At 56.9% G+C, this 111839-nt stretch carries 115 protein-coding genes and 2 tRNA genes (2 of these 117 cut by a window edge); 64 read left to right on the top strand and 53 right to left on the bottom strand.

What is annotated here, in order from left to right; translation table 11 throughout:
* From Q0955_RS06695 to Q0955_RS06675, 5 genes are all read right to left on the bottom strand, one after another.
* Positions 1-163 carry the beginning of a Gfo/Idh/MocA family oxidoreductase gene (locus Q0955_RS06695; RefSeq protein WP_299421617.1) on the bottom strand. It extends 974 nt beyond the left edge of the window, so 163 of the gene's 1137 nt are visible here — the first part of the coding sequence; its start codon is at positions 161-163; the stop codon falls past the left edge of the window.
* A gap of 9 nt (positions 164-172) precedes the next feature.
* The gene (gene ugpC, locus Q0955_RS06690; RefSeq protein ID WP_299421614.1) at positions 173-1270 is read right to left on the bottom strand and encodes a sn-glycerol-3-phosphate ABC transporter ATP-binding protein UgpC; all 1098 of its coding nucleotides are present in this window, start codon (positions 1268-1270) and stop codon (positions 173-175) included.
* Positions 1271-1359: 89 nt separating this feature from the next.
* On the bottom strand, positions 1360-2565 hold the full coding sequence (locus Q0955_RS06685) for a sugar ABC transporter substrate-binding protein (RefSeq protein WP_299421612.1): 1206 nt from the start codon (positions 2563-2565) through the stop codon (positions 1360-1362).
* A 23-nt stretch (positions 2566-2588) separates the two neighbouring features.
* A complete protein-coding gene (locus Q0955_RS06680; RefSeq protein WP_299421609.1) occupies positions 2589-3431 on the bottom strand; it encodes a carbohydrate ABC transporter permease in 843 nt (280 codons plus the stop codon).
* 1 nt (position 3432) lies between these two features.
* The gene (locus Q0955_RS06675) at positions 3433-4365 is read right to left on the bottom strand and encodes a sugar ABC transporter permease (RefSeq protein ID WP_299421606.1); all 933 of its coding nucleotides are present in this window, start codon (positions 4363-4365) and stop codon (positions 3433-3435) included.
* A 217-nt stretch (positions 4366-4582) separates the two neighbouring features.
* Between Q0955_RS06675 and Q0955_RS06670 the strand changes: the two genes are divergently transcribed.
* On the top strand, positions 4583-5338 hold the full coding sequence (locus tag Q0955_RS06670; RefSeq protein ID WP_299421603.1) for a GntR family transcriptional regulator: 756 nt from the start codon (positions 4583-4585) through the stop codon (positions 5336-5338).
* A 1-nt stretch (position 5339) separates the two neighbouring features.
* Positions 5340-7121, top strand: a complete 1782-nt coding sequence (locus tag Q0955_RS06665) for a family 20 glycosylhydrolase (RefSeq protein ID WP_299421600.1) — start codon at positions 5340-5342, stop codon at positions 7119-7121.
* Positions 7122-7132: 11 nt separating this feature from the next.
* Here Q0955_RS06665 and Q0955_RS06660 read toward each other — a convergent pair.
* Positions 7133-7208: transfer RNA gene (locus Q0955_RS06660), tRNA-Thr, on the bottom strand.
* Positions 7209-7473: 265 nt separating this feature from the next.
* Between Q0955_RS06660 and Q0955_RS06655 the strand changes: the two genes are divergently transcribed.
* A complete protein-coding gene (locus Q0955_RS06655) occupies positions 7474-8283 on the top strand; it encodes an ATP-binding cassette domain-containing protein (RefSeq protein ID WP_299421598.1) in 810 nt (269 codons plus the stop codon).
* Here Q0955_RS06655 and Q0955_RS06650 read toward each other — a convergent pair whose 3' ends face one another.
* From Q0955_RS06650 to Q0955_RS06640, 3 genes are all read right to left on the bottom strand, one after another.
* Positions 8284-9015 (bottom strand): metallophosphoesterase family protein, encoded by a 732-nt coding sequence (locus tag Q0955_RS06650; protein WP_299421595.1) that lies wholly within the window; start codon positions 9013-9015, stop codon positions 8284-8286.
* Positions 9016-9104: 89 nt separating this feature from the next.
* Complete coding sequence (gene serA, locus Q0955_RS06645) at positions 9105-10700, bottom strand: phosphoglycerate dehydrogenase (RefSeq protein ID WP_299421592.1); 1596 nt, start codon at positions 10698-10700, stop codon at positions 9105-9107.
* Positions 10701-10842: 142 nt separating this feature from the next.
* On the bottom strand, positions 10843-11991 hold the full coding sequence (locus Q0955_RS06640; RefSeq protein ID WP_299421589.1) for a phosphoserine transaminase: 1149 nt from the start codon (positions 11989-11991) through the stop codon (positions 10843-10845).
* A 270-nt stretch (positions 11992-12261) separates the two neighbouring features.
* Between Q0955_RS06640 and serB the strand changes: the two genes are divergently transcribed.
* From serB to Q0955_RS06615, 5 genes are all read left to right on the top strand, one after another.
* Positions 12262-13140 (top strand): phosphoserine phosphatase SerB, encoded by an 879-nt coding sequence (serB, locus tag Q0955_RS06635; protein WP_299421587.1) that lies wholly within the window; start codon positions 12262-12264, stop codon positions 13138-13140.
* 3 nt (positions 13141-13143) lie between these two features.
* Positions 13144-13902 carry a TSUP family transporter gene (locus Q0955_RS06630; protein WP_299421585.1) on the top strand — a complete coding sequence of 253 codons (759 nt, stop codon included), beginning with the start codon at positions 13144-13146 and terminating at the stop codon, positions 13900-13902.
* Between the two features lie 234 nt (positions 13903-14136).
* Positions 14137-15783 (top strand): hypothetical protein, encoded by a 1647-nt coding sequence (locus tag Q0955_RS06625; protein ID WP_299421582.1) that lies wholly within the window; start codon positions 14137-14139, stop codon positions 15781-15783.
* 3 nt (positions 15784-15786) lie between these two features.
* Entirely contained in the window at positions 15787-17193 is a 1407-nt protein-coding gene (locus Q0955_RS06620) for a CDP-glycerol glycerophosphotransferase family protein (RefSeq protein WP_299421579.1), read from the top strand.
* Between the two features lie 175 nt (positions 17194-17368).
* Positions 17369-17683: a hypothetical protein gene (locus Q0955_RS06615; RefSeq protein ID WP_299421577.1), complete on the top strand. Its 315-nt coding sequence runs from the start codon at positions 17369-17371 to the stop codon at positions 17681-17683.
* Positions 17684-17708: 25 nt separating this feature from the next.
* Here Q0955_RS06615 and Q0955_RS06610 read toward each other — a convergent pair whose 3' ends face one another.
* Positions 17709-18704, bottom strand: coding sequence for an asparaginase (locus Q0955_RS06610; protein ID WP_299421575.1), 996 nt, complete (start codon positions 18702-18704; stop codon positions 17709-17711).
* A gap of 170 nt (positions 18705-18874) precedes the next feature.
* On the opposite strand from Q0955_RS06610, the gene Q0955_RS06605 reads away from it, so the two are divergent.
* Both Q0955_RS06605 and Q0955_RS06600 read left to right on the top strand, forming a co-directional pair.
* On the top strand, positions 18875-19408 hold the full coding sequence (locus Q0955_RS06605) for an invasion associated locus B family protein (protein WP_299421572.1): 534 nt from the start codon (positions 18875-18877) through the stop codon (positions 19406-19408).
* 118 nt (positions 19409-19526) lie between these two features.
* Positions 19527-20153, top strand: a complete 627-nt coding sequence (locus Q0955_RS06600) for a Hint domain-containing protein (protein WP_299421569.1) — start codon at positions 19527-19529, stop codon at positions 20151-20153.
* 6 nt (positions 20154-20159) lie between these two features.
* Here Q0955_RS06600 and Q0955_RS06595 read toward each other — a convergent pair whose 3' ends face one another.
* On the bottom strand, positions 20160-20498 hold the full coding sequence (locus tag Q0955_RS06595; RefSeq protein WP_299421567.1) for a hypothetical protein: 339 nt from the start codon (positions 20496-20498) through the stop codon (positions 20160-20162).
* Between the two features lie 162 nt (positions 20499-20660).
* On the opposite strand from Q0955_RS06595, the gene rlmN reads away from it, so the two are divergent.
* The 14 genes from rlmN (at position 20661) to Q0955_RS06525 (ending at position 34902) form a co-directional block, all read left to right on the top strand.
* Complete coding sequence (rlmN, locus tag Q0955_RS06590; RefSeq protein ID WP_299421565.1) at positions 20661-21854, top strand: 23S rRNA (adenine(2503)-C(2))-methyltransferase RlmN; 1194 nt, start codon at positions 20661-20663, stop codon at positions 21852-21854.
* A gap of 111 nt (positions 21855-21965) precedes the next feature.
* Positions 21966-22664 (top strand): Crp/Fnr family transcriptional regulator, encoded by a 699-nt coding sequence (locus tag Q0955_RS06585; RefSeq protein ID WP_299421562.1) that lies wholly within the window; start codon positions 21966-21968, stop codon positions 22662-22664.
* 295 nt (positions 22665-22959) lie between these two features.
* The gene (locus Q0955_RS06580; protein WP_299421559.1) at positions 22960-24633 is read left to right on the top strand and encodes a cytochrome D1 domain-containing protein; all 1674 of its coding nucleotides are present in this window, start codon (positions 22960-22962) and stop codon (positions 24631-24633) included.
* A 169-nt stretch (positions 24634-24802) separates the two neighbouring features.
* Positions 24803-26560: a NapC/NirT family cytochrome c gene (locus Q0955_RS06575; protein ID WP_299421558.1), complete on the top strand. Its 1758-nt coding sequence runs from the start codon at positions 24803-24805 to the stop codon at positions 26558-26560.
* A 68-nt stretch (positions 26561-26628) separates the two neighbouring features.
* A complete protein-coding gene (locus Q0955_RS06570; RefSeq protein ID WP_299421556.1) occupies positions 26629-27039 on the top strand; it encodes a plastocyanin/azurin family copper-binding protein in 411 nt (136 codons plus the stop codon).
* A 232-nt stretch (positions 27040-27271) separates the two neighbouring features.
* On the top strand, positions 27272-28036 hold the full coding sequence (gene cobA / locus Q0955_RS06565) for a uroporphyrinogen-III C-methyltransferase (RefSeq protein WP_299421555.1): 765 nt from the start codon (positions 27272-27274) through the stop codon (positions 28034-28036).
* Positions 28029-28334 carry a cytochrome c gene (locus tag Q0955_RS06560; RefSeq protein ID WP_299421553.1) on the top strand — a complete coding sequence of 102 codons (306 nt, stop codon included), beginning with the start codon at positions 28029-28031 and terminating at the stop codon, positions 28332-28334. The genes cobA and Q0955_RS06560 overlap by 8 nt, the downstream gene beginning before the upstream one ends.
* On the top strand, positions 28331-29479 hold the full coding sequence (locus Q0955_RS06555) for a cytochrome D1 domain-containing protein (protein ID WP_299421551.1): 1149 nt from the start codon (positions 28331-28333) through the stop codon (positions 29477-29479). The genes Q0955_RS06560 and Q0955_RS06555 overlap by 4 nt, the downstream gene beginning before the upstream one ends.
* 3 nt (positions 29480-29482) lie before the next feature.
* A complete protein-coding gene (locus Q0955_RS06550) occupies positions 29483-30481 on the top strand; it encodes an AsnC family transcriptional regulator (protein ID WP_299421550.1) in 999 nt (332 codons plus the stop codon).
* Complete coding sequence (locus Q0955_RS06545) at positions 30478-30930, top strand: AsnC family transcriptional regulator (protein WP_299421548.1); 453 nt, start codon at positions 30478-30480, stop codon at positions 30928-30930. The genes Q0955_RS06550 and Q0955_RS06545 overlap by 4 nt, the downstream gene beginning before the upstream one ends.
* Positions 30927-31415 (top strand): Lrp/AsnC family transcriptional regulator, encoded by a 489-nt coding sequence (locus Q0955_RS06540; protein WP_299421545.1) that lies wholly within the window; start codon positions 30927-30929, stop codon positions 31413-31415. Before Q0955_RS06545 ends, Q0955_RS06540 begins: the two co-directional genes overlap by 4 nt.
* Before the next feature lie 2 nt (positions 31416-31417).
* On the top strand, positions 31418-32632 hold the full coding sequence (gene nirJ, locus Q0955_RS06535) for a heme d1 biosynthesis radical SAM protein NirJ (protein ID WP_299421543.1): 1215 nt from the start codon (positions 31418-31420) through the stop codon (positions 32630-32632).
* Positions 32607-34169, top strand: a complete 1563-nt coding sequence (locus Q0955_RS06530) for a nitrite reductase (RefSeq protein ID WP_299421540.1) — start codon at positions 32607-32609, stop codon at positions 34167-34169. The genes nirJ and Q0955_RS06530 overlap by 26 nt, the downstream gene beginning before the upstream one ends.
* Positions 34170-34191: 22 nt before the next feature.
* Entirely contained in the window at positions 34192-34902 is a 711-nt protein-coding gene (locus Q0955_RS06525) for a CbiX/SirB N-terminal domain-containing protein (RefSeq protein WP_299421537.1), read from the top strand.
* A 2-nt stretch (positions 34903-34904) separates the two neighbouring features.
* On the opposite strand, the gene Q0955_RS06520 is transcribed toward Q0955_RS06525, so the two are convergent.
* From Q0955_RS06520 to Q0955_RS06475, 10 genes are all read right to left on the bottom strand, one after another.
* Positions 34905-35408, bottom strand: a complete 504-nt coding sequence (locus Q0955_RS06520) for a DUF2478 domain-containing protein (protein WP_299421534.1) — start codon at positions 35406-35408, stop codon at positions 34905-34907.
* 22 nt (positions 35409-35430) lie between these two features.
* Positions 35431-36654, bottom strand: a complete 1224-nt coding sequence (gene hemA, locus Q0955_RS06515) for a 5-aminolevulinate synthase (protein WP_299421532.1) — start codon at positions 36652-36654, stop codon at positions 35431-35433.
* A gap of 581 nt (positions 36655-37235) precedes the next feature.
* Positions 37236-37502, bottom strand: coding sequence for a hypothetical protein (locus tag Q0955_RS06510; RefSeq protein ID WP_299421529.1), 267 nt, complete (start codon positions 37500-37502; stop codon positions 37236-37238).
* 5 nt (positions 37503-37507) lie between these two features.
* Positions 37508-37711: a hypothetical protein gene (locus Q0955_RS06505; RefSeq protein WP_299421526.1), complete on the bottom strand. Its 204-nt coding sequence runs from the start codon at positions 37709-37711 to the stop codon at positions 37508-37510.
* Positions 37712-37787: 76 nt separating this feature from the next.
* Positions 37788-38048: a cytochrome C oxidase subunit IV family protein gene (locus Q0955_RS06500; protein WP_299421523.1), complete on the bottom strand. Its 261-nt coding sequence runs from the start codon at positions 38046-38048 to the stop codon at positions 37788-37790.
* Positions 38048-38584 carry a cytochrome c oxidase subunit 3 gene (locus Q0955_RS06495; protein WP_299421521.1) on the bottom strand — a complete coding sequence of 179 codons (537 nt, stop codon included), beginning with the start codon at positions 38582-38584 and terminating at the stop codon, positions 38048-38050. Before Q0955_RS06495 ends, Q0955_RS06500 begins: the two co-directional genes overlap by 1 nt.
* Positions 38581-40524 (bottom strand): nitric oxide reductase D protein, encoded by a 1944-nt coding sequence (locus Q0955_RS06490; RefSeq protein ID WP_299421518.1) that lies wholly within the window; start codon positions 40522-40524, stop codon positions 38581-38583. The genes Q0955_RS06495 and Q0955_RS06490 overlap by 4 nt, the downstream gene beginning before the upstream one ends.
* A 103-nt stretch (positions 40525-40627) precedes the next feature.
* Complete coding sequence (locus Q0955_RS06485; RefSeq protein ID WP_164643498.1) at positions 40628-41434, bottom strand: CbbQ/NirQ/NorQ/GpvN family protein; 807 nt, start codon at positions 41432-41434, stop codon at positions 40628-40630.
* Between the two features lie 2 nt (positions 41435-41436).
* On the bottom strand, positions 41437-42807 hold the full coding sequence (locus tag Q0955_RS06480) for a cbb3-type cytochrome c oxidase subunit I (protein ID WP_299421512.1): 1371 nt from the start codon (positions 42805-42807) through the stop codon (positions 41437-41439).
* A gap of 21 nt (positions 42808-42828) precedes the next feature.
* Positions 42829-43281 carry a cytochrome c gene (locus tag Q0955_RS06475; RefSeq protein WP_164643502.1) on the bottom strand — a complete coding sequence of 151 codons (453 nt, stop codon included), beginning with the start codon at positions 43279-43281 and terminating at the stop codon, positions 42829-42831.
* A gap of 387 nt (positions 43282-43668) precedes the next feature.
* Between Q0955_RS06475 and Q0955_RS06470 the strand changes: the two genes are divergently transcribed.
* Positions 43669-44058: a phage holin family protein gene (locus tag Q0955_RS06470; RefSeq protein WP_299421510.1), complete on the top strand. Its 390-nt coding sequence runs from the start codon at positions 43669-43671 to the stop codon at positions 44056-44058.
* 92 nt (positions 44059-44150) lie between these two features.
* Positions 44151-44360: a hypothetical protein gene (locus Q0955_RS06465; RefSeq protein ID WP_283424573.1), complete on the top strand. Its 210-nt coding sequence runs from the start codon at positions 44151-44153 to the stop codon at positions 44358-44360.
* 84 nt (positions 44361-44444) lie between these two features.
* Here the strand turns inward: Q0955_RS06465 and Q0955_RS06460 are convergent, their stop codons facing one another.
* A complete protein-coding gene (locus tag Q0955_RS06460) occupies positions 44445-45278 on the bottom strand; it encodes a TIGR00730 family Rossman fold protein (RefSeq protein ID WP_299421506.1) in 834 nt (277 codons plus the stop codon).
* 78 nt (positions 45279-45356) lie between these two features.
* On the opposite strand from Q0955_RS06460, the gene Q0955_RS06455 reads away from it, so the two are divergent.
* Positions 45357-46289 (top strand): threonine/serine dehydratase, encoded by a 933-nt coding sequence (locus Q0955_RS06455; RefSeq protein WP_299421504.1) that lies wholly within the window; start codon positions 45357-45359, stop codon positions 46287-46289.
* Between the two features lie 69 nt (positions 46290-46358).
* Positions 46359-47186, top strand: coding sequence for a 2,3,4,5-tetrahydropyridine-2,6-dicarboxylate N-succinyltransferase (gene dapD, locus Q0955_RS06450; RefSeq protein ID WP_299421501.1), 828 nt, complete (start codon positions 46359-46361; stop codon positions 47184-47186).
* 60 nt (positions 47187-47246) lie between these two features.
* On the opposite strand, the gene Q0955_RS06445 is transcribed toward dapD, so the two are convergent.
* Positions 47247-48320: a transporter substrate-binding domain-containing protein gene (locus Q0955_RS06445; protein ID WP_299421499.1), complete on the bottom strand. Its 1074-nt coding sequence runs from the start codon at positions 48318-48320 to the stop codon at positions 47247-47249.
* A 110-nt stretch (positions 48321-48430) separates the two neighbouring features.
* On the bottom strand, positions 48431-50011 hold the full coding sequence (locus Q0955_RS06440; protein ID WP_299421496.1) for a choice-of-anchor L domain-containing protein: 1581 nt from the start codon (positions 50009-50011) through the stop codon (positions 48431-48433).
* A gap of 352 nt (positions 50012-50363) precedes the next feature.
* On the opposite strand from Q0955_RS06440, the gene Q0955_RS06435 reads away from it, so the two are divergent.
* Complete coding sequence (locus Q0955_RS06435; RefSeq protein WP_299421493.1) at positions 50364-50735, top strand: hypothetical protein; 372 nt, start codon at positions 50364-50366, stop codon at positions 50733-50735.
* A gap of 16 nt (positions 50736-50751) precedes the next feature.
* On the opposite strand, the gene Q0955_RS06430 is transcribed toward Q0955_RS06435, so the two are convergent.
* Together Q0955_RS06430 and Q0955_RS06425 are read right to left on the bottom strand one after the other, a co-directional pair.
* Entirely contained in the window at positions 50752-51858 is a 1107-nt protein-coding gene (locus Q0955_RS06430) for a Hint domain-containing protein (protein ID WP_299421491.1), read from the bottom strand.
* A gap of 3 nt (positions 51859-51861) precedes the next feature.
* Positions 51862-53433, bottom strand: a complete 1572-nt coding sequence (locus Q0955_RS06425; RefSeq protein ID WP_299421489.1) for a Hint domain-containing protein — start codon at positions 53431-53433, stop codon at positions 51862-51864.
* A gap of 293 nt (positions 53434-53726) precedes the next feature.
* Here Q0955_RS06425 and dapE point away from each other — a divergent pair, with 293 nt between their 5' ends.
* The 3 genes from dapE (at position 53727) to rnr (ending at position 57832) form a co-directional block, all read left to right on the top strand.
* Positions 53727-54872: a succinyl-diaminopimelate desuccinylase gene (dapE, locus tag Q0955_RS06420; RefSeq protein ID WP_299421487.1), complete on the top strand. Its 1146-nt coding sequence runs from the start codon at positions 53727-53729 to the stop codon at positions 54870-54872.
* A 22-nt stretch (positions 54873-54894) separates the two neighbouring features.
* A complete protein-coding gene (locus tag Q0955_RS06415) occupies positions 54895-55443 on the top strand; it encodes a TIGR04282 family arsenosugar biosynthesis glycosyltransferase (protein WP_299421485.1) in 549 nt (182 codons plus the stop codon).
* Between the two features lie 130 nt (positions 55444-55573).
* Positions 55574-57832: a ribonuclease R gene (gene rnr, locus Q0955_RS06410; RefSeq protein WP_299421483.1), complete on the top strand. Its 2259-nt coding sequence runs from the start codon at positions 55574-55576 to the stop codon at positions 57830-57832.
* On the opposite strand, the gene Q0955_RS06405 is transcribed toward rnr, so the two are convergent.
* Entirely contained in the window at positions 57813-58550 is a 738-nt protein-coding gene (locus Q0955_RS06405) for a glutathione S-transferase family protein (protein WP_299421480.1), read from the bottom strand. The two genes, rnr and Q0955_RS06405, sit on opposite strands and share 20 nt — an antisense overlap.
* A gap of 86 nt (positions 58551-58636) precedes the next feature.
* Here Q0955_RS06405 and Q0955_RS06400 point away from each other — a divergent pair, with 86 nt between their 5' ends.
* Both Q0955_RS06400 and Q0955_RS06395 read left to right on the top strand, forming a co-directional pair.
* Positions 58637-59353 (top strand): YafY family protein, encoded by a 717-nt coding sequence (locus Q0955_RS06400; RefSeq protein WP_299421477.1) that lies wholly within the window; start codon positions 58637-58639, stop codon positions 59351-59353.
* Positions 59354-59415: 62 nt separating this feature from the next.
* A complete protein-coding gene (locus tag Q0955_RS06395; protein WP_299421474.1) occupies positions 59416-60687 on the top strand; it encodes a lytic murein transglycosylase in 1272 nt (423 codons plus the stop codon).
* Positions 60688-60746: 59 nt separating this feature from the next.
* Here Q0955_RS06395 and Q0955_RS06390 read toward each other — a convergent pair whose 3' ends face one another.
* The 7 genes from Q0955_RS06390 to Q0955_RS06360 form a co-directional block, all read right to left on the bottom strand.
* On the bottom strand, positions 60747-61229 hold the full coding sequence (locus tag Q0955_RS06390) for a L,D-transpeptidase (RefSeq protein ID WP_299423199.1): 483 nt from the start codon (positions 61227-61229) through the stop codon (positions 60747-60749).
* A gap of 207 nt (positions 61230-61436) precedes the next feature.
* Positions 61437-62648, bottom strand: a complete 1212-nt coding sequence (locus Q0955_RS06385; protein ID WP_299421472.1) for an ABC transporter permease — start codon at positions 62646-62648, stop codon at positions 61437-61439.
* A 5-nt stretch (positions 62649-62653) separates the two neighbouring features.
* Positions 62654-63925 carry an ABC transporter permease gene (locus Q0955_RS06380; protein WP_299421469.1) on the bottom strand — a complete coding sequence of 424 codons (1272 nt, stop codon included), beginning with the start codon at positions 63923-63925 and terminating at the stop codon, positions 62654-62656.
* 106 nt (positions 63926-64031) lie between these two features.
* The gene (locus Q0955_RS06375; RefSeq protein WP_299421466.1) at positions 64032-65120 is read right to left on the bottom strand and encodes an ABC transporter substrate-binding protein; all 1089 of its coding nucleotides are present in this window, start codon (positions 65118-65120) and stop codon (positions 64032-64034) included.
* Positions 65121-65201: 81 nt separating this feature from the next.
* Complete coding sequence (locus Q0955_RS06370; protein ID WP_299421463.1) at positions 65202-66305, bottom strand: ABC transporter ATP-binding protein; 1104 nt, start codon at positions 66303-66305, stop codon at positions 65202-65204.
* A gap of 310 nt (positions 66306-66615) precedes the next feature.
* A complete protein-coding gene (locus tag Q0955_RS06365) occupies positions 66616-68004 on the bottom strand; it encodes an aspartate aminotransferase family protein (protein ID WP_299421461.1) in 1389 nt (462 codons plus the stop codon).
* 87 nt (positions 68005-68091) lie between these two features.
* A complete protein-coding gene (locus tag Q0955_RS06360; protein WP_366140655.1) occupies positions 68092-68742 on the bottom strand; it encodes a GntR family transcriptional regulator in 651 nt (216 codons plus the stop codon).
* 213 nt (positions 68743-68955) lie between these two features.
* On the opposite strand from Q0955_RS06360, the gene Q0955_RS06355 reads away from it, so the two are divergent.
* The 5 genes from Q0955_RS06355 to Q0955_RS06335 all read left to right on the top strand — a co-directional run bounded on the left by Q0955_RS06355 (position 68956) and on the right by Q0955_RS06335 (position 74266).
* Positions 68956-70041 carry a polyamine ABC transporter substrate-binding protein gene (locus Q0955_RS06355; protein ID WP_299421455.1) on the top strand — a complete coding sequence of 362 codons (1086 nt, stop codon included), beginning with the start codon at positions 68956-68958 and terminating at the stop codon, positions 70039-70041.
* A gap of 72 nt (positions 70042-70113) precedes the next feature.
* Positions 70114-71238 (top strand): ABC transporter ATP-binding protein, encoded by a 1125-nt coding sequence (locus Q0955_RS06350; RefSeq protein WP_299421453.1) that lies wholly within the window; start codon positions 70114-70116, stop codon positions 71236-71238.
* Between the two features lie 3 nt (positions 71239-71241).
* Positions 71242-72129, top strand: a complete 888-nt coding sequence (locus Q0955_RS06345) for an ABC transporter permease subunit (protein ID WP_299421450.1) — start codon at positions 71242-71244, stop codon at positions 72127-72129.
* Positions 72126-72944, top strand: coding sequence for an ABC transporter permease (locus Q0955_RS06340; protein WP_299421448.1), 819 nt, complete (start codon positions 72126-72128; stop codon positions 72942-72944). Before Q0955_RS06345 ends, Q0955_RS06340 begins: the two co-directional genes overlap by 4 nt.
* Positions 72941-74266, top strand: coding sequence for an FAD-binding oxidoreductase (locus tag Q0955_RS06335; protein WP_299421445.1), 1326 nt, complete (start codon positions 72941-72943; stop codon positions 74264-74266). Before Q0955_RS06340 ends, Q0955_RS06335 begins: the two co-directional genes overlap by 4 nt.
* Here Q0955_RS06335 and Q0955_RS06330 read toward each other — a convergent pair.
* From Q0955_RS06330 to Q0955_RS06320, 3 genes are all read right to left on the bottom strand, one after another.
* Complete coding sequence (locus Q0955_RS06330; protein ID WP_299421442.1) at positions 74245-75078, bottom strand: phosphotransferase; 834 nt, start codon at positions 75076-75078, stop codon at positions 74245-74247. The genes Q0955_RS06335 and Q0955_RS06330 overlap by 22 nt on opposite strands.
* A 105-nt stretch (positions 75079-75183) precedes the next feature.
* The gene (locus tag Q0955_RS06325) at positions 75184-75876 is read right to left on the bottom strand and encodes a flagellar hook capping FlgD N-terminal domain-containing protein (RefSeq protein ID WP_299421438.1); all 693 of its coding nucleotides are present in this window, start codon (positions 75874-75876) and stop codon (positions 75184-75186) included.
* A gap of 9 nt (positions 75877-75885) precedes the next feature.
* On the bottom strand, positions 75886-77262 hold the full coding sequence (locus Q0955_RS06320; protein WP_299421436.1) for a flagellar hook-length control protein FliK: 1377 nt from the start codon (positions 77260-77262) through the stop codon (positions 75886-75888).
* Between the two features lie 115 nt (positions 77263-77377).
* Between Q0955_RS06320 and Q0955_RS06315 the strand changes: the two genes are divergently transcribed.
* The 6 genes from Q0955_RS06315 (at position 77378) to Q0955_RS06290 (ending at position 81131) form a co-directional block, all read left to right on the top strand.
* A complete protein-coding gene (locus tag Q0955_RS06315; RefSeq protein WP_299421435.1) occupies positions 77378-77671 on the top strand; it encodes a rod-binding protein in 294 nt (97 codons plus the stop codon).
* Entirely contained in the window at positions 77664-78035 is a 372-nt protein-coding gene (locus Q0955_RS06310) for a flagellar biosynthesis protein FlgN (protein WP_299421433.1), read from the top strand. The genes Q0955_RS06315 and Q0955_RS06310 overlap by 8 nt, the downstream gene beginning before the upstream one ends.
* A 224-nt stretch (positions 78036-78259) precedes the next feature.
* Positions 78260-79483, top strand: a complete 1224-nt coding sequence (locus Q0955_RS06305; RefSeq protein WP_299421430.1) for a flagellin — start codon at positions 78260-78262, stop codon at positions 79481-79483.
* An 84-nt stretch (positions 79484-79567) separates the two neighbouring features.
* Positions 79568-79945 (top strand): flagellar biosynthesis regulator FlaF, encoded by a 378-nt coding sequence (gene flaF / locus Q0955_RS06300; RefSeq protein ID WP_299421428.1) that lies wholly within the window; start codon positions 79568-79570, stop codon positions 79943-79945.
* Positions 79942-80346 carry a flagellar biosynthesis repressor FlbT gene (gene flbT, locus Q0955_RS06295; protein WP_299421425.1) on the top strand — a complete coding sequence of 135 codons (405 nt, stop codon included), beginning with the start codon at positions 79942-79944 and terminating at the stop codon, positions 80344-80346. The genes flaF and flbT overlap by 4 nt, the downstream gene beginning before the upstream one ends.
* Positions 80343-81131: a DUF1217 domain-containing protein gene (locus Q0955_RS06290; protein WP_299421423.1), complete on the top strand. Its 789-nt coding sequence runs from the start codon at positions 80343-80345 to the stop codon at positions 81129-81131. The genes flbT and Q0955_RS06290 overlap by 4 nt, the downstream gene beginning before the upstream one ends.
* A gap of 122 nt (positions 81132-81253) precedes the next feature.
* Here the strand turns inward: Q0955_RS06290 and Q0955_RS06285 are convergent, their stop codons facing one another.
* Positions 81254-82585, bottom strand: coding sequence for a FliI/YscN family ATPase (locus Q0955_RS06285; protein ID WP_299421420.1), 1332 nt, complete (start codon positions 82583-82585; stop codon positions 81254-81256).
* Positions 82586-82668: 83 nt separating this feature from the next.
* Here Q0955_RS06285 and Q0955_RS06280 point away from each other — a divergent pair, with 83 nt between their 5' ends.
* From Q0955_RS06280 to Q0955_RS06240, 9 genes are read left to right on the top strand one after another with little or no spacing between them, the layout of a single operon-like run.
* A complete protein-coding gene (locus Q0955_RS06280; RefSeq protein WP_299421418.1) occupies positions 82669-83052 on the top strand; it encodes a FlgB family protein in 384 nt (127 codons plus the stop codon).
* Between the two features lie 22 nt (positions 83053-83074).
* Entirely contained in the window at positions 83075-83461 is a 387-nt protein-coding gene (flgC, locus tag Q0955_RS06275) for a flagellar basal body rod protein FlgC (protein WP_299421415.1), read from the top strand.
* A gap of 21 nt (positions 83462-83482) precedes the next feature.
* The gene (fliE, locus tag Q0955_RS06270; RefSeq protein WP_299421412.1) at positions 83483-83770 is read left to right on the top strand and encodes a flagellar hook-basal body complex protein FliE; all 288 of its coding nucleotides are present in this window, start codon (positions 83483-83485) and stop codon (positions 83768-83770) included.
* Positions 83770-84039 (top strand): flagellar biosynthetic protein FliQ, encoded by a 270-nt coding sequence (locus Q0955_RS06265; RefSeq protein WP_299421410.1) that lies wholly within the window; start codon positions 83770-83772, stop codon positions 84037-84039. Before fliE ends, Q0955_RS06265 begins: the two co-directional genes overlap by 1 nt.
* A gap of 2 nt (positions 84040-84041) precedes the next feature.
* Positions 84042-84755 carry a flagellar hook-basal body complex protein gene (locus Q0955_RS06260; RefSeq protein WP_299421407.1) on the top strand — a complete coding sequence of 238 codons (714 nt, stop codon included), beginning with the start codon at positions 84042-84044 and terminating at the stop codon, positions 84753-84755.
* 22 nt (positions 84756-84777) lie between these two features.
* Complete coding sequence (flgG, locus tag Q0955_RS06255) at positions 84778-85563, top strand: flagellar basal-body rod protein FlgG (RefSeq protein ID WP_299421404.1); 786 nt, start codon at positions 84778-84780, stop codon at positions 85561-85563.
* A 1-nt stretch (position 85564) separates the two neighbouring features.
* Positions 85565-85984 (top strand): flagellar basal body P-ring formation chaperone FlgA, encoded by a 420-nt coding sequence (gene flgA, locus Q0955_RS06250; RefSeq protein ID WP_299421402.1) that lies wholly within the window; start codon positions 85565-85567, stop codon positions 85982-85984.
* 6 nt (positions 85985-85990) lie between these two features.
* The gene (flgH, locus tag Q0955_RS06245; RefSeq protein ID WP_299423197.1) at positions 85991-86728 is read left to right on the top strand and encodes a flagellar basal body L-ring protein FlgH; all 738 of its coding nucleotides are present in this window, start codon (positions 85991-85993) and stop codon (positions 86726-86728) included.
* Between the two features lie 12 nt (positions 86729-86740).
* On the top strand, positions 86741-87238 hold the full coding sequence (locus tag Q0955_RS06240; RefSeq protein ID WP_299421399.1) for a flagellar basal body-associated protein FliL: 498 nt from the start codon (positions 86741-86743) through the stop codon (positions 87236-87238).
* A gap of 75 nt (positions 87239-87313) precedes the next feature.
* Here Q0955_RS06240 and Q0955_RS06235 read toward each other — a convergent pair whose 3' ends face one another.
* The 10 genes from Q0955_RS06235 to Q0955_RS06190 form a co-directional block, all read right to left on the bottom strand.
* The gene (locus tag Q0955_RS06235) at positions 87314-87727 is read right to left on the bottom strand and encodes a hypothetical protein (protein ID WP_299421396.1); all 414 of its coding nucleotides are present in this window, start codon (positions 87725-87727) and stop codon (positions 87314-87316) included.
* On the bottom strand, positions 87724-88815 hold the full coding sequence (locus tag Q0955_RS06230) for a flagellar type III secretion system protein FlhB (protein ID WP_299421393.1): 1092 nt from the start codon (positions 88813-88815) through the stop codon (positions 87724-87726). Before Q0955_RS06230 ends, Q0955_RS06235 begins: the two co-directional genes overlap by 4 nt.
* Positions 88812-89588 (bottom strand): flagellar biosynthetic protein FliR, encoded by a 777-nt coding sequence (locus Q0955_RS06225; RefSeq protein ID WP_299421391.1) that lies wholly within the window; start codon positions 89586-89588, stop codon positions 88812-88814. Before Q0955_RS06225 ends, Q0955_RS06230 begins: the two co-directional genes overlap by 4 nt.
* Positions 89585-91681, bottom strand: a complete 2097-nt coding sequence (gene flhA / locus Q0955_RS06220) for a flagellar biosynthesis protein FlhA (protein WP_299421388.1) — start codon at positions 91679-91681, stop codon at positions 89585-89587. The genes Q0955_RS06225 and flhA overlap by 4 nt, the downstream gene beginning before the upstream one ends.
* Before the next feature lie 3 nt (positions 91682-91684).
* Entirely contained in the window at positions 91685-92110 is a 426-nt protein-coding gene (locus tag Q0955_RS06215) for a hypothetical protein (protein ID WP_299421386.1), read from the bottom strand.
* Between the two features lie 68 nt (positions 92111-92178).
* Complete coding sequence (locus Q0955_RS06210; RefSeq protein WP_299421383.1) at positions 92179-94497, bottom strand: hypothetical protein; 2319 nt, start codon at positions 94495-94497, stop codon at positions 92179-92181.
* A complete protein-coding gene (gene motA / locus Q0955_RS06205) occupies positions 94494-95363 on the bottom strand; it encodes a flagellar motor stator protein MotA (protein ID WP_299421380.1) in 870 nt (289 codons plus the stop codon). The genes Q0955_RS06210 and motA overlap by 4 nt, the downstream gene beginning before the upstream one ends.
* Before the next feature lie 60 nt (positions 95364-95423).
* Positions 95424-96095: a hypothetical protein gene (locus tag Q0955_RS06200; RefSeq protein ID WP_299421378.1), complete on the bottom strand. Its 672-nt coding sequence runs from the start codon at positions 96093-96095 to the stop codon at positions 95424-95426.
* Positions 96096-96109: 14 nt separating this feature from the next.
* A complete protein-coding gene (locus Q0955_RS20865) occupies positions 96110-96733 on the bottom strand; it encodes a hypothetical protein (protein WP_366140654.1) in 624 nt (207 codons plus the stop codon).
* Between the two features lie 11 nt (positions 96734-96744).
* Positions 96745-97239, bottom strand: coding sequence for a flagellar basal body-associated FliL family protein (locus Q0955_RS06190; protein ID WP_299421375.1), 495 nt, complete (start codon positions 97237-97239; stop codon positions 96745-96747).
* A gap of 141 nt (positions 97240-97380) precedes the next feature.
* Between Q0955_RS06190 and fliF the strand changes: the two genes are divergently transcribed.
* From fliF to Q0955_RS06165, 5 genes are all read left to right on the top strand, one after another.
* Positions 97381-99006: a flagellar basal-body MS-ring/collar protein FliF gene (fliF, locus tag Q0955_RS06185; protein WP_299423194.1), complete on the top strand. Its 1626-nt coding sequence runs from the start codon at positions 97381-97383 to the stop codon at positions 99004-99006.
* Positions 99006-99605 (top strand): hypothetical protein, encoded by a 600-nt coding sequence (locus Q0955_RS06180; RefSeq protein ID WP_299421372.1) that lies wholly within the window; start codon positions 99006-99008, stop codon positions 99603-99605. Before fliF ends, Q0955_RS06180 begins: the two co-directional genes overlap by 1 nt.
* Positions 99598-99879 (top strand): FliM/FliN family flagellar motor C-terminal domain-containing protein, encoded by a 282-nt coding sequence (locus Q0955_RS06175; protein WP_299421370.1) that lies wholly within the window; start codon positions 99598-99600, stop codon positions 99877-99879. The genes Q0955_RS06180 and Q0955_RS06175 overlap by 8 nt, the downstream gene beginning before the upstream one ends.
* On the top strand, positions 99879-100616 hold the full coding sequence (fliP, locus tag Q0955_RS06170; RefSeq protein ID WP_299421367.1) for a flagellar type III secretion system pore protein FliP: 738 nt from the start codon (positions 99879-99881) through the stop codon (positions 100614-100616). Before Q0955_RS06175 ends, fliP begins: the two co-directional genes overlap by 1 nt.
* 89 nt (positions 100617-100705) lie before the next feature.
* The gene (locus Q0955_RS06165) at positions 100706-101659 is read left to right on the top strand and encodes a DMT family transporter (protein WP_299421361.1); all 954 of its coding nucleotides are present in this window, start codon (positions 100706-100708) and stop codon (positions 101657-101659) included.
* A 133-nt stretch (positions 101660-101792) separates the two neighbouring features.
* On the opposite strand, the gene Q0955_RS06160 is transcribed toward Q0955_RS06165, so the two are convergent.
* Positions 101793-101868 (bottom strand) — tRNA-Lys (locus tag Q0955_RS06160).
* A gap of 105 nt (positions 101869-101973) precedes the next feature.
* On the opposite strand from Q0955_RS06160, the gene dapF reads away from it, so the two are divergent.
* The 5 genes from dapF to Q0955_RS06135 are packed head-to-tail and all read left to right on the top strand — an operon-like array spanning position 101974 to position 106102.
* On the top strand, positions 101974-102828 hold the full coding sequence (dapF, locus tag Q0955_RS06155) for a diaminopimelate epimerase (RefSeq protein WP_299421356.1): 855 nt from the start codon (positions 101974-101976) through the stop codon (positions 102826-102828).
* Positions 102825-104087, top strand: a complete 1263-nt coding sequence (mtaB, locus tag Q0955_RS06150) for a tRNA (N(6)-L-threonylcarbamoyladenosine(37)-C(2))-methylthiotransferase MtaB (protein ID WP_299421352.1) — start codon at positions 102825-102827, stop codon at positions 104085-104087. Before dapF ends, mtaB begins: the two co-directional genes overlap by 4 nt.
* Positions 104088-104142: 55 nt before the next feature.
* Positions 104143-104799, top strand: coding sequence for a glutathione S-transferase (locus Q0955_RS06145; RefSeq protein WP_299421349.1), 657 nt, complete (start codon positions 104143-104145; stop codon positions 104797-104799).
* 44 nt (positions 104800-104843) lie between these two features.
* Positions 104844-105482 carry an FMN-binding negative transcriptional regulator gene (locus Q0955_RS06140; RefSeq protein ID WP_299421346.1) on the top strand — a complete coding sequence of 213 codons (639 nt, stop codon included), beginning with the start codon at positions 104844-104846 and terminating at the stop codon, positions 105480-105482.
* Between the two features lie 14 nt (positions 105483-105496).
* Complete coding sequence (locus tag Q0955_RS06135; protein WP_299423192.1) at positions 105497-106102, top strand: glutathione S-transferase; 606 nt, start codon at positions 105497-105499, stop codon at positions 106100-106102.
* A 57-nt stretch (positions 106103-106159) separates the two neighbouring features.
* Here the strand turns inward: Q0955_RS06135 and fdhF are convergent, their stop codons facing one another.
* The 4 genes from fdhF to Q0955_RS06115 form a co-directional block, all read right to left on the bottom strand.
* Positions 106160-108943, bottom strand: coding sequence for a formate dehydrogenase subunit alpha (fdhF, locus tag Q0955_RS06130; RefSeq protein ID WP_299421343.1), 2784 nt, complete (start codon positions 108941-108943; stop codon positions 106160-106162).
* Positions 108944-108957: 14 nt separating this feature from the next.
* On the bottom strand, positions 108958-109338 hold the full coding sequence (locus tag Q0955_RS06125) for a VOC family protein (protein WP_299421341.1): 381 nt from the start codon (positions 109336-109338) through the stop codon (positions 108958-108960).
* 1 nt (position 109339) lies between these two features.
* Positions 109340-111031 (bottom strand): NAD(P)H-dependent oxidoreductase subunit E, encoded by a 1692-nt coding sequence (locus tag Q0955_RS06120; protein ID WP_299421338.1) that lies wholly within the window; start codon positions 111029-111031, stop codon positions 109340-109342.
* Between the two features lie 85 nt (positions 111032-111116).
* A protein-coding gene (locus Q0955_RS06115; protein WP_299421335.1) for a LysR family transcriptional regulator crosses the window boundary here: on the bottom strand, positions 111117-111839 show its 3' portion. The gene runs 165 nt beyond the window's last position; the window shows 723 of its 888 coding nt (coding positions 166-888); its start codon lies beyond the right edge, outside the window — the gene reads right to left on this strand; it ends in the stop codon at positions 111117-111119.

The following is a 111839-nucleotide window of genomic DNA, read 5'->3' as shown; positions in this document are numbered from 1 at the left end:
TGGTCTCTATTGTGTCGAACTGTGGCACCTCGGTGCCAATCATCTCCAGATGTGTGGGTTGTGGGTCATAGAACCCGACAAACTCCACCTCCGGCATGGCCTCCTTCAGAATGGAGAGCACATGCCCGGCCCGAAGGCCTATACCTGCTGTGACAACGCGCATGAGAGGTCCTTACGCCACCAATGCTGGGGCAGATTTACGGCGCAGAACGTTGCCGTTGGATTGGAACACGTGGCAATCTTCCGGCGCCACAGTCAGACGCATGTTCTTGCCTTGCTCAATTGGCGCATCGCCAGAGAGCGATGCGCAGAAACGGGTGCCGTTGCCAATTGTGCCGTAGGTGATCGATACGCCGCCAAGGCGCTCAAGCACGTTAACAGTGATGTCCAGGCCATCTTCGCTCAGAGACACGTGCTCGGGTCGAATGCCAACTTCGACGGTGTCGCCTTTGGATACGCCGGCGGTATCGACAGGCAGGGACATCTTGTGTCCACCATCAAGCTCCACAGTCAATGCGCCAGTGGTTTCGAGTACGGTGGCCGGTACAAAGTTCATGTTGGGTTGACCAATAAAGCCAGCCACAAATTTGGTTGCAGGGTGGTGGTACAGCTCCATCGGAGAGCCAAATTGTTCCACTTTGCCGCCGTTCAACACCACGATACGGTCTGCCATGGTCATGGCTTCAACCTGATCGTGGGTCACATAGACCATGGTGGCGTCGAGCTGGTTGTGCAGTTGGCTCAGTTCCACACGCATGTCGCCACGCAGGGCGGCGTCAAGGTTGGAGAGTGGTTCGTCAAACAGGAAGACTTTTGGGTTGCGCACAATCGAGCGGCCAATGGCCACACGCTGACGCTGACCACCGGATAGCTGGCCCGGCTTCAGGTCGAGTTTTTCTGTGAGTTGCAGGATGTCTGCAGCGCGCTTCACGCGCTCGTCCATTTCGGCTTTTGCCATCTTTTGCACGCGCAATGGGAAGGCAATGTTCTCATAGACGCTCAGGTGCGGATACAGCGCGTAAGACTGGAACACCATGGAGATACCGCGGTCCACAGGGGCTGCGTCGCTGACATCTTCGTCGCCGATATGGATGGAGCCGGAGGTGGATTCTTCGAGGCCGGCAATGATGCGCAGCAAGGTGGATTTGCCGCAGCCGGAGGGGCCTACGAAGACCACAAATTCTTTATCCTCGATTGCCAGGCTGATGTCGTGCAACACCTTGGCCGAACCGAAGGACTTGTTGATAGCATTCAGGTTGAGCGTCGCCATGGGTCTGTCCGTTTGTCTGAGAAGTTTCGTGAGTGGAGGCACCCCGGGCACGCCGCGTAGTCTGGCGCGCCCGGAGCAGGGAGGAACCCTTAGAGGGCGTCGTCGAGCTCTTCAGCTGCGATGGTCACCAGGTTGTCGACAGTGTCGTCTTTCAGGATGATGCCCTGAACCATGTTGGTGAACACAGACTGCAGCGATTTGAAGTCTTCTACGAGCGGCTCTGGGCCACCGGTAGCGATCGATGCAGTGAAGGTCGGCCAGATGCCGTCGTTGTAGTAAGGATCTTCTTTGCCCAGTTTGGTGTAGTCTAGGATCGGTGTCAGACCCCAGCTGCTGTCCAGGTCGTACTGGCTGTCACCGGAGGTGATACGCTGTGCCAGGTCGTGAGCCAGATCTTCGTGACCGGAACCTTTGAACACCACGATGGAGTCGGTGATCAGGATGGAGCCGCTCTCACCGGACGGACCGGCAGGAATTGGTGCAACCAGCTGGTTGATGTCTTCGTTGTGCTGGCCGTGACCCCAAGGACCGGTCACATACATGGCGATCTTGCCGTCGTTGAACAGATCACGCAGCTGGCTGCGCTCCCATGCGGTTGGGCCGTCCTGCGCAACGTCTACGAGCTTGCCGTAGAACTCCAGGGTTTCGCGCGTCTCTTTGCTGTCCAGCATGTTTTTGCCGGTTGCGCCGTCGATCACAGTACCACCGTTGGAGTACAGGTAGTTCAGGAACTGGTGCATGGTGTTGTCGAAGTCTTTGCCGGAGAGGCCAACGCCAGCCACTTCGGTGTTGTCCACAACGCCTTTGGCCATTGCGTACATCTCATCCCAAGTTGCTGGAGCAACACATTCCTGGCCGGATTCTTCAACGATACCACAGTTGATGTAGAGCGCTTTGGTGGAGAACGCGTGTGGGTAGCCCCACTGGGTGCCTTCGATGGTCACGGTGTTCAGAACACCTGGCTGGTAAGGCGCGTCCGCGTCAATGTTTGCCGCAACGATCAGATCGTTGTTGGCCAGCTGACGCAGGGTACGGGACCCCATGTAAGCGATGGAGGGTGGATCACCCGCAGCGGCCAGAGTCAGAGATTTGTCCTGGCATGTGCCCCATGGCACAGCTTCGAGGTTCACGGACACACCGTCGTGGTCTTTCTCAAACTGATCAACAACAGCTTGGTCAGCTTCGCGGACTTCGCCACCACACATGATGAAGTGCAGTTCTGTGTCAGCTGCCAGTGCGCCGCTTGCGGCTCCAGACAGAAGGGCTGCGCCCAATGTGAGTTTCACGAGTTTCATAGTCTTCTCTCCCTTGATTGAACTCATTCTTTAACCGCGCCTGCCGTGAGACCGGCGACGAGGTATTTTTGCAGGAACAGGAAGATGAGCATGACCGGTAGGACACCTACCAAGGCCGCGGCCATCATTTCGTTCCAGGTCACCGACTGGTAGCCGATGAATTCGAACAGACCGGCAGGCAGCGGCTGCAGCTCACGGGTCTGGTTGAATGTGATTGCGAACAGGAACTGCTGGGCATAGGCGCCGATGAAGACGGCAACGCTCACCACGATCAAGCCAGGCACGGCCAGAGGCAGAACAACACGGCGCAGGGTGTACATACGGGATGCCCCGTCGACAAAAGCCGCTTCTTCCAGTTCGCGTGGAATTTTTTCCAGGTAAGAGCGCAGCAGCCAGATACCGGTTGGGATCAGGAAGGCCACGCCGGGCACGATCATCGCCCAGTAGGTGTTCAGCAGGCCCAAGGTGCGCAGGACGCGATACAGCGGGATAAGCAGAACCGCACCGGTAAACATGTTCACCCCCAAGAAGATGCCCAGAGTGATGTTTTTGAATGGGAACTGCAGGCGGGCAAAGGCGTAGGCCGCAGGCACCACAAAGAACATCGTGATCAGGGTCACCGAGGTGGCGATGAAGATCGAGTTGAAGATGTAACGTCCCAGCAGAGGCACGGTCACCCACATGTCCTTATAGGCCTGGAAGCTGAAGTCGTCGGACCAGAACTGATACGGGCTGCGGAACAGGTGCTCCAGAGGGCGCAAGGACGCCATGAACATCTCAAAGAAGGGCAGCAGGATGAAGGTCAGGAAGACAGCAAGGGCTGCGTAAATGCCGACCATTTGCAGTTTGGAATAGCGATCCATCATATCACTTCACCCCGTAGCGTTTGTTGATTTTGTTCAGGAAGAACAAGTAGATGAGCGAGAATGCGGCGAGCAGGACAACGATGATCACGGCCCGTGCGGCACCTTCGCCGAATTTGTAGTTCCCGATCGCAACTTTATAGGTGTCGATGATCAGGGTTGTGGTTGCGCTGCGTGGGCCACCTTCGGTCAAAATCCAGATGATTTCGAAGCTGTTGAAGGTGAAAATCGCGGACAAGAGCGCCATGGAGACAATCACCGGCATGATCTGCGGAATGGTGATGCGGCGGAAGCGATACCAGCGGCCAGCGCCGTCTACCCAAGCGGCCTCATACAGGTCGCGGGACACGCCCTGCATGGCGGCGAGGAAGAAGAGCGTTACCATCGGTGTGCCCACCCAGACGTCAGTGACAACAGCCGAGTAGAAGGCGGAGGATTTATACGCGAGGAATTCAAACGGACCGTCGGTGATGCCCAGTTTCATCATCACGCCAGACAGAACGCCAAAGTAACCATTATAGAGCCACAGCCAGCCGATACAGCCAATTGCCATTGGAATGACCCAGGGCGGCATAACCAGAACCCGGAACAGGGCGCGGCCAGGAACAGCGGCATTCAGAAGCATGGCGCCAATCAGCCCCATCACCAGTTTGATGCCCACGGAGAGGAACATCCAATAAAAGGTGCGGACAACGGTTTGGTGAAACTTGCGGCTGTCAGCCAGGTCTTCGTAGTTTTCCAGACCAACAAATTTCTCACCACCGAGGCCGGCCTCCATAAAGGAGAGACGGATTGTTTCGGCCAGCGGCCAGGCAACAATCACAGCGATGAAAATCATAGCCGGAGCCACAAGCAACCATCCGAAGAGTCCTTCAGACATGGAGCGGCTACGGGCGTCGGCGGCTGGTTGTGATGCCTGTGCGGATAGTTCGGCCATCAATTTCCCCCCTTGGTTTCGAGCGGCGAATCAGTGAGCGAATCACCGCGTTGCAATTATGGTACCTCAAAAAAGCCAAAATGCTACCAATATAATACCAAAAGGGATGTGTGGCAATTTACCGAGTTTTTTCAATTAGATGAAAGATAGTTAATAAAGGGCACTTGCGTAACTTTTTTAGATTGGTACTGTTTTTTAGACCATGTCAGGAAACCAGATGACCATTGCAGACACGATCTTCACGCCAGAGACCTGGTATCGTGCGGGCCGCGGGCCGCGCTACCAGCAGTTGTCCCGGCACATCGCGACAGAGATCCGGACAGGGCGTTTGCAGCCTGGTGATCAATTGCCGCCAGAGCGCGATTTGGCAGAGAAAGCTGACATAAGTCGGGTGACCGTACGCAAGGCTGTGGCGCAGCTTGTGGAAGAAGGTTTGATCGAACAGCGCCGAGGTGCGGGTTCTTTTGTGGCTGAGGGCTCTCCGAGGCTGAAGCAGTCTCTGTCCTCGCTGGTCTCCTTCACCGAAACCATGCAAGCGCGCGGCATGAATGCCACCTCGGAAGTGTTATCACGAGGGCTGTTTTCGCCGAATCCGGATGAAATGGTCACGCTTGGCCTGGCCGCGCATGAAAAAGTGGCGCGTATCAGCCGGTTGCGCAGTGCGGGAGGGGTTCCGATTGCGCTTGAGAGCTCTTCTTTACCACGTGATATCCTGCGTGATCCGGAGTTGGTGCAGGCCTCGCTGTATGCGCTTTTGCGCAAGGACAACAGTGCGCCGACACGCGCGATACAACGGGTGACGGCACTTAATCTGTCACCAACAGATGCTGATCTTATGAAGCTGCCCGAAGGCAGCGCGGTGTTGCAGATTGTGCGGACAGGGTATCTCAATTCCGGCCGTCCAATTGAACTCACACGCGGGCTGTACCGCTCCGATATTTACGACTTTGTTTCCGAACTCAGATTGGACTGACATGCACTACGACAGCCGTATCACGGGCGACACCATCACATGTGTTTTTACACCGGAGCGTAACCTGATCGCCCCGGTTTTTTGTTTCTCCGGCATGGGCCCATTTGAAGCTGTTTCAGGCGGAACAGTGATGAAAACGCTGGGCAGCTATACAGAGATTGCCTTGCCAAATTTGGCGGCGGGTGACGCCTATGAACTGGTGATCCAATATGCTGGTGGCTTTAAGCCGGCCAACCGCGCTTGGTTGCCATTGGGGCCGTATTTGCGGAGCGGAAAAGAGATCATCGCATTGCCCATCCCTGAGTCCGGGTGCCGTCCGCAAGTTTTGCCAGATCTCGGGCCGGTTGAAGGTTTGCCTTTGGTGCCCCAACCACAGAGTTGGGCTGCCTCCGAAGGTGTTTTGGAGACCTCTGGATTCGTCTGTGACAGCTCTGCGTTTGAAAGTGCGGCGGGTTTGGCTACGCGCCGTGGTTGGCCTTTTGTTGGTGAGACAGAGGTCAAAATTGAACACGCAGATTTGTCGGAAGACGCCTATGAGCTGGAGGTGTCCACCGATGGTGTGATCCTGCGTGCCGGCGGCTTTGGTGGCGAGTTCTACGGTGCGATCACCTTGTTGACTTTGCTGCAACACGGATCACTTCCCTGTGGCGTGATCAAAGATGCACCGCGGTTTGCCTGGCGGGGACAGCATTTGGACACCGCCCGTCATTATTATGAGCCGCAGACCATTCTGGACCTGCTCGATCTGATGGCGCTGTTGAAATTCAACCGCTTCCATTGGCATTTTGCCGATGATGAAGCTTTCCGCCTTGAGATCGAGTGTTTTCCAGAGCTTTGGCAGAAAACTGCGCTGTGCGGCGAAGGGCATCTTTTGCCAGCGTTGTTCTCCGGAGCAGTGGAGGCCGGCGGCAGCTATTCCAAGGACACCGCACGCAAAATCATCGCGCATGCCAAGGCGCTCAACATCGAAGTGATGCCAGAGATCGAAGTGCCCGCACATGCGATTGCGCTGACCCATGTGTTCCCCGACTTGCGCGACCCAAGCGACAACGGGGCGGAGGTCAGCGTGCAGGGCTACAAAGGCAACGCGGTGAACCCGGCGATTGCCCGGACTTGGGATGTGCTGGAAGGTATCATGGCCGAAGTAGGCGCGTTGTTCCCGTTCAATCATCTGCATCTGGGCTGTGACGAATTGCCGGAAGGCACCTGGATGGGCAGCCCGTTGGCGCGCGATTTGATGCAGCGTGAAGGTCTGGAAACCACCGACGATTTGCAAGGTTGGATGATGCAGAAGTTGGGCGCAAAGGCAGTGGAAAACGGTCAGCGGCCTTGTGCTTGGGAAGAGGCCGCCAAAGGCTCTAACGGCGGCATTGCCAATGGGGCCATCCTGTTCAGCTGGACCGGCCAAGGGCAAGGTTTGGAAGCGGCCCGCAACGGGTATGACGTGGTGATGAGCCCGGCACAGCACATCTATCTCGATATGGCCCACACCAGTGACAAGGACGATTGGGGGGCCAATTGGGCTGCGTTTGTCTCACTTACGGACACGATCAACTGGGAGCCAGTGCCGGATGCAGACCTCGCAGAGCGCATCATTGGGGTGCAGGGCACTTTTTGGTCTGAGTTCACCACACAGGATGATCAGCTTTGGCCGATGCTGATGCCTCGCATGTTGGGGGTTAGCTCCAAAGCTTGGCAGGTCGAGTGTGTGGGAGCCGACAACCTGATCCGCTTGGCGCGCGTTTACAACGGCCTACCGGGCGCGGAGGCTTGGACTGGATAAAATGGGGAAACTGGTGCCGCTGATAGGACTCGAACCTACGACCCCGTCATTACGAATGACGTGCTCTACCAGCTGAGCTACAGCGGCGCCGACGCGGTGTATAAAAGTGCGCTTTCGTCATGACAAGCCAATTTCAAAGCGCGCGCTTCGGTGCGCGTTTTTTTGTGTCCGGCGGATGGACTAAAAACCGAGGTATTCCGAAGATTTCTGTAAATCAAATATGTTTCGTCAAGACACCTTTAATGTCTTTCCGCCTATTTTGAAGGGACGCTGCAGCGAGGCGCCGTCCCGGCTGGGAGATTTGGGCGCGTGTTACGACGGTTTGGTCACTTTGATTTGAAGAGGGTTTGGTATGCATAGTGATGACGGCGCGCTGCTCTTCGTCGAAAACGTCTCACAGTCCTTTCGCCCGGCCAAAAGTGGCTGGTTTGGATTTACGCCGGAAACCCGGCCAATCGCTCATGTATCTTTGCGTGTCGCGCCGGGTGAAGTGGTGGGCGTTGTTGGAAAACAGGCCGCCGGCAAAAATACATTGTTGCGTACTATTCTCGGTTTGGTGAAGCCTGAAACTGGCCGAGTCACGTTTTTGGATCAAGACATTGCCACCCTGACCAGAGCGGACAAACGCAAGCTGCGGCCCCTGATGCGGCAGGTGACTCCGCAATCGGTTGCTCAACTGGATGTGAGCCAAACACCATCGGCTCTGCTGAGAGAGGCGTTGTTGGAGGCCCAGGTGACCCATTCGGACGCGCAGGAGCTGCGGACAAAAGAGGCATTGCGCCTGGTCGGATTGGATCATGTGGTGGCGCAAAGCGACGTTGAAGACCTGTCCGTGTTTCAGCAGCACCTTGTGGCGATTGCTCATGCGATCGTGACCCGGCCAAGTCTTGTGGTGGTTCAGGACCCGGCGCAAGGGTTGGATGTGTCGGTGCAGGCGCGGCTTCTGGATCTGCTTCTAAAACTGCAGGACGAGCTACAGCTAAGCATGGTGATTTCAAGCACGGATATTGTGATGTTGGGGAGCCTCTGTGACCGGTTGGTTGTGCTGCGCTCCGGCGAGATTGTCGAAGAGGGGCTGGCGCAGCAGTTGTTGGAAGCCCCACAGCATGAGCACACCCAGTTGCTGGTGCAGCAGGCGCGGGACAAAGAGCAGGCAGCTTGATTATTCAGCTGTGAGTTCCTGTCTCCCCTGTGCGGTGAGGTGCCAGACACGCCCGTTCTCAAACAGAGCCGTGGTGACCGCACGATCATAGCCTGCGCCGGTATCCAGATTCACGCGATTGCCAAAATGCTTGGGATGATCAATTGGCGTGTGTCCATGCACCACCAACCAAGGATGTGGGTGCGGATAGGTCAGAAAATCTTCTCTGATCCAGCACAAATCGTCTTCCAATTGATCTGCCAGTGCCACGTCCGGGCGGATGCCTGCGTGTACAAACAATAGCTCCTCGTGTTGCTTGTAATAGGGCAAGTTGGCGAGAAAGTTGACGTGGTCTTTGGGCACCGTGGCGCGTGCGGCGGCATGAATTTTCGACAGGCGTGCTTCGGCATCAAAGTGCAGCCCATAAGACGCAAGAGTATCGCGCCCACCAAGCCGGTCATGCAGCCAAAAGAGATCCGGCCGGAGACGCATGTCCACGCGGGGGGATGGCTCCAAAAAGTAGCGGAACATGCGGTCATGATTGCCGTTCAAAACGCTCCAGTTTCGACCCTGTTCCAGCCCCTTAAGCACAAAATCAATCACGCCTTTGCTGTCAGGTCCACGATCCACTAGGTCGCCAAGAAACACAACTTCTGCATCCGGTCCGCCATCCGCAACGATACGCTCCATAACCGCTTCAAGCTTGTCCAGATGTCCGTGAATATCGCCAATGGCATAAATAGGTTTGGTCATAAAAATTGCCTCAAATTTCTGGGTTACAAAACCAAAAAAACGCCGCCCCCGAAAGGGCGACGCTTGCAAAACTTCGGTGACATGGCCGCTTAAGTGACGTCAAACACCAGAGGTTTGATCTGCCGGAACATATCGGTTTCCGCCAGCTTGGCACGGGCGTCCGCGGGCACAGGTTCGTCGACATACAGAAGTGCGATGGCTTCGCCGCCCACATCGGCACGGCCCAGGGTAAAGTTCGCGATGTTCACGCCGTTTTCACCCAGGGTCTGACCCAGTGTACCGATGATGCCTGGCACGTCCTCGTTGGTGGTGTAGAGCATGTTTTCACCCACTTCGGCGTCGATGTTGATGCCTTTGATCTGGATGAAACGTGGCTTGCCATCAGAGAACACGGTGCCGGCAATGGAGCGTTCGCGTTTGTCAGTCACCACGGTCACTTTGATGTAGCCATCAAAGGTGCCGGACTTGTCCTGGTTGGTGGTGGATATCTGAATGCCACGCTCTTTGGCGACAACTGGCGCGGAGACCATGTTCACGTCCGGGTTGGCCTTCTTCATAATGCCCGCGACCACGGCGCAGTTCAGCGCGGCGAGGTTCATGTCAGAGACTACACCGTCATACAGGATGTTGATGGCTTTGATGGGCTCGTCAGTCATCTGACCGGAGAAAGAGCCGAGATGTTCCGCTAGCTTGATCCATGGGCCCATGACCTTGGCTTCTTCCGCAGTCACGGATGGCATGTTCAGCGCGTTTTCCACGGCGCCGGTCAGCAGGTAGTTGGACATCTGCTCGGCCACTTGCAGCGCCACGTTTTCCTGCGCCTCAGTTGTTGCCGCGCCCAGGTGCGGGGTGCAGACCACGTTTGGCAGGTTGAACAGAGCGTTTTCTTTGGCAGGTTCTTCTTTGAACACGTCAAAAGCTGCGCCCGCGACGTGGCCGGATTTCAGCAGCTCAGCCAGCGCCTCTTCGTCAACCAGACCACCACGGGCACAGTTGACAATGCGCACGCCTTTTTTGGTTTTGGCGAGGTTCTCGGCCGACAGGATGTTGGCGGTCGCGTCTGTGAACGGCACGTGCAAGGTGATGAAGTCGGCACGTGGTAGCAGCTCTTCGAGCTCCACCTTTTCCACACCCATTTTGTCGGCTTTTTCTTCAGAGAGGAAGGGATCGTAGGCGATCACTTTCATCTTCAGGCCACGGGCACGGTCACAGACGATGCCACCGATGTTGCCTGCGCCGATCACGCCGAGGGTTTTGTTGGTCAGCTCGGTGCCCATGAACTTGGACTTTTCCCATTTGCCAGCGTGGGTGGATTCGCTGGCCTCGGGAATTTGACGCGCAACGGCGAACATCATCGCAATCGCGTGCTCGGCGGTGGTGATCATGTTGCCAAACGGCGTGTTCATCACGATCACACCTTTCTTGGAGGCGGCTTCTTTATCAACGTTGTCGGTGCCGATGCCGGCGCGGCCGATGACTTTCAGGTTGTCGGCTTTTTCCAGCAGCTTGGCAGTGGCTTTGGTGGCGGAGCGGATCGCCAGACCGTCATATTGACCAATCACTTCGGCCAGCTTGTCTTTGTCCTTGCCCAGGTCAGGCATGAAGTCGACGTCGATGCCGCGGTCACGGAAAATCTGAACGGCAGTTTCGCTGAGTTTGTCGGATACGAGTACTTTGGGAGCCATGTTGAGCGTCCTTTGATGTCGGGGGCCGGTGGTGGCCTGAATGGGTGTGGTAGGGTCGCGCCTGACCCTGGGTGGGTGCTGAAAGCGCCCTCCCGTGGGGAGGGTCGGGCGCGGCCCGGCGTGGCCGCCGGGCACAATGGTCTTACGCTTGTGCGGCGATCTCGGCCTCAAAGGCCCAAGTCAGCCATGGCAGCATGGCTTCAAGATCCGCAGTCTCAACCGTGCCACCACACCAGATGCGCAGACCAGCTGGCGCGTCGCGGTAGGCACCGATGTCCAGCGCGATGTTTTCGGCTTCCAAACGTTTGGCCACGGCTTTGGCAAAAGCGGCGCCGTCCTGGATGCGGTCATCGGTGAACTTGAGACACACAGAGGTGTTGGAACGCGTTGCGTCATCTTCGGCCAGATTGGCGATCCAGTCGTTGGCGTCGCAGAAATCAAACACGGCTTTGGCGTTGGCGTCGGCGCGGGCGATCAGGCCTTTCAGACCGCCCTCAGAGCGGGCCCAGTTAAGTGCGAAGAGGTAGTCTTCGACGGCCAGCATCGACGGCGTGTTGATGGTCGCGCCGGTGAAGATGCCTTCGATCAGCTTGCCGCCTTTGGTCAGGCGGAAGATTTTTGGCAGGGGCCAAGCAGGCGTGTAGCTTTCAAGACGATCCACCGCACGTGGGCTCAGAACGATCACACCATGCGCCGCTTCACCGCCGAGCACTTTTTGCCAGGAGAAGGTGGTCACATCCAGCTTGTCCCATGGCAGGTCCATGGCGAACGCAGCAGATGTCGCGTCACAGATGGTCAGACCTTCGCGGTCATCCGCGATCCAGTCCGCATTAGGCACGCGCACGCCGGAGGTCGTGCCGTTCCAGGTGAAGACAACGTCGTTGTTTTTGGTGTCTACACCGACCAAATCGACGATCTGACCATAGTCAGCGGTTTTCACCTTGGCATCGATTTTCAACTGTTTCACCACATCAGTGACCCAGCCTGCGCCAAAGCTTTCCCATGCGAGCATTTCAACTTTGCGCGCGCCCAGAAGGGACCAAAGCGCCATTTCGACCGCGCCGGTGTCGGATGCTGGTACGATACCGATGCGGTAATCTGCGGGGATGCCCAGAACGTCGCGGGTGCCTTCGATGGCGTCCTTCAGCTTGGCTTTGCCAACAGCTGCGCGGTGGCTGCGACCCAGAGCGGCGTCGGCCAGTTTTGTGACATCAAATGTAGGGGGTTTGGCACATGGGCCAGAGGAAAAACGCGGGTTGGCCGGCCGCGTAGCCGGTTGCTGAGTAGCCATCAATGCTATCCTTACAGATAAATGCCTCTCGTTGGGGAGAGGTGTCCCACGGACCGAGATAGAAGGGATGCTGCGACTGCACAACAGGGAAAATGTGGGGTTCCGACAGTTTGCGCATCAAAAACGACTCGTTTTGACCACTATCGGAAACACGCAAGCTACTTAGACAGGCATCTGATTGCACCGGTTACAATCCTTTGCTGGCGCAGGGCGGCTTGTCGTGGTCTATGCAGCGTCAACTCATCACGCGCTGACCAACCGAGGACCTTGATGTTTACTGCCACGCTTCTGACTTCACCAACTTCTGCCAATTTGGACCCTGCTCTGGTTGATAACCTGCGCAATGCCTGGGGTGGAGGTGATGCGGTTTGGCTGGCACCGGATGAGGCGGCGGAGTTTAGCGTGCCTGAGATGCCAGACAACCGGTGGGACGTTTGGGCGGACCTGCAGAAGATGGGTGTGGACCTAGTGGTGCTGCCTACCGAGGGGCGCCGCAAGAAGATGCTGTTGGCGGATATGGACAGCACCATGATTGAGCAGGAGTGCATTGACGAGCTGGCTGGCGAGGCGGGTGTCGGTGAGCGCGTGAAAGACATCACCGCGCGCGCGATGAACGGCGAGTTGGATTTTGACGGCGCGCTGACCGAGCGGGTTGGATTGCTCAAAGGTTTGAATGAAAGCGTGATTGGCAAGGTGCTGGCTGAGCGGATCACCTTTATGCCGGGTGGCAAGGCGCTTTTGGCAACCATGAAGGCGCAAGGCGCCTATGCGGCATTGGTATCTGGTGGGTTTACCGCCTTTACCGCCAAAGTGGCGAACGAACTGGGCTTTGATGAGAACCGCGCAAATACGTTGTTGACCGAAGGTGGTAAGCTGACCGGTGACGTGGGGCGGCCAATCTTGGGGCGTGAGGCCAAGGTACAAGCGCTGAAAGAGATTACTGAACGCCTTGGGCTTGCACATGATGACGTGATGGCCGTTGGGGATGGGGCCAATGATCTTGGCATGCTGGGTCTGGCAGGTGCCGGTGTCGCGCTGCATGCCAAACCTTCGGTGGCGGCGGAATGTGACATCCGCATCAACCACGGGGATTTGACCGCGCTGCTCTATATTCAGGGCTACGCCAAATCTGACTTTAAAGGCGTCTGATCTGTGCTGGAATTTGGACTTGAAGGGCTGCTGATCCTTTTGGCAGCAGGGTTTTTTGCGGGGTTTGTGGACGCCATTGCGGGCGGTGGCGGGCTGATCACTTTGCCGGCGCTGATGATTGCCGGTGTGCCACCGGTGGCCGCGCTGGCGACCAACAAGATCCAGGGCATGTTTGGCTCGGGTACAGCGGCGTACTCCTATGCCAAAAGCGGCTTGGTGAATCTGCGGGAACAGCTTTTACCAGCTGGTTTGGCCTTTGCTGCCTCGTTGGCTGGGGCGTTGCTGGTGTCCGTACTGCCCACAGACTGGATTCGTCTGATCCTGCCGGTCCTGTTGATTGGCATCGCGCTGTTCTTTGCCTTTCGCAAAGACCCAGGTGACATAGACAAAACCGCACGCCTGTCGCCGCTGGCCTTTACCTGGACTGCAGTACCCTTTGTTGGGGCCTATGACGGCCTGTTGGGACCGGGTGCGGGCAGCTTTTATATGATCGCCTTTGTGGCGCTTGGCGGCTATGGCATTTTGAAAGCCACAGCCCACACCAAGCTTCTGAACTTCGCCTCCAATGTAGGCGGCTTGGCTGGCTTCATTCTGGTGGCTGAGCCGCTTTGGGCTATTGGGTTGGCGATGGGCGTGATGCAGATGTTTGGCGCTGCGCTGGGGGCCAAGATGGCAATGGCCAAAGGCGCAAGGCTCATCCGTCCGTTGTTGGTTGTGACGTCGATGGTGTTGGCGTTGAAGCTTTTGTGGGACGTGCTGTAAGGCGAAATCCGTTGGTGCATTGTTCACGAGACGGATGTCCTCACAAGCCGTTCTTTGCGACCCAATTTCTGACGAACACACCATAATGGGTTGTTATGAATGGAATTTGCTTATCTTTAGGTTGCAGTTTTGTGCTGTGCATTGTTTGTCTCTGCAGTGCAGAAACATTTACAAATCTTTCATAATAAGCGACACGGGAAGCAATCTTCCTAGCTCTTACAAAGTCATAGTTGAATGAAAACAGTTTCCATATACGCCGCGCCGCTACTGGTCGCTGGGCTCATCACCTTGGCTCAGATGTTTGGGTTGACCTGGGCAGACGCCGGTTTGGCCGTGTTTACCTTCTTGCTGCATGCGCCTTCTTTGGTGCCCGTGCGCACCATTCGACAGAGTGTTGGGGCCAAACTGGGAGCCTTCCCAGAGACGCCGTTTTTTGCCTTTATCTTTCTGGCTTGGGGCGCGGCGGCCATCCTATATGGCTCTGCGGCTTATGCTTTGACCGCCGGGGCCGTGTTTTCTGTGTCGGTAGGGATTCAATTTGGCGTTGTTCGGGCGATTGACCTGATCGTGAAGAAAGTCCGGACCGTTGGTGCGCATAACCCCAACTTTCAAGCCAATCGTCTTATGAACTTGCTGAAACGTATTACGTTTGTGATGCGTGCGGCCACCGCAGGACTCTCTTTTCTGGTTCTCTGGAGCTTTATGGCCGGCGGTGAAGGCGCCATCTGGTGGCTTCCAATTGCGGTCCTGGCCCCAATTCTCTCCGTACTGGCAACCTATGGCAACGGTCAGAACTTGCTGGCCTTTGCCAAGCAGGCTGCGGAAACCGCAGATGAAACCATAGCCGCGGCCTGTGCCGACAATCCGCCGACTTGTGCGATCTACTACTCCTCCGCGAAATCATCGCGGCATCACCAACTGGCACCGACAATTGCACGCCTCAAAGAGGCTGGAGTTGTCACGGCATTGATGAGTCGGGAGCAACATTCCACGGACGCATGTCGGGCGGCCAATCCCGACCATTTGTGGCGGGCTTACACGCTTGATACCTTGGATACCTTCGCGCAGCCTTCTGTGAAAGCGGCCTTGTATCTAAATGATGCTGCCAAGAATACGCATTTCATTCGTTTCAACGAGATGGCGCATATCCTTGTGGCACAGGACGCGCCGTTGTCCAGCCTCAGACGGTTGCGCTCAAACATGGCGGTTTATGATGCCATTGTTGCACCGGATGCGCAGGTGGCCGCGCTTTGGCGTCGGTCCTCTGATCCAGAGGTGGCGTCCCGTGTGGTAGTGGTTGATCCAAATGCGGTTCCTTTGCCGGAGCTCGCGCCAGACAAAGCCACGTATTCGACGCTTGCGCTGTGTTTGGAACCCGGCTCCATGCCGGCCCAGGATATGTATCACAGCGTCGAGGTCCTCCGGTCCATTGTTCGTTGGGTTGAAGCTGATCCTGCCCGGCGTTTGATGGTGTCCTGTCAGGCGGATCCCGATGTGGAAGAGACCCCTGTTGAGGTGGACGCCGCCTATTTGGCGCTGCGCCAGGTTCTGAAGGCAGAAGCGGAGACCTCGGAACAGGTGACGGTTCTGGAGGGGGCGGAGACTCTGGTGCGTTCCACCGGTGATATTCTGATTGGCACCGGCACCGATGATTTGTGGAGCTATGCCCAATCCAAGCGGCCTTTGCTGCTTTTGGGGCCGTGGTCAGAGCGGACCGACGGTCGACAGCTTTGGGGTATTCAAGAAGATGTATTTGCGCAGTTGGATGCCGCCACAAAGGGCGCTCACGTCCCTGCACCTGAAACATTTAAACGTCAAAGATTTAACTCGCTTGCAACGCTTATTGAGGGCGTTTCAGAGACCAAGCAGACAGGAGTCTAACCTGTGATTTTGTTAGTAGTTTTATTGTGCCTAATAGCTTTGATTGAGTTGGCGTGTGTTAAGGTGCATCGCAAATCGGTAATAGATACACGTGTGTCCACATTAAAAAGCACTGACTATTCTGTGCAGCGCCGTTCCAAAATAATGGCAATGGCGCAAGGAGGAGCGGCCGCTTTTGTGTTGGTGCTTGCCGAAGTCCTTAAAATCAGCCCAATCGCTTTGGTTGTTACATTTCTTTTTTATGCGGGCATTCGTGCCGGCACCGCGTTGGAAGATCGTGCCACCGCGAAGGATTCCCGTGCTTTGCGCTTAAGCAAACTCTTTGTGGCCCGGGAAACATCAGATGCACGGTTCGCGTTCTTTTTCTCGGCCCCGCGTCCCCAGGACATTTATCATGTGACGATGTGGCTAGAGGCCCTCAAATCAGTTGGGCACAAATTTCTTGTGGTTGTGCGTGAACAACAGCACCTTTCGGAAGTGCCCGTGTCTCAAGAGTTTGAATGCGTGACATTTGCCGGATTGCCGGTAAGCCAACGTTTGCTGCCGGCCTCCTGTCGCGCAGTTTTTTATGCCAACAACAGTATGTTCAACATCGATGTCATTCGTGGGAACACAACGATGGAGCATGTGCAGTTGTTGCATGGGGATAGTGACAAACCCCCAAGTTTTAGTCCGGTGTCCAAAGCCTACAACAAGTTGTTTGTGGCTGGTCAAATGGCGGTTGAGCGGTATGCCAACAACAATGTTGCCATTGCTCCGGAGCGTTTCAAGATTGTTGGCCGACCTCAAATTGAGCCTCAGGATGTCACTCCGAACAATCGCAAAACTGTTGTGTATATGACCACATGGGCCGGCAACTTTGAGGACTCCAACTTTTCGTCATTCAGTCAGTCGATCAAGATTTTGAAAACTGTTTCTGAGCATGGAGGCGTGGATGAGATCATTTTCAAGCCGCATCCCGTGTCGCAAAAAGACCCGAGCTGGGAGAGCATCCGCACGCAGTTTTTCGATTTGGCACGGACGGCCAAGATACCGATCAAATGGGCTGAACCCGAAGAGAGTCCGTTTGAGCTTTATGCCAAGGCAGATGTTCTGATCTCCGATATTTCCTCGACCATCATTGACTATCTGCACGGTGGCAAACCTTACATTGTGACCAACCCGCAAGGATTTTCGGATGAGGTTCTAAAGAGCTATCCGTCGGTGGATGGTGGTTACATGTGTTTGCAAAATGCTGACAACGTGGCTGATCTGGTCAAGTTGGCATTGGATGAAGACCCGTTGGCTGAGGAACGAGAACGGGTGCGGCAGTTTGCCTTTGGCGATCTGGATCGTCCTCGTGGCGAAGCATTCCGGGAGGCGTGCTGGGAAATTATCAGCAAGCCCGTCAAGTCGATCGAACAAGAGTAAATGCATTTCGCGGGCAGGCGAGCCGGGATCTTTGTAAAGAAGCTTCCTGCGCGGCCTCCACGCCCGAGGAGACCAAACCAACAAAATATGGTACGCTGACCATGCGCGCGGCCCTGCGGGCGGTGCGCATGTTTCAGGACTTTCAAGACAGTTTATTGTTGGAGGGAGACGCACCATGCCCAAATTTATGTTTATCTATCACGGTGGCGGGCGACCGGACACGCCAGAAGAGGGCGAGCAAGTCATGGCGGCCTGGATGAAATGGATGCAAGGCATCGGAGATGACTTGGTCGATGGCGGCAATCCGGCTGGCATGTCCAAGACGGTCACAGTGCACGGTGTGTCCAATGATGGCGGGACCAACCCGGTGTCGGGTTACACTTTGGTCAACGCCGCCGATATGGATGCAGCCTGCGAGATCGCCAAAGGGTGCCCCATACTCGAACATGGAATGGGCACCGTGGAGGTCGCAGAGGCGATGGAGATGTAAGGCGGCCGGCGGGCCGCCTTTTTGATTAGGTCAGCGTGGAGGCGGCGCGCATCACACCTGTCTGCAAGCCATCCCAGTTGCGGATCGGCGCATCGAGGTATTTTTGTGCCTCAGGATGGTTTGGGTCCAGCACACCCAGTTTCACCAGAATAGCCGCCAGGGCGTTTTCCGAGGCGCGGGTGGCGCCGTCGATGATTTTGAGCGCCACACCCAGCTTCTGTTCCGGCAACATGGCGACAAAATATGCCTCCGCACCGGTTTTGATCGCCACAGTGTGTCCCATGGCCCGCATCAGATTGGTGCAGGCGCGGCCTTCGCCTGCCACGTACTCAGGATGCTTTGCCATTGCAGTGCGCAGACGCGCCGCAGCGGTTTCGCGGGTGCCATTGCCTTCGCGCGCCGCTGCGTAAAACGCCATGGCGCGGGCCATGCCTTTGAGCGTGCTGGCGTGGTTGGGGGCGGAGCAGCCGTCAATGCCATAGCCCGCGCTGTCCTCATGGGTCAGTTCTTCATGTGCGGCTAAAACAGCCTTTTGCACCGGATGATCAATGTCAGTGTAAGCGCCACTTGTGCCCAGGTGCTTGGACAGGGTCAGAAAACCGGTGTGCTTGCCGGAGCAGTTGTTGTGCACGCGGCACACGGGGTCGTTACAGCGGATCAGGTCGTCGCGGATGCCAAGGTCACGGGGTTCTTGTGGGCCACAAATCAGGTCGTCATCACTAAACCCCTGCGCAGCCAACCAATCGTTGACCATGTCGTTGTGAATGGCAGAGCCATTGTGTGAGGCGCAGGCCAAGGCCAGATGTTGGTCCGTCAAGCCTGCCGCATCCGCCGCGCCGCTTTCCACCAAAGGCAGTGCCTGTATCATCTTGGAGGAGCTGCGTGGCAGCACAATTGCGTCCGGATCACCCCAGGCATGCACGATATCACCATCGACATTACAGACAACCGCATGGCCGGAATGCATGCTTTCCAGGATGTCTCCCCGCCAGATTTCGGTCATAGGTACGGCTTTGGTCATGATTTCTCTCGCAATTGTTGGCAATTTTGTGCCAACGGGTCTTTCGCGCGGCAACAAACATGGGCTAAACTCTGCGCATCGCGTATAACAATGTCCAGCCCACTTCAAATGGTGCAAAGCCAGCGGGCGGACGACAAGAGGCAATACACAGCTTGGAGGCTGTAAAGAGCATGACATCACGTTTGGTGAAAGCGCTGGCTGTGACCGTGACTGCGGTTTGGGGCGGTATGGTATCGGCACAGGCGACAAGCGAAAATCAGGTCAACGCCATTACTGACTGGAGCGTCTTTGAGCACAAAGACAGCAGCAAGCGGGAATGCTGGGCGGTGAGCACGGCCAAAGAGAGTGTGAACACACGGGGCGGACAGGTTGTTGCGGTGCGCCGCAGTGACATCCTGCTTTTGGTATCGTTTGTGCCAACCTCTGACGTGGCTGGGCAGGTGGGCTTCACGGGCGGCTATCCTTTTGCGGGCGGCTCCACCGTGGATGTGACCATTGATGGCCAAGCTTTTGTGATGATTACGGATGGTGAATGGGCCTGGCCAGCGTCGTCTGGCGATGATGCCAAGATGGTTGCAGCGATGAAGCGAGGCGCAGATGCGACGTTTAACGCCCGCTCTTCTCGTGGGACCAAGACCAGCGATACGTTTTCACTGCGTGGCTTTACCGCCGCTGTGGAAGACGCAGAGAAGCGCTGTAAATAAACGCTTCGAGTCAATCGAAGCAGGGCCTCTGCCAAGGTCCTTAACTGCCTGACATCGCCACCATGGGGGAGGCTGATCGGATCAACCGGTCAGCACGTTAGCCATGGGAGAGCAGACAATGGCACAGGCACAACAGGCAGAAACGCGGATTCCCGCGCAAGACATCACCGATCTGGAACTCAGCTGCGTGGCCCGTGGCACCAAGGTTGCCACCCGTCGCGGCGAAGTTGCCGTAGAGGAGCTTCTTGCAGGAGATGAAGTGGTCAGCCGAGACAAAGGTCTGACACCGATACGTTGGATTGGCCGATTGTCAGCGATCAATGCGTCAATCAAAGTGCCCGCGGGAGCTATGGGACGCCGTGTGCCCGCTCGGGATTGCTGGCTCGCGCCCAATGCCCGTTTGTGGATGCAGGGCGCTGAGTTTGAAGATGCTTTTACCTGCCGCGAAGTGCTTGTCCCTGTCAAAGACCTTGCGGGTTGGCGTGGGATCACAGAAGACCTTGGAAGGCCGTCGGAGTTCTTCCTAGTGTTGTGTGACACCCCAAGTGTGATGATTGTGGATGGTATGCAGGTGGAGATGCGTCATCCCGGCGCGTTGATGTCTTTGTTTGAGCAGGTTCAGGCGGATGAAATGGCCGACCTGTTTCCAGAGCTTCTTGCCATGGATGCCAAATCAGACAAATGGCGCCGCCGCTTGGACAAACATGAGGCGGGCCAAGTGCTTGACGTCAAAAAACGCGCTTGATCGGCGTTAGACCATTTCCGCCGTAGGCAGTAGGGCTTTGCGAAGGTGGCTCGCTTGGACCGTGTAATGTGTCATCGTCATTGCGGATGTGTCCAGAATCGCGACCAGATCCAACAACTCCGGATAGCGTGCCGGGTCGAAGGCTTTGCCGGCCTTCTGGGCGTCCTCCATAGTGGCCCATTCCACCTCGTCTATCCAATCGCCGTCTTGGGTCACAGCAATCCGGCGTCCCAAAAAGCCGGTCTGAGCTTTGGCAAAGCTCTGAGATTTTTCCCAAGCGGCGACAGCCTGTTCCGTGGTGGTGCCGGATTTGAGGCGATAGCGTACAATTTCGATAACGGACATGGGGCTCTCCTGAAGTATTGTTGATGTCCGTGACGGTATTCCACAGGCCCCTGTCAGGTTTTGTCAGTTGGTTTGCCGTTAGCCACAATTTCTGTCGATATTTGCAAAACGCCTTAAATGGTGTATCTGCAGCGCTTGAATTCCCAGATGAGTCCCAGAGCCATGAGTACCTCCGCGCCAATCACGCAGGACGTGATGACCATTCCCCGCAAGCTGCCTGAGGGCGGCAAGATCAACCTCGTTGGGTTGACGCGTGAGCAAATGCGCGATGTGCTCATTGAGAATGGCACCAAAGAGAAGCAAGCCAAGATGCGCGTTGGCCAGATCTGGCAGTGGATCTATCAGTGGGGCGTGCGTGATTTTCACGAGATGACCAACCTGTCCAAATCCTATCGCGCTGAATTGGATGAGGTCTTTGAAATTGCCATACCTGAGGTGATCACCAAGCAGGTGTCTGAGGATGGCACGCGCAAGTACCTGGTGCGTATCGCTGGCGGTCATGAAGTTGAAGTTGTCTATATCCCTGAAGATGGCCGTGGCACGCTGTGTATCTCCAGCCAGGTTGGCTGCACGCTGACCTGTTCGTTCTGCCACACCGGCACTCAAAAGCTGGTTCGTAATCTCACGGCAGCGGAAGTGATCGGCCAAGTCATGATGGCACGCGATGACCTCGAAGAATGGCCAGTGCCCGGCGCGCCGAAGGATGAGACTCGTCTGTTGTCCAACATCGTACTGATGGGCATGGGCGAGCCTCTCTACAACTTTGACAACGTGCGGGATGCTATGAAGATCGCGATGGACCCGGAGGGCATCTCTTTGTCACGCCGTCGGATCACCTTGTCGACCTCTGGCGTGGTGCCGGAGATTGCCCGCACAGCAGAAGAAATTGGCTGTTTGCTGGCAATTTCTTTCCACGCCACAACGGATGATGTGCGCGACGTTCTGGTGCCAATCAACAAGCGTTGGAAAATTGACGAACTGCTGCAGTCATTGGCGGATTACCCAAAGGTCTCCAACTCAGAGCGCATCACATTTGAATATGTGATGCTCGACGGGGTGAATGATTCCGACGAAGACGCGCACCGTTTGATCGACCACATCAAGCGCTACAAAATTCCGGCGAAGATTAACCTGATCCCGTTTAATGAATGGCCGGGCGCGCCGTATAAGCGCAGCTCCAATAACCGCATTCGCGCCTTTGCCAATATCATCTACCAAGCGGGCTATGCCTCCCCGATCCGTAAGACGCGCGGAGAGGACATTATGGCAGCCTGTGGTCAGTTGAAATCAGCCACCGAGCGCGCCCGCAAGTCGCGCAAGCAGATCGAGGCAGAGACGGGGCTGTCCAGCTCTTGAGCGAAGTCTGCTGATAGCGCTATAAAATACAAGATTAATGAATTTTTTACCCTGCTTGCATTGGTGAGCAGGTCCAGCGTATCCAGAACAGGTGAGCAGGGGAGCCAGCAAATGCAGCCAGAATACAAGGCCGTAGCGCGTCAGTCGCTGCTGTTTAGCAGTATGCCGGAAGACGACGCGGAGATGCTGCTGTCGTCGGCGCATATCACAGAATATGACCGCGGCCAGACCATCTTCCTTCAAGGGGAGAAGGCCACGGCGATCTTCATTGTGATCTCTGGCTGGGCCAAGCTTTACCGGATTGCGCCAAGCGGCACCGAGGCGGTTGTGGGCGTGTTCACCCAGGGCCGTAGTTTTGGCGAAGCCCTTGCGTTTCGCGGCGATGTTTACCCTGTGTCCGCCGAGGCTGTGACCTCTCTGAAACTGATGCGGATTGAGGCAGACGACTACCTGCGTCGCATCCGTGAAACTCCTGAGGCGGCAATCTCCCTGTTGGCCTCCACCTTCCGACATTTGCACAGTCTTGTAGGCCAGATTGAAGCGCTAAAAGCGCGGACAAGTGCGCAGCGCGTGGCCGAGTTCTTGTGTGAACTCAGCAATGCAGAGGAAGGGTCCTGCGAGGTGGTCTTGCCTTACGATAAGATCCTGATTGCAGGGCGCTTGGGGATGAAACCTGAGAGCCTCAGTCGTGCTTTTGCGCGCCTCAAATCGGAAGGCGTGCAGATCAAACAGAACCTCGCGAAAATCGAAGACATCGAGCATCTGCGCATCTATTGCGAGGAAGACCCAGCTCAGGCGTGGACGCGCTGAAGCTTTAGAGCGAATCCGCCGCCGTAATGCGCCTGAATGTCCGAAAACTGTATTCTGGCGGCATGATTTTTCAGGCATCAAAATCAACCAAAAGTAGTTTATTGCTCCCTTTGAACATCAATTAGGTGTGTGGAAAATATGCGGAGAAAATAGACGTTTTGTCTCTAAGGCATTGTTTTATTGAGTTTTTTGTAATCATCTCGCATTTTCGTGAGCGCTGTTGACTAATGTCAAGTTGACGCTCGCTTCTTAGGCGCATTGTCCGCTTGCCTCACCAAGCAAACGGAGAGTGATCATGTCACTTGGAACCACCCAAAAAATCCGCAAGTCGCTCGGGATTGGCCTGGCCATGATGCTCGGCAGCGTTGCTGTACCAGCTCTTGCCGAAGCCCCGACGTTGAGCGAAGAGAAATTCGAAGCATCAAAGCAAAAGTATTTCGAACAATGCGCAGGTTGCCACGGCGTATTGCGCAAAGGCGCAACCGGTAAGAGCCTTGAGCCTGTCCTGAAAGTTACAAACGCAGACGGTTCCGTCACTGAGACGGGCACGCTGAAGCTGGGCCAAGAGCGCCTGGAAAAAATCATCGCCTGGGGTACTGAAGGCGGTATGAACAACTTCTCGGACATCATGACCGAAGAAGAAATCAAAGACATGGCGACCTACATCATGATGGATCCGCCCAAGCCGCCAGAAATGTCGCTTGAGCAGATGAAGCAGACTCGCAAAGTGTATGTCGAAGAAGCCGACTACCCAACCGAGCCGCTGCATGGTCGTAACTGGGAAAACTTCTTCGTCGTGATCGAGCGTGACGTGGGTAAAGTGGCTGTGATTGATGGCGACACCAAAGAGGTGCTGACCCACATCCCAACCGGTTACGCTGTGCACGTTCTGAAAGCGTCTGAACACCACGCTCTGGAAGAGCCTGAAAACCCAGGTCGCTTCTGGTACACCATGGGCCGCGACGGCAAGATGACCAAGATCGACCTCTGGCAGACCCCAGACAAGATGTTGGTTTCCGAAGTCAAGATTGCCTACGACGCACGTGACGTGGCCGTTTCCGGCGACGGTAAATACGTGATTGGTGGCGGTTACTGGCCTCCTCACTTTGCCATCGTAGATGCGAAGACCATGGAACCGGTGAAGGTTGTCTCCACACGTGGTACCAACGTTGATGGTGAATACGTAGAAGAAGCCCGTGTGGCCGCGATCTACACCACACCAAACGAGCCAACCTGGATTGTTGCGGTGAAAGAACTCGGCCAACTCTGGCAAGTTGATTACACCGACATGGACAACATGCGGATCGACAAGATCAACTCCGCGAAGTTCCTGCACGATGGCTTCTTTGACCCAACAGGCCGTTACTTCCAGATCGCTGCCAACGCGTCCAACAAAATGGTCGTTGTTGACACCGAAACCCACGAACTGGAAGCGATGATCGACACCGCCGCCCTGCCCCACCCTGGCCCAGGTGCGAACTGGATCGACCCGAACTGTGGTCCGGTAGCGGGTACAACCCACCTTGGTGTTGGTGCTGTGACTGTTTGGGGTAACGACCCAGAGAACTATCCGGATCAGGCTTGGAAAGTCTGCTACGAGACCGAAACCGATGGTGCAGGCCTCTTTATCCGGACACACCCAGAATCTGACTACATCTGGGCTGACCAGACCAAGCACCCTGAGCCTGAGATTCAGCAATCGGTGCAGGTCATCAGCAAAGAGACTGGTGAGATTGTGAAAACCATCCAGATCACCGAAGACGAAGGCTCTGCCGCTGTGCACTTCGAATTCAACCAGGATGGTACCGAGGTCTGGGTCTCCAAATGGAACCTGTCTGACTCGCTGGAACCAAACGGTGAGATCGTGATCTTCGATGCCAAAACACTCGAAGAGATCGGCCGGATCAAAGGGCTGTTTGCCCCAACCGGTAAGTTCAACGTCTACAACCGTTCGAACCACGTGACCTAAGGGTCAGATCGAAAAATCCCAAAGGAGGGGCGGGCCAGGCGCCCGCCCCTCTGTTTTTCGCCGGTCCAATACAAGGACCGACCCACAGCCAAAACGGAGCATGGACATGTCAAAGTCCGATGACCAAGAGCCAAAAGCCCCAATTTGGCGCCGCTATTTTATATGGGGAATGCCTCTTGCAGGTATCCTAGGCGTCTTTGTGGCCGGCATTATCTTCTGGGGTGGTTTCAACACCGCCATGGAAGCCACCAACAGCAAAGAATTCTGCGTCTCCTGTCACGAAATGAATGACTTTGTGTATCAGGAATACCAAGGCACAATCCACGACGTGAACCGCTCCGGTGTCGGCGCGGTTTGTTCGGATTGCCACGTGCCCAAAGACTGGACGCACAAAATTATCCGTAAGATCAAAGCCTCTCGTGAAGTGTGGGGCAAGATCACCGGCACCATCAACACGCGTGAGAAGTTTGAGGCCAAACGTCTGCATCTGGCGATGAACGAATGGGAGCGGATGAAAAAAACCGACTCCATTGAGTGTCGGAACTGCCATGACTTTGAAAGCATGATGCCTGAGTTCCAAAAACCACGGGCGCGGGCGCAGCACTTGAATGCGATGAAAACCGGTCAAACCTGTATTGATTGTCACAAGGGTATTGCCCACTCCGACGCGCGTGATCGTGCAGACGAGGAGTATCTGGAGGTGCTGGAGTCGCCAAACCCAGAGTTTATCCGCGAAGTGCCAGCCGCCTATATGGAAAGCCTTGCACGGGTTGAAGCCAAGGAAGCAGAAGAAGAGGCCGCGAAGAAAGCAGAAACAGCTGCCGCTAAGGAGAAGCTGAAGTCTGCGGTTGCTGCGGCACGTGCGGATGAGCGCGCCAAGGTGGAAGCAGAACTGGCCGCTGCCAATACCGGCGGAGATGCTGCTGCAGCCCCGGCTGCCTCTGGTGACACGGTCGGTGCCAACGTCAATTGGGACGGCGTCGATAGCGCGGATCTGACCCTGTTCTATCCTGGTCAGGCCTCATTTGAGTGGGTGCAAAACGGCAGCACACACGGCGGTGCCCGTCCGCTCACCAAAGGCGGTGATCAATGCACCACCTGTCACGCCAAAGAGCTGGAAACGATCGGGAATAAGATTGTTGCTGGCGGCGGCGGCAAAAAGGACGAGCTTGAACCAACGCCAATTCCAGGCAAGCGCGGCACCATTCCGGCCACGTTGCAAGCGGCGCATGACGGAGAAAACGTCTATTTCCGTCTGCAATGGGAAGAGGCAGGTCACAACCCTGTGCCCTTTGTCGACGGTGGCAAGATGGACCCCGACAACCAGATCAAGGTGGGCATGATGATCACTGGCACCGGCATTGAGCTTGGTGAGCAGGTTGGCTGCTGGGCAACTTGTCACGCAGACAACACCTACATGCCGTTTGATCCGGGCGCCGAAGGTATTGCCGCCAATGCGGATGCCGCTGGTCGTCTGAATGTGAGCGACTCAATCACCAAATACCTGACCGAGAGCCGTACCAAGGTGGAAGTCAAAGGTCGCCGTGGCAAGGCACAGGGTGGCTGGGCCAACCTGAAGGAACAGGGCGAAGTGGATCAGCTGCTGGCAGATGGCACCTTCATGGACCTGATGCGTGTCTATGCAGATGGCACGTCGGAAAATGGCTACCTGCTGGAAAGCCGGACGGTGAACAAAGGTGAGATGGCGGGCGAAGCCAATCTGTCCGCCGATGGCACCTGGACGGTGACGTTCTCCCGACCTCTCGCTGGTGGCGAAGGTGATGTCGCGCTGGAAGCTGGCAAAACCTACACCGTCGGGTTTGCCATCCACGATGACTTCTCTGACGCCCGTTTCCACCATGTTACGCTCAATTTGGGCCTGGCATTGGACAGCGCAGATGCTGACATCAACGTTGTTGGCCAATAACATCCAATGCGGCGGCCAAGAAATTGGCCGCCGTTTTTCCGTTTTAATTGGAAGGAAATCTGATGTTTATGCGGAAAACCGCTCCAATCCTCCCTCTCGTTGCCGCGCTTGGCGCGGCGTCATCTGCGTTTGCGGAGGAGGATACGGCAGCGCTCTGTGCAGAGGCTGAAGAGCGCTATGTCGAGATGTTCGGTGCCCCGTCAGCTGACGCTGAAGGTGTGGTTGTGGTGAAGATGTACAAATACAATTTCTGCCCCGCCGCCATCACAGTGCCGGTTGGCACAACTGTGCGCTGGGCCAATGTCGATAAGCGCACCAGCCACAGCGTAAAAGTGCCAGATGAGCCTGAAAGCGATCGTGCTTTTCCAGAGGAGGTGATCGAGTTCACCTTTTTGACCGAAGGTGATCAGGATTATCTTTGCGGCCCCCATTGGGAGACTCAGAAGATGATTGGAATGGTCACGGTGGTGGCAAAGTAATCATCTGAAAAACCACATTTTCAATTGATGTTTTTGTCAATGAAATAAGGCGTCCCAAAAGTGGGGCGCCTTAGCATATGTCAAGGAATCATCACGCTATTCCCGCCAATTTGCTCTCATAAACCGGCCCAAGCCTCACCCGCTGGCAATGTCTCGTAAGTGCGCATTTTGCGCCGTCTTTGCCTGTGTCGTGTGGTGATTAGCCAGCCACAAGATGACGAGCGAGAGAGATATGACCGGTAAAGTTTACCTGATTGGCGCAGGCCCCGGAGACCCGGAGCTGATGACCGTAAAAGCCATCCGTATGCTGAAAGAGGCGGACGCCGTGGTCTATGATCGGCTTGTCTCTGACGAGATCATTGCCATGGCCAACCCGGACGCCAAGATGATCTTTGTGGGCAAATCCCCCAAATGCCACACAGTTCCCCAAGAGCGCATTAATGAGATCCTTGCGGAAGAAGCGCTCGCAGGCCGCACCGTCGCGCGGCTCAAAGGCGGCGATCCTTTGATCTTTGGCCGTGGGTCTGAAGAAGCGGCACATTTGATCGAACAGGGCATCGAAATTGAATACGCCCCCGGCATCACAGCGGCCCAAGGTGCCGCCAGCGTGACCGGTGTGCCGTTGACCCATCGTGGCCTCGCAACCGGCGTACAATATGTCACCGGCCACCGTCAGGCTGATAATGCGCTGGATCTCGATTGGAAAAAACTGGCTGATCCGGACACGACGTTGGTGGTCTACATGGGCGTCGCCAACATCGGCCAGATTGCTGTTGGTCTCATGACCGAAGGCCTTCCCGGCTCCACCCCTGTTATGGCGATTTCACGTGTCTCTGCGGCGGATGAAAGCCGCATGGTGTCCACGCTCAATCGCGTGGCACAGGACACCCGCGATGCAGGCCTGAAACCGCCAACACTCTTTGTCATTGGTAAGGTTGTCTCGCTTTATGACACTGCTTTGTTGAGCCAGGAAATTGAGGTCGCCGCCCATGCGTAACCTTCTGGCATTGCTGCTCCTTGCAGGCACCGCTGCTGCCGGGGAGCCCACGTTGGACCCGGTCAAGCTGGAGCGGTTTGTACTGCAGGATTGCGGCTCGTGCCATGGGTTGACGCTGAAAGGCGGTCTGGGGCCGGACATCCGGCCTGAGACCATCGAACACTACGACGCCGAGGGGCTTAAGACCGTGATCCTCGACGGTATTCCGGACACTGCGATGCCGCCATGGCGCCCCCTCCTCACGGAGGAAGAAGCCACTTGGATTGCGGACTATTTGTTAAAAGGAAAGACACCATGAAAAGCCTGATTTCCGCTCTGGCTATTGCCGCCGCTCTGGGCACTGCTGCCTTTGCAGAGACCATCGCCACCGGCGATCTGGGTCTCATCATCGAGCGCGCCAACGGATCCGTGCTTCTGGTGGATCAATCCGAGCGCGCCTCTCTGGCCCGGATCGAAGGGCTGGGGGATCTGTCGCACGCCTCGATGGTTTACTCCTCGGATGAACGCTACGCCTATGTCTTTGGGCGTGATGGCGGCTTGACCAAAGTTGACATCGTGGAGCGCAAGATCGCCAACCGCGTGGTGCAGGCCGGCAACTCTATTGGCGGCGCCATTTCGGATGACGGCAAATTGGTTGCCGTGTCCAACTATGAACCCGGCGGTGTGCGTATCTTTGATGCCGACACGCTGGAATTGGTCGCAGACATTCCGACAGACAGCAAAACCATTGGTCTTGTGGACGCACCGGGGCGCCGGTTCGTCTTTACGATGTGGGACACGGGCGAGACCTGGATTGCTGATCTGTCGGGATCCGAGATGCAGATCACCAAAATCCCTGACATGGGGGAAAACCCCTATGACGCGCTGATCACCGGCAACGGGCGCACCTACATCACTGGCCTATTTGGCGAGGATGGCCTGACCGCGCTGGACCTTTGGGAAGACGATCCCAAACCGATCCGCGTGTTGCCAAATTATGGCCGCGGACAGGAAGAAATGCCGGTTTACAAGATGCCACACTTGGAAGGTTGGGCCTTAACAGGGTCTGAATTTGTCCTGCCAGCAGTCGGCCACCACGAGGTTCTCTGGATCGATGCCAACACGCTGGAAGAGACCGCGCGCACAAAAACCTACTCGCAGCCGGTGTTTGCCATGGCGCGGCCGGATGGGCGTCAGGTTTGGGTGAACTTTGCACACCCAATGAACGACACCATTCAGGTGATCGACAGCGTGAGCAAAGAGATCATCCACGAGTTCAAGCCGGGTCCCGCGGTGTTGCACATGGAATTCACTCCACGCGGCCACGAGATTTGGCTGAGTGTGCGCGATGAAAACAAAGTGAAGGTCTACGACACCCACTCCTTCGAGCTGCTGCGCGAGATTGATGCGGACAGCCCCTCGGGTATCTTCTTCACCGCGCGTGCGCACCGGACGGGGCTCTGAGCGATGCAAGACGTTGCTGACATCCTAGATCGCCAGCTGCTGGATGATTGGCAGCGCGATTTTCCAATTGTGTCCAAACCTTTTGCCGAACTGGCGAAGAGCTTGGGTACAAGTGAAGCCGACGTGCTGGAGCGCCTGATCGCGCTGCGCAACGAAGGCCGTATCACCCGCGTGGGTGCCACCTGCGCGCCCAACACGCTCTCCGCCTCCACTTTGGCGGCCGTCGCCGCGCCACAAGGGCGCGTGGAAGAAGTGGCCGCCATCATCAATCAAGAACCGGGCGTCAACCATTCCTATGAGCGGGAAAACCACTGGAACCTCTGGTTTGTGGCAACCGGCTCCGATCGCGACGCGGTGGATGATCTGCTGGACCGCATTGCACAGCGCACCGGCCTGCGGGTGATGGACTTACGCCTGAGACAGCCGTTTAACATTGATCTTGGCTTTAAAATGACCTCCGGCGGCGCCCCCATTTGTCATCCCGCCAAACGCACGGCTGATCCCTCTGCAATTGTTGAGGGTGACAAGGCGCTGATGAATATCTTGTCTATTGGCATGCCGTTGACCGAAGCGCCGTATAAGGTCATCGCGGATCAACTGCATCGCAGTGAGAGCGACGTGATGGAGCGCGTTGCCGCATTGACTGAAGCGGGTATCCTGTCCCGCCTTGGTGTGATTGTACGGCACCGGACTTTGGGTTGGAAATCCAATGCCATGGTGGTCTGGAAGTTGCCTCAGGACCAGGTGAAAGCAGCGGGCAAACAATTGGCCGCGCTGCCAGGCATCACGCTGTGTTATGAGCGTCGCCCGGTGCCGGATGTCTGGCCCTACCGGCTTTATTGCATGATCCACGCGCAATCGCGTGCAGATGCTCTGGCGGTATTGGCCAAAGCCGAAGTGCTTTCAGAGCTGCAAGACGTGGATCACGAAGTCCTCTTCTCCACTCGCTGTTTTCGCCAAAAAGGCGCGGTGATCGACCAAGCCAAAGGGGTGCCCGCATGAGCCAGCTAGATGACATCGACCGTGCGCTGGTAAACGCGCTGCAGGACGATTTACCGCTGACCAACCGGCCATTTCTACCGCTGGCGGAAGAGCTGGGGATCACCGAAGACGAGTTGCTCACCCGCGTAAAATCCATGCGCGAAAGTGGCGTTTTGACCCGCTTTGGTCCCTTCTTTGATGCGGTGCGCATGGGGGGAGCGTTTTGTCTCTGCGCGATGGAAGTGCCGCAGGATCGGTTTGACGAGGTCAACGACCTGGTGAACGCGCACCTTGAAGTGGCCCACAACTATGAGCGCTCCCACAAGCTGAACATGTGGTTTGTGCTTGGCTGTGACACCAAAGCAGGGATTCAGAAAGCTGCTGACAAGATCGAAGGCGAGACTGGCTTGCAGGTCTTCCAGTTCCCCAAACTACAAGAATTTTTCATTGGATTCAGGGTGGCAGCATGAGCATAGACGCAACAGATCGCGCCATTATCGAGGCTCTTCAAGGTGGCCTGCCATTGGTGCCGCAGCCTTATCTTGAGGTGGCACAGAGTCTAAATCTGGAAGAAAGCGAACTCACTGACCGGCTTGCCGCGATGAAAGAAAGTGGCGCCATCCGCCGTATCGCCGCTGCGCCGAACCACTACAAGCTGGGTATGACTGCCAATGGCATGACCGTCTGGGATGTGGATGATGCGGTACTCAATGAAGTGGGCCCAAAGATTGGCGCGTTGTCGTTTGTGACCCACAGTTATGAGCGCCCCCGTGCCCTGCCGGATTGGCCATACAACCTCTTTGCTATGGTGCACGGCTCTTCACGTGAAGAGGTCGAAGAGAAGCGCCAGGAAATTGTCGCCATCCTTGGCGATGCCTTACGCGCTTCCGACACCCTCTATTCCACGCGCATTCTGAAAAAGACCGGCCTCCGGTTGCGCAAGAAAGGAGACTGACCATGTTCCGTCTGACCGAATACATGCATCAGCTCGCCAACCCGACCCCGGTGCGCAAGCGTCGCGGCCCTGGTCCGGTAAAGCCGGTGGTGATCTGGAACCTGACTCGCCGCTGCAATCTGAAATGTCGTCACTGTTACACCGTGTCTGCTGATGTGAATTTTCCCGGCGAGCTGAGCGAGGCACAGGCGTTTGAAACGCTTGAAGACCTCGGCCAATTCCGCGTGCCGGCGATCATCCTGTCCGGCGGTGAACCTCTGGACAGTCCGTATCTCTTCCCTCTGGCCAAGCGGGCACGCAAACTGACCCGTGTGTTGGCGCTCTCGACCAATGGCACCAAGATTCATGGCGAGACAGCGGATCAAGTGGCCGAGATTGGGTTCAACTATGTAGGCATTTCCATTGATGGCATTGGCGAGACCAACGATTGGTTCCGGGGTGTGGATGGGGCGTTTGACGACGCAGTGCGCGGTGTGCGCGAGCTAAAGAAACGCAATGTGCGTGTTGGCCTGCGCTTCTGCCTGACCGAAGGAACCCAACATCATCTGCCGGATCTTCTGAAACTCTGTGACGATGAAGGTGTCGACAAATTCTACCTCTCTCACCTGGTGTATGCTGGCCGTGGCGACAAGAACCGCGGTGAAGATGCGCATCATTTGATGACCCGCAAGGGTATGGATCTGTTGCTGGAGCGCGCCTGGGAATCGGCCAATGGAGGTCGGGAACTCGATATCGTGACCGGCAACAACGATGCTGACGCAGGATACTTCCTGCAATGGGCCAAAGAGCGCTTTTCGGCTGATTTGGTCTCTAATCTACGTGATCATTTGGTGGCCTGGGGCGGAAATTCCTCCGGTCTCGGCGTCGCCAATATCGACTTCTTGGGCAAGGTGCACCCGGACACCTATTGGTCCGACTACACTGTGGGCAATGTGAAAACGACACCGTTTTCCGAGCTTTGGACCGGCGAGGACCAAATGCTGGCCACGTTGCGCACTCGTCCACGCCCACTTGAGGGGCGCTGTGGTGCCTGCCCGATCAAAGACGTCTGCGGCGGCAACACCCGTATTCGCGCACTGCAAGTGACCGGCAACCCCTGGGCCGAAGATCCGGCCTGCTACCTCACAAACCAAGAGATTGGCATCGAAGATGCCGATCGTCTCGAAGTCACCCCCTTCCGAGGAAAAAGCAATGACCCGAAACACCAGTTCTTTTAAAACCGCGCTGCTCGCAACCGTGGTTGCGGGTCTGCCTTTTGTCTCGCAGGCCGACCCAATTGAGGATTACAAAAACCTCTGTGCCGATTGTCACGGTGAAAACCGGCTTGGTGCCCAAGGCCCCGCCCTGATACCGGAAACCCTCAAGCGCATGCGCGGCCCCAAAATCGAGGCTGTGATCCGTGATGGCCGTGTGGCTACCCAGATGCCGGGTTACACCGAAGAGTTGGACGATGCAGCGATAGCAGAGCTTGCCGCCTTTCTAAAAACACCACTGGAGGTGATCCCTCCTTGGGGTGACGCGGAGATCATGGCGAGCCGTGTGATGGACGAAGATTATGCGCCGGTTGATAGTCCCGTCTGGACGTCTGATCCGATGAACATAACCTTGGCGGTGGAAACCGGCGATCACCATGTGTCGGTGCTCGATGGCGACACCTTTGAAGTGCTGGATCGCTTTGAAACACCTTTCGCCGTGCATGGCGGGCCAAAGTTCACACCCGATGGCAAGTTTGTCTTCATCATGTCGCGTGACGGCTGGGTGCAGAAATATGATATCTACGCACTGAAACAGGTTGGCCGCGTACGCGCTGGCTTGAACAGCCGCAATATCGCCATGTCCGGAGATGGTAAATGGCTCGCTGTGGCAAACTACCTGCCCAACACATTGACCATCCTGTCCACCGAAGATCTTTCGGTAGCCGAAGTGCATGATGTTGTGGGCAAAGACGGCACGCCAAGCCGGATTGCCGCTGTCTATCAGGCCCCACCACGGGAAAGCTTTGTTCTGGCGCTGAAAGATGTGCCGGAAATTTGGGAAGTGTCTTATTCCAAATATCCGGACCTGAATATCTTCGCGGGCGGTTTGGCGCATGACTACCGCATCGAAGGCCCAGTGCCGCAAGATACCGACTTCCCGGTGCGCAAGATCAGCACGCCGGATTATATGGACGACTTCTTTTTTGACCAGTCCTACGAATACGTCATGGGCGCGTCCCGCAAAGGCGAGGGTGGTCTGGTGATGGATCTGGTGATTGGCCAGAAGGAGGCTGATCTCGACCTGCCCGGCATGCCGCATCTTGGCTCCGGCATCACTTGGGAGTGGAACGGCACCACGGTGATGGCCACGCCGCACCTCAAAGATGGCATGGTGTCGGTGATCGACATGGAAAGCTGGCAGACCGTGAAGAAGATCAAGACCGAAGGTCCGGGCTTCTTCATGCGCTCGCATAAGAATTCGCCCTACGTCTGGGTCGATGTGTTCTTCGGCCCCAACAAGGACAAAATGCATGTGATCGACAAGCAGACCTTGGAGATCGTGAAAACCCTGCGACCGGAGCCGGATGCCACGGTGGCCCATGTGGAGTTCACCAAAGACGGCAGCCATGCGCTGGTGTCGATCTGGGAGAACGACGGCGCGGTGATTGTTTATGACGCCAAGACGCTCGAAGAGATCAAGCGCCTGCCGATGAACAAGCCTTCCGGCAAATACAACGTCTGGAACAAGATCACCTTCGAAGAAGGCACCAGCCACTAAGCCAGCTCGAAAGGAGCCCGCTATGACACAGTTTGACGCCCTTATTGTCGCGCATGGTCAACCTTCTGCACCGGAGGAGGCAGAGGCTTCACTTGAGACATTTTTGGCTGAGTTAGAGTCTAGAATATCCGGCATATCGATTGGGTCGGCCACCTTGGCCGCGCCTGGAACGCTGGAAGAAAAACTGGCGCAGCTTCGCCCCAACGGCGCGATTTATCCACTGTTCATGACAGATGGATGGTTTGTGAAAACCAACCTCGCCAAGCGCTTGGGCGACGCATCTGTGACCATGATGTCCCCATTTGGCATGACGGAAGGTTTGGCTGCACGCACCGCCGAAGCAATCAAGACCTGTTGTGGGTTTGGCAAAGGCCCGCTTTTGGTGGTGGCACATGGATCTGCCAGTGGGCGCATAGCGCCGGCGCAGGTGCCGCTGGAGTTCACCCGTCAACTCCAAGATGCGCTGGATGGATACCCTGTGCAGCTTGGCTTCATCGAACAAGAACCGCTTCTCACGGATGTGGCGCAGGCCGCGCCAGAGGCGGCCATGTGTTTGCCGTTCTTTGCCATGGAGGGGGAACATGTGCGCAAAGACGTGCGCAAGGCGCTTGATACTGCCGGATTCACTGGAGACTTGCTGCCAAGCATCAGCTATCTGCCAGGGATGCACGAGGTAATATCAGAGTCTATTTTAGCAGAAATTGCCAAGCTTGATGCCAAAAACGCGGCGTAGGATCAGCCGCGTATAAAGCTCAGCATGGCGTCAGGATTGGCGGGCACCGCCTCCGCCAGATCCCCGACAAAGGCGTCAAATCCTGCGCGCGTGGCGTCACCGGCGCCCAATCCAACCAGCACCGGAATGCCCTTTTCCAAAGCATCCGCAATGGCGTGGCGAAATCCGCGGCCTTCGGCCTCTTCAGGGCCAAATTTGTTGAGCAAGAAGGCATCTGCCTTTGCACCGCCGGTTTGATCCACGGCAGCCACGGCTTCGGCTATAGCTTCGGGGTTGAGGCGACAGCCTTGAGACTCTTTGCCCAGCGATTGAGTGATGCGAATGCTGCGCCCGTCTGACAGCACCCGTACATCCATGTCGCAATGATGGCTGCCCTCAGGTTGTGTCTGCAACACTTTCACAATGCCGTTGAGGCGGTATCCCTCCGCCTCCAGTGTGGCTGCGGTTTCAGACATCAAGCGGTCGGTTTCCCCGCGGCCGGGCGCGGAGATATAGCCTATGCGCATCATGGTTTCCCTTTATTAGTCTCTATTGAGCCGCCATGGGCACGCGGGCCACTTCGCATTGGCTCCAGAGTGCCTCCAGCGCTTGCAGCAAGTGGTCGATATCTGCGTCGCTGTGCACCGGCGACGGTGTGATGCGCAGTCGTTCGGTGCCTTTTGGCACGGTTGGGTAGTTGATTGGTTGAATGTACACGCCATAGTCCCGCATTAGCGTGTCGGAGATGAATTTGCATTTCACTGGGTCACCGACCATCACCGGAATGATGTGAGAGGGGTTCGGGATGTGAGGAATGCCCATGGCGTCCAATCCGGCGCGCACTTTTGCAACACGCTCTTTTTGGCTGTCGCGCTCTACATTGGAGGCTTTCAGATGCTGCACCGAAGCCCTCGCGCCGGCAGCCACAGCTGGGGGCAGGGCGGTGGTGAAGATAAATCCACTGGCAAAACTGCGCACAAAGTCACAAAGCTCTGCACTGGCCGCGATATAGCCGCCAACAACGCCGTAGGCTTTGCCCAACGTGCCTTCGATCACGGTCAGGCGATCCATCAGCCCTTCACGTTCAGCAATGCCCCCGCCGCGTGGTCCGTAGAGGCCAACGGCGTGCACTTCATCAAGGTAAGTCATGGCGCCGTATTTATCCGCCAGATCACAAATCTCTTTGATGGGGGCAATGTCGCCGTCCATCGAATACACACTCTCAAACGCAATCAGCTTGGGCGCGTCCGGATCTGCCGCTGCCAGCTTGGCTTCGAGGTCTTCCAGGTCATTGTGTTTCCAGATCACCCGTGCTGCCTTGGAATGGCGAATGCCCTCAATCATCGAGGCGTGGTTCAGGGCGTCGGAAAATACAATGCAGTCCGGAATTTGGCTCGCCAAAGTGCCCAATGCGGCCCAGTTAGAGACATAGCCAGAGGTGAAAAGCAGAGCGGCATCTTTCCCATGCAAATCCGCCAGCTCTGCCTCCAGGAGCACATGCTCATGCGTGGTGCCCGAAATATTACGTGTCCCGCCGGCACCAGCGCCCACGGTATCAAGCGCGGTGTGCATGGCCGCCAAAACACCCGGATTCTGCCCCATGCCAAGGTAGTCGTTAGAGCACCAGATGGTGACTTCGCCGCTGCTGTCGTCACTGGTGTGATTGGCGCGCGGGAAATTACCACGTTTGCGCGCGAGGTCCGCAAACACACGGTAGTTGCCATCGTCCCGCAGAGCATCGAGACGGGTTGTGAAATATGCCTGGTAGTCCATCGGACATCCTCCGGTAGATTCTGGGTTGGCTTATTGAACCGTATCGAACCGCGCTTTCGCATGACCTTTGTCAAGCGTATCCCATTTTGTTTGGGCGCTCACATGTGTCGCATTGAGAAGGTGAAAAGACCAACCGCCTGCTGCCTGGTCAAGAGACAGCGTTCGGCCCCGACATGTATGAAAACTCCATACATCAAGGCGGTTGGCCTGTGGGCGAAACACGCCCGGGCGTGATGCTTGCCGCCTCTGGCCTCACCCAAGAACAGAGGCAACACATTCACTGAGGCCGAATTCAATGGCAGGGACAAGGGGACGCGAATACCCTTGCCGGGTGAACCTGTGCCTGTTGTGACATGGTCAATGCGCCGCGAACTTAACAACGGTCAAGACCCGGCGTTTTTCTCGCCTAAAGCCTTAAAAATATGAAGGAATGATGCTTGTGACATGCAGCTATTTGTCATGGAGTGCGGCGCCCAAGAAAAGCAAAACACCAAACCCGAGGGTGGGTCTGGTGTCTGCTGGGTCGTGGCCTATCCGGGGGAGGGAGGGGCGGCTGAATGGGTCAGCCTAGGGTGGCCACGTCAGGGTCTGGTGTCTGCGTCTTTGTCGGCGGCGTCTTCGGCTTCATCAATCAGCCCGCGAATCCAACGGCCGGATAACCAGGCAAAGGGAATGCCCAAAACAATGCCGCCGTAGATCGCTTGTTTGGTTGAGATCGCCTCAACACCAATGGCCTGCAGCATCAGAAACAGAAAGAACAGGTTCACATAAGCGGCCCCCGCAGCAAACGGGTACATCACCAAGGACACTGCCCATACGGGCCATCTGCCGTCTCTATGCTGCGCCATGATGCTCATTTCTTGCGAAAGACCGATCGTTGCACGGCGTAGAGCGCGAGGACCATGGCAACCACGGCGCCTGCCAGCCAGAGCGTGGCGCCGCCAACCGCGTGGGAATGTCCATCAATGACGGCTTCACGCAGCGGCGTGTGATCGTGGTGGGCGAAGGCGGGTGAGGCCAAGACCCCAGCCAGAATGGCCAGAGGGAACCTGTTCATAAGAAGACTCCTGTTATGTTCTGGGAGCACTTTAGCGACTCGGCAGGGGGCTTTGTTTGACCATGGTCAAGCCGGATCACATTCCAAATGGGAGCGCATAAAGCAGCAGAGCCAGACCAAGAAACCCAATCAGGATCATCGTAAAGCCACGCTTAAATGTAGGCGCGTCGCGCAGGCCAAGATAGTCGGACAGGATGATCCGGGATTTAAGCCCGGCCAGAAATAGCACAGACGTTACGAAGACTGGTCCGGCCTCTGGCAGTACACCGGCAAACACGGTTGTGGCAAAAGACAGGGCGATCAGAAGCAGCCAGGCACGGGTCAGAATTGTGATCATCAGTGCACCAGATAGATAATGGGGAAGAGCAGAATCCAGATCAGATCCACCATGTGCCAAAAAGCGGTGCCCGCCTCCAGATTGCGCGGTGTATGCCAGCGCATCAGCAGGCCAAAGATCACCAATCCCGCCACCACATGTAGCGCGTGAAATCCTGTGAGGAGGTAGTAAAACGTGAAAAAGTCACTGGTCTCAATACCGATGCCCAAACGGGCTTTTTCGGCGTATTCGAGCCACTTTACGACCAAAAACACCACGCCAAAAACAATGGCGCCTGTAAGCCAAAGCCGCATGTGTCGCGCCGAATGTACAGCCCGCGCCGCGCAGTATCCGCTGGTGACCAACACAATGGTGTTGGCGGCTCCAGCTACGCGGTTGAGCTCTGCCTGATCTGCGGCAAAGCCAACCGGGTCCATGGCGCGCATGCCGAGGAAGGCCAAAAGACCTGCGCCAAACACCAAAAGTTCGGACACAATCAGTACCCAGATCATCAAGTCACCGGGCAGCTCGTCTAAAACTGAGGTCTGATCACTCATGCGCCGCCTGTGATCTGGCGGTAGATCTCCGGCAGGGCTGCGGTCAATCGAGTAGGATCTGGCACCACAGAGAAGCCGTCGGTGCCAAATATCCGCTGCACCCAACCTTGGCCCTTTTGATCGACCACAACCCCATGCACCGCATGTCCTCGACGACGGGCCTCGCGCACCGCCATGCGGCTATCCTCAATGCCGTGACGCCCTTCGTAGTGGTCTAGATCATTGGGCTTGCCATCGGTGATTACCAGCAGCAGGCGACGAGAGTTGGGCCGATCGTCCAGCCCTGCTGCCGCGTGCCGAACAGCCGCACCAAGGCGTGTGTAAAACGCCGGGTTCAATCCGCCGATGCGCGCCTCAACTTTGGCGCTCATGGTTTCATCAAACTCTTTGCAGGTCTGCACATAGACCCGGTCACGTTTGAGGGACGAGAAACAGTTGATGGCAAAATCGTCACTACAGGCATTGAGCCCCCAGGCCAAAGCGGTTAGCGCTTCGCGTTCCACCTCGATCACCGAGCGGTCGCCAATGGCGGATTCAGTGGAGCGCGAGATGTCCATCAGCACAGAAATCGCCAGATCCCGGTCCATGACTTTGGCGGCGCGATACACGCGGTCACTAGAGCGACCCGTCGCGCGCAACTCTACTTGGGCGGCAATTGCGGCCTCAAGGTCCAGCTCATCCCCATCAAGCTGACGAGGCAGGATCACCCGCTTGGGGCGCAGCGCCTCAAACTGGCGTTTCACGGCGCGGATACGCCGTTCCGCAGCCGGATCATGTTCCAACGCTTCAACCTCATCCGCCACGCTGGCCAAAACCCGCGCGTGGTTGGGGATGTAAGCCCCTTTTCGGTGGTCCCATTCCGGATACATGTGTTTGCCGGACAATTGCTCCCGCTCGGCATCCTCAGGCGACAGATCTAGGTGAAACTTCAGCCGCGTGGCGGTCTTTTTGGAAATCTGCCCAAGCGCCAATTCGTCCTGATCATCCGCGGCCCGACGGGCGTTGTCTTCGTCGTCATCCTCCACTCGCCGGTTCATGTTGAGACTCTCAACCCAGCTAAAGATGGCTTCAAACTTGTGCAGGATCAGGCTGTCACGCCGTTCAGCAAGGTCACTTTCAGATCGACGCGCGGCCTTTGTGCCTTCAGCCTCGTCTCCCTGTCCCTCGCCTTGTTCTTCGCTTTCAGGCAGACGGTCCACGGCTGCGCGATTTGCCATTGGCCGCAAATCTGGCCACATCGGAATCGACTGAAAAGGACGGTATCCATGCGGTGCCGTGATTTCATCCAGGGATGCTTCGGGTTGGCGGATCAACATGATGAACTCGGCGGCCAGACTGTTTGTCGGCTCCGGGCCACCCAAAAGATGATCAATTGCCGCTTCGAGGGCTCTTTCATATCTGGGGAGCTGTGTGGTTGGTCGTTGTGACCGACACGCGCCAACAAGGGTCTCATAAAACCCACGCAGGCCCGGGCAGTCTTTCAAGGTCTCCTGCGTCATCGCAATGGAGGCTTGCAGCGCGCGCAGATCTGCCCGCAGCGGGTCGTCTTCTTTGACTGGCTCAGGCGCGTGGGCAACCGACGCCACCAGCCAGAAATACAACGCCGCATTGGCCTCGCGGGCTGGGAATTCTGCGATGTGCTCTGGGAGGCGCAACGCCTCACCATCAAAACTTGGGCGGGCTTCGCGCTCACGCCATGTGCCCAACGTCCGGCGCCATGACAGGCGGTGGTTGGATACTTTCAGTGTGGCGGGTTTGATTTCCGCGCCGTGCGAGCCGCCAAGCCCGCGAAAAAAGACACCAAGTCGGCCGGAAACATCTTCCAGCGCCACGGCGGCATCCTCATGGGTGTCGCGGGCGTCCAGTCGGCTGGCAAAGGTATGCCACAGCTTCCCAACGGTCTCTTCTGGTTCAAAAATATCGAATTCATGTTCGGACATGGGGCACCTCGGGTGATTAGGTAACGTCCTGGAAAGAAAAACAGCGACCGACCGTACTGGGTGGCCGGTCGCTGCCGAGGGCGGTTAAGCACTAGAGGGACGCTTAACCGTATATCGCAGTGACCAGATCCATCAGGCCACGTTTGACGTCTTCGTCATCGGTCAGCGGCTCGATCATGGCAGTGCGGATGGCGCGCTCAACGGACATGCCGTCAGCAATCAATGTCGCACAATAGATTACAAGGCGGGTCGACACGCCTTCTTCCAGATCCTGACCCTTCAGGCCGCGCAGCTTGTTGGCCAAACGGACAAGTGCGGTCACACGATCTGTGTCCAAGCCGGTCTCGTGCTCAACAATGTCAATTTCCCGGTCTTGTGCTGGGAAATCAAAATCAATCGACAGGAAACGCTGACGGGTGGACGGCTTCAGAGTCTTCAGGATGTTCTGATAGCCGGGGTTGTAGCTGGCCACGAGCATGAAGCCCGGGGCCGCTTCGATTTCTTCGCCGGTTTTGTCTAACGGCAGGATGCGACGATCATCTGTGAGCGGGTGCAACACAACGGTCACGTCTTTGCGGGCTTCGACAACCTCATCCAGGTAACAGATCGCCCCTTCGCGCACCGCGCGTGTCAAAGGACCATCCACCCAAACAGTTTCTCCACCTTTCAGCAGGTAGCGACCGACAAGGTCCGCCGCAGAAAGGTCGTCGTGGCAGGCAATGGTATAAAGTGGGCGGCCAAGTTTGGCAGCCATATGGGCGACAAAGCGTGTCTTACCGCAACCGGTAGGCCCCTTCAGAAGCAGCGGCAGCCCATGGCGTTCAGCGGCTTCAAAGACATCACATTCATCAGAGACGGGTGAGTAGAAGGGGGCTTTCGCCCCCTCCGTGGTTTTTTCAACAGCAGCCATAATCAGGCTCCTTCACTTTTGGCTTCAGCGCCGCGTGCGATGATCTCTTTACGAGGTGCCAGCTGCGCATAGATGAACAGGATGGCGCCGACCACAACACAGAGACCAGAGCCCCAGCGCATCAGGTAGAACAGGTTGAGACCTTCTTGGATGTCCATGAAGTTTTCGCCCATGACGCGCTGCAGGTGTGTTTGCACAGTGCCCGCAAAGGTCAGAACAAAGGTCATGAACGCCATCCCACCGGTCATCAGCCAGAAGCTCACCATATTGAGTACCTGATTGTAGGGGTCCCGGTTGGTCAGGATTGGGAAGGCGTAGGTGAAGATCGCCAGGTTCACTGCCACATAGGCGCCGTAGAAGGCCAAGTGACCGTGGGCCGCGGTGATCTGTGTGCCGTGGGTGTAGTAGTTCACACCGTGCAGCGTGTGCAGGAAGCCCCAGACACCGGCCCCAAAGAAGGCCACGGTGGCTGCACCCAATGCCCAAAGCAGCGCCGCTTTGTTTGGGTGGTCACGTTTGCCTTTCCACACCATGACAAAGCTGAAGCTCATCATTGCGAAGAACGGGATCACCTCAAGCGAGGAGAAGACGGAGCCAATCCACTGCCAGTAACCGGGCAGACCGATCCAGTAGTAGTGGTGACCTGTACCAAGGATACCAGAGAACAGCGCGGTGGCGACAATGATGTAGAGCCACTTTTCGATGATCTCACGGTCCACACCAGTCAGCTTCAGCAGCAGATAGGCCAGGATCGACGCCATCACCAGTTCCCAAGTACCTTCCACCCATAGGTGAACGATGTACCACCAGAACATTTTGTCCAGTGCCAGGTTGGCAGGGTTATAGAAAGCAAACAGCCACAACAGCGACAGGCCCCAAAGACCCAGAAGCAGCACGTTGGTGATCGCGGTTTTCCGGCCCTGCAACACAGTCATTGTGATGTTGAACAGGAAGATCAGCGCCGCAACCAGAATGCCCAGTTTGACCCAGACAGGTTGCTCGATGAACTCGCGACCTTCTTTGCCCAGCAGCCAGTTGCCTTCAAACAGGTTGAACACATAGGTGACCACAACACCGGCGGTGCCGAGCAGCAGGATGATCAGCTGCAGATAGGCCAGTTTGGGGGAATAGATTTCCCGTTCCGCTTCTTCCGGTACAAGGAAGTAGGCGGCACCAAAGAAGCCCAGCAGCAACCACACAACCAATGAGTTGGTGTGCAGCATCCGGACAATGTTGAACGGCAGCAGCTCGGACAGGAAGTTCGGGCTGACATAAATCCAGCCGGCGATTAACCCGCCGGTGACTTGCACAGCGAACAGGATCATGGCCGCTAGGAAGTACCAGTAGGCAATTTTTTGAGTTTGATATTTCATCTCTTGTCTCCTCGTCCGGCCTTAGCCCGCCTCGTTGGGCGGCCAACCCTGCGCATCGATCCCGTTCACCCAAATGAAGAAATCAGTCAGGTCACGAAGCTCGTCGTCGCTCAGGTTGAATTGCGGCATCTGACGACGCCCTTCGATGCCGGTTGGTTGGGACTCCATCCAGGCTTTCATGATTTCGAAAGCGGTTTCAGGATCGTCGTCCACGCCCCACCGGGCCATCACATTTTGTAGTTCCGGGGCGAAGTAGGCACCTTCCCCCATCAATGTGTGGCAGTTGATACATGCGTGTTTTTCCCACACATGTTTGCCACGGGCTACGCTGTCCGTCAGTTCGGCATGTGCAGTCGATTTGGTAACAACGTACCGCACCGAATGCGCCGACAAGATCAAAAAGACCACAATGAAGAACAGCGAGCCGCCATAGAACACGTTTCGTGCCATGGTCTTGGTCATGACTTCTCGCATATCGGCCTCCAGCTCAGTTATCCATTTTTGGGCATAGAGCCTTGCTTCGGCCAGACGATTGACAATTGTTAAGGGCACCCTAGATTTCCAAAGTCGGCGTAAGAACCATCGCGGTTTGAGATGGCGGGCTTCTCGTGAAAATCTTTTTGAATTAAATGGTTGTCTTGATTTGTGTACTCAAAAGCGGCATCTGAGATACCTTATTTTCAACGGTCCATTTGAGACAACGTCTGAGCCAAGTTTGCCTCCTATCACCTTGCCATGTGCGGGATTCGGTTTGATAAATTCCTGTGCTGCGGAGCGCATTTGACTGCCGTCACATGGCCATAGATTGTGCCACGGCAATCAGGTTAAGCTGCTGGAGATTTTTATCATGAAAGGCGTATCATGCCCCGTTTTGTACTGTCCGCCGCGGCCCATTTGATTGCCAATGCCGTTGGTTTGATCCTCGCGAATATATTGCTACCCGGCTTCTCAATCGGCTTTCTCGGCGTCGTGATTGTCACGTTGGTGTTTACCGTGGTCTCTGTCGTGCTTTTGCCGATCATCCGCAAAGTATCGGAGAAAAAGCTGCCGGAGCTTCTGGGAGGATTGTCCTTGGTCGTAACTTTTGCCGGCCTGCTGATCACCGAAATGCTGGTCAGTGACTTTACAATCGGCGGCATTGCCAACCTACTGGCGGCCACCCTGATTGTCTGGTTGGGCGCGCTGATTGCAGGGGTGCTTTTGCCTAAGTACCTGTTTCCATCCCTCGCGAAGCCAAAAGCGCTAACTTAAAGTTTGCCTAAAATTTTTCACATTTGAGCGCCAATTGCGCCTCGATCAACGATCAGTTTCCATTCTGTAAACAATCAGAAAGGAACTGACACATGGCACATGCAGACATCGGCGGCGCAATGATCGACGCGCCTGTTCTCGACATTCTGACCCGCGAAAAGAACAATTCTCTGAGCGCGCGGGAATGGAAATTCCGTCTGGCAGGCTACGGCTATGCCATCAAAGATGTGGCGGGCGCACAGGTGGTGACCAAACTGCCCCAAGGTACCGAAATTGGTGTGCTTCCCGCGCACTTCCACTAAGTGGATCTGGTATTTGTAACGATCACTTGAGTTTCTCAAGGCAGCGCCCCGGCTTTGGCCGGGACGCCTTGCATCCCCAAAGCTCTAACGGCCGGGAATTTGATCCCGACGGGAATAATCCTGCCAGTTATTGAGCACGTCCACCGCTTCCTCCGCAGTTTCCACAAACTGGAACAGGTCCAGATCTTCAGCAGAAATTGTGCCCGCGTCGGACAGGGCTTCCCAGTTGATGATTTTCTGCCAGAAGTCTTTGCCAAACAGCAGGAACGGCACCCGCTGCATACGGCCCGTCTGGATCAGCGTCAGCGATTCAAACAGCTCGTCCAAGGTGCCGAAACCTCCCGGGAACACACAGATCGCATTGGCGCGCATCAGGAAGTGCATCTTACGGATCGCAAAATAGTGAAAGTTGAAGCACAGGTCCGGCGTCACATACTCGTTTGGCGCCTGCTCGTGCGGCAGCACAATGTTCAACCCAATCGAACGCCCACCAGCATCCAGCGCACCACGGTTGCCCGCTTCCATCACGCCAGGACCACCACCGGTGACAATCACGTTTTTCTTGCCATCACTGGCCTCGGTCACCAGCTGCGCAAATTTTCGGGTCTCATCGTAAAACCGAGACAGTTCCGCCAGGGTTTCGGTGCGCGCAGTGTCTTTCTTGGATGGCTCCGGAATACGCGCACCACCAAACAGCACCACCGTGCTCTCAATCTCATGTTCGTCCATCGCCAGCTCAGGCTTCAGCAGTTCCAGCTGTAACCGTACCGGGCGCAATTCGGGACGGCACAGGAAATCCTCGTCCGCAAAGGCCAACCGATAAGATGGCGCGCGGGTCTGAGGGGTGTCCGGAACTTGGTTGGCGGTGTGGCGATCAGAGTGGGCATCTGACAGCGGGTGGCGGCGATCATCTTTCATCGTTACTGGTCCTTGCTTGCGCGTTTTTCTTTTGCCTATAGGGTTCGCGGAAACAAAACCAGTGACAGGGATGTGAAAATGGACTGGAGCGCGGAAATCGCAGCGGCGGCAGAGCGGATCAAAGGGCATGTGCTGCGCACCCCGGTGGTGACCGTGGAGAACGGCTTTGGTCTGGATTTTCCGGTGCAGATGAAGCTGGAGCAGATGCAGCACACTGGCACGTTTAAAGCCCGTGGCGCGTTTAACACCTTGCTGTCGTCTGAGGTGCCTGAAGCCGGACTTGTTGCTGCTTCGGGTGGCAACCATGGGGCGGCCGTAGCCTATGCGGCTCACAAATTGGGTCACAAAGCCCGCATCTACGTGCCGGAAATGGCAGGACCTGCCAAAGTGGCTTTGATTCAGGACGCCGGCGCAGACCTCGAAGTGGTGCCGGGGGCTTATGCCGACGCGCTCGACAGAGCGCTGGCGTATGAGGCTGAAACCGGCGCGATGCAGATCCACGCCTATGACGCGCTGGGTACTGTGGGCGGCCAAGGCACCGTGGCGCTGGAATGGGAAGAGCAGGGGCTGGACGCGGACACCGTGATTATCGCTGTAGGTGGCGGCGGGTTAATTGGCGGTTCGATGGGCTGGTTTGATGGCCGCCGGCGGGTGATTGCCGTGGAGCCGGCAACATCTTGCGCGCTCAACGCCGCTCTCAAAGCGGGCGAGCCAGTGGATGTGGAGGTCTCCGGCGTGGCTGCCAACGCGCTGGGCGCCAAGCGCATTGGTCAGATTTGTTTTGACCTCGCGGTCTCCACGGGTGCGGAGTCTGTGCTGGTCACAGATGACGCCATCACCCAAGCGCAGCATGCCTTGTGGCGGGAGCGCCGCCAGCTTGTGGAGCCTGCAGGGGCCACCGCTTTGGCCGCGCTGACATCCGGGGCATACGTGCCCGAACCGGGCGAAAAAGTTGCCGTTTTGGTCTGCGGCGCCAACATTGCGCCGGACCCGTTTGAACAAGCGACATAATGAGCGCGTGACGCCCGCGCTCTATCCCGTTAGAACACCTCAAATTCCAAGACATCCGGAGCCTTAAACATGTCGAATGCCCAACTGGAACAAGCCATCGAAGCCGCGTGGGACGCGCGTGACACCATCACCTCCGCCACCACCGGCGAAACCCGCGACGCGATTGAGTCCACGCTCAACGCTTTGGACAGCGGCAGCCTGCGTGTGGCCGAGAAAATGGAAAACGGCGATTGGCACGTGAACCAATGGGCCAAAAAGGCTGTGCTGCTTGGCTTCCGCATCAAAGACATGGAAATTCAGGATGGCGGCCCCCAGGGCTCCGGCTGGTGGGACAAAGTTGACAGCAAGTTCAAAGGCTGGGGCGAGCAACAGTGGCAAGACGCGGGCTTCCGCGCGGTGCCAAACTGCGTAGTGCGCAAATCGGCCTACGTTGCGCCAAGCGTTGTGCTTATGCCGTCTTTTGTGAACATCGGCGCTTATGTCGATGAAGGCACCATGGTCGACACATGGGCCACCGTTGGCTCCTGCGCACAGATCGGCAAGAACGTGCACCTCTCTGGCGGTGTGGGCATTGGCGGCGTTCTGGAGCCAATGCAGGCTGGTCCAACCATCATCGAAGACAACTGCTTCATTGGCGCACGCTCCGAAGTGGTTGAAGGCTGCATCGTCCGTGAAGGCTCCGTGCTGGGCATGGGCGTGTTCATCGGTCAGTCCACCAAGATTGTGGATCGCGAAACCGGCGAAGTCATGTACGGCGAAGTGCCGCCCTACTCTGTGGTTGTCGCTGGCTCCATGCCATCCAAGAATGGCGTGAACCTCTACTGTGCCGTGATCGTGAAGCGCGTGGACGAGCGCACCCGCTCCAAGACCGGCATCAACGAGCTGCTGCGCGACTAAGACTGCGCGAAGTTAAAAAGACAAAGGCCAGTCCCGGCGGGGCTGGCCTTTTTGTTGGGGTCACCGACGGAACGTGGCACCAAACCAGTGTTCTAACAGGGCATCATAGGTGCCATCTTCGCGCAGTTTCAGAAGCGATTGGTCAATCTGTTCGCGCCATGGGCTGCCGGTTGGAAGTGCAATGCCGTAGTTCTCAGGTCGGTACACCCGCTCGATCAAGCGGGATTCATTACGGCCATCGTTGGTGGCAAAATAGGCAAGGATCGGCCCGTCAAACACCACTGAGTCGATGTCCCCATCCTGAAACGCCGCCAGCACTTCATGGGGCGTATCAAAGTCGCGAAAGCGGATGTCTCGTGTGGTTAAGAACTGGGCAGAGGTGGAGCCGCGCACGGAGCCCACTTTGCGCCCATCCAGATCGTTGATGCTATCCACGGAATCTTGCAACGCATCAACCGTCACCGCCGCGGTGATCGTCGCAACAAAGACCGAGACCACAAATAGGCTGGCCACCACCAGGATTACCGCAAAGAACCGGCCCGGACGTGATTGCGGCATGCGTTCTTCAAAGCCGCCGTTGACTACCAGATTTAAGGCCCACCAAAACGATGGGAACAGCGCGTCTTTGGCAGGTCGATCAAAATACGGCTGATGGCGGCGCTCAAACAGCCACATCAACATGCCGCCGCCAAACAGCATCCCCAAGGCCACCATAATGGCGGTGAGAATTTCACGCGTGAGCAGCCCGCCAATCCGTGCCAGACTGCCGGGTTCGGATGGCAACAGGATCTGAATGCCGCTCTCAAAAATCGGTTGGCTGAAATCCATCACGGTTTCGCGCGAAGCGGTGATCGAGATATTGGCAATAGCACCATCAACTGTGCCCGCTTCCACCGCGCTTAACATGTCGGGGAAGCTATCCTGTGGCGCAAAGGTGATCTCTTTGTCCAGGTCTTCACCAATGGCCCGCATCAGGTCCACGCTGAAGCCGCGCGGCGTATTGTCATCCAGGAAGACAAACGGTGGCCGGTCCACGGTGGCAAAGGTCAACGTCTCCGCCGACTGCGCAGAGGCGGCGGAGACCCATGACAGGAGGGAGGCGATAGAGATGAGGGCTGCGGGGAGGAAGCGCATAGTCAGTACCGAAGTTGCTTGGCTCCCCCTATCGCGCACCGCTTGAGCCGGTCAACCGCGCTCCGAAGTTTACCTAGGGTTATTTGACTCTAATCGGGACTTTTTGACCCTTAAGCCGCAGCCATGAGGGCCTCAGCCTCATATTTGCGAAGCGACACTCGGGCAGATGGCCCAAAGCCATAGCCCATCAATGCGTCCGAATTGGGCATGAGTCGCAGGATTTCATCGCGGGTTTCCGCATCAAAACTGTCGAGTGTTTCCTGCCCCGGATGGTAGCTTTCGCTGTCCAATCCATTGGCCCGCACAATCTCGTGGCGGTCAAACAGGATATGTACATAAGTCACCGGCCCATGGTCTTCGCGCACAGTGATGGTGTCCCCGTTCACCAGGTCTTTGGCCTTCACCAGAACCTCGGATTCGCCAAACAACATCGCCGCCTGGGACGACTTTATCAGGATGCGGTGATTTGGGGAAAACTCCACTGCCTCGTGGTTGCCCAAGGCATCTTTGGCGAGACGGATCGGGGCATCAGAACCTGTGGCCTGACGTGTGGTGGTGCCAATCCACAGCAACGGCTGGAAGCCGTTGTCGCGGGTGAGCACCATATGGCCGGGCATCAGATCTTCGACCTTCATCAACCCGTCTTGGGTGACAATCGCAGTCCCAGCGACAAAACACGGCGCTGTGGTGGTTGTCACCTTCACAAATCCGGTGTCGGTGTTGCCGTCTGAATCCTCGACCTCGTATGTGAAGGCCTCGCTGCCCAAATCGCCGTCGGTCTGGATCGACAATGTGCCGTCGGGGTTGAGCGTGACCACTTCGCCAGTGTTCAGCGTCACGGAATCCCCCGCGCTGACCTCCTGACCGTTGATCTTGGTGATGGTCATCGTAGCGCCATCCGGCGCGGCGTCATTGGCCAGCACGTCTACAGTTTTGGTGGCGTTTGCACCAATTTCATACGCGTCGTCCTGCGCCACCAGCGCACATTGGATAGAGTCGCCGGCGATCAGCAGGTTGGAATCGTATTGATCGTCCCCAGTGTCCGCGATGCCGATTTTGATAGTATTGACCTCGCCCGGAATAACAGGCGCTTTTACGGTGAGCGTGACGGTTAATCCGTCCATCTCGCTGTTCACGGCCTCGCCGTCCGCCGGGTTGTCGACGTAGAGGTTCGCGTTGTCCTCGTTGTTGATGTTGTCGACTGTAATGTCGCCATCGCCAATGGACAGCACGGCCTTCTCGCCGTTGACCCAAATGCCAATCGCGTCGTTATACCCGCCGTCGACATACTCCAGATATTCTTCTGAGGAGAAGACAATCTGCATGGTCAGCGTGTCACCATCCGGGATGAAGCTGGCCTCGAATACCGCCGCATCATAGGTTTCCCCCCCCGCGATTGCGGACAAATCAGAGTCCCCAGCGGTGTCCATTTGGCCGGTTGTGCCGCTGCTGACGTTGACGTCGCCATCCGCGTTGGTGAAATCTTTGGTGTAGCCAGTGGAGAGGATCACGCCGCTATCTGAGGGTGTGGCATCCGGGGCCACGGAATCGCCGTCTGAGTAAACTCCGCTGGACAAATAGTGGCCAGAATAGCTTGCCCCCAGGACCTCGACCCCGGAACCAAACATGGCGTCTGCCATCTGCGTCGCACTGGCGCTGTTATCAATCGGCAGTTCTGATGCGGTTGGCATGGTGGTCCCCTATATACATTCCAAAACTCTAAAAGCGGCGTTTTGCCCTTTTTCAGTTGGGAACCCGGTCGAACGCTTTGGCTAGTCAGACAGATCAATTTGCCCAGACATTGGCGTCGGCCGTGAAATTGCCGAGTGGAGATTCGAAAGTCACCATTTGAAAGAGGGCACGTTCTGCGCGCTAACAGTTTGGAATGCAACCCTTTCCAAAAGATGACTAAACCACCCCAAGACTCTGAAAAAATGAAGAAAATTTTCGCGATTGTCGTAAGTGAAAACCAGTTACTGGCACCGAGTGGTTGACCCTTTGCCGCATGGCGCGCTAAGGCCGGTCTAAGAGAAAGGCACCGTCATGACCCAGGAAAAAAAGAAAAAGAAGACCCGGCAACAGGTGTACACACTGTTGGTGCAGGTTGGGCGCAAAGACGGGGACGGCCTGCCGGATGAAGCCACCGGTGGCGCGCTGATGATCTATGCCAGCGGTGTGGACGAAGCGGAAGCGGTGCGCGAAACGGTTGCGATCTTGAAGCAGGCGGATTTGAACCCGCTTGACGTCACCGGTTATGGCACCGTTGAAGAGCGTGAAGCTCAAGGGCACGAGATTGATGGCCATGAGCGTGGGTTGATGCAGCGTGCATTGGATGAAAACTCTGTGGTCGTTGCGCAGTTGACGCCGTTTTACCACGGCGAAGAATCTGAAGACGCTGCCATCACCGAGCACTGAGATCGATCGGCATTGGTCAAGCCGCGCGCTGGGCCGCCAGTGTGAGCGCGTCAAACTCCCGCAAAACCGGGAAGGCAGTGCGTGCATGTTCTGGCAACAACCGGCGCGGGTATCCTGATAACAAGCTGGCGCTCAGCAAATCCTGCCGTCTGCGCATCCGGCCCACATCCATGCTTTCCACGTAGGTGTCCGCCGCCAAAATGGCTTCGTGATTGGGCAGCAAAAGTTGGCAATAGGTCACCAAGGGTGCATCTCCGCCATGTGTTGCTGCGTTGCCATGTAACAAATGCCCCGCCGGAACCAAGACAAACTCGGAACCAAACATATACTCGACCCGGCTGCCGCCAATCATAAGCCGTTGGGTTGGGCTGGTGACAATATCGCGGCTGAGACCAAAAAAGGGCGCGCGCAGTTTGATCGGGGCAAAATGCCCGGTGGCGGGCACCGTTCTGCGCACATTGGCCAAAACTGGCACCAAATCGCCAGACGGGGTCTGCACCACATCGCCGCGTTTCAGTGTGCCGACTTTGCGATAGCCCTGCGCGGTCATAACCGGCGTTTCTTCGGACAGGCTCGGCATGGGGCCAATGGGTTCAATCCGGTTGGAGAACGCAATAAAGGACAAGTCGCTCGAAAGCACACGTGCCTCATTGTCTTGCGCGCATTCCCGGATTTCCGCCGGGGTCAGCGCCACCGGCCGCACCAATGTGCGGAGAGCCACACGCCACGTGCCGGGTTGCTCCACCGCCAGGCGTCCAACATTGGCAGGCAGATCCCAGGAATAGGTCATACGCAAGACATCCGCACGCCCACCAGTGTCCAGATTGACCGCCACATGGGCCGTACGCCCGCCGCGATTGAGCACAAGCACCACGCCACCGCCGGGCACCGCTTGCAGAGACAAGCGAAAGCCACTGCCGGTTTGGGAGGCCATACCCAAAAGCGTTTGCGGCCGATCGTAAGGGGACACCCGCGTTTCAACAACCAGGCTGCCACGTGGCAGCGGAGTGTCCGAGAGGCGTTGAGGATCGGCAGCTGTCGCAGTTGCCCCGCCGCGCAGGTGGGCCAATCCATTTGGGTCAAACAAAGCGTGTTTTTTGTCCCAAAGTGCAATCCAACTCATGGATCAGGCTCCGCCAAAGGCGATTTGAGTCAGGGTTGCCACCTCAAAGCTGCGCAATCCACGCCGCGCCATTTGACCGTAACCATCCCCGGAGACCGGATCGAGCTCGGGAAAGAGGGCACAGATCTCTGCAACAATTTCTGGCTCAAAGCTGCTCGCGGTCTGCGGCCCAGGCAAGTAGCTTTCTGTCATGAGTTTTTCGGAGAACACAATCTGGTGATCATCAAACAACAGATGCACATATTCAACCTCGCCCCCCGGAACTTGGCGGATGGTTTTGTCATTCACCAGATCGCGCGCCGCGACCAAAACCTCTTCTTCGCCAAACAACAGCTCGGCCCAGGCATTGCGGATCAACACGCGATGCAGTGGGGAGAGCAGCAACTCGCGGTGGTTGCCAAGGGTGTTTTCCAAAATGCGGATCGGCGCCATTGCGCCCGTAGCGGGGACAGTGCGCCGCCCAATCCAGCGCACCGGCTGGGGTCCATTGTCTAAGGTTTCAACCAAGTCACCCACGTTCAGGCACTCAATCGGCACCTCGCCGTGGGGCGTGCGAATAAATGTACCAGCCGTGAAGCAAGGTGCCTGATTGATCTTGATGTAGCCCACATCGGTTGTGCCGTTGCCGTCATCAATGGTGTAGGTCAGGTTGACCTCTTCTTCATCACTGTCGCCTTCAAAAGTGATGGTCCCATCTGCGTTGACGGTGATGATTTGCCCGCTTGGCAATGTGATCGGCACACCAACTGTGACCGGCTGCCCCGAAATATGCGTGATGGTGATGGCATTGCCGGTGTCATTCACATCATTGGCCAGAACGTCGATGGTGCGGGTGCCGTCAATCGGCAATTCCACCTCATCGGTGTTGGCAATCAGCGAAGTCTGCAGTGAGTTTGCAGCAATCAACAGCGAACTGTCGTAGCTGCTGTCAGATACATCTGCCACCACAATGCGGATGTCGTTCATACCTTCGACGATGTCAAACGTCAGGGTCATGGTGATGGTGAACCCATCCATCTCGGTGTTGTAGAGACCCCCTGTGTTGTTCACAAACAGGCTTTCGTTTTCACCGTTGTTGATGTTGCCCGGGTCCACATCCCCATCGCCAATTTCCAGCGGCACATAGCTGCCGTTGATCGAAACTGCGACAAAGTCCTGATAGATCGAGTCGATGTATTCCGGGTATTCTTCTGACGCAAAAACGAATTGCATGGTCATTTGACCAGCTTCATTGGCGATGAAAGATACATCCAAATATGAGGCATCATAGGTATTGGTGCCGGCCACCGCGTTGAATTCGGCGTTGTTGTCCTCACCGTTGGTGTCGGTGGATCGGTTGGTGCGTTGGTTGTGGTTGCCCCAGCGATTGGAGAAATTTCTGGCATGCCCCGTGGACAGGATCACACCTTCGTCGCTTGGGGTCGCACCCGGAGACACACTGTCCCCGTTGGTGTAGATGCCGGAAGAGGAATTCTGCCCATTATAGTCTGCGGACACAATGGTCACGTCATCACCAAAAATGGTTTCCGCCATATCCATGGCAGACGCGCCGGTGTTTACGGGCAATCTGGGCATTTATTCTCGCCTCATGTTTATGAGGCACGCCACACAACAACGCCCACCTGCTCGCAGGGCGCTCATAGGGGTTTCGTCGCATTTCGAGATGCGTTTGTTGGAAACCTTTGGCTGTTTTAGCCGGACTGCTGGTGACCTGCCTCGGTCGAATTATTATTAACGCCAACTAAACAGCATATTTTTCCGCTTGTTAAGGGGTGCCCCACTGCTTTGTGTCCTAAATGTGGCTTTCCGGTCCGACATGGCTGTGCCACAACCCTTTGCGCAAGCTTTTTAGACAAAGGACCCTCGCCATGACCAAGACCGATGCCGCACAGTTGACCGCAGATCTGATCCGCTGTGCCTCTGTGACGCCGGAAGAGGGTGGGGCGCTGGTGTTGCTGGAAAAACGGCTGTCGGACGCCGGGTTTGACTGCACACGCGTGGATCGCGGCGCGGTCAGCAACTTGTTTGCCCGCTGGGGCCGAAAGGGCGACAGCAAGACATTTGGCTTCAATGGCCACACCGATGTGGTGCCTGTCGGTGACGAGGCTGCTTGGACGGTTGATCCCTTTGGTGCAGAAGTGAAAGACGGCATCATGTATGGCCGTGGTGCGACCGATATGAAATCCGGCGTCGCGGCCTTTGCCGCCGCCGCCATCGATTTTGTCTCGAATACACCGCCGGAAGGCGCCATCATCCTCACCATAACCGGAGACGAAGAAGGCGACGCCATCGACGGCACCACCGCGCTTCTGGACTACATGTCCACTGAGCAAGAGCGCATGTCTGTCTGTCTGGTGGGCGAGCCAACTTGCCCCAACGAGATGGGTGAGATGATGAAAATTGGCCGTCGCGGCTCGATGACCGCCTATTTCACGTTTACCGGCAAACAGGGGCACTCTGCTTATCCGCACCGCGCCAACAATCCTCTGCCGGTGATGGCCCGTCTGATGGATCAGTTCTCCTCGGAACCGCTGGACAACGGCACCGATCACTTTGACGCGTCTACCTTGGCCGTTGTCACCATGGACACTGGCAACCCGGCCACCAATGTGATCCCAGCGGAGTGTAAAGCCACGCTCAACATCCGCTTCAACGACTCCCACTCAGGGGCGTCCCTCACAGAGTGGATGCAGGCAAAAGTAGATACTATTTCGGCAGAAACTGGTGTTGCCATCGATATGAAAGTCACCATCTCCGGCGAAAGCTTCATCACCCCTCCAGGCGCGCTATCCGAGCTGGTTGCCGCCTCTGTCGAAGCAGAAACCGGTCGCTGCCCGGAACTCTCCACCTCAGGTGGTACCTCGGACGCTCGGTTTGTGCAGCACCATTGCCCGGTGGTGGAATTTGGCTTGGTGGGCAAAACCATGCACCAGGTGGATGAACAGGTGCCGGTTGCACAAATCCACCAGCTCAAAGACATCTACAGCCGCATTTTGCGAGACTATTTTGCCTAAACACCGCCCCAATCTTGTGGTGATGATCAAGGAACCGCGCCCGGGCCGTGTGAAAACCCGGCTGGGCCGTGACCTTGGAATGACCGCCGCCGCCTGGTGGTTCCGCCACCAATCCGCCGCCCTGCTGCGCCGCCTTGAGGATCCGCGCTGGAACCTGATCCTGGCCGTCGCGCCGGATCACAAAGGCCGTACATCGCGCGTGTGGCCTGCCCACCTGCCGCGTTTTCCGCAAGGCAGTGGCAATCTCGGCGATCGCATGGCACGGCAGTTACATCTGCACCAAGGTCCAACCTGCATTATTGGTGCCGACATTCCCGGCATCCAACCTGCTCACATCGCGCAGGCCTTCAAGGCGCTAGGGGATCATGATGCGGTGTTTGGCCCCGCCCCGGATGGCGGCTACTGGCTGGTTGGATTGAAACACGCCCCAAAACCGGGCCTCTTTACCAATGTACGCTGGTCCACCGAATATGCATTGGCCGACAGCCGTGCCACCTTGCAGGGCGTGCGCATTGCCACCGTCGCCACGCTGGCGGATGTGGACACCGCTGCTGATCTGGCACAGCTCTGAGATTTCTCATTCCCCAAATATCTCGGGGTTGAATTGGGCTGCAGGCCCAGGAAGGGGCTGGCCCCTTCTTTGCGCCCAATTTTCTCCGCGTGACCTCCCCGCATCACCGTGCTAGGGCCAACCCATGCCTATGCCCAGCAAAGAGGAAGTCCTTGAGTGGATTTCCGAGAACCCGACCCTCACCTCCAAACGTGACATCGCCAAAGCTTTTGGCATCAAAGGCGCTGCGCGCATCGACCTGAAGCGCCTGCTCAAGGAGCTGGAGGCAGAAGGTCATCTGCAAAAGCGGAAGAAAACCTACCGCGATCCGGAGAGCCTGCCGCCTGTCACCGTGCTGCAAATCCTTGAGGCAGATGCCGATGGAGATCTTTTTGCCCGTCCACTGGAATGGCATGGGGAAGGCGAAGAGCCCAGAATTCTGGTGCTGCCCCGTGCGTCTGACCCGGCACTCGGCGCGGGTGACCGCATTCTTGGCCGCCTGACCAAACTGGATGAGGGCGATATCCAATATGAAGCCCGCCTGATCCGCCGGATCGGCACCAACCCGCGCCGTGTCTTGGGCATGTTCCGCAAAACCGCCGAGGGCGGCCGCATTCTGCCCATCGACAAAGGTGACGGCAAAGAATGGTCGGTGCCGTCCGATCAAACCCATGGTGCCAAAGATGGCGAGCTGGTCGAGGCCGAGCAATCCGGCCCCAAAGGCCGCCTTGGCTTGCCGCGCGCCCGTGTTGTGGCGCGCATTGGGGATCCAACGGCCCCCAAAGCTGTCAGCTTGATTGCGATCCACCAACATGGCATCCCGGACACTTTCCCCGATGATGTGGTAGCAGAGTCTGATAAGGCGAAACCGGCGCCCTTGGGCAAGCGTGAAGACTTGCGCGAAATGCCGTTTGTCACCATCGATCCGGCGGACGCGCGCGACCATGACGACGCCTGCTGGGCCCACGCGGATGATGATCCAAAAAACAAAGAAGGTCATGTGCTCTGGATCGCGATTGCCGATGTCGCGCACTACGTGCGATCCGACACCGCGCTGGACCGCGAGGCCCGCAAACGCGGCAACTCCAGCTATTTCCCGGACCGAGTGGTGCCGATGTTGCCGGACCGCCTGTCTGGCGACCTGTGCTCCTTGCACGAAGGCGTGCCCCGCGCGGTGCTGGCGTTGCGCATTCAGATTGACAGCAAAGGCAAAAAGCTAGGCCACCGCTTCACCCGCGCCATGATCCGCTCTGTGGCGTCTCTGAACTACGGCGAAGTGCAACAGGCGCAAGATGGCCATCCCAACGAACGCTGTGCGCCCTTGATGGAGGAGATCATCCATCCGCTCTACGCGGCATATCAGGCTCTAACAAAGGCAAAAGCCGAGCGTCAGCCGCTGGCGCTTGACCTGCCGGAACGCAAGATTGAGCTGTCTGACGCTGGCGAAGTCACTTCGGTCAACTTCCGTGACCGCTTTGATGCGCACAAACTCGTTGAAGAGTTCATGGTGCTCTCCAATGTCTGTGCGGCTGAAACCTTGATTGCCAAGAAATCTCCGTTGCTGTTCCGCGTACACGAAGAGCCCAGCCCAGAGAAACTCAATGCCTTGCGGGATACGGCACAGGCTGCAGGTCTGACGCTGGCCAAAGGCCAGGTGCTGCAAACCCGCCACTTGAATCAACTGTTGGATGCCGCTGCTGGCACGGAGCAGGCGGAACTGATCAACATTTCCACCCTGCGCTCGATGACGCAGGCGTATTATGCGCCGTCCAACTTTGGCCACTTCGGTCTCGCACTACGGGCCTATGCCCATTTCACCTCGCCGATCCGGCGCTATGCCGACCTGATCGTGCACCGTGCGTTGATTTCTGCGCACGGCTGGGGCGATGACGGTTTGACGCCCGAGGCCACCGAAGTTCTTGAAAACACGGCCACACATATTTCTGACACCGAGCGTCGCTCCATGCTGGCCGAGCGCGACACAACAGACCGCTACCTTGCCGCTTACATGTCGGAGCGCATCGGCAATGAGTTCACCGGTCGGGTGAGCGGCATCGCTCGCTTTGGCGTGTTTGTGAAACTCGATGAAACCGGCGCCGATGGCCTGATCCCGATGCGGGAACTGGGCCGCGAATATTTTCACTTTGACAGCGAAACCAACACGCTTACCGGCTCTGACACAGGCATCGTGATTGGCCTTGGACAACGTGTAACCGCGCGTCTGACTGAAGCCGCGCCAGTGACAGGCGGCATTGCGCTGGAGCTGATCTCGCTGGATGGCGAGCTGGTCAAACGTGCTGGTCGCGGCGGAAAAGGGCGGGGCCGAGGCGGCCCCACCCGTCGCAAAGCCACCAAGGCAAAGCACAAGGCGGCCAAGACCAAACGCAAGGTCACTCGGCGGCGACGCTAAAAAAACCCTGCATGACTTTGCCAACGTCCGGGTAAATCGCGTCCCGCACGCGCGCCACATAAGGTGCCAATGCGGGTCGCGCCTCGACCGCCTTGCGGAGGTCGGTGGCAACTGGCAGCGTGAGGATCATGTCCAACACCGGCGCCACGGCCGCGTCTGCGGCTGTTGGCGTGTCCCCAAACAGGAATTGTTGCCCGTCCAACTTGGCGTCGATCACCTCAAGGTCGTTGTCAAACCGCGCCTGACGGTCCTCTGGCGAGAACCGCGCAATGCCTTCAGACATCAAACCTGCCCGCACATGACCCCGAGCTTCTTCCGCCGCCTGCTCACGCATCGGCTCCGGCACAGCAGCAAAGAAGATCTCTTTCATCACCGCCCAACATTCGTCATTCAGCCAACGATCATGCACCAACCCAAGCCGCAGGCTCTCTTCCACAGTACGGATCATGGCATGGGTTGCCGCCTTTTCAATCCGGCTCAATCCCGGCATGAAATCTGCCCCTCTAGACTCTAAATAAGCCTGAATGTTGTGGCTGTCCGGGATCAAGGCATCGCCAACCCGTGCCACCGGCACCTTGCCCAATGGCAGCGCTTCAAAATCCTGCACCATTTCTGGCTGCCAATCGACCTTGGCCATTTCCAGCAAGCACATGGCTTTCAGGCAAAACGGGGAATGGGTTGGAAACTGCGCGTCGCCTGGAAATGAGATTAGCTTCATGGGAACTCTCCACTGATTGATTGTGGGGACAGTCCTACAGAAGCCTCTTGTCAGTTTCTGTCAGTAGGGTGCAGTATTGTAAAATTATGAGCCGCACAGACCGCCTTTTCCAACTCATGCAGGCCCTGCGTGATCTGCCGTCCCCCGCCACCGCGCAGGCGCTGGCGCAAGAAACCGGTGTGTCGGAACGCACGATCTACCGGGACATTGACACTCTGCGTGGCCTTGGCGCGGTGATTGACGGTGAAGCTGGCTTTGGTTTTACCCTTGTCGAAGACGCCACCCTGCCGCCATTGGGCTTTGTCCCGGAGGAGATTGAGGCACTGGTCGTTGGTCTCAAAGAAGTCATGGAAGTGGCCGATCCATCACTGGCAAATGCGGCAAAATCGGCTCTAACCAAGCTGAAATCTCGCCTTCCGGAGGCACAGGCCCACCGACTTAAACACGCGGTTCTCACCGCCAAACGCTTTCACAAGCCTCCTGAGATCAGCATCGACGCAGGCGTGTTACGTCAAGCAGCATGGGAAGAGCGCACGGTGGCGTTTGACTATGGCGATGCCAAAGGCCAGCGCACCACCCGCGAAGTTGATCCGCTTGCGATTGTCTTTATGCAGAGCGCCCATTGTTTGATGGCCTATTGTCATTTGCGCAAAGATTTTCGCGCCTTTCGCTTGGACAGAATGATCAACCTTGACGTCACAAACGGCTCTTTCCGCCCTCGCCGCATTCCTATGTTGCGTGAATACAAAGCGCGTCTTGACGCGGAGGAAAAGCAATCGGCAATTCCCCGCGCCTCTGACTGACAGCGCTTTTGCCACTCACATCGGCGCGTTACACTTCTCACAAACAGGCAGGGAAAGTTGTGATGCGGACATTTGGGTTTTGGGTGAGTTTGGTTATTGGTGCTCTCGTCACGTCATCGGCCTCGGCTGGTGCACCGTCATATTCTCTGCGCCCTGTATTGCGCCCCCTGGTCGATGCGCTTGAGGCTCAAAAGCCAGTGGAGGTTGCTGCCTCCACCAAAGGCCTGCAGCGTTGGATCAAGCGTTACAAATCACGCGCGCTTAAGGCCGGGATCAGCGCGGCGGTATTTGATCATGCCTTCCAAGGGGTTCAATACAACGCAGCAATCATCAAGAAGGACCGCAACCAGAACGAGTTCACCAAGACCATCTGGGACTATCTCGACAGCGCCGCCTCCGATGCACGTATCAAGAACGGCAAGGCTGCATTGAGCAAACACAATGCGAAACTTCAGAAGATCGAGAACCGTTACGGCGTCGACAAAGAAGTTGTCGTGGCAATCTGGGGGCTGGAGAGCGCCTATGGCACCTTCAAGGGCAGCACGCCGGTGATCGAAGCGCTGGCCACACTGGCCTATGACGGGCGGCGCGGCGACTTCTTTGAGGAACAACTCACCGCCGCGCTCAGCATTCTTCAAAATGGCGATGTGACCGTTCAGAACATGAAAGGCAGCTGGGCTGGTGCCATGGGCCACACCCAGTTTATGCCGACATCCTTCCAGTCCTATGCGGTGGATTTCACCGGTGATGGAAAACGCGACATCTGGTCTGGCGACCCCACCGATGCGTTGGCCTCCACGGCGGCCTACCTCAAACACTTCGGGTGGAAAAAGAACCAGCCCTGGGGCGTGGAAGTGAAATTGCCCAAAGGTTTTGATTATGCCTCTGCCAACCGTGAGAACCTGAAAAACCCAAGTGAGTGGGCCCGTTTGGGCATCAAGGACATGCGCGGCCGTCCGGTGCCCAACCATGGCAAGGCCTCGATCCTTCTGCCTGCCGGAGCGCAGGGGGCGGCGTTTATGATCTTCAAGAACTTTGACGTGATCGAACACTACAACACGGCAGACGCCTATGTAATCGGCGTCGGGCATCTCGCTGACCGCATTCAGGGTGGCCCAGCCATTCAAGGCAACTGGCCGCGTGGCGATCGCGCGTTGACGTATAAAGAGCGGATTGAGTTGCAAAAGCGCCTGACCAAAGCTGGCTTTGACACCCAGAAGATCGACGGCAAGATTGGTCCACTCACCATCGCCGCCGTGCGGGGCTATCAGCGCTCGGAAGGCATGATCCCGGATGGATATGCGTCTCTAACACTGCTGAAATCACTTCGGTAACGGTATGAAAAAGGCGCGTCCCAATCTGGCGCGCCTTTTGTTATCTCAAAGTTTATTGCTTACTCGCGGCCACTGACCACGATCACCTCTGTGCCCAAGGGAACCTGCTCATATAGCTTCTCAATGTGCCAGTTGGTCATGCGGATACAGCCGTTGGAACTGGGTGTGCCAATCGACTGTGGTGCGGTTGTGCCATGGATGCGGAACAGCGTGTCGCGGCCGTTCTGGTAAAGGTACATGGCACGCGATCCCAGCGGATTGTTTGGCCCGCCCGGCATGCCGTCTTCGTATTTGGCGTAGGCCGGATTGCGCTCGATCATCTCTTGTGTCGGACGCCAACTGGGCCATTCCACCTTTCGGTCAATGGTTGCCCGACCGGAGAAGTTCAAACCTTCTTGCCCAATCGCCACGCCATAACGGATCGCGTTGCGCTCATCTTGCATGTGATACAGGTGATAAGAAGCCAAAACCACAACCAGCTGGCCGGGCTGAAAACCATACTTCTTCTTCACTCGAACTTCTTTGGGTTTCAGGTGCTCCATCAACTCGAAATCACCGCCTTGAGCGGCACGCAGGACCTGGGGGGTGGCCAGAAGGCTGGCACCAGCGGCAAGGAAATGACGTCTATGCATAAGTACTCGTTCCGTTTACGTGCAAATTCTATGCCACAGGCGTGACAGCGGACAAAGTCGGGAGTGCCCGACTTTGTCCATGTTCATCAAAATATGCTGTGAAATCCCTAACGGTGGTTAGCTTGGGGACATGCCCCGCAGCCGTTCCGAGCGACGGCGCAGCAGTTCCACTGTTGCCAGCAGCAGGATTGAGATACCCACCAGAATTGTGGCCACCGCCAGAATGGTTGGGCTGATCTGCTCGCGCAGGCCGGTGAACATCTGCCATGGCAGGGTTTTCTGACCGGCGGACCCGACAAACAGAACCACCACAACCTCGTCAAACGACGTGATGAAGGCAAACAGGCCACCGGAGATCACGCCAGGCAGGATGAGAGGCATCTGCACCCGGAAGAAGGTGGTCACTGGGTTGGCACCCATATTGGCCGCCGCCCGTGTCAGGGAGCGGTCAAAGCCCACCAGCGTTGCAGTTACGGTGATGATCACAAACGGAATGCCAAGCACGGCGTGTGCCAGAACCACTTTCACATAGCCTACAAAGGTTTTGTTCAAGCCAAGCGTTGCTTCAAGCCAATTGCCAATCTGGCTGTAGAAGAAAAACATACCAGTGGCAGAGATGATCAGCGGCACAATCATCGGTGAAATCAGGATCGCCATGATCGCCCGACGTCCCGGAACATGGGCTTGGCTCAGGCCAATTGCGGCCAGAGTGCCAAGGCTTACCGAGATGACGGTCGCAATTGGCGCAATGATCAGGGAGTTTTTGAAGCTCCGTTGCCATTCGTTGTTGGTGAAGAAGTCCTGATAGTGCTTCAGCGAGTAGCCGGCTGGATCAAGCCGCAGCATTTCTGGCGTGAAGGTGAAGAAGTCCTGCGCATTAAAGGACAGCGGCATCACCACAAGCACGGGCGTGATCAGGAAGACAAAAATCGCGCCACAGATCACACGGAAGCTGTAGTGCCAAAGCACCTGACCGGGAGTCAGATAGGGCAAAAGGCGCGCGCGGTAGCGGCCTTCATACAGCCAGTAGGTGAACCAGTGGATGAACCAGCCATAGAGTAAGCCGATGATCGCCGCGGCGATGCCACCAAACAGAAAGCCCAATACGCCAAACAGCGCAATGTTGATCCATTTGGACAGCGGCTCGTTCTTCAGGACGTTGATGTAGACCAAAGCCAACACCACGGCCGTGACTGCGCCAATAAGTACGCCCATCGCGCCAGAGCCGTTGGCGGTGCCAATGAAGAGACCAAAGAAGCCCCCTGCCGCCGCCACTGTCGGCAGCACCAGAGACATGGGTTTGCGGGAAATTGGAGTGAGTGCAGCCATGATTCTTATCCCAATTTCACGTTGTCGATGCCGACGATCTTGTCATAGGCCCAGTAGAGGATCAGCACGACCGCCAGAAGGATGGTGCCCAACGCCGCGGCGAGGCCCCAGTTCAGGGAAGTCGAGATGTGGAAGGCAATTCGGTTGGAGATGAACACCCCTTTGGTGCCCCCGACCAGTTCTGGCGTGATGTAATAACCAATCGCCAGAATGAAGACGAGAATCGACCCCGCGCCAATGCCTGGAACGGACAGCGGGAAGTACACCCGCCAGAAGGCTGTCCAATTGGTTGCGCCCATGGATTTGGCCGCCCGCAGATAAGTCGGTTGGATGGTTTGCATCACCGAATACATTGGCAGGATCATGAACGGCAGCAGGATGTGTGTCATCGCAATGATGGTGCCCAGCTGGTTGTTGATCATCACCAGACGCGCATCATCTGCGACTATGCCGAGCCAGACCAAGACGTCGTTGATCACCCCTTGCTGCTGCAGCATCACTTTCCAGGCTGAGGTCCGCACCAGCAGTGAGGTCCAGAACGGCAGCAAAACCAGAATCATCAGCAGATTGGCTTTCGCAGACGGCAGGTTGGCGAGCAACCACGCCACGGGATAGGCCAGCGCAATACAGGCGGCGGTGATGGCCAAAGACATAATCAGCGTGCGCTTGAACAGCGTTATGTAAATCCGCTCGCTTTCAGGCCGTATTTCAGCGCCATCAGAGCCTTTTTGCATATCTGCGGCGTTCAGGAAGTAGCCGTTGGTGTATTTCGGGCTATAGGTCTGGATCGTGCGCCAGACATTGGGATCACCCCAACCCTTGGCAATCTTGATGAACTTTTCTTTGTATGGCCCGTCGTTCTCCACGTCCCATTTCTTGGCTTTGCGTCCCGCCTTACGGAATAGGGAACTGATGCCTGGGGTTTCGTAGTTCAAACGGCTGCCCACGCGGGTGTGGGTTTTGGCGTTAGACGCCACATAAAGATCCGCGGCCAGCGCGGCATAGACCGCTTCATCGGGCGCTTCGCCAGAGGCGGCATCCCAGTCCTGAAGCGCAATCACAGTGTTTGGAAGCGTATTCGCGACAATGTCATTCTCAACCGAACGGAACAGCATCTGTCCAATCGGGATAATGAAAGTCAGCAATACAAAGGCCAGCAAAGGCGTAATCAAAGCCAGCGCGCGGATTTTCTGCATGCGCAACGCGCGGCTTAAGCTTTTTTTCAACGGCGTGCCGTCGGCCGCAAGCATTGGGCCGGATTGGGTTGAATCGCTCATTGATGGTCCCCGTCAAAGAATTTCCGGATTGCCGTTGTGTCTCGGCGGTTTTTGTCCGGTTGGGTCAGGGAGGCGGGTGCCGCCTCCCTGCAAAGTCATAAGTGGATTACTTGGCCAGCCACGCCTGGAACTTCGCGTCCAGATCGTCACGGTTGTCAGCCCACCACTCGTAGTCATAGATGTGCACGTTGCCAGCGTTTGCTGGATCGGTTGGCATATGTGGTGCCATGTCGATGCCCAGTTCAGCGTGCTTACCCACCAACGGTGCGGAAGACTTACGTGCCGGACCGTAGGAGATGTACTTCGCCTGATCTGCCAGACGCTGGGTGTCGGTTGCGAAGAACAGGTAGTCCAGAGCCGCTTGTTTACGCTCTGGGGACAGGCCCGCTGGGATGATCCAGCCGTCCAGGTCGAAGGACTGCATGTCCCACAGCATACCGATTGGCTGGTTCTGCTCGGCAATTGCAGAGAACAAACGACCGTTGAAGGTCGAACCCATCACAACTTCGCCGTCTGCCAGCAACTGAGGTGTTTCTGCGCCAGCAGTCCACCAAACAACCTGGTCCTTGATGGTGTCCAGCTTGGCCAGCGCCTTGTCTACACCTTCTGGCGTGCCCAGAGTGTCGTAGATGTCTTCTTTTGCAACGCCGTCACAGAACAGAGCCCATTCCATGTTGTCGATTGGGCGTTTCTGCAGGGAGCGCTTGCCAGGATATGCTTCCAGGTCAAACACGTCACAGATTGAAGAAGGTGGTGTGTCGCCAACCATGTCGGTGCGGTAACCGAATGTGGTGGAGTACACGATCTGAGGTACGAAGCAGTCGCTGACGATCAGATCGCCAAAGTCTTCGGAGGCAGAGGTGCCATCAGGCGCAGCGGCCAGAACCGCATCGTGATCCAGCTCCTCGGCCAAACCTTCGTCACACAGACGCATCGCGTCAGACGCCACAACGTCCACAACGTCCCAAGTCACGTTGCCGGCTTCGTTCATCGCGCGGATTTTTGCAACGGCTTCAGCGGAGCTGTCGTCGTTGATGATGGTGATGCCAGTTTTGGCGGTGTAGGGCTCGTGATACGCGAGCTGCTGTGACTTGGAGTAAGCACCACCCCAGGACACGATGGTCAGTTCCTGCGCAATTGCGGCCGGAGCCACCAGAGCAGTCGTGACGGCAAGTGCTGTCATCTTTGTTTTCATTAGAATCACTCCTTGTTGGGTTCTTAAGTCTTGGTGTTTTTGAGCCCGGATCTTACGCCCGGTTTGTACGTGCCAGCCTGATCAGGCATCCAGCGCGCGGCAATCTTCAGGCAACCAGCCGATCTCAATCTGCTGACCAGGTGTCAGACGATCCACGTCAGGCGCGTTCCGGGTTTTGATGATGAACTCATCATTGCCCGCCACTGAAAGCCGTGTGCGGAAGATATCACCCATGTAGATGAACTCTTTCACTTCGGCCTTCAGTGTGTGCGCACCTTCTTGAATACGGTCTTTGTTGTATTCAACACGTTCCGGGCGGATTGACACACGGGTGCGGGCCCCCGGCTTCACACTTTCATGCACTGGCTTGCAGTCGATCAATTCGCCGTCGTCCAGTTCAACAATTGCAATGCCGTTGTTGATCTCTTTGACCACACCTTCGAGCGTGTTGTTCTCTCCGATGAACTGCGCCACAAAGCTGTTTTGCGGGTTTTCATACAGGGTGTCCGGCGGATCCAACTGCTGAATGCGGCCATCGTCAAACACCGCCACACGGTCAGACATGGTCAACGCTTCGGTCTGGTCGTGGGTCACATAGACTGTGGTGATACCAAGGTTATGCGCCAGGTTGGTGATCTCAAACTGCATCTTTTCGCGCAGCTGCTTGTCCAGCGCGCCAAGCGGTTCATCCATCAGAACCAGCTCGGGTTCAAACACCAGAGCGCGCGCCAAGGCGATCCGCTGTTGCTGACCCCCGGAAAGCTGGGCAGGGCGACGGCCGCCAAAGGCACCCATTTCCACCATGTCCAACGCGCGTTTGATTTTCTCTTCGCGCTCGGTTTTGCCCATTTTACGCACTTCCAGTGGGAAGCTCAGATTTTCCGCAATCGTCATATGCGGAAACAATGCGTAATTCTGGAACACCATGCCAATGCCGCGTTTGTGCGGTGGGATGTTGTTGATGGAGGTTCCGCCCAGGCGAATGTCGCCGTGAGTAGCGGTTTCAAAGCCTGCCAACATCATAAGGCAAGTTGTCTTGCCAGAGCCGGATGGGCCCAACATGGTCAGAAACTCGCCTCTCGGCAGGCTTAGGTTCAGATCTTTGACGACGAGGTTCTCACCATCATAGCTCTTTTGCACGCGGTCAAATTCGACAAACGCGTCGTTCGATGCACTATCAGCCAAAAATCGGCTCCCTGTGTTGTCCGTCGGCAGATTTTCTCTGCTCGTCTGTTTCAAGTGTAACCACACCTGAGCTTAAATGCGCAAGCCAGCATTCCGTATGGGAAAGTCTGCCAGCCAATCGGAAGGCCCGACGTCAGTTTGCGACACATTGAAGTCGATTTTCGCCAATTATGATCAAATGGTAAACCCATAAGTCTGCAAAACGTAAAAGTTTTTCCGCCCAAAGTTGCAAAGCCTCCGTTAGAGCGGACAATAAAAAAACCCGGAGCCATGCTCCGGGTTGATCAAATTTGCGCAAAGGTCGGGCTGTTTATTTATACAGCCCTTCGTTTTTGATCTGCTCATAGGTCTGATCCAAGGCGCGAGTCGCCCGCTCGATCAGCACATCAATGTCGTCACGAGTCATCACCAGTGGTGGCGAAATGATCATGCGATCTCCCACATGGCGCATCACCAGATTGTTGCCAAAGCAGTGCTCACGGCATTTGTAACCCACGGTGCCGGCCTCTGCTGCAAACGCGGCGCGGGTTTCTTTGTTTGGCGTCAGAGCAATGGAGCCCATCATGCCGACAATCTTGGCTTCGCCTACCAGCGGATGATCCGCCAGCGCTTCCCATTTTTCTTTCAGGTACGGCGCCACGTCATCGCGCACATGCTCGACAATCTTCTCTTCTTCGAGAATGCGCAGGTTTTCCAAGGCAACGGCACAAGACACAGGGTGACCGGAGTAGGTGTAGCCATGGTTGAACTCGGTCGCGGCCACCACTTCGGCCACTTCGTCACAGACAATGCTACCACCAATTGGCGCGTAACCGGACGACAGGCCTTTGGCGATCGACATGATGTGTGGCTTGATGCCCACGGTCTGGCTGCCAAACCAATTGCCGGTGCGGCCAAAGCCACAGATCACTTCATCCGCAATCAGCAGGATTTCATATTTGTCGCAGATGCGCTGGATTTCCGGCCAATAAGTTTCTGGTGGCACAATCACACCGCCGGCGCCCTGAATCGGCTCCGCAATAAAGGCCGCCACGCGGTCTTCACCCAGCTCCAGAATCGCTTCTTCCAGCTCTTGCGCGCGCTGCAGGCCAAACTCTTCCGGCGATGTATCCCCGCCTTCAGCCCACCAATTTGGCTGGTTGATGTGGTGAATGTCCGGAATTGGCAGGCTGCCCTGCTGGTGCATGGGCACCATACCGCCAAGGCTTGCCCCCGCCACGGTGGAGCCGTGATAGGCATTTTTGCGGCTGATAAAGACTGTCTTTGTGGGCTTGCCTTTTGCGGACCAATAATGCCGCACCAAACGCAGGTTGGTGTCATTCGCCTCAGAACCGGACCCGGCATAAAACACGTGGTTCAGATCACCAGGTGCCAGTTCTGCCAGCTTTGCGGACAAAGCAATAACCGGCACATGAGTGGTTTTGAAGAAGGTGTTATAATAGGGCAGCTCTTTCATCTGTCGCGCCGCCACCTCTGCCAGCTCATCACGGCCATAGCCGATGTTCACACACCACAGACCCGCCATCGCATCGAGAATTTGCGCACCTTCGCTGTCGGTCAACGTCACGCCTTTGGCTTGGGTGATCACCCGCGCGCCGGTGTCGTGAAAATCGTTCTGGGTGGAAAACGGATGCATGTGGTGCGCCACATCCAGCGCCTGGAGCTCCGCAGTGGGCAAGTGATTGGTGATCGCGTTCATGGCAAACCTCGCAACAGAATCAGGGTGGGCAAAACGGCCAAATCACCGCTTCACATCTCTTGTCATGAAAATATGATCAAATTCTGATTAGTCAATCGTGTCGCTAAAAGCAGTGCCATCGAGCAGTGCTTCGCGGATCTGCTCCATGCCCTGAACCACATCTTCGCGCATCGCATCAGCGGTCGCTTGCGCATCTTTGGCCTTCAAAGCGTCCAGTGCGGTCTTGTGATTATCCGGCAGGTTCTGTGTGCCCATACGCCCGCAAACCACCCGCATCGACGGGCCGAATCGCAACCAAACACTGTTGGCCACATCCATCAGAATCGGCGCATTGGCCACCGCATAAAGCTTGGCGTGAAAGGCGAAGTTCTGGCGCAAATAGGCGGAAACATCCCCACGCGTGATGGCCTCGTCAACTTGCGAATCAATCTTTTCCAGCGCCGCAATATCTGTCGCCGTAATCTTCTCAGCCGCATGCTCAGCCAGTCTCGATTCGACGGTTTCTCTTAGGAAAATAAGGTCATCTATGGCATCCACCGTCAGCATCGGCACCACAACACGGCGGTTGCCGCGAAACTCCAGTGCCCCTTCACTGGTCAACCGGCGAATCGCTTCCCGAATTGGGGTCATGCCGGCACCCGTGCGTTCGATCAAACCCTGGATGGTGACCGCCTGACCCGGCGCCAATTCGCCAAAAAGCACGGCATCGCGCAACTGCGCATAAACTTGTTGGTGCACCGGGACGCGAGTCGCGTTTTCGTCGCTGTGATCAAAACCTTGTCCCAATTTCCCAGTGCCTTCCATTTGTGCAATCCAATCCTCAATGCGATGTGTTAGAACGTATAATCATCGGCAAAATGCACAAGCATATTGCCATAACGCAAAAACTTGATCAAATTAATCTCACAGAATGCGACCGGGTCGGAACCTGGCGTCCAACGGGAGAATATCATGAAGACATCCTTCATCGCACTCGCGGCCACAATGGCGATTGGTGCAACTGCTGCCACCGCCGAAGAGGTGCGTGTTTACAACTGGTCTGATTACATCGACGAAGAACTGCTGACCAAGTTTCAGGACGAAACCGGCATCAAGCTGATCTACGACGTGTTTGACAGCAACGACGTATTGGAAACCAAAATGTTGGCTGGCAACTCCGGCTATGATGTGGTTGTGCCCTCCGGCACCTTCCTGCAGCGTCAGATCGCGGCAGGCGCGTTTCAGAAACTGGATAAGGCCAGCCTCAGCAACGCCGGCAACATGTGGGACGTGATCGCCGATCGCACCGCAAGCTACGACCCAGGCAACGAGTACTCCATCAACTACATGTGGGGCACCACCGGCATTGGTGTGAACGTTGGCAAGGTGAAAGAAGTACTGGGCGAAGATGCCCCGATTGGCTCGCTCGCGTTGATCTTTGATCCCGCCAATATGGAAAAACTGGCTTCTTGCGGCGTGCACGTGCTGGACGCGGCGGATGAGATGATCCCGGCGGCCTTGGCGTATTTGGGCGAAAACCCAGACAGCCACGATAAAGACGTAATTGCCAAGACCGAACCACTGTTCACCGCAGTTGCGCCTTACATTCAAAAGTTCCACAGCTCCGAATACATCAATGCACTAGCAAACGGTGACATCTGTGTGGCCGTGGGTTGGTCCGGCGACATTCTACAAGCGCGTGACCGTGCCGCAGAAGCGGAAAACGGTGTTGAAATTGCCTATAACGCTCCTTCTGAGGGCGCGTTGATGTGGTTTGACCAAATGGCCATTCCAGTGGATGCGCCTAACGCTGAAGCTGCGCATAAGTTCCTGAACTTCATCATGGATGCGCAGAACATGGCGGATGCGTCCAACTACGTTTACTACGCAAACGGCAACAAAGCGTCACAGCCTCTGCTGGAAGAAGACGTGATTGGCGATCCGGCGATCTATCCGGACGAAGCCACGCTGGAAAACCTCTACACCACTTCGCCTTACCCTCCAAAGGTACAGCGCGTTGTGACCCGTATGTGGACCAAAATCAAATCTGGCACCTAAGCCTGATTGATCCTGGCTCGCGCACCTGTTGCGCGGGCCACTTTGACTTCTCCAACATTGCCGGAGCCCGCCATGGCGCTTGATGTCTTTGCCCCTTGGGATGATCCCAACGCAAAACCCCTCATTCAATTTCAGAACGTGACCAAACGCTTTGGCGATTTCACGGCGATTGATGACCTGACCGTGGACATTTTTGAGAAGGAGTTTTTTGCCCTTCTCGGTCCCTCCGGCTGTGGCAAAACCACAATGATGCGCATGTTGGCGGGATTTGAAACGCCCACCGAAGGGAAGATCCTGCTTGCGGGGCAGGATATTGGCGCTGTGCCGCCCAACAAGCGCGCTGTGAACATGATGTTCCAGTCTTACGCGCTGTTCCCGCATCTCTCGATCTGGGAAAACATCGCCTTTGGCCTGAAACGGGACAAGATGCCCAAGGATCAGATTGGCGAACGCGTTGAAGAAATGCTGCGCCTGACCCGACTTGAAAAATTTGCCCGCCGCAAACCACACCAGATCTCCGGTGGTCAGCGTCAGCGCGTGGCGCTTGCGCGCTCCTTGGCCAAAGCGCCCAAGTTGTTGTTGCTTGATGAACCGCTGGGCGCACTCGACAAAAAACTGCGCCAAGAGACCCAGTTTGAGCTGATGGACATTCAGGAAACCACCGGCACCACCTTTGTGATTGTGACCCACGATCAGGAAGAAGCGATGACAGTGGCGAGCCGTGTGGCAGTGATGGACCATGGTAAGATCATTCAGGTGTCCACGCCGGATGTGATCTACGAGGCGCCCAACTCCACCTACGTGGCGGACTTCATTGGCGACGTGAACCTGATTTCAGGTAAGGCTGATCCGCAAGGCGACAAGCTGCACATGCATTGGGCCGAAGGTCAGCCTGCCGTGGTGGGATCGCCGCTGGACGGGGCCACAAAAGGTCAGGATGTGCATTACGCCATTCGGCCGGAAAAAGTCTCTATTTCGGCAGAAAAGCCAGAAAATGCCGCCAATGCCATCCAAGGCGAAGTGCACGATATCGCCTACCTTGGCAATATCTCGACCTACCACGTACAACTGCCGGGTGGCCAAATCATCAAGGCGCAATCCGCCAACAACCGCCGGATTTCCCGCCGCGCGTTTACTTGGGAAGACAAAGTATGGCTCAGCTGGACAGACACCGCTGGTGTCTTCTTGGAGCGCTAAGAGATGCGCCGCCTCCTGATCGCCGTTCCCTTTCTCTGGCTGCTGGCCCTCTTCATTGTGCCGTTTGCCATTGTTTTCAAAATTTCCCTATCCGATTTGGCCGTGGCGATTCCGCCATATACGCCAACCCTCGACATTGCCGAGGGCTGGGCTGGGCTCAAAGCCTTCTTTGCGGAGCTCGATTTTGAGAACTACATCTGGCTGACCGAAGATGACCTATATTGGAAAGCCTACCTCTCCAGCTTCAAAATTGCGGTGATATCGACTCTGCTCACGCTGCTGGTTGGCTACCCCATCGCTTATGGTATTGCCCGAGCCCCACAAGAATGGCGCGCCATGCTGTTCATGCTGGTGATCCTGCCGTTTTGGACAAGCTTTCTGATCCGCGTCTATTCCTGGATGGGGATTTTGAGCCAGGAAGGCTACCTCAATCAGGTGCTGCTCTGGATTGGCGTGATCAACGAACCGCTGATCATCCTCAACACCAATATCGCCGTCTACATCGGCATCGTTTACACCTACCTGCCTTTCATGATCCTGCCGATTTATGCGGCTTTGGAAAAGCTCGACATCAGCCTTTTGGAAGCCGCCGAAGACCTCGGATGTTCCCGCTTCTCCGCCTTCTGGTTGGTGACTGTGCCGCTGTCCAAACAAGGCATTATTGCCGGCAGCTTCCTGGTCTTCATCCCGACCATCGGCGAATTTGTGATCCCATCGCTCTTGGGCGGATCGCGTACGCTGATGATTGGTAAAGTGCTCTGGGAGGAGTTCTTCTCCAACCGTGACTGGCCGGTGGCCTCTGCGGTGGCTGTGGTGCTCCTGCTGATCCTGATCATCCCCATCGTGCTCTTCCAGCGCAACGAGCAGAAACAGCGGGAGGCCAACCAATGAGACGCATGACCTGGTTCAACGTCACCTCGCTGACGCTTGGCTTCGCCTTCCTCTATCTGCCCATGCTGATCCTGATTATCTTCAGCTTCAATGAGAGCAAACTTGTCACTGTTTGGGCTGGATTCAGCACAAAATGGTATGGCGAAGTGCTGCGCAACACCGCTTTCCTGGACGCCGCCTGGGTGACCATCAAAGTGGCATTCCTCAGCTCTTGCCTTGCGACTGTTCTGGGCACCATGGCTGCTATCGTCATGGTTCGTGCGGGGCGGTTTCGTGGCCGCACGGTGTTCTCCGGCATGATCTACGCCCCCATGGTGATGCCCGAAGTCATCACCGGCCTCTCCCTGCTCCTGCTGTTCATCAGCCTCGGCATGGACCGTGGCGTGTTTACGATCGTGCTGGCACACACCACTTTTGCGATGTGTTACGTCTCCGTGGTGGTCAGCTCGCGTCTGGTGAGCTTTGATCAAAGCCTCGAGGAAGCCGCACTCGATCTTGGCTGCTCGCCTGTGCAAGCCTTCCGCCTTGTGACCCTGCCGATCATTGCCCCGGCGGTGATCTCCGGCTGGCTTCTTGCCTTCACTCTGTCACTGGACGACTTGGTGATCGCTTCCTTCACATCCGGCCCGTCGGCGACCACCTTGCCGATGAAAATCTGGTCCTCGGTGCGTCTTGGTGTGAGCCCTGAAATCAACGCGCTTTCCACCATCATGATCCTTGTGGTGGCGATTGGGGTGATCACTGCTTCGCTGATCAATAAGCGCAATGTGGTGCGGCAACAGCGTGAGGAAGCGGCGGCAGAAAAGCTGGCATGAGACGTATCTGCGACCCGTTTGCCTACTCGGATGGACCGGTAGAAAGCAGCTTTTGGGCTGAATCAGTGCCTGTTTCGACCCGACCCGCGCTGTCCGACGACCTGATCACCGAGGTCGCCATTATCGGCGCGGGCTTCACCGGCCTCAACACCGCCCTCAAGCTGGCCGAGGCCGGTGTTGACGTCACCGTGCTGGACGCCAAGCAAATTGGCTGGGGGGCCTCTGGGCGTAACGGCGGCTTCTGTTGTCTTGGCGGCGCCAAAGCGTCTTATAAGTCTCTCAAACGGCGCTTTGGCGAGGTTGCGTTATCCGACTATATGTCTACCGAACGCGCCGCTGTGGATCACGTAGAAGACCTATTGGCGCGCTTCCCCTGGGATGTGGACCGGCACAGCGAGGGCGAAACCATGCTGGCGCACAATGCCCGCTCCGCTGCTGGCTTTGCGCAAGACGCCGAAGATCTTGCCACGCTCTACAAGAAGCCAATTGATGTGATTGCCAAAGAAGACCTCGCGGATCGCGGCTTTGGCGGAGGATTTTATGGGGCAATCACAACGCCAATTGGCTTTGCCCTTAATCCGCGCAAATACGTCTCTAACCTAGCCAAATCAGCCGAAAATGCTGGTGCCCAGATCTACGGAGACACACCGGTCTCAGAGACCAAACAGCTGGGTGGTCTCTGGCAACTCACCACGCCGCAAGGCAAAGTCACTGCCAAAAAACTGGTGATCGCCACCAATGGCTATTCCAGCGAGTCCACCCCGCCGTGGCTCGCCGGTCGTTTCCTACCCGCGCAATCTAGCGTGATTGTCACACGTCCGATCTCGCCAGAAGAACAGGCTGACCAAGGCTGGACCTCGCGGCAGATGTCCTATGACAGCCGCAACCTGCTACACTACTTCCGCCTGATGCCGGACAACCGCTTTTTGTTTGGTATGCGCGGCGGGCTCTCAACCTCCAAACGCACGAGCGACCAAATCAAACTGCGCATCCGCCAGCATTTTGAGCGGCTCTTCCCCGCTTGGGCACACATCGAAACGCCGTATTACTGGTCCGGTTTTGTCTGCTACAGCCGCGGTCAGACGCCATTTGCAGGGCGCGCTCCCGGTGTGGAAAATCTCTATGCGGGCTTTGCCTACCATGGCAACGGCGTCGCCATGGGAAGTTACGCAGGCGCTTTGATTGCGCAGGACATTCTGCGGGATGCGACCCTAATACACCCGGAAATCATGCGGGCCACCCCCGGGCGTTTCCCATTCGGCCGCTTTCGCCGCTTGGCGATGTATCCGGGCTATCTCTTCTACGGCCTCAAAGACCTCTGAAGCGCTGTCACTTCCAGCTGCAACCCGTCGGCATAGGCGAGGCGGTCATTCTCAACTTGCCACAGGCAATAAGCCGCCATGCGGGCGTGATAAAACGGCGCCAGCTGGCGGTAGCGCGCAACCACGGCGTCTTGGCCATAGGCGGCTAGAAAATCACGAATATCAGTCTCTAATAACGGAGATTGGCGATAAAGGTGCTGCATCGCCGGGGACAGAAACACTGCGATGTCCTCACAAGGATCGCCGACTGCCGGACATTGCCAATCAATCAGATGCAGCCCGCCCTCACTCTGGATCAAGTTGCCGGGCACAATATCGCTGTGTAACAGCGCGGCCTGCCCACATGGCGGCACCTCTTCTTCGGGCAAGTCGGACAAAAACTGCGGGATCTTTTCACAGCGCCCAACAATCTGAAGCGTCTGCGCAATCAGCGCAGCAGAGCCGTCTGCCACCCGTCGCAGCCCCTTAGGCGCGGTCAGGCCATGCAGCTTGCGCATGAGCGCGGCGACGGATTGCACGCCCTCTTGCCAGGTGCTTCCCGGAACATGCGCATAGATATTGCAAACGCCAAGATCAGTCTCGAATCCTGCCAAAAACGCCGGTGCCAAGCCCGTGGGTTGCAAGTGCTGAAGCAGTTTCGCTTCGGCCTCTGGGTCATTTGGAAACAGCGGATTGCGCGCCGGACCGGCATAGAGCTTCAAAACGATGTCGCCGTGATGGGTGCATACCCCGTGCCACGCCGTATTGGTACGCCCGCCAAACAGCGGATGCCAAGCGTGTGGCACCGCCTGCGTGGGAAACGCATCGGCCAAAGCCGCAATCACGGCATCAGGTGGGGCAGGGGGCAGATAAGTCAGCGCGGCGGTCCTTGAGCAGAGCGCCGCGACGCTAATTCACGTGCCGATTAGAGGCAAGCCTTAGGTGGTTGGCTCACGCAGGGACACAACAGAGTCTGCGGCGAATTCCACGCCACCGGGCGAAATCAGCACCACGCCCTGATCGGTGTTCCGTGCCTCCGTCACACGCGCGTAAATGTCGCCATACACCGTGTCGAGTGTTTCGCCATTGGCGCGGCTTTCAGTCACGAAGGTGTAGTTGCCATTCGGGAACGGTTTGCCGGCATCATCAAGGCCGGACCAGGTCACGGTTTCGGCTTTGGGATCGATGGCATAGCGCTGCATTTCGGCGCCGGATTCATTGCGCACAATCAGTGTGGCCTCCGCCGCCAGCTCATTGGCGTTGGGCACCACTTGTACCGGTTCGCCGGTGAAATGCGCTGGCGCGGTCACCCGGGCCTCCATGCCAACCCAGGTCGCCAGGTTGCCCATGCCCATCGCGCCAAGCTGCGTGCCGAGATTGGTCAAAAGCGTGTTGGTCAGGGTCTGCTGTTCCACGGTCGAGAACTGCGCCAGCTGCGAGGCAAATTCTGTCGAATCGGTTGGGTTCAACGGATCCTGGTTCTGCATCTGCACCGACAGCATGGTCAGAAAGGTCTCGAAATCCGAGGCCAGCGCTGCAGAGCCGTTTGTGGGTTCTTTCGCGGCGGCGGCCGCTGCTGAGGCTTGTGCTGCGCTACTTTGCGGCGCGGCGGATGTTGCGGTAGGGGTCATGTCTCTCTCCTAGACGCGGATATCAAGGCCGCTGCTTACGAGGGTTTGTGGGGCGGCCTGTTGCGCGGCCAATGCGGCGGCATCGGGCAGAATCGGGCCATCACCTTGGCCATTTCCGCCCTGTCCGCCTTGGGCAAATTCACTGCCACCTTGGGCATTCTGGCCGTCACTACCCTGCTGTTCAAAGCTGAAGGAGACGTCCTGATAGCCCATCTCCATGAAGTCTTTGCGTAGCATGTCGATGTGACGGCGCATCAATTCGGTTGTGGCTTGGTTCTCGGCGGCGATGTTCACGGTCATCACGCCGCCGGTCTCGGTCATGGACATACGCACCTTGCCAAGCTCCGGCGGATCCATGGCCAATTCGATCAGGCTTTTGTCTGCCATTTTGAAGGCATCTGCCACCTGGCGCACAACATAGGCCGGGTTGGGCGCACTGTTGCTCAGACGTGCTTGTGACGCGGCTTCCTGGGAGCTCATGATCGAGCGTGAGCTGTTGTTGGTCTCATCTGCTGCGGCAATCACCATATCAACGCTTTGATTGGCCTGAATGTCCGCGGCCTTACCGTTCATCTGCTGCATACCGGCATTGACCTGCTCCATAATGGCGCGGGCTTGCATCTGTTGGGTGGTCGATGTGGTTGGCACCGATGGCGTTTCCAGCTTGGGCGCGGTTGGCTCATCCACAGCCTCTACGCTTTGCTGGATCGTGCCACGACGGCCCGCATCCTGCGCGGCCACCTCTTGCACAACCTGTTGCGGCGCAGCCTGAGAGGTTTGCTGGCTCACCTGGGAGCGCACTTGAACCTTCATGGGGTCCAGACCCTCGCCAACTTCCGCTGCCATCTTGGAGCCCTGGGCATTGGCCATCTGAACCGCCTCGGCGGCTTTCGGCGCGGCCTGCTCCGGCAGAGCAGTTGCTTTCACGTCAGTAGTCTGTGTGGTTTGCGCCGTGGCTTGTTTGGCCACGTCTCCGGCTTGATCCGCCAGCTTCATCAATGCCGCGTTCTCAGTTGTACCTTTGGCAGGTTTCACCTCCGCCACTTTGGCGGTCACTTCGGGCGCATCTTCAACCGCTTCCGCCACTTCCACAGCCGCAAAATCGGCATCCTCAGGCGCATCTGACCCTTTGTCTTGTCCCTCAGATTCGGCCTGCTTGCCGTCCTTGTCTGGCCGTGATTCGGCCTCTTTCGGTGCCGTGTCATCGCTGGTCTGGTCAGTTGTGCGGGTGTCGTTCACGTCTTCAGAAGGACGGTCGTTGTCTTTGTCCGACGCCTCATAAGCCTTGGAAAAGTCATCGCTTTCCTGCTTTGGGTCGGTCGGTTTCTGAGTGGCGCCTGTCTCGGTTGGCGCGGACGGTTGGGTTACAAAGGGCAGATTGAGCATAGCGGTCTCCGGGAATTCTTCCACGCCGACCTCTCTACCTGAGTCTTCCTTACCACTTTCTTTACCGTCCTCGGCCACAACTGAAAAAATCCACGTTTAGACTGTGAGGCAAGAAATGCTCAACACACCTTCCCCTGTGGCGCCCGCCGCGCCCCCCATTCAACCAACGCCCAGCGCCCGCGAAACCGCGCTGCGCGATGCTGCCAAAGAGCTCGAAGCCGGCTTCCTGGCTGAGATGCTCAAATCCGCAGGCCTCGGAAAAACCAGCGAATCTTTTGGCGGTGGCGCTGGCGAGGACCAGTTCTCCTCCTTCCTGGTGCAGGAACAAGCCCGCGCCATGGTGGACGCCGGTGGCATCGGCCTGTCCGAAGCTTTCTTCAACGCCCTAAAGGAGCGCGCCGATGTCTGATGAGACCGTTGAAATCCCGCTGATCGATTCGCTGCAAGAGCTGCTGGCGGACGAACGTGTGGCGCTGATCGAAGGCAAGCTGGATGCGCTGCCTGACCTTTTAACACGCAAAGAAGCGCTGTTTGAGGAACTCACCACCCTGCAAGAGGAAGAGGAGATCGACGCTGACGACCTCGCCCCCCTGCAAGAAGGATTTGCCCGCAACCAGCACCTTCTGGAATCGGCCCAGGCCGGTTTGCAGGCCACACAAGAACGTATGACGACTCTCCGTCGCGTGCGCACCACTTTCGAATCGTATGACAACCGTGGCCAACGCCAAGCCGTTCAATTGGGCGCCGGTCAACGTGTTGAAAAGAGAGCGTAAATCGCGCTCTTCCAAGTTTGTTTAAAATGCCATCGATTGTGCGGTTTGGGTTTAGGGAAACGTTAGCACTTACCACGCCATGTTGATCCCGCATCCCAAGGAGGGTGGCACCGGACACGGACCTGAGCCGACCGGTAGATGTCAGAATGACGTTCAGGAGTGCCTCCCTAAAGAGGCGCAAAATACAACCCGACGCAAAAGCGTCACGACACATAGGAAATGCCATGTCCAGCATTCTGACTAACAACGGCGCAATGGTTGCGCTGCAAACCCTGAAATCCGTAAACTCCAGCCTGTCCGACACGCAAGGACAGATCTCCACTGGTAAAAAAGTTGCCAACGCCAAGCAAAACGCTGCTGTGTGGGCGATTTCCAAGACCATGGAATCTGACGTAAACGGTTTCAAATCGGTGAAAGAGAGCCTTTCGCTGGGTGAATCCACTGTTGCTGTTGCCCGTAACGCAACTGAAACAGTGACCGACCTTCTGGGTCAGGTGAAAGAGCGTATTGTTGCCGCACAGGGCGACAACGTTGATCGGACTAAGCTGCAAGCCGAGGTTTCCGAACTGCGCAACCAGATCAACTCTGTTGTTGGTGCTGCTCAGTTCAACGGTCTGAACCTGGTTGACGGCAACACTGCTTCCACAGATGTTCTGTCTTCCTTGGACCGTGACGCTTCCGGCAACGTGACCGCGTCCACCATCACCGTAAACGGTCAAGACCTTAGCACCGGTGGCTACACTGCCAAGACCGCCTTCGCTGCGGGTACTGACGGCGTTTCTGCCGACAACCTTGACTCGTTCGCCTTCACTGCTGACCCCAATGGTGGTACCAGCGACAACGGGTCGGTCATCATCGACTCCGCGGGTGCAGGCTTCGCCGCAGGTGACAAGATCAACATGCAGTTGGGTGAAACCTCGGTTTCTTACACCATCACTGCTGAAGATCTGGCATCCTCTACCGTTGACTCAGTTATTGCCAACGGTCTGAAGAAGGCAATCGAAGAATCCGGTGCTGACGTAACTGTTGACTATGCAGTTGGTAACCCGGGTCAGCTCGACATCACCAACGACGACGCAACTGACTCCCTCGCAATCTCTGGTCAGTTCCAGAACGCCGGCTCCGGCGGTCTGGCGGCTCTGGCCAACATCAACGTGTCCACTCTGGGCGGTGCCCAGACCGCCTTGGGCGCAATCGAGGGTTTGATCACCACCTCCATCGACGCTGCCGCAGCATTCGGTACCGTTGAATCCCGCATCAGCACTCAGAACGACTTCGTTTCGAAGCTGTCTGACTCCCTGACTTCGGGTATCGGTGGCATGGTTGACGCCGACATGGAAGAAACCTCTGCACGTCTGCAGGCACTTCAGGTTCAGCAACAGCTGGCGACACAGTCGCTGTCTATCGCGAACCAGGCGCCACAGCAGCTGCTGTCGCTCTTCCGTTAATGGACTTAGTTGGGGGCGCTCGAACGGCGCCCCTGACACCTCCATCTTTCTAATTTCTGTCTCGCATATCGGGAGAACTCCGACGTGACACCAAATGCTCTCGCAAAACGTGCCTACGGGCAGGCCGCAGCGCCAACAAAGTCCACAGGCAAGCTAGAATATGACGTGATCGCGCGGGTCACCCACAAGCTGAAACAAGCTGCCATGCAAGGCAAACGTGGTTTCCCTCTTTTAGCCGAAGCCATCCATGAGAACCGCTCCCTTTGGACACTTCTCGCTGTGGATGTAGCCGGTGACGAAAACGGTCTTCCCGAACAGCTTCGGGCCCAGATCTTCTACCTCGCGGAATTCACGGATCATCACAGCGCAAAAGTGCTGGCGGGCGACGCCAATGTGCGGCCCCTACTGGAAGTCAACACCGCGATCCTTCGCGGCCTTCGAAGCGGAGCAGCAGCAGCATGAGCGGCCTGGTTCTAAAATTAAGCCCCAAAGAGCGGGTTCTGGTCAATGGCGCAGTCATCGAGAACGGCGACCGTCGGTCCCGTCTGTCCATCATGACCCCAAATGCCAACATCCTGCGCCTGCGGGATGCCATTCACCCGGAAGAAGCCAATACCCCTGTGCGCCGCGCCTGTTATTCGCTGCAGCTGGTGCTGTCTGGAGACGCAGACGCCGATGAAGTGGAACACACATTGTTGCGCCACATTGAGGATCTGAGTCAGGTCTTCACCGATCACGACAGCCGTCAACAAATCACACTGGCTTCCGAAGCCGTGCTGGCAGGGCGTCATTATCAAGCTCTCAAAGCTTTGCGCACCCTGTTGCCGCGCGAAGACCGTTTGATGGCGGTGGCACGCCAATGAGCTTTCAACCCATCGTCGCAGGAACCGGCCTCGTTGCCTGGAATTTTCTCCAGCGTACGATGGACACGCAGACCAAGGCGTTCGAAAGTTCGCCTGCGATGCAGCGCGACCTCGACTATTTTGAAGAAAACATCAAAAACGTCGAGACCGCCGAGGATCTCACCAGCGACCGCCGGTTGATGCGGATCGCTCTGGGCGCCTATGGCTTGGATGACGATGTCAACAACACCTTCTTCATGAAGAAAATTCTTGAGGAAGGGTCGCAAGCGCCAGATTCTTTGGCCAACAAAATGGCTGACAAGCGGTATCTGGCGTTTGCCAAAGACTTTGGCTTTGGGGACCTCGGCGGCCCTTGGCACAAAACCGACACTTTTGTTGAAAACATCACAGAAGAGTACACAACGCGGCAGTTTGAAATTGCTGTAGGCGAGCAGGACGAAAGCCTGCGCTTGGCGCTCAATGCTGTACGTGAGCTGGAAGAGATTTCCGTAAGCGGCGGCAGTGACAACACCAAGTGGTTTTCTGTGCTCGGCTCCCCACCACTCCGCAATGTAATGGAGCAAACTTTCAATTTGCCGTCTTCTTTTGGTGCGTTGGATCTCGACAAACAGCTCGAGGTGTTCCGTGGCCGTATGGAGAAGTTGACTGGCGACTCCGAGATCAGCCAATTTGTTGGCGAAGATGCACAACAGAAGCTTGTGGACCGCTATCTGATCATGTCTCAGATCAACAATACGCAGGGCATGAGCGGCGGACAGATTGCATTGACCTTGCTGTCCTACTGATCTGAACCACAACATATAGAACCGTCGCAATACAGTCGCGATACCGACGTCATACCGACATGAAAATTCAACAAAAAACGCGCCTCAAAGGGCGCGCTTTTGTCGTTTCGTAAAAGGCTTGTTTACGCCCTCGCCCCCGCGCGGCGTAAAAGCAGCGTAAGCTTTTGAAATGCATTCATAATTGAGGCACTATTACCGTCACCCATATAGGCATCCAGCTCCGGCCAGGCATTGATCGCCACATCCAAAACCGGATCAGACCCCGCCGAATACAGCCCCGCCCGGATCATTGTCGCGCTCTGCTCATACGCGCCTAAAAGCCTGCGAGCCTCTGAAATCGTTGAGTTTTCTTGATCCGTTGCGCAATGCGGCAGGCTTCGCGAAACAGACCGCAGCAGGTCCACCGCCGGGTATCTGCCGCGCTCGGCAATTTTGCGATCGAGCACCACATGTCCGTCCAGCACCCCGCGTAGGATGTCCGCAATCGGTTCGTCCATGTCCGAGCCTGCGACCAAGACACTGAAAACACCGGTAATATCGCCCTGACCGTCCAACCCAGGACCGGCCCGTTCGCACAGCGACATGATCATATGGGAGGTTGATGGCGGATAGCCCCGCAGCGCTGGCATTTCGCCGGATGCAACGGCCACCTCGCGGTGGGCTTCGGCAAAACGCGTGATCGAATCTGCCATAAATATCACATGCTTGCCCGCGTCTCGGAAATGCTCTGCAACACTCATTGCCGCCAAAGCGCACCGCCTGCGCACCAGCGGAGATTGATCCGAGGTAGCTGCGATCACAATCGAGCGTTTTAACCCTTCAGGCCCCAGGACATTTTCCACAAACTCCCTCAGTTCTCTACCCCGTTCCCCAATCAGCGCAATCACGGCAATGTCACCGGTCATGTGTTTGGCGAACTGCCCCATAAGACTGGATTTACCAACGCCAGAACCCGCAAACAAACCAATACGTTGACCTTTCACAATTGGCAGCATGGTGTTGAAAATAGCCATGCCAGTTTCCAATCGTTCACCCAGCGCACGGCGGGCCGCTGGCGGCGGCGGGCTGTTCTTCAAAGGCCGCATTTCCGGCCCTCGCAACAAAGGCTTTCCATCCAGAGGATTGCCATAAGGATCAATGATCCGCCCAATCCAGGCATCTGACGGCGCAATGCCCAGTTGATCGCGCAGCGCCACACGGTCCCCAATCGAGACCCCATCCGGCGCTGCATCGGGCAACATGGTCATATCTTGTGTATGGAGTTGGATCACTTCACCGGCAATTTTTGCCCCGTCATGAAGCGTCACTTCCAGCAAATCTCCGATTCGTGCGACTGCATTGAGCCCGCTCACGCGCAAAAGGTTGCCTTCCACCGCGCAGACTCGTCCTATGTCTTTGATTGGGCGCACTCTTTTGAGCTCTGCGCCAAGGCTTTCTAGCCCTTTAGCGTTCATTTGGATTCTCCAAAGTTCCTTCGAAACCCTTTCTAAAGGAATCAGGGTTAAGTCTTGATTTAAGCCATCGAGGGAGAAACCCCGTGTTCAAGAATTTGAACGTATTTAAAACTGCACACGCCATGGGCCAACACGCCGCTTTACGACAGTCGGTTGTGGCTCAGAATATGGCAAACGCCGATACGCCGGGCTACAAAGCTCGCGACATCACGCCGTTTAAAGAGGTCTACCGCAATGACGGTGGAGCCTCCAGTATGCGTGCCTCCCGCCCTGGTCATCAAGGCCATGGGTTGGAAGCCTCCGCATTGCGCCCGTCTCTCGCCACCGCCGAAGTTGCCCCAAGTGGCAACAGTGTCTCTCTGGAAGAAGAGATGCTGAAGGCGGTTGACGTCAAACGCCAGCACGACCGCTCGCTGGCCATCTACAAATCCTCCCTGTCCGTGCTTCGAACTGCACTTGGACGTTAAGTAAGACAGAAAGTCATGATCAATGAGTGATTTTGGTTCCGCATTAAGCGTCACCTCGTCAGGTTTGCGTGCCCAGGCCGCCCGCCTGCGTCATGTGTCCGAAAACATCGCCAACGCTGACACCCCCGGCTATCAGCGGAAAACCGTGAGCTTTGAGGCTGACACATCAACCCGTGACGGGCAGGTGTCGGTGAGCCCGGTTCAACTGGACCGCAGCGAAGGCACAAAGATCTTTGATCCAAGCCACCCGATGGCGGATGCCAGCGGTAACTATTTGGGCTCCAACGTCGACATGATCATCGAAATCGCTGACGCGCGCGAAGCGCAGCGCAGCTACGAAGCCAACCTCAAGATGTTTGATCAAACCCGCCAGATGTCCTCGTCGCTCATGGAACTCTTGCGCAAATAAATTTAACTAAGGAGACCCAGAATGGATGTCCGTACAGTACTAGCCGCTCAGAATTACACCGCCTCAAAGCCCGCGACAGGGCCGGCTGAAAACGGCCAAGGTGGAAATGCTCTGTTTGGCCTGGCAAAAGATTTTGCCGCCACTCTTCAGGAAAGCGAGCAGGTCTCGATGCAGGCGATGACCGGCAAAGCAGACCCGCACACATTGGTACAGGCGCTCGCCCAGTCCGAACTGGCTGTCGAAACTGCTGTGACCGTGCGCAACAAGGTGGTCGAAGCCTACCAAGAAATCCTGCGTATGCCGGTCTGATGTTTGATCAAGCCATCTTCTTTGACACCCTGCGCCAAGGCCTATGGGTCGCGGTGATGATCTCCATGCCCATTCTGGCCGTGGCGTTGGTCTCGGGTGTGTTGGTTGGCTTGTTTCAGGCGCTGACGTCGATCCAGGAAATGACCCTGACCTTTGTGCCAAAGGTGCTGTGCATCGTTATCGTGTTCTGGGCCACCATGGGTTTCATGAGCCAAACACTGGTGTCGTTTTTTCAATCCACCCTCGTTCCGTTGATTGCTGGAGGCTAATTATGGACAATGCAGGCTACACAACGCTAACCCGTCAGTCCGGTCTTGTCCGTGAGATGAATGTGCTGGCAAACAACATCGCCAACGCGGCCACCACCGGCTATCGCGCAGAGGGCATTGCGTTTTCAGAGTTCATCAAATCAGCTCCAGGCACTGAAAGCATCTCCATGGCCACAGCCAATGTGCAGATGACCTCTCTGGAGCAGGGCGCTTTGAAACAGACAGGCGGAAGCCTGGATTTTGCTGTTGAAGGTCCTGGGTTTTTTATGGTGCAGACTCCTGAGGGAGAGCGCCTGACTCGCGCAGGTGCGTTTTCTCCAAATGAAAACGGCGACCTGGTGAATATGGATGGCCATCTCGTTTTGGACGCAGGCGGCGCGCCGATTTTCATTCCGCCGGATGCCAAAGGCGTGGATGTGTCCTCCGACGGTACTTTTAGCGTGGATGGCAATCCCCTTGGGCAATTGGGTGTCTACCGGCCGGTCAACCCGCTTGATTTGAAGCGGGAAACCGGCGTGTTGTTTGAGGCCCCTGACGGGGTGGAGCCGATTGAAGAGGCCCGCGTTTTGCAAGGCTTTCTTGAAAGCTCAAATGTGAATCCGATCACCCAATTGTCCCGCATGATCGAGGTGCAGCGCGCCTATGAAATGGGACAGACCTTCCTGGAAAATGAACACAACCGCATCCGTGACGCGGTGAAAACCTTCGTCAGATAATTTGTAGAAAGAGGACAGCAGAATGCGTGCCCTGACAATTGCAGCCACCGGTATGAGCGCTCAGCAACTGCGTGTTGAGACGATCTCCAACAACCTCTCCAACATGTCGACCACCGGCTATAACGCCCGTCGCGCAGAGTTTGCGGATTTGCACTATCAGCAAGTTTCCCGCGCCGGTTCGATCAGCGCCTCTGATGGGTCGGTCCTCCCAACTGGCGTCCAGGTTGGCCTCGGTGTGCGTGCCGCAGCGATCAACGTAAACCTTGAGCAAGGCTCGCTGTCTAACACCGGCGGTGATTTGGACGTGGCGATCGAAGGCAAAGGATATCTCGAAGTCACCCTGCCAAACGGCGAAGCGGCCTACACTCGGGACGGTGGTCTGAAGCGCAGTGCCGATGGTTTGATCGTGACTTCGGACGGCTACCCTGTGGCCCCTGAAATCACCATCCCAGAGGACGCCACCAGCATCTCCATCAACGGTGATGGACAAGTGTTTGCGTATTTTGACGATGCCACAGAGGCCGAAGAGCTTGGCCAGTTTACCTTGGCAGGCTTCACCAACGCCAAAGGTCTCGAAGCGCTGGGCGGCAACCTCTTTGCTGAAACCGAAGCGTCCGGCGCGCCCAATGTGACCAATCCAGGTGAAGATGGTCTGGGTACCCTGCGTCAGGGCTATCTGGAAGACAGCTCCGTCGATGCGGTGCGTGAAGTGACTGAACTGATTGAGGCGCAGCGTGGATATGAACTCAACGCCAAAGTCATCACCGCAGCAGACCAGATGATGGCCGCCACGGCACAGGTGCGCTAAAATGAAACGCGCTCTTGCCCTTATCATGACTGTTTTGGCCGCACCGGTTTCTGCGGAAATCGTGGTGGCAACCGAAATCATTCGCGCCAACACCATCATCGAACCTGGTGTTGTTGGCCTCAAAAAAGGCGACGTCCCGGGCGTACATTCCGATTTGGAAGCCGTCATCGGTAAGGAAGCTCGCAAGGCAATCTATCCTGGCCGCCCTGTGCGCAAAGGTGACGTTGGCGAGCCGGCACTGGTTGAACGCAATCAGATTGTCACGCTGATTTACAATGCCAATGGTCTGAACATTGAAACTGAGGGTCGATCGTTGGCCCGTGCGGGGGAGGGTGAGCGCTTGCGTGTCATGAACCTCAGTTCCCGCTCCACCATCTCCGGAACCGTATTGCCAAACGGCAATATCCAGGTCGCCAATTAAAGGAACATCCCAGTGCGTATTCTCTCTACAACACTTCTTCTTGTGGCGCTGGCCGTGTCCGGTTGTGGCCGTACCGATCACATGGGCAAAGCGCCCAGCTTCACCCCAACCACCAACAATCAAGAACACTACGCCATGATGAATCCACCGCTGCCGCAGCAGGCCAGCGTGTCGCGCCGGTCTGACACCGCGTCGCTCTGGAGTGGCAACAAAGCCTCCCTGCTTGGCGACCGACGGGCGGCCAGCCGCGGCGACATCCTGACAGTGGTGATCGAGGTGGATGAAAAAGCCCAGATCAAAAACGAGTCCGAGCGCAATCGCAGCGGTTCTGACAGCCTAAGCTTACCAGCCCTTGCTGGATTGCCGCAGCGTATCAATGAGCGCCTTCCAAACGGGGCCACCACGGACCCTCTGGTTGATATCAGCTCTGACAGCAAAAGCTCTGGCGACGGCTCCGTGAAACGCAGCGAGAAACTGACCCTGCGCGTTGCAGCCACGGTTGTGGACGTGCTGCCAAATGGTGTTTTGGCGATTGAAGGCTCCCAGGAGTTGCGGGTGAACTACGAGCTGCGCGAGTTGCTTGTGTCCGGCTTTGCCCGCTCTGAGGACATCTCGCGCCAGAACGAAATCACCTTCGACAAAATTGCCTCTGCGCGTGTGTCTTACGGCGGTCGTGGCCAGATCACAGACATGCAGCAGCCGCGTTGGGGCCAACAGGTTATGGACGCGGTCCTGCCATATTAATCGGGTAGTCTGATGAAGAAACTTCTCCCAATTATACTTCTCCTTGTTGGCATCGGTGCCGGCGTTGGCGCAGGGCTTGCCCTGCGTCCAGAGCCCGCCCCGGTGGAGCTAACCGAAGGGGCAGAGAGCGCGGATCACGCTGAAAAGTCCGATAAAAAGGACGAAGAAGACGGCCCGCCATCCGGGCGTGAGTATGTCGACTTGGTGGACCAGTTCATTGTTCCGGTTGTGAACGATGATGCGGTTGCTTCGCTCATCCTGATCACGCTCACCATCGAAGTGGAAAGCGGCAACCGGGAAGCCATTTTTGAGGCTGAGCCACGGCTGCGCGGCGCGCTTTTACAGACCATGTTCGATCACGCAAATATCGGTGGCTTTAATGGGGCTTTCACCAACTCCAGCAAACTGGACCGCTTGCGTGAGACTTTCCTGGAAGTGGCGCAAAAGGCCTTCGGAGACGAGATCACCGATGTGTTGATTGTGCAAATCACACGCCAAGACATCGCGTAATCCCACCCTCCCCTTAACAATAAAAAGGCGGCGCATAACGCGCCGCCTTTTTTGTGCTTTGGTGACGAGCAGATCTCACATGCCGCAGCTCAACTTGCCTTCCATAATCGAATCTACCAGCGCCACCGCTCGAATTTGACGGCGTGTCTGCACTTCATGTTCCAAGAGTTTCTCCATAACATCCGCTTTGCCAAAATGCGTTTGCAGATCTTTGTAGGCCATCTCTTTGCGTACCATCACATTGGCCAGTTGGTGGTTCAGAATTTTCCGGTTGCGGCCAATCCAGCTGTTCCAGGCTAAATCACCGCCGGTGATGCGCATCGCGGTGTCGCCGCTGAGCATGTCGCGGCCATTTTTTTCCTGGTCTGCGAGGTCGTCGAGCAATCCGCGCAGCTTATTTTCTTCAGCCTGGATTGCCTGCATGGCCGCTTGCGCCTTTTGGTACCGCGCTTGGGTGATCACATTCAGCTCTTTCAGATCGTCGCTCATACCCGCCCTTTCATACGTTGACGCATGGCGTCGGCAAATCGAATGGCCGCGGCCACAGGCGCATAGTGGTCTGGTGGCACTTCCTGTCCAATTTCCGCAACCGCGTGCAGGGCCCGTGTTGATGGCGGATCCCGATGAATAGGGACTGCATTTTCCTGCGCCACTTCGCGAATTTTGGCAGCAACTTCGTCTACACCTTTGGCCACACACACAGGTGCCGCACCGGGCATACGTGACCATTTCAGCGCCACCGCATAATGGGTCGGGTTGACCATGACCACGTCCGCATCCGGCACATCCGCAAGCATCTGGTTCATGGCAATCTCTTGCCCTTTCTGCCGCCGCTGTTGCTTCATATGCGGATCGCCTTCAGACTCTTTGCTCTCGTCCGTCATTTCTTTGCGGGTCATCATGTTTTTGCGAATGTGCTCGGCGTGCTGCCAGAAGTAGTCGATCACTGCGATGGACGCGGAAACGATGATCACAATCATCAAAAACTCAAGCATCAGGCGACCCAGAAGGGCAGGCACCATAATCGCATCGAGTTGAATGGCGGATGCCATTTCCGCCATGCGTGCCTTCAGGAAAAATCCGAGACACACCGAAAAGATCACCAGCTTGGCAAAGCTTTTGGCAAATTCAAACAAACCGCTGCGGCCAAACTTGTTTTTAGCGTTGGAGATGGGATTTATGCGCGACAGTTTTGGCGCAAGCTTCGACGGCGTCACCAGAAACGCGCGCTGCGCAATCACACTCAGGATCACCGCAATCATCGGTACCACGAACCATGGCGCCACAGACGTTATGGTTTCGATCATGATGCCGCCAAGGGGGGTGGATGGATTGCCTTCAAACACCATTGGCGCCAGCTCATCCGCCTGATCCAGCAACACCATCAAGCCGTTACCTGCGGATTTGATGGTGGCCGCGCCAACGGTCAGAAACGCCAGTGTCAGCCCGAGGTAGCCCGCCGCCACGAAGACATCCATGGATTTGGCGATCTCACCTTTTTTGCGCGCATCATCCAGTTTCTTCTGGGTGGGCTCAAAACTCTTTTCGCTGTCGTCGTCCTGACCGCCGCCGCTCATCTCAGGCCCTCAACCGGGTTGATCATGAACGCCTCCATCGCGCCCCACCACAGAGTGAGTAGCGCCGGTGCCACAAGGAACAAAAGGAACAGGCCGCCCGCTGTGATCAGTGGCGCACCCACAAAGGCCACCATCAACTGCGGCATGGCGCGGTTGATCACACCAAGCATCAGGTTGTAGATCGCAGAAATAATCACAAACGGTGCCGCCAGGCGGAACGCCATGTTGAACGCCTGCGCCATATGCGGCACGCCCCATTCGGTCATGATTTCCCGCGGCGGAAAGGTGCCAGCGGGGAATAACATGTACGATCCGATCAGATAACGCGCGACATAGACGTGCAGCCCCATGGTCACCGCCAACGCGAGACCTGCAATCACCAGCACATTACCAATTGCTGGCAGGGGTTCGCCCGCCGCGCCGCCCAAAAGCTGCGCCAAAGATGTCGATTGACCCGCGATAGTACCTGCGGTCTGCAAGGCAAACACAAACATGCGAATGCCAATGCCCATCAAAAACCCGCTGATGGTTTCCGTCAGTGCATATTGAGCGATCAACGGGAAGGTCGGCTCGGCGCTTTCAAACACCGGCACCGCCGGGGCAACAATCACAGTGAACGCCAGCGCAAGCCCCAGTTTGATGCGGGTCGGCACCGAAGTTTCCCCAAAGGCTGGCAGCAAGGCCACCGCTGTTCCCACCCGCAGAAACACCAAAAAGCCGTGCCAAAGCGCGGCTTCTGTGGTGTTCAGAAGGAAGAGGGCGGTTTCCATCATGCGGCGACAACCCCGACAAGTGCAGGCCGCGCATCCAGTCCAATTTCCTCAAAACTGAGCACCGGATTGGAAATGCCTTTGGCACTGAGTACCGTGCGCAGGAACCGTCTGCGTCGCGTTGATGTGACCAGCGCGGCAAAAATCCCGCTGTTGCCGGCGTCAGACATGCGATCGGCAATCGACTGAGCCAGGGCGTTGAACACGTCTGGCGGAAGCGCCACATCCATGCCGCCCGCATCGCCATCCACCTGGTATGTGGCAAAGGTGTCTTCCCACTCGGGTGCCAACTGTACCAAGGGAATGGTGCCATCGTCCCGTTTCAAATCGGAAATCAGCTGGAAGCCCAGTCGTTGGCGCACATTTTCGCAGATGATTTCCGGCTGCGCACTCACATGACGGGCTTCGGCAATCGATTCCAGAATCAACGGCATGTTGCGGATCGAGACCTGTTCATCCAGCAGCATACGCAAAATGCGATGCAACAGATCCAGCGGTACTTTGTCCGGCACAAACTCATCCATCATACGGCGGTTGGCATCGGCGCGCACCGGATCAGACAGGTTCATCATCTCATCCAGAATGCGGCGCAGCGCCTTGAAGGTCAGCAGGCGGCCAAAGTTGGATTTGATGGTTTCAAGCAAGTGGGTCGCCAGAACCTCGCCAGGGGTCACAATGGTGATCCCCGCCAGCGCGGCTTTTTCCTGCGCTGCGCTGTCGATCCAGCGGGCAGGGGCGCCATAAACAGGTTCGGACACGTCTTCTCCAGACGGCAGCGAATCCGGGCTGTCGCCTGCCAAAGCCAGAACCTTCTCCGGCTCCAACCGATCGCGCACCTGCTCCACGCCCTGAATGCGAATGGTGTAGGTGCCATTTGGCAGTGAAGGTTCGTCAGTCAAACGGATTTCCGGCAGGATCAAACCATAGGTCGACGCCACATGGGTCCGCATATTGGTGATGCGCGCGTCCAAACCTGCGCCCGGATCCAGCACCATGTTCACCAGGTCGGTGGCGAACTCCACATGGATGTCGTCCAGGTCCAGCACGTCGCCAATGGGTTTGTCCCGGGGCAGAACCGGCGCATCGTCTTCTTCAGGTTCCAGGCTGGCTTCCGCTTCGGCCTTTTTGTTTTGATGCAGGTAGTAGGCTGCGAACCCCAACACAGAACCACCTGCCAAGAAGGGCAGGAACGGCAGGCCCGGCACCAGCGCAAACAACACCATCAACACAGCCACGGTGGCAATCGCTGGCGGGTAGTTGCCCAGCTGTTTCAGCAGGGTCAGGTCGGTGGAGCCAGTGGTGCCGCCACGTGCCAAAAGCAGTGCGGAGGCAATCGAGATGATCACAGCTGGGATTTGCGTGACCAGACCATCACCAACAGTCAGGATGGCATAGGTCTCAAAGGCCTGGCCAATGGGCATGCCATGTACGGCCACGCCCATGATCAGGCCCATCACCAGGTTCATCAGCGTGATCAACAGGCCGGCAATCGCGTCACCTTTCACGAACTTTGACGCACCATCCAGCGAGCCAAAGAAGGTGGTTTCCTGTTGTTCGCGTTCCCGGCGGGCTTTGGCTTCGGCGTGGTCAATCGCGCCTGCGGACATGTCGCTGTCAATCGCAAGCTGTTTACCGGGCATCCCATCAAGGGCAAAGCGCGCGCCCACTTCGGCCATACGGGTGGCGCCTTTGTTGATCACCATGAAGTTCACGATGAGCAAAACGCAGAACACCACAAGACCAAGGAAGACGCTGCCGCCCATGACAAAATTGGCAAAGCCCTCAATCACGTCGCCGGCGGCATTCGTGCCGGTGTGACCCTGACCGATGATCAGCTTGGTCGAGGATACATTGAGCGACAATCGCAGCATCAGCGAGGCCAGCAAGATGGTTGGGAAGGCGGAAAAATCCAACGGACGCTCGATAAACAGCGTCACGGTGAAGATCAGGATCGCCAAAGCAAAAGAGGTTGCCAAACCGATGTCCAGCACCCAGGACGGCATCGGCAGGATCATCATGACAATGATCGCCATCAGGGCGAGGGCGAGCAAGATTGTCGGGCTAAAAAGCGCTTTGATGGAAAAAGTCGGGTTCACGAGTTACCCTCCATTGCTCAGCATCGACCGGCCCGATCCGGACCCACGCGGCACAAGAGAGCCCATGGTGCCAGCTGAACTGCCGCGTTGAAGCAGCGGGAAATTGTTTTCGCGGTTCACAGTGGGGATGCGCAGCAACGGCTTAGCTTTCTGGACCGCTTTCGCTGGCATCACCGCCTGATCCGGCGAATGCGCCAGAACGCGTTGCAAACGGGCTTTGTATTTGTCGGCAACTTTTGGGGTGCGGGAATGATAGGCCACGGTCGCGTCATCCCCGTTGTTGGTTTCTGCGCCGTCGGAACTGTCTTGTACAAATGTGGTAAAAACCAAAAGGAGACTTGTCACAAGTCCCAGAAGACCGATTATGACGGTCTTGAGTGAGTCGCCGTAGAATCGCGACATCGCGTTGAAAACGTACTGTTTTTTCATACCGATAGCTTTCTGCCCCAGTTCAAGGCCCAAGCTATCGGCGCATGGTTAACATGTGGTAAGCGTTGTTAAGAAGATGGCTCTGTCACGCTATGCAGGTTGAGCAACTCGCCAAGCACGCCTCGGCTCTCCGCCGCGCCTTCCAGCAACGCCCGATTGCGCGCCAACATGCCATGGGTCACACGGTCTGTGGCTGCGTCGGCTTCACTGCCTTCTTCTGGTGGCAGGAGGTAAGTGGAAGCCCGTCGTAGCACCTCGTTTTCAGAGGCTGTTAAAGAGGCCAAGTCGCCATCCAGCCAAGCTTCGGTTTCCGCGGCACCACGTTCCCCAAGTTCGGCGAGCAAACGTGCCGCACCGGCATGATCCCCGGCCATGGCTTTGGCTCGCGCCCGTAGGCGATCCGCAATCGGCGTTTCCATGCCCATAAGCTCGGCCTCGGCCCGCTTAGGCAGGGCCTCCGCTAGGGCCAATCGCGCATTCAAAAGACGTTTTTCATCGCTTGGGATCACCGTTTGCGCGGCTTGCATCAGGCGTTTGGTTTCGCCAAGGAAGCCCATCTCAAACGTCTTATGGGCCAGTTGCAGCGCGGCCTTGGTCGAAATGCGTCCAGGCGCAGCAAGACGTTCCTGAATGGACCAGGAAATCACCTCAAAATCATCCGCATTTTCCAGAACGGCCATCACCAGTTGACTGCGCACACCCTCGGCGGCTTCTGGCCCGTCGCGGGTTTCGATGTCATTGATGATCTTGAATGCTTCGCCAAATTCATGCTCCAGAATACGCGCAAGCGCATGCGCCCGGCGCAGATCAGGTCCCATTGCCCCGCTTTTGTGTTCCACAGCCAAGGCGCCAACCAGAGACACGGTCTCCGTGGAAGGGGCCTCACCCTGCGCCATATGGGTCTCAATCAGGTCAATCACCGCTTTGGTAGAGATGTCGGTATTTTGCGTTGCTATTTCCGTCAGCGCCTCAGTGGCTTCTTCGGTGTTGCCCAGTTCCGCATTCAGGGTGGCCTCGGCAAAATCGAAATTTACGTCAGGCTTAGGAGACGTGCGTTCAATGCCATTTAGCACCAACATTGCCGCCTCGGTTTGACCTTGTGCCACCAACCGATTGCTCAGCTGTGGACCAAGGTGTTCCCGCAAGTGGCGTGGCATCTTTTGAAGTGCATCCAGTGCCCCGTGAATTGCGCTTTCCCCGACCAGGGTCTCCCCAGAAAGAGCGGCCCACATGGCAGAGTTGCCAGCGCAATGCCCTTGGCTGGCAAAGGACGGGTTGTGCTCCGGCGGCTCGTGTCCATCCATGATATACGCCATCGCGATCAGAATGTTGTTCTCGCCACTTTCCGGGAGCAGGTCCAGGATCTGCAGCGCTTCGGCGCCAAAGCTGTAATGCACGTAGAGCTGCGCTAGTTCACGTAGGGCATCCTTGTTGGTGCGGTCAAATTCGCCCACCACTTCCTGACGCAGACGGCCCAGCTCCTGCACAAACGTGCCTGCGCCACTCCAGTCCGCAATGTTCACAGCCGAATCCGGCAAGCACATGCCTGTGGCCACCTGACCACTCAGCAGGGCGGCAATGTCTCTGCCCACTTCGTCCAGCACGTTGTACGCAACGATGTTCAGGTCTTTTCCAACGGCCGCTTGTGGCGGCACATGGTCCGAGCTGTTGAGCTGTGGCATATGCGATTCAGCGGTTTTCACAGGCTTGCCCACCAACCCGCTGGTGTCTTCCACCTCGGGAGTTTGCGCCTGCAACAGGTTTTGATTGGCCGCACGGTCCACTTGTTTGATCAGATCACCGCGCAAGACCTGCACCTGGGCGCTACGATCCACAAAATTCTCAAGCGCAAGCAAGTCGGAATAGTCGGCTGCGGGCTTTGCTTCTGCCACTTGAACCGGCGTTGGAACCGGGCTTGCCGCTTCAAAAGAGGAGAACCGGAACTGACGCTGCGGCTTTTTCTCAACCGGCACCGCCTCGCCAAACGACAAGGGCACCTGTGGCAGGTCGTCGTTCTGCGCCGGTGGCAGATCGTTACGAATGTCAAAAATCACGTAGCGTTCGTCGTAAGGGATCGAGACCACACGGCAGGCACAGGCCAGTTCCAGCTCCAATTCGCCAGCGGCGTCATTGGCAACGATATTCGCCAAGCGGTCGCGCGGGATTTTGTCAAAGATGGTGCTGGTGCGCAGATTGACGTCATCACCCTCAATTTTGATGGTGTAATACCGCCCGTCGCGCGACACGGTCCAGTCGGTTTCCGCCGATGGCAGCGTCGCCACCAAGCGGGTGAAATCTTCGTGCTCGCCAGACCGGAACAGCACGTCTTGTGCGGCCCCCGCAGAGGCCGCCAATACCATCGGAACAGCAAGCAGAAGCTGTTTCATGCCGCTTCCTTCTTCACTTCGGCCAGCGCCTCTTCCAGCTCCGCAAACTGCGGACGGTTGTGGCCCGGCGTGTTCTGACGCCCAACTTCGATGCAGATGTTTGGCGAGTGGTTGTGCAGATTCGCAATCAGCACCTCGCGGATCAACTGATAGAAATGCGCCTCATCTTCGACCACACCTTTGATTTTGGCGGCAAACGGACCCACCAGACCATAGGCCAGGAAAACCCCAAGGAAGGTGCCCACAAGCGCACCACCGATCATGCCGCCCAGAACCTCTGGGGGTTGGTCGATCGAGCCCATGGTTTTGATAACACCCAAAACCGCTGCAACAATTCCCAGCGCTGGAAGCGCATCCGCGAGCGACTGCAACGCGTGGTTGGGGTGCATTGCGTGGTGGAAATTGGCTTCGATTCGCTTTTCCAAAACCTCTTCCACCTGATGTGGGTCATCATAGTTCATCGACGCAGAGCGCATGGTGTCTGCAATCAGATTGATCGCCTCTTTGTCCGCAGTGATGCGCGGGTACTTCTGGAAAATGTCAGAATCGTCCGGATTCTCGATGTGCTCCTCGATGGCCACAGGGTTTTTCCTGGCCAGTCGTATGAGCTCAAACAGCAAACACAGCAGATCCTTGTAGTCATCCGGCTTCCATTTGGGGCCTTTGAAGACTTTGCCAAGATCTTTCAGCGTGTGCTTCACCACAGAACCGTCATTGGACACCAAAAACGCGCCCACACCGGAGCCGCCAATGATGATCATCTCAAACGGCAGGGCCTTCATAATGGGCCCAAGACTACCACCGGCAAGAACGTATCCGCCCAACACCATGATAAAAACAACAGCGATGCCAATAATGCCTAGCACGGGATCAAACTCCTAGTAGCGTTTCAGTCCGACCATAGGCCGGTGGCGGTTAACAAGTTCTCATTCAGTGGGAGTATTTGCGTTCCGACCGGCCAAAATAACGCTGATTGTATAGGCAGCGTCTGGCGCCATGCCCGCCATGACACCCGCCGCAGATTCCGGCTTCATGCGTCCAATGAAACCAGCGGCAAATTTCGGGTCCATCTCTTCAAACAGGGCGGCAACATCTTTGGGCTTCATGGTCTCATACACTTGAGTGAGGCGCCCCAGATCGTCTTCGGCGGCGGTCTCAGACAACGCAATCAAACTGCGCAGGCGTCCTTCGGCATCCTCCAAGGCGGCCAGCTTGCGTGCCACCTCACCGTCTGCAAGGTTCAGAGCCTGCAGACGATTCTTGATCTCTGCTTCGCGTTGCTCGATGCGTTGTTCACGTTCCTTGAATACAGCCATCAGCTCGCGCAGGTCTTCTGGCGGCTCACAGGTTTCCGGTTTGGTCATACTGGCCAGGGGCGACTCAAAAAGCGGCTCTTCACGCGCCAGGGCTTCGGTGGCGCTGATGCTCACCCGCACGGTGGCTGAGGCAATCAAAAACGTCGCAATCAGAAACAGGCTTCCTTTGGACTGTTTCCGGCGGGCCTTTTTCTTAGCCTTTGGCTTCGCAGCCGAGGCATCCGGCTTGGTCAGCGTCTCAGCCGCCGCTTTGGCGCGGGTTTTCTTGGCATCTTTTTTCATCCCATACGCTCCAGTTAGGCGACGTGGCGTTTAAACATCGGGCCAGCTTCTGGCTCTTTGGTGTCCGCCGCAGGCTGTGGGGCCGCCGGTGCGGCCTCCGCCTGCATTGCGGCCAGGGCCATGGCGGCTTTTTTCTTGGCTTTCTTTTTCGCCTTTTTCTTCGCGCGACGGATCAGCTTGGCTTCCTCGGCTGCAATGGCGTCTGCCTGCATCTGGGCCCAGTTTTCATCTTCGGCGGTTTCGGTCACCGCCTCTGCTTCGGCAACATCCGTTTCGGCTGTCGCCTCTTCAGTCGCTGGCTCGGATTCGGTCTTGGCGTCTTCCGGCTCCGGTGCGGCTTTGGCAAGTTTGGCGTCTTCGATGTCGTGCATGGCCGCCATCATCAGCTCAAGACGTTTAGAAACCCCTTCTGCGCGTTGGGTCAGGGCCTCCAATCTTTCTGTGGATTTTCCAGCTGTGCCTTGCGCGGCTTTCAACGTGCGCGTCATGTCGTCCACTTGGGCTGACAACACGGCCACGGCGCCACCAACGCCGGATTCCAAATCATTAAATTTCGACAGGCGCCGCGCCAGAACAAAACAATAAATGCCTGCCCCAAGGGCACCGGCTACCAACAAGATATCTGCGATCAAGTTCATCTCGACACTCCTCAGTTCAACACGAATTCCATGACCAAAAGGTCGGAAACACGTTCAGGTCCGGTTACAATTTGTACGCGCCGCAGCATTTGCGACCGCAGGGTCACCAGCGCATCCGGCGATTCGATGTCTGATGTGTTGAGCGCGCGCAAATAGCCGTTCAACACATCCACAACCCGCGGCAACACCCGCTCGACTTCTTCCTGATGATCGCTGGGCACTTCCAACTGTGCACGGAACCGCAGATAGTCGGCGCCGCCACTGGACGTGAGAGAAACAATAAGAGGGTCCATGCCGACGTAAACAACGTCGGGTAGAGCTTCGATCTCTTCCGCAGGGGCCGATTCTTCGGCCACCTCAGCAGAATCATCTCCCAAAATCATGCCCGAATAGACGGCGTAGAATCCGCCGCCGCCGCCAGCCAAAGCCAGCACAAGCCCAATGATTAAAGGGAGTTTTGACGCTTTTTTCGGTGCGTCTTCTGTCTCGACAGTTTCGTCAGTCATCACAGGTTCCAAATTCTTTGTCCCTGCAACTTCTCCCACACAGAAACTAACCGATTATTAAGTCTGTTGAGAGAAACAGTTCGTGACGGTCGTGCAGAAAGTGCGATCCCACGGAGAACAGACGTGCAGAATTTTTTGAATATGTGGACAGCAATGGACAATCGGCGAAAGGTGATCGTCGTATTGGCCACGATTGCGGTTTTTGCGACCGTATTGTCATTGGGTCGGGTCGCCACGAAACCAGGAATGGCCCTTCTATATAGTGGTTTGGAAAGCGGTGCCGCCGGCGAAGTCGTAACGGCGCTTGAACAACGTGGTGCAATTTACGAAGTACGTGGCGGCTCGATTTATGTCGCCAACGGCATGCGTGACGAGCTGCGCATGACGCTCGCAAGCGAAGGATTGCCCGCCAATACGACTCAGGGCTACGAGCTTCTTGATTCGCTGTCTGGCTTCGGCACAACCTCGCAAATGTTTGACGCGGCCTACTGGCGCGCCAAAGAAGGAGAGCTGGCCCGCACTATTGTTGTGAGCCCACTGGTCAGCCAGGCGCGGGTGCACATTGCCAACGCGTCTTCCAATCCTTTCCAACGGCACATCAAACCGTCCGCCTCCGTGACGATCACCACGCCCGCTGGGGATTTGCCAACCAAACACGCCCAAGCGTTGCGGTTCCTTGTGGCGTCTGCTGTATCGGGTCTGTCTCCAGAGGATGTCGCCATTATTGATGGCAGCGGTGGCCTGGTTGGTGTGGCAGATGAAACCACCACCAAAGTTGGGGACAACAAGGAAGAAGAAACCCGTTTGGCGGTTCAGCGTATGCTGGAAGCGCGGGTTGGCCCCGGAAATGCGGTGGTTGAGGTCAGCATTGAGACCGTGACCGAAACCGAATCCATCACTGAACGGATTTTTGATCCTGCCAGCCGAGTGGCGATCAGCACAGATACCGAAGAGCGCAGCACTGATTCTCAAAACGCCTCTGGTCAGGTGACTGTGGCCTCCAATCTGCCAGATGGCGACGCGGCTGGCAGCTCCGGCTCCACCAATCAGAATCGGGAAATTCGTGAACGCATCAATTACGAAGTGTCCGAGACCCAACGTGAGGTTCTGCGCCAGCCGGGTGCAGTGAAGCGTATGACCGTTGCGGTTCTGGTCAACGGCACCCAAACGGAAAACGACCTTGGGGAGCCGGTGGTTGAGCCGCGTCCGGACGAAGAGCTTGAGGCCCTGCGCGAACTGGTAGCCTCTGCTGTAGGCTTTAACGAAAATCGCGGTGACGTCATCACCCTGAAATCCATGAACTTCCAGCCGGTTCTACCAATGGGCACCACAGCCGAATCGTCCATGTTCAAAGGTATGGAACTTGATCTGATGTCGATCATTCAAACCGCAGTATTGGCCATTGTGGCTCTGGTTCTGGGTTTGTTTGTGGTGCGTCCCCTATTGGCCGGTGGTGGCAGCCGCGAACTCAACGAGATTGGCGATTCCCCGATGCTGCCTGACTTGGGCGGCGACGACGGTGAGTTTCCTGCCATGGCTCCAATGATGGGCGACATGGGCGGCGCTGACATGGGCTTGCCAATGATGGGTGACATGGGTGGCGATGTCGCCGGCCTGCCAGATCTGGGCGGTGGCCTGCCCGCATTAGGCGGTGACGGCATGTCGCAAACCGATGCCGCAGACCGTCTGCGCGGCCTGATTAGCGACCGCAAAGAAGAAACTGTGGAGATCCTCCGCAACTGGCTCGATGATCGTGAGGAAGCCTGATGTCAATTTCACATCTGTTTGAAGACTTTGGCGGTATCTCCGCCCCGGAGCCGGAACCTGTCGCGGTACAGGAGGAAGGCAACGAAGATGACATGCTCGAATCCTTTGAGCAGGGCTACAAAGCCGGCTGGGATGATGCAATCAGCGCCAAATCCGAGGAGCACGCCAGTGTTTCCGCCGCGCTGGCCGGTCGTCTGAATGATCTGTCTTTCACCTACCATGAGGCGCGAGAAGCGATTCTCGCGGACCTCGCTCCCACGGTGGAGAAAGCCATCATGACTGTCTTGCCAGAACTGGCCCGGCAAGCGGTTGGCGCTTTGGCTGTGGAACAGCTGCACAAAATTGTGCGCGAAAACAGCGAAACACCTGTGGTGCTATCGACGGCACCAGATTGCTACCAACCGGTCATTGATGTGATGCCCGAAGACAAGCAACTGCCTGTTGAGGTGGTGCGCGACGAAAGCCTGGCAGAAGGCCAGGTGCGTTTTGAGTTTGCCCAACGCGAACGCCTGATTGATCTCAGCGAGGTTCTGGAAGCCGTCGCTGGCGCCATGACCGCGTTCACACATGAAACACGCAAGGAGGCCCAGAATGGCTGATCCAACTCTCAAATCCGATTCCGGTAACCCGTTCACCTCCGTTCCGGTGGAGATCACCATCTCCGTTGGTAAGGCGCGTCCGCTGATTGGCGACCTGCTGAACATGAACGAAAACTCTGTGCTTCCGCTCGACAAGCGTGTGGATGATCCGGTTGAGCTTTATGTGGGCGACAAACTCATCGCCCGTGGCGAGCTTGAAGAAATGGACGGCGGACAAGAAGGTCAACTGGCCGTGCGCCTGACCGAAGTGGCAGAGTTCGAAAGCGGGTTGTGATGATCCGCGCGGCTTTTCTTGCCGTCACCTTTTCCACCGTCTTTCTCTTTATGGCAGATCCGGCCGCGGCGCAGGATCTGTCCATTCCGATCACCGAAGACGGCTCGCTGACGGCACGCAGCATTCAAATTTTCCTCCTGATCACGGTCCTAAGTCTCGCGCCGGGGATCGCGATCATGGTCACCTGTTTCCCCTTCATCGTGACGGTGCTTTCGATCCTGCGTCAGGCCATTGGTCTGCAGCAATCGCCGCCCAATATGATGATGGTCTCATTGGCGATGTTCCTGACCTACTACGTCATGGAACCGGTTTTTACCCAGGCCTGGACCACCGGCGTCGAGCCCCTGATGGCGGAATTGATCGACATCGAAACTGCCTTTGAGTTGACCACGGAACCCTTCCGCCAATTCATGGCCGCCCGTCTGGACCCGGACACTTACATCCATCTGGCGTCTTTGCGCCCGGACACGGTCGACACAGCTCCAGGCCCGGACTCGCCGCTGTCGGTTCTGGTGCCCAGCTTCATGTTGTCGGAAATCGCCCGCGCATTTCAGATCGGCTTTCTGATCTTTCTGCCATTCCTGATCATCGACCTCGTGGTCGCCGCTGTGCTGATGTCCATGGGGATGATGATGGTTCCTCCTGCGATTGTGTCTTTGCCGTTTAAACTGTCGTTCTTTGTGATCGCAGACGGCTGGAGCCTGATTGCCGGTAGTCTGGTGCGCAGTTACTTCTAGCACTTCACGCGCCGCTTCCCTTTTGAGGCGGCGCGTGGCACACATCGGATGACTCAATCCGTTAGCGCCATCAGGCGCGGAGTAGCCCCATGAATCTGAAAGCGACCCTGCTGGCCCTGCTGGCCTTTGCCATCTATTCGACCCACGATGTTGTGGTGAAACACCTCGGCGCGACTTTCTCGCCGTTTCAGATCGTGTTTTTCTCCTCACTGTTTAGCTTTCCGCTTATCACTTTGATGCTGGTGCGTGATCCGACGCACGGCAACCTACGCCCCGTGCACCCGTGGTGGGTGGCCCTGCGCTCACTCTGTGTTGTCATCTGCCCCACCGCTGCCTTCTATGCCTTCTCGGTTTTGCCTTTGGCGCAGGTTTATGCGCTGCTGTTCTCCACGCCGCTGCTGGTCACAGTTTTGGCCATTCCCGTCCTGGGCGAAAAAGTGGGCATCTGGCGGATGATGGCGGTTCTGGTGGGGCTTTTGGGGGTGATGATTGTTGTCCGCCCCGGCGCCACCGATTTGAATCTCGGCCACCTTGCCGCTTTGGTGGCGGCAGGCACCGCTGCGTTGCAATCGGTGATCGTGCGCAAAATTGGCCAGGATGAGCGCCGCGTTGTGCTGATGCTCTATCCGCTGCTGATCAGCGTGGCGGCCATGTCTGTGGCCATGGTGTTTGTCTATCACCCGGTTTCCGCGCCCGATTTGGCAGGTTTTGCCATTGTTGCGGTTTTTGGCTTTGTCGCCACCTTGCTCATGGTCTCCGCGTATACCCTCGGCGAGGCGGCTTTGGTTGCCCCCATGCAATATTCGCAAATCATTTGGGCGGTGTTCTTTGGCGTGCTGCTGTTTGACGAAACACCAGATGCACCGACCCTGATAGGCGCGGCGGTGATTGTCGCCAGCGGCCTCTTTATCATCGCCCGCGAAGCCACCGGCGGCACGTCTGAGCAAACCCCGGTCCTGCGCACGCGCTCTCGTGGTCTGTCGCCCGGTAACTTCCGAGTCAGCCAGGCTTTGCGCCGGTCTAATGAGAACAGCACTGTCTGAGGCACGCCGCTTAGTACTGGCGGAGTGCTCTAAAGGAGTGTGACGGCCCACAGGCCGCGCGCGCTCAAGCGTGCTGTTTTGCGGGATCCCAAAAACAACAAAACCCCGCCAATGGCGGGGTTTTGTTTGAAAGTGGTGAGCCGTGAAGGGTTCGAACCTTCGACCTACTGATTAAAAGTCAGTTGCTCTACCAACTGAGCTAACGGCCCACTCTCTGTGTTGGTGCGCGGTTACTAAGCCGACTGACCGAGGGGGTCAAGCCGATTCTCAAGAAAAATTTCGCCATACTGGAAAAGGATGTTCAACGGGCGTATATGCGCCCAATGGATACACGTGTTGAAACCCCTTTGGCGTTCATGAAAATGCATGGGCTGGGCAATGATTTTGTCGTTGTCGATGCCCGCACGCGCGCCTTTGCGCTGAGTAAAAATCAAATAACCGCCATTGCACACCGCCAAAAAGGTGTGGGATTTGATCAGCTTGCGGTGATTTCTCACGGCACAGCCGGTAGCAATGCCGACGCCCATCTGACGTTTTACAACGCAGACGGCTCCACCTCGGCCGCTTGTGGCAACGCCACCCGTTGTATTGCACGGTATCTGATGGATGAGTCGGCGGCTGAGTCGTTAACCCTGACCACAGATCGCGGCACTTTGTTGGCCCGCGAGGCTGGCAAGGGTCTGGTGTCCGTGAACATGGGCCATCCGCAGCTTTTGTGGCGCGAAGTACCCCTTGCCCGCGAAATAGACACTTTGGAACTGCCCATCGATGGCGCGCCAACCGCCACCGGCATGGGCAACCCCCATTGCACCTTCTTTGTGGAGGATGTGGACAGCGTGGATCTCGAAGCCTTCGGGGCCGCGCATGAACACCATCCGCTGTATCCGGAGCGTACCAACGTGCAGGTCGCGCAGATTATTGGCGAAAACCACATCCGCATGCGGGTTTGGGAACGCGGTGTGGGCACAACTCTGGCGTCTGGTTCGTCCAGCTGTGCCACTGCTGTGGCCGCCGCGCGTCGTGGTTTGACGGGTCGAAAGGTCCAGATTGATCTGGATGGCGGCACGCTTTGGATCAATTGGGCCGAAGACGGCGTCTGGATGACCGGCGAGACCGAGCATGTCATGTCCGGCCAATTCACCTCAGCCTTTCTGGAGCGGCACAAATGACTGCCTCCCCGCCAAAATTCACCACACTGGGCTGTCGCCTGAATTCATATGAATCAGAGGCGATGAAAGACATGGCGCAATCCGCCGGTCTTGAGAATGCCGTGATCGTAAACACCTGTGCGGTGACCGCGGAGGCAGTACGCAAAAGCCGTCAGGAAATCCGCCGCCTGCGCCGCGACAATCCGGATGCGCAAATCATTGTCACCGGCTGTGCCGCGCAGGTGGAGCCAGAGACGTTCGCCGCCATGGGCGAAGTCGACAAGGTCATTGGCAACACCGAAAAAATGAACCCCGCCACCTGGCAGGGCATGGCCGCCGACTTCATTGGTGAGACTGAAAAGGTGCAGGTCGACGACATCATGTCGGTGACGGAAACCGCCGGTCACTTGATCGACGGCTTTGGCACCCGCTCACGCGCCTATGTGCAGGTGCAAAACGGCTGTGATCACCGCTGCACCTTCTGCATCATCCCCTATGGCCGGGGCAATTCCCGCTCGGTGCCGGCCGGTGTGGTGGTGGATCAGATCAAGCGGCTGGTGGACAAAGGCTTCAACGAAGTTGTGCTGACCGGCGTGGACCTGACCAGCTGGGGCGCGGATCAGCCGATGCAACCGAAGCTGGGCGATCTGGTCATGCGCATCCTGAAGTTGGTGCCGGACTTGCCGCGTCTGCGGATCAGCTCGATTGACAGCATTGAGGTGGATGAAAACCTGATGCTGGCCATCGCGTCGGAGCCGCGCCTGATGCCACATTTGCATCTGAGCCTGCAGCACGGTGATGATCTGATCCTCAAACGTATGGCCCGCCGCCACCTGCGCGATGATGCCATCCGATTCTGCGAAGAAGCTAAGAAACTGCGCCCAGAAATGACCTTTGGCGCGGACATCATTGCCGGTTTCCCAACCGAGACCGACGCACATTTTGAAAACTCTCTGAAGCTGGTGCAGGAGTGTGATCTCACATGGCTGCATGTCTTCCCTTATTCCAAGCGCGAAGGCACGCCTGCGGCCAAAATCCCCAGTCAGGTGAACGGCAACGTCATCAAAACCCGCGCGGCACAGCTGCGCGAAGCCGGGGCAGCGCAGGTGGAGAAACATCTGGCGGCGCAGCTTGGCAAAACCCATCACATCCTGATGGAAAACCCCAACATGGGCCGCACGGAACAGTTCACCGAAGTCACATTTGATGCACCGCAAGAGGAGGGGGCGATTGTGACCGCATCCATCCTTGATGTGCGTGGACAACAGTTGGTGGCCTAAGTGCTTGGGGGCCAGCCCCCAAACCCCCGGGATATTTCTGGAAAGAGAAAACAAGATGACTGAGTTGCCCGTTCTCTATTCCTTCCGTCGCTGCCCCTACGCGATGCGGGCCCGTTTGGCGGTGGCCGTCTCTGGCGTGGCGGTGGAGCTGCGCGAGGTTCTGTTGCGCGACAAGGCGCCTGCATTTTTGGAGACCTCGCCAAGCGGCACGGTGCCTTGTTTGAAAGTCGAGGACCATGTGATTGACGAAAGTCTCGACGTGATGACTTGGGCGCTGCAGAAAAGTGATCCGGAAGGCTGGCTGAATATGCCGGAACTGGGCCATGAGCTGATTGCCGAGGCGGATGGGCCTTTTAAGGCCGCGCTGGACCACACCAAATATCACACCCGCTATCCGGAGCTGGACCCGGAAGAGTCACGGGCCACCGCCATGGCATTTCTGTCCAAATTGGATCAACAGATCGGAGACAAACTCTGGCTTTTTGGCGACGCGCCCAGCCTGGCCGACATGGCGATCCTGCCATTCGTGCGCCAATTCGCCTTTATCAACAAACCCCGCTTTGATGCGGACGCGGGCTCCAACCTGTCCCGCTGGCTGGAGGCCTTTATTGCATCTGACCGTTTCGCCGCGATCATGCCCAAACTGCCCATGTGGCGTGAAGGTGATGCGTCGTTGCGGTTTGAACGTGCAATAGCGGTTGCCAATCCGTAGTCCCGCCTGCACGATCGCGCCAAAGTAGTGACGAGGCGCATACCATGCATCCCAATCCGGCGTTCCGCAGCACCGCAGAGGAAAAGAACCTGGCTTTCGCCAAGGAGCGAGGCTTTGGCATGCTCGCAATCTCCGCAACCGATGCCGCACCGATGGTAAGCCATGTCCCGTTTCTGTTGGCCGAAGATGGCAAAACTGCAGACCTGCACCTTGTGCGCTCCAATCCCATGGCCCGTTCCGTGAAAAACGCCACCCCGGCGCGATTGGTGGTGAGCGGACCGGACAGCTACGTCTCCCCGGATTGGTACAACGCAGACGATCAGGTCCCGACGTGGAACTACGTCGCCGTACACCTCATCGGGCAGCTGTCCCCCCTGCCACAGGACGACTTGCCTGATCTCCTGGACCGTCTGTCAGCCCATTTTGAAGCCAACCTGCTGCCCAAACCGCCCTGGACCCGCGCCAAGATGAGCGGCGACAGTTTTGAGCGCATGCTGCGTATGATTGTGCCCTATCGTCTCACAATCGAGGACGTGCAGGGCACCTGGAAGCTGGGGCAGAACAAACCCAAAGATGTGCGCCATGCGGCGGCTAATCAAATGGCCGCCTACGGTTTTGGCAGCGAGGCCCGCGAGCTCGCGGCCTTGATGCAATCCCCTTTTGCCGATCCTGATACGGAGTAATTGAGATGTCCAAATTGCAGCTGATCCATTCCCCCGCCTCGCCCTTCGTGCGCAAGGTGCGCGTGACTTTGGCGGAGACCGGCCAGACTGACGATGTGGAGCTAACCCGCGTGCACACCACCGCGCTGAGCACCGCTGACGAAGCCGCCGTAGCGAATCCGTTGGGTAAAATCCCCGCACTGGTGCGCCCAGGTGGTCCGGCAATTTACGACAGCCGCGTGATCTGCCGCTATCTGGTGGCCCGTGCCGGGGCGGATCTCTACCCTGAAGACCGCCTTTGGGATGTGCTGACCTTAGAGGCCACCGCAGACGGCATTCTCGAAGCCGCTGTCTTGATGGTCTACGAAAAACGCCTGCGCCCGGAAGAAATTGTGTTTGACGACTGGCTCACCGCGCAATGGGGCAAAGTCGAAGGCGCACTGGACGCCCTCAATGAACGTTGGATGAGCCACCTGTTTGGACCGCTCGACATGGGGCAAATCGCGGTCGGCTGCGCGCTGGGTTATCTGGATTTCCGCCATGACGCCCGCAACTGGCGCCAGGGACGGGATGGTTTGGCAGGCTGGTACGCAGAGTTTTCTAAACGCGACAGCATGCTCGCCACTGTGCCAAGCGATTGAACAAAAAAGGCCGCGCTTCCGATCTGGAGCGCGGCCCTATTGCGTTTAAAATAGTCTCTATTCCGCCGCAATCGGCGTTTCTGCCTTCTCCACTTTCACGGCTGAGAACTTGAATTCCGGAATTTTCCCGTAAGGATCAAGCGCTGCATTGGTTAGGATATTGGCCGCCGCTTCGACATAGGCAAACGGCAGGAACACGTTGTCCGGCGCCACCGCACGGTCCGCCCGTGCCATCACCGTGACAGTCCCGCGCCGCGTGGTCAGTGCTACATATTCTCCGGCCTCAACTCCCAGTTTGCGCAGGGTCGACGGGTGCAGCGAACAGTTTGCTTCCGGCTCCAGCGCATCCAGCGTGCTGGCGCGGCGTGTCATCGAGCCGGTGTGCCAATGCTCCAGCTGCCGCCCTGTGATCAACACCATCGGATAGTCTTCGTTTTGCTTGTCATCCGGCGGGATCACCGACGCAGGCGTAAACCGCGCACGCTTGTTCTCGCGGGGGAAGCCGTCACCAAACACGATGGGCTGTCCAGGGTCTTCCGGCGACAGCGACGGATAGGTCACCGCCTCGCCTTCCAGACGCTCCCACGTGATGTTGTTGAGCGAGCCCATGTTGAGCTTCATCTCGACAAACACCTCTTTGGGGTGGCTGTAGTCCCAATTCAGTCCCAAACGTTTGGCCAATTCGACCTCGATCCACCAGTCTTCTTTGGCCTCACCCGGCGGTGGGGTCACAGGACGGCCCATCTGCACCTGCCGGTTGGTGTTGGTCACCGTGCCGGATTTTTCGTACCAAGCAGAACTCGGCAGGATCACATCAGCATAGTTGGCAGTTTCTGTAAGGAAAATATCCTGCACCACCAGATGATCCAGCATCGCCAGCGCAGCGCGGGCGTGGTCCACATCCGGGTCCGACATCGCCGGATTTTCACCCAGAATATACATGCCTTTGATATCGCCATCATGGATCGCATGCATGATCTCAACCACCGTGAGGCCTTTTTGTGCGGAGAAATCCTCGCTGTCCCACACCTTGGTGAAGGCAGAGCGCACACCGTCATCCATGACCGACTGATAGTCAGGCAGGAACATCGGGATCAGACCCGCATCAGACGCGCCTTGCACGTTGTTCTGACCGCGCAGTGGGTGCAGACCCGCGCCGGATTTACCAACATTGCCAGTCATCAGTGCCAGGGAAATCAAGCAGCGCGCGTTGTCGGTGCCGTGGATGTGCTGGCTCACACCCATGCCCCAGAAAATCATGCCCGCTTTGCCCTTGGCAAAGGTCCGCGCCGCGTCGCGCAGCAGTTCTGGGTCGATGCCGCAAATCGGCTCCATCGCCTCTGGGCTGAAGTCTTTCAGATGCGCTTTCATCTCCTCCCAGTTCTCAGTGAACTCAGAGATATAAGCTTCGTCATAAAGCTCTTCTTCGACGATCACATGCATGATCGCATTGAGCATGGAGACATCCGCGCCCGGCTTGAACTGCAGCTTGTGGGACGCGTGTTTGCCAAGGCCCACACCCCGTGGGTCACAGACAATCAGCTTCCCGCCACGTTTGGCGAACTGTTTGAAATAGGTCGCCGCCACCGGGTGGTTTTCAATCGGGTTACAGCCAATCGCTATGGCCACATCGGCGTTTTCGATCTCGTTAAAGGTTGCCGTCACCGCACCGGAGCCGACGTTTTCCAACAGGGCCGACACAGACGACGCGTGGCACAGCCGGGTGCAGTGGTCCACGTTGTTGTGGCCAAAGCCCTGACGGATCAGTTTTTGAAACAGATAGGCTTCCTCGTTGGAACACTTCGCAGAGCCGAATCCGGCAACGTTCGTGCCTTTTTCTACCCGCAGCTTGGCCAATCCACCGGCCGCGGCATCCAGCGCCTCGTCCCAGGTCGCTTCGCGGAAGTGCGTCAGCAGATTGCCCGGATCGACGTTCAGGCCTTTCGCGGGCGCATCGTCACGCCGGATCAGCGGTTTGGTCAAACGGTGTGGGTGCTCGATGTAGTCAAAGCCAAAGCGGCCTTTCACGCAGAGCCGGTTTTCATTGGCCGGCCCGCCAATGCCTTCGACGTATTTGATCTTATCGTCTTTGACCTTGAAGCTGATCTGACAGCCGACACCACAGTAAGGGCATACGCTTTTGACTTCGCGGTCATAATCCGCACTGTCGCCCGCGCCGGTTTCGTCCAACACGGCGGCTGGCATCAACGCGCCGGTCGGGCAGGCCTGCACACATTCGCCGCACGCCACACAGGATGAGGCGCCCATGGCATCGTTCTGATCAAACACAATCTTGGCTTCGGCCCCGCGCCCGCTCATGCCGATCACATCGTTGACCTGCACATCGCGGCAGGCCCGCACACAGAGGTTACAGTGGATGCAGGCGTCCAGGTTGACGCTCATCGCCACGTGGCTGGCATCCAACAGCGGCACAGATTCTGGCGCTTTGGTCGGGAATCGAGACTGTTCCACCCCAACTTGCGCCGCCATCTCGGCAAAATGACTGCTGGCGTCATGCTTCACGTCGGGCTGATCCGCGGCCAAAAGCTCGATAACCATCTCCCGCGCTTTTACCGCCCGCTCGGACTGGGTGTGCACCACCATGCCTTCAGTAGCCGGGCGAATGCACGAAGCTGCCAAGGTGCGCTCGCCTTCCACCTCAACCACACAGGCGCGGCAATTGCCGTCCGGGCGATAGCTTTTGGCTGGTTTGTGGCACAGATGCGGGATCACAAACCCTTGGCCGTTGGCAGCATCCCAGATGCTGGTGCCTTCGGGTACAGTCACGTCCTTTCCATCAAGGGAAAAGGTCACGGTGTTGGATTGGCTGGCGTCAAGCATGGCGACCTCGCTCTTTATCGGTGTTGGTCAATCAGGATGGTGTTGCCATCCGGATCTTGCAGCATCAGGCTCGCAGGCCCCTCAGAGGCCTCATCCGCCTCGCTCATCAACTCAAGGCCTTTGTCCTTAAGTTGTTTTTGCAGGTCCCGCACATCGGTGAAGCTGTCGGTGTTCTGCGCGCTTTGATCCCAGCCGGGATTGAACGTCAGGATGTTGTCCTCAAACATGCCCTGAAACAGGCCAATCACATGCTCGCCGTTTTTCAGAATGCACCAGTTCTCGGTGGGCTGGCCGCCCATCATCTCAAAGCCCAGTTTTTCATAGAAGGCTTGGCTCGCGGCCAAATCTTTGACCGCCAAACTCACCGAGAACGCACCCAAATCCATGCTCGCCATCCTAAATCTCCTCGCTGAAATGCTTCATAACAAGGCGGATCGGATTGGGCGCAGCTTGCCCAAGGCCACAAATGCTGGCGTCACTCATCACCTGACACAGGTCTTCTAGCAGGGGCTGATCCCAACTGTCCGCTTGCATCAGTTTAACAGCTTTTTCACAGCCCGTGCGGCACGGCGTGCATTGGCCACAGCTCTCATCTTCGAAGAACTTCAGCATGTTTAGGGCCGCATCCCGCGCGCTGTCCTGATCTGACAGCACCACCACAGCAGCAGATCCAATAAAGGTGCCAAGCGGTTGTAAGGTGTCAAAATCCAGAGGCACATCCGACATTGAGGCGGGCAATAGGCCAGAGGAAGGCCCACCCGGCTGGAATGCTTTGAATGTGTGGCCATCCAGCATGCCACCGGAGGCTTCGATGATGTCCAAAATGGTCGAGCCCGCTGGCAGTTCATAAACGCCCGGCGCTTTCACGCGGCCAGACACAGAATAGCTGCGCAGGCCGGTGCGGCCATTGAGTTCAACAGAGGACATTGCTTCTGCGCCCTCGCGTACAATTCGGGCAACCCAATAGAGCGTTTCGACGTTGTGCACCAATGTGGGGCGGTTGAAGATTCCCACCTGCGCCACAAACGGTGGGCGGTGACGGGGCAATCCGCGCTTGCCTTCGATCGACTCAATCATCGCGCTTTCTTCACCGCAGATATAGGCCCCTGCGCCGCGGCGCAGATCAATGAACCCCGGTGCCACAAGTCCAGCCGCTTCCAGCTTGGCAATCTCTCGAGTCAAAATTAATCGGACCGCCGGATATTCGTCGCGCAGATAGATAAAGCAGGTCTCCGCTTCCACGGCCCAGGCTGCAATCAACATGCCTTCAAGGAACAGATGCGGGCGGCGCTCTAAGTAGAAGCGGTCTTTAAATGTACCCGGCTCGCCCTCGTCGCCGTTCACCGCAAGGTAACGTGGCCCGGCGTTTGCGCGAACAAAGCCCCACTTCTTGCCCGATGGGAAACCCGCGCCGCCAAGCCCGCGCAGTCCGCTGGCCAGCACCTGCTCCTGCACCGTTTCCCAATCACCGCCATCGCGAATCTTGCTCAACTCCGCATAGCCACCTTTGGCCTGATAGGCCGCGAAGTCTTCATACTCAGGAATGCGCGTGTGGGTGTCACCCGCGGCAATCGCTGCTTCGACTTTTTCCACCGTGGCGTGGTCGATGTGATTGTGGCCCAACTCCAATGTGGGGGCGGTGTCACAACGCCCCATGCAAGGCGCGCGCAGCACCCGCACTTCGGAAGGGTCCATGCCATCTTTTAAGGCTTTGTGCAGCTGTTCGGCTCCGGCCAGCTCGCAAGACAGCGAATCACATACCCGGATGGTCAGGGCAGGGGGCGGTGCCTCGTCTTCTGCAACCAAATCAAAGTGGGCATAAAAGGTGGCCACTTCATAGATTTCAGCCTGACCAAGGCGCATTTCCTCCGCCAACGCGCGGATGTGCGCGGCGGACAAATGCCCGTAAGCATCCTGAATCAGATGTAAAAACTCGATCAATAGGTCGCGCCGTCTGGGCATCTCTCCCAAAAGCGTCTGCACCTCCGCCAAAGCAACATCATCGACCTGCCGCCCCTTGGGCGTGCGTCGTGATTTGCCTGTGCCTTTTTTCTTCCAAACACCTTTGGACTCGTCCAGCGGTACCATGGTCACCTCCCTGCCAGATGGCTCAGGGTGGCATCACGCAAACTGATAATCAATCAGGTAAAACTTAAGCTGCAATCAATTTTGCTTATGTACTGTTCAGGTTGAGCGACCGACGCAGAGCTTCAACCGTGGACAAACCTGGATCGCGGTGTGGGGAGATCAGGCTCACGTCTTTTTGCACCACTGGGTCCGTCAATGGCAGCGCAACGGTGCCCGCCATTTTTCCGAGGCTATTGGCCAGGCCTTCGGGAATGACCGTCGCGGCCATCCCATTGGCTGCCATTAACATTGAGGAGGTGAACTCCCCGGTTTCCGCCACCACCGTGGGCACCACGCCAATGTCGCGAAACACCAAATCAAGGATGCGTCGGTTCTGCATGCCCGGCTCCAGCAGGCTTAAGGGCAATTGTGCGGCTTCTTCCCAGCTGGCGGTGCCACTCCCACGTGGCGCAAGCTCTTTGGGGGACAGCAGCAGGTAGGCCTCATCATAAAGGTGTTCCACGCGCATCATCTCTGGCGACACGCCCTCGCCATAGGTGATCCCAGCGTCAAACACGCCGTTCTCCAATCCTTGCTGGATGGCCAAGGATGAGGCCGCTTGAACCCGCACAACAATACCCGGATGGGCGGTGCGTAGTTTCTGCACAGTATTGGCGGCAAACCCAACAGCAGTTGGCACCACGCCAATCGCAAGTTTCCCGGTGACTTCTCCCCCGGCGGAGCGGAAGTCTTCTTCCAGCAGCTTCACACTGTCCATGATCTTGCGGGCATGACGGACCAGCGCCTCGCCTTCCGGGGTGAACCCCAA

The sequence above is a fragment of the uncultured Shimia sp. genome, assembly GCF_947493595.1.
In the GTDB taxonomy this organism is placed as follows: Bacteria; Pseudomonadota; Alphaproteobacteria; order Rhodobacterales; family Rhodobacteraceae; genus Shimia.
This window is presented reverse-complemented; position numbering and strand designations above follow the sequence as displayed.

Bases quoted from the DNA above. Each gene is read 5' to 3' on its own strand.
- ugpC (WP_299421614.1), bottom strand. From the start codon at position 1,270: ATGGCGACGCTCAACCTGAATGCTATCAACAAGTCCTTCGGTTCGGCC.
- Q0955_RS06685 (WP_299421612.1), bottom strand. From the start codon at position 2,565: ATGAAACTCGTGAAACTCACATTGGGCGCAGCCCTTCTGTCTGGAGCC.
- Q0955_RS06680 (WP_299421609.1), bottom strand. From the start codon at position 3,431: ATGATGGATCGCTATTCCAAACTGCAAATGGTCGGCATTTACGCAGCC.
- Q0955_RS06675 (WP_299421606.1), bottom strand. From the start codon at position 4,365: ATGGCCGAACTATCCGCACAGGCATCACAACCAGCCGCCGACGCCCGT.
- Q0955_RS06670 (WP_299421603.1), top strand. From the start codon at position 4,583: ATGACCATTGCAGACACGATCTTCACGCCAGAGACCTGGTATCGTGCG.
- Q0955_RS06665 (WP_299421600.1), top strand. From the start codon at position 5,340: ATGCACTACGACAGCCGTATCACGGGCGACACCATCACATGTGTTTTT.
- Q0955_RS06655 (WP_299421598.1), top strand. From the start codon at position 7,474: ATGCATAGTGATGACGGCGCGCTGCTCTTCGTCGAAAACGTCTCACAG.
- Q0955_RS06650 (WP_299421595.1), bottom strand. From the start codon at position 9,015: ATGACCAAACCTATTTATGCCATTGGCGATATTCACGGACATCTGGAC.
- serA (WP_299421592.1), bottom strand. From the start codon at position 10,700: ATGGCTCCCAAAGTACTCGTATCCGACAAACTCAGCGAAACTGCCGTT.
- Q0955_RS06640 (WP_299421589.1), bottom strand. From the start codon at position 11,991: ATGGCTACTCAGCAACCGGCTACGCGGCCGGCCAACCCGCGTTTTTCC.
- serB (WP_299421587.1), top strand. From the start codon at position 12,262: ATGTTTACTGCCACGCTTCTGACTTCACCAACTTCTGCCAATTTGGAC.
- Q0955_RS06625 (WP_299421582.1), top strand. From the start codon at position 14,137: ATGAAAACAGTTTCCATATACGCCGCGCCGCTACTGGTCGCTGGGCTC.
- Q0955_RS06615 (WP_299421577.1), top strand. From the start codon at position 17,369: ATGCCCAAATTTATGTTTATCTATCACGGTGGCGGGCGACCGGACACG.
- Q0955_RS06610 (WP_299421575.1), bottom strand. From the start codon at position 18,704: ATGACCAAAGCCGTACCTATGACCGAAATCTGGCGGGGAGACATCCTG.
- Q0955_RS06605 (WP_299421572.1), top strand. From the start codon at position 18,875: ATGACATCACGTTTGGTGAAAGCGCTGGCTGTGACCGTGACTGCGGTT.
- Q0955_RS06600 (WP_299421569.1), top strand. From the start codon at position 19,527: ATGGCACAGGCACAACAGGCAGAAACGCGGATTCCCGCGCAAGACATC.
- Q0955_RS06595 (WP_299421567.1), bottom strand. From the start codon at position 20,498: ATGTCCGTTATCGAAATTGTACGCTATCGCCTCAAATCCGGCACCACC.
- rlmN (WP_299421565.1), top strand. From the start codon at position 20,661: ATGAGTACCTCCGCGCCAATCACGCAGGACGTGATGACCATTCCCCGC.
- Q0955_RS06585 (WP_299421562.1), top strand. From the start codon at position 21,966: ATGCAGCCAGAATACAAGGCCGTAGCGCGTCAGTCGCTGCTGTTTAGC.
- Q0955_RS06580 (WP_299421559.1), top strand. From the start codon at position 22,960: ATGTCACTTGGAACCACCCAAAAAATCCGCAAGTCGCTCGGGATTGGC.
- Q0955_RS06575 (WP_299421558.1), top strand. From the start codon at position 24,803: ATGCCTCTTGCAGGTATCCTAGGCGTCTTTGTGGCCGGCATTATCTTC.
- Q0955_RS06570 (WP_299421556.1), top strand. From the start codon at position 26,629: ATGCGGAAAACCGCTCCAATCCTCCCTCTCGTTGCCGCGCTTGGCGCG.
- cobA (WP_299421555.1), top strand. From the start codon at position 27,272: ATGACCGGTAAAGTTTACCTGATTGGCGCAGGCCCCGGAGACCCGGAG.
- Q0955_RS06560 (WP_299421553.1), top strand. From the start codon at position 28,029: ATGCGTAACCTTCTGGCATTGCTGCTCCTTGCAGGCACCGCTGCTGCC.
- Q0955_RS06555 (WP_299421551.1), top strand. From the start codon at position 28,331: ATGAAAAGCCTGATTTCCGCTCTGGCTATTGCCGCCGCTCTGGGCACT.
- Q0955_RS06550 (WP_299421550.1), top strand. From the start codon at position 29,483: ATGCAAGACGTTGCTGACATCCTAGATCGCCAGCTGCTGGATGATTGG.
- Q0955_RS06545 (WP_299421548.1), top strand. From the start codon at position 30,478: ATGAGCCAGCTAGATGACATCGACCGTGCGCTGGTAAACGCGCTGCAG.
- Q0955_RS06540 (WP_299421545.1), top strand. From the start codon at position 30,927: ATGAGCATAGACGCAACAGATCGCGCCATTATCGAGGCTCTTCAAGGT.
- nirJ (WP_299421543.1), top strand. From the start codon at position 31,418: ATGTTCCGTCTGACCGAATACATGCATCAGCTCGCCAACCCGACCCCG.
- Q0955_RS06530 (WP_299421540.1), top strand. From the start codon at position 32,607: ATGACCCGAAACACCAGTTCTTTTAAAACCGCGCTGCTCGCAACCGTG.
- Q0955_RS06525 (WP_299421537.1), top strand. From the start codon at position 34,192: ATGACACAGTTTGACGCCCTTATTGTCGCGCATGGTCAACCTTCTGCA.
- Q0955_RS06520 (WP_299421534.1), bottom strand. From the start codon at position 35,408: ATGCGCATAGGCTATATCTCCGCGCCCGGCCGCGGGGAAACCGACCGC.
- hemA (WP_299421532.1), bottom strand. From the start codon at position 36,654: ATGGACTACCAGGCATATTTCACAACCCGTCTCGATGCTCTGCGGGAC.
- Q0955_RS06510 (WP_299421529.1), bottom strand. From the start codon at position 37,502: ATGGCGCAGCATAGAGACGGCAGATGGCCCGTATGGGCAGTGTCCTTG.
- Q0955_RS06505 (WP_299421526.1), bottom strand. From the start codon at position 37,711: ATGAACAGGTTCCCTCTGGCCATTCTGGCTGGGGTCTTGGCCTCACCC.
- Q0955_RS06500 (WP_299421523.1), bottom strand. From the start codon at position 38,048: ATGATCACAATTCTGACCCGTGCCTGGCTGCTTCTGATCGCCCTGTCT.
- Q0955_RS06495 (WP_299421521.1), bottom strand. From the start codon at position 38,584: ATGAGTGATCAGACCTCAGTTTTAGACGAGCTGCCCGGTGACTTGATG.
- Q0955_RS06490 (WP_299421518.1), bottom strand. From the start codon at position 40,524: ATGTCCGAACATGAATTCGATATTTTTGAACCAGAAGAGACCGTTGGG.
- Q0955_RS06485 (WP_164643498.1), bottom strand. From the start codon at position 41,434: ATGGCTGCTGTTGAAAAAACCACGGAGGGGGCGAAAGCCCCCTTCTAC.
- Q0955_RS06480 (WP_299421512.1), bottom strand. From the start codon at position 42,807: ATGAAATATCAAACTCAAAAAATTGCCTACTGGTACTTCCTAGCGGCC.
- Q0955_RS06475 (WP_164643502.1), bottom strand. From the start codon at position 43,281: ATGCGAGAAGTCATGACCAAGACCATGGCACGAAACGTGTTCTATGGC.
- Q0955_RS06470 (WP_299421510.1), top strand. From the start codon at position 43,669: ATGCCCCGTTTTGTACTGTCCGCCGCGGCCCATTTGATTGCCAATGCC.
- Q0955_RS06465 (WP_283424573.1), top strand. From the start codon at position 44,151: ATGGCACATGCAGACATCGGCGGCGCAATGATCGACGCGCCTGTTCTC.
- Q0955_RS06460 (WP_299421506.1), bottom strand. From the start codon at position 45,278: ATGAAAGATGATCGCCGCCACCCGCTGTCAGATGCCCACTCTGATCGC.
- Q0955_RS06455 (WP_299421504.1), top strand. From the start codon at position 45,357: ATGGACTGGAGCGCGGAAATCGCAGCGGCGGCAGAGCGGATCAAAGGG.
- dapD (WP_299421501.1), top strand. From the start codon at position 46,359: ATGTCGAATGCCCAACTGGAACAAGCCATCGAAGCCGCGTGGGACGCG.
- Q0955_RS06445 (WP_299421499.1), bottom strand. From the start codon at position 48,320: ATGCGCTTCCTCCCCGCAGCCCTCATCTCTATCGCCTCCCTCCTGTCA.
- Q0955_RS06440 (WP_299421496.1), bottom strand. From the start codon at position 50,011: ATGCCAACCGCATCAGAACTGCCGATTGATAACAGCGCCAGTGCGACG.
- Q0955_RS06435 (WP_299421493.1), top strand. From the start codon at position 50,364: ATGACCCAGGAAAAAAAGAAAAAGAAGACCCGGCAACAGGTGTACACA.
- Q0955_RS06430 (WP_299421491.1), bottom strand. From the start codon at position 51,858: ATGAGTTGGATTGCACTTTGGGACAAAAAACACGCTTTGTTTGACCCA.
- Q0955_RS06425 (WP_299421489.1), bottom strand. From the start codon at position 53,433: ATGCCCAGATTGCCCGTAAACACCGGCGCGTCTGCCATGGATATGGCG.
- dapE (WP_299421487.1), top strand. From the start codon at position 53,727: ATGACCAAGACCGATGCCGCACAGTTGACCGCAGATCTGATCCGCTGT.
- Q0955_RS06415 (WP_299421485.1), top strand. From the start codon at position 54,895: ATGATCAAGGAACCGCGCCCGGGCCGTGTGAAAACCCGGCTGGGCCGT.
- rnr (WP_299421483.1), top strand. From the start codon at position 55,574: ATGCCCAGCAAAGAGGAAGTCCTTGAGTGGATTTCCGAGAACCCGACC.
- Q0955_RS06405 (WP_299421480.1), bottom strand. From the start codon at position 58,550: ATGAAGCTAATCTCATTTCCAGGCGACGCGCAGTTTCCAACCCATTCC.
- Q0955_RS06400 (WP_299421477.1), top strand. From the start codon at position 58,637: ATGAGCCGCACAGACCGCCTTTTCCAACTCATGCAGGCCCTGCGTGAT.
- Q0955_RS06395 (WP_299421474.1), top strand. From the start codon at position 59,416: ATGCGGACATTTGGGTTTTGGGTGAGTTTGGTTATTGGTGCTCTCGTC.
- Q0955_RS06390 (WP_299423199.1), bottom strand. From the start codon at position 61,229: ATGGAGCACCTGAAACCCAAAGAAGTTCGAGTGAAGAAGAAGTATGGT.
- Q0955_RS06385 (WP_299421472.1), bottom strand. From the start codon at position 62,648: ATGGCTGCACTCACTCCAATTTCCCGCAAACCCATGTCTCTGGTGCTG.
- Q0955_RS06380 (WP_299421469.1), bottom strand. From the start codon at position 63,925: ATGAGCGATTCAACCCAATCCGGCCCAATGCTTGCGGCCGACGGCACG.
- Q0955_RS06375 (WP_299421466.1), bottom strand. From the start codon at position 65,120: ATGAAAACAAAGATGACAGCACTTGCCGTCACGACTGCTCTGGTGGCT.
- Q0955_RS06365 (WP_299421461.1), bottom strand. From the start codon at position 68,004: ATGAACGCGATCACCAATCACTTGCCCACTGCGGAGCTCCAGGCGCTG.
- Q0955_RS06355 (WP_299421455.1), top strand. From the start codon at position 68,956: ATGAAGACATCCTTCATCGCACTCGCGGCCACAATGGCGATTGGTGCA.
- Q0955_RS06350 (WP_299421453.1), top strand. From the start codon at position 70,114: ATGGCGCTTGATGTCTTTGCCCCTTGGGATGATCCCAACGCAAAACCC.
- Q0955_RS06345 (WP_299421450.1), top strand. From the start codon at position 71,242: ATGCGCCGCCTCCTGATCGCCGTTCCCTTTCTCTGGCTGCTGGCCCTC.
- Q0955_RS06340 (WP_299421448.1), top strand. From the start codon at position 72,126: ATGAGACGCATGACCTGGTTCAACGTCACCTCGCTGACGCTTGGCTTC.
- Q0955_RS06335 (WP_299421445.1), top strand. From the start codon at position 72,941: ATGAGACGTATCTGCGACCCGTTTGCCTACTCGGATGGACCGGTAGAA.
- Q0955_RS06325 (WP_299421438.1), bottom strand. From the start codon at position 75,876: ATGACCCCTACCGCAACATCCGCCGCGCCGCAAAGTAGCGCAGCACAA.
- Q0955_RS06320 (WP_299421436.1), bottom strand. From the start codon at position 77,262: ATGCTCAATCTGCCCTTTGTAACCCAACCGTCCGCGCCAACCGAGACA.
- Q0955_RS06315 (WP_299421435.1), top strand. From the start codon at position 77,378: ATGCTCAACACACCTTCCCCTGTGGCGCCCGCCGCGCCCCCCATTCAA.
- Q0955_RS06310 (WP_299421433.1), top strand. From the start codon at position 77,664: ATGTCTGATGAGACCGTTGAAATCCCGCTGATCGATTCGCTGCAAGAG.
- Q0955_RS06305 (WP_299421430.1), top strand. From the start codon at position 78,260: ATGTCCAGCATTCTGACTAACAACGGCGCAATGGTTGCGCTGCAAACC.
- flbT (WP_299421425.1), top strand. From the start codon at position 79,942: ATGAGCGGCCTGGTTCTAAAATTAAGCCCCAAAGAGCGGGTTCTGGTC.
- Q0955_RS06290 (WP_299421423.1), top strand. From the start codon at position 80,343: ATGAGCTTTCAACCCATCGTCGCAGGAACCGGCCTCGTTGCCTGGAAT.
- Q0955_RS06285 (WP_299421420.1), bottom strand. From the start codon at position 82,585: ATGAACGCTAAAGGGCTAGAAAGCCTTGGCGCAGAGCTCAAAAGAGTG.
- flgC (WP_299421415.1), top strand. From the start codon at position 83,075: ATGAGTGATTTTGGTTCCGCATTAAGCGTCACCTCGTCAGGTTTGCGT.
- fliE (WP_299421412.1), top strand. From the start codon at position 83,483: ATGGATGTCCGTACAGTACTAGCCGCTCAGAATTACACCGCCTCAAAG.
- Q0955_RS06265 (WP_299421410.1), top strand. From the start codon at position 83,770: ATGTTTGATCAAGCCATCTTCTTTGACACCCTGCGCCAAGGCCTATGG.
- Q0955_RS06260 (WP_299421407.1), top strand. From the start codon at position 84,042: ATGGACAATGCAGGCTACACAACGCTAACCCGTCAGTCCGGTCTTGTC.
- flgG (WP_299421404.1), top strand. From the start codon at position 84,778: ATGCGTGCCCTGACAATTGCAGCCACCGGTATGAGCGCTCAGCAACTG.
- flgA (WP_299421402.1), top strand. From the start codon at position 85,565: ATGAAACGCGCTCTTGCCCTTATCATGACTGTTTTGGCCGCACCGGTT.
- Q0955_RS06240 (WP_299421399.1), top strand. From the start codon at position 86,741: ATGAAGAAACTTCTCCCAATTATACTTCTCCTTGTTGGCATCGGTGCC.
- Q0955_RS06235 (WP_299421396.1), bottom strand. From the start codon at position 87,727: ATGAGCGACGATCTGAAAGAGCTGAATGTGATCACCCAAGCGCGGTAC.
- Q0955_RS06230 (WP_299421393.1), bottom strand. From the start codon at position 88,815: ATGAGCGGCGGCGGTCAGGACGACGACAGCGAAAAGAGTTTTGAGCCC.
- Q0955_RS06225 (WP_299421391.1), bottom strand. From the start codon at position 89,588: ATGATGGAAACCGCCCTCTTCCTTCTGAACACCACAGAAGCCGCGCTT.
- Q0955_RS06215 (WP_299421386.1), bottom strand. From the start codon at position 92,110: ATGAAAAAACAGTACGTTTTCAACGCGATGTCGCGATTCTACGGCGAC.
- Q0955_RS06210 (WP_299421383.1), bottom strand. From the start codon at position 94,497: ATGAAACAGCTTCTGCTTGCTGTTCCGATGGTATTGGCGGCCTCTGCG.
- Q0955_RS06200 (WP_299421378.1), bottom strand. From the start codon at position 96,095: ATGAAAAAAGATGCCAAGAAAACCCGCGCCAAAGCGGCGGCTGAGACG.
- Q0955_RS20865 (WP_366140654.1), bottom strand. From the start codon at position 96,733: ATGAACTTGATCGCAGATATCTTGTTGGTAGCCGGTGCCCTTGGGGCA.
- Q0955_RS06190 (WP_299421375.1), bottom strand. From the start codon at position 97,239: ATGACTGACGAAACTGTCGAGACAGAAGACGCACCGAAAAAAGCGTCA.
- fliF (WP_299423194.1), top strand. From the start codon at position 97,381: ATGTGGACAGCAATGGACAATCGGCGAAAGGTGATCGTCGTATTGGCC.
- Q0955_RS06180 (WP_299421372.1), top strand. From the start codon at position 99,006: ATGTCAATTTCACATCTGTTTGAAGACTTTGGCGGTATCTCCGCCCCG.
- Q0955_RS06175 (WP_299421370.1), top strand. From the start codon at position 99,598: ATGGCTGATCCAACTCTCAAATCCGATTCCGGTAACCCGTTCACCTCC.
- fliP (WP_299421367.1), top strand. From the start codon at position 99,879: ATGATCCGCGCGGCTTTTCTTGCCGTCACCTTTTCCACCGTCTTTCTC.
- Q0955_RS06165 (WP_299421361.1), top strand. From the start codon at position 100,706: ATGAATCTGAAAGCGACCCTGCTGGCCCTGCTGGCCTTTGCCATCTAT.
- dapF (WP_299421356.1), top strand. From the start codon at position 101,974: ATGCGCCCAATGGATACACGTGTTGAAACCCCTTTGGCGTTCATGAAA.
- mtaB (WP_299421352.1), top strand. From the start codon at position 102,825: ATGACTGCCTCCCCGCCAAAATTCACCACACTGGGCTGTCGCCTGAAT.
- Q0955_RS06145 (WP_299421349.1), top strand. From the start codon at position 104,143: ATGACTGAGTTGCCCGTTCTCTATTCCTTCCGTCGCTGCCCCTACGCG.
- Q0955_RS06140 (WP_299421346.1), top strand. From the start codon at position 104,844: ATGCATCCCAATCCGGCGTTCCGCAGCACCGCAGAGGAAAAGAACCTG.
- fdhF (WP_299421343.1), bottom strand. From the start codon at position 108,943: ATGCTTGACGCCAGCCAATCCAACACCGTGACCTTTTCCCTTGATGGA.
- Q0955_RS06125 (WP_299421341.1), bottom strand. From the start codon at position 109,338: ATGGCGAGCATGGATTTGGGTGCGTTCTCGGTGAGTTTGGCGGTCAAA.
- Q0955_RS06120 (WP_299421338.1), bottom strand. From the start codon at position 111,031: ATGGTACCGCTGGACGAGTCCAAAGGTGTTTGGAAGAAAAAAGGCACA.